The organism is Polaromonas sp. SP1, assembly GCF_003711205.1.
Lineage (GTDB): Bacteria > Pseudomonadota > Gammaproteobacteria > Burkholderiales > Burkholderiaceae_C > Polaromonas.
Window position 1 is genome coordinate 964,494 of the sequence record NZ_CP031013.1, and the last position, 113,145, is coordinate 1,077,638.

The window sequence follows — 113,145 nt, forward strand, 5'->3', positions numbered from 1 at the left end:
CCCGAATACCAGGACGGGTCGGTGAAGATGGTCTTGTAGTTGTCCCAGGTGAAGTGCTGGGGAAAAAACGAGAAGCTCGAGAGGATCTCGGCATTCGTCTTGAAGCTCATGTTGACCATCCAGTAGATGGGCAGGAGCGCAAACAGGATGTAGGCGATCAGGAACAGCGTGCGCGCCTGGAACTTTGGCGTATTCGGTGTGTTCATTCCACGCCCTCCTTCTCTTGCGTGCCCACACGCTGCATCCAGTTGTAGAGGATGAAGCACAGCAGCAGGATGATCAAAAAGTAAATCAGCGAGAAAGCCGCCGCCGGGCCCAGGTCAAACTGGCCGACAGCTTTTTGCGTCAGGTATTGCGACAGAAAGGTCGTGGCATTGCCCGGCCCGCCGCCCGTCAACACAAAAGGCTCGGTGTAAATCATGAAGCTGTCCATAAAACGCAGCAGCACCGCGATCATCAGCACGCCGCGCATCTTGGGCAGCTGGATGTAGCGGAACACGGCGAACTTGCTGGCGCCATCGATGCGCGCAGCCTGGTAGTAGGCATCCGGTATCGAGCGCAGCCCCGCATAACAGAGCAAGGCCACCAGTGGTGTCCAGTGCCAGACGTCCATCATCAGCACCGTCACCCAGGCATGCGTGGCATTGCCGGTGTAGCTGTAGTCAAAGCCCATCTTCTGCAGCATCGCGCCCAGCAGGCCGATGTCTGCGCGGCCATAAATTTGCCAGATGGTGCCCACCACGTTCCACGGAATGAGCAGCGAGAGCGCCACCAGGACCAACACCAGCGAGGCCTTCCAGCCCTGCGCCGGCATGGACAGCGCCAGCGCGATGCCCAGCGGAATCTCGACCGCCAGCACCGCCAGCGAGAAAGTGAGCTGACGCCACAGCGCGGCATGCAGTTCTTCGTCGCGCATGACGGACGCAAACCACTCGGTGCCGACGAATACACGCCGCTCGGGCGAGATGATGTCCTGCACCGAGTAGTTGACCACCGTCATCAGCGGCAGGATGGCGGAGAAGGCCACGCAGATGATGACCGGCAGCACCAGCAGCCAGGCCTTCTGATTGACCGGTTTCGTTGTCGTGCTCATGGATTTGCCCCCACGCTTGTTACTGCGTGTACTACGCTGCCCCCCGAGGTGGTGCGAACTTGCTTGAAGCGGTTCTGCGCTGCGTTCATGCATCCACCAATTCATCATTGAGATACAGGCAGGTGTGCGGCCCCATCACCTGCAGCCAGACTTCCTCACCCACCTGCGGCGCGCGAGAAGCGGGATTCAGCCGGGCCTTGAGCGTGTGCTCGCCGATGCGCGCCGTCAACATCAGGTGCGTGCCGATGTCCTGCACCATCGCGACGGTAAAGGGCAGCGCCGCGGGGTCGCCGGGCGCCGTCTTCACCACGTACTCGGGCCGCACGCCCAGCTTGAGCTCACCGTCGGGCATGTCGCGCCCGGGCGGCAACGCCAGCGGCCGGCCTGCAACAAGCATCGATCCGCCCGTCACCGTGGCCGGTAAAAAGTTCATGCCGGGCGAGCCGATGAAGTGGCCCACAAAGGTATGGCGTGGCCGCTCGAACAGCGCGTCGGCCGAGCCGGTTTGCACCGCGCGGCCGCGTGTCATCACCACCACTTCTTCGGCAAAGGTCAGCGCCTCGACCTGGTCGTGCGTCACGTAAATCAGCGTGAGCTTGAGCTCGTGGTGGATCTGCTTGAGCTTGCGCCGCAACTGCCATTTGAGGTGCGGGTCGATCACCGTGAGCGGCTCGTCGAACAGCACCGCCGACACGTCGGGCCGCACCAGCCCGCGGCCCAGCGAGATCTTTTGCTTGGCGTCCGCCGCCAGCCCCGCCGCACGGTGGTTGAGCTGGCCGCTCATGTCCAGCATCTCGGCGATTTCGCCCACGCGTTTTTTGATCTGGTCTTCCGGCACCTTGCGGTTGCGCAGCGGAAAGGCCAGGTTCTCGGCTACCGTCATGGTGTCGTAGATCACCGGGAACTGGAAGACCTGCGCAATGTTGCGTTGCTGCGGCGTGGCCTGCGTCACATCCACGCCGTCGAACTTGACCGTGCCGTGTGACGGCACAAGCAGGCCCGACATGATGTTGAGCATGGTGGTCTTGCCGCAGCCCGAGGGGCCCAGCAGCGCGTAAGCGCCGCCGTCGCGAAAGCTCATGGTCAGTGGCAGCAATGCGTAGTCGCTGTCTTCGCGCGGGTTGGGCCGGTAGGCATGGGCCAGGTCCAGGTCAATGCGGGCCATAAAACCTCCCTGCGGGAATGAAGAAGGGGTATTTCATGCAGCGCCTCCCCTGCGCGCGGGCGCCAGCAGCAGCGCACCGTTCGCATCAAACACATAGACCTGCGCCGGATCCAGGTACAGGGTAATCGGCGCGCCGAGATCGAAGTAATGCACGCCGGTAAGCTGCGCCACCAGCTCACCCACAGCGGTGCCCACATGCACGAAGGTGTCGGAGCCCGAAATCTCGGCCAGCTCGACCTTGCCGGGCAGAGCCACATCGCCGCCCCGCGCGGTGACGCGCAACGCGCTGCCGCGAACACCCGCCGTGAAAGATGTGAGACGCTCAGCCGGAGCGTCCGGCAGCTTCAGCGCCAGCGCCGGGCCGCCCGTCAGCTGCAGCCCTTGCGCAGCGGGCGACGCAGCCATCAGGTTCATGGGCGGATCGCTGAAAGCCCGCGCCACACGCAGCGATTGCGGTGAATGAAAGACCTCTGCCGTCGGGCCGTACTGCAGCAGCTCGCCGCCGTCCATCACGGCGGTGTAGCCGCCCAGCAGCAGGGCTTCGCCCGGCTCGGTGGTGGCGTAGATCACGGTGGAGTCGCCGGCGGCAAAGAGCTGGGTCAGCTCTTCGCGCAGTTCCTCGCGCAGCTTGTAATCGAGGTTGACCAGCGGTTCGTCCAGCAACATCAAGGGCGCGCCCTTGGCCAGCGCGCGCGCCAGCGCCACACGCTGCTGCTGCCCACCCGAAAGCTCGGCCGGGTAGCGGTCCAGGAACATGTCGATGTGCAGGCGTTCGGCCAGGCCGCGCACTTTCTGGTCGATGTCTTTTTCGCCGCGCAGCTTGAGCGGTGAGGCGATGTTGTCGGCCACCCGCAGCGAGGGGTAGTTGATGAACTGCTGGTAGACCATGGCGACGTTGCGTTCGCGCACCGGCATGCCGGTCACGTCGGCGCCATTCACCAGGACCTTGCCCTGCGTCGGGACGTCCAGCCCCGCCATGATGCGCATCAGGCTGGTTTTGCCGGCCTGCGTGGCGCCCAGCAGCACCGTGACTTCCCCGCTGCGCGGCGCCAGGCTCATGTCGTACAGCCATTGCTCGGCGCCGACTTTTTTGCTGATGTGGTCCAGGGCCAGTTGCATCACGCCGCTCCCCTGCCCGGCAGGGGCTCAAGGCGGCCGGCCCGGGCGTGGGCCAAGGCTGTCGCAACCCGGAAATTGAAGATGCTCGACAAGAAAACACTCCCCTCGAAATGTGTGGTCGAAACCTGGGCTTCGTTCGGTTTTTTTCTATTTTTCTTCCTTTGTGATTGTTTTATCTAATTGTTTTCCCTTATCTGTTTCCTTTTGTTTCGATATAAAGTTTCTCTCAAGGCCTATTCGGGCTTCCCTTAAGTCCTTCTCAGTCCTTTAATTTCCGATTCCCCCAGACTTGGACCCGCGTGAACTCCAATCCCAGGCAAATCAAACTTCTTGACGTGGTGCGAGCCCACGGCTCGGCCTCCGTTGAGCAGTTGGCTGAAAAGCTCGACGTCACCTTGCAAACGGTGAGGAGGGACGTGCAGCGCCTGTCTGAAGCCGGGCTGCTGACGCGCTTTCACGGCGGCGTGCGCGTGCCCAGCTCCACCATCGAAAACATCGCCCATCGCCAACGCGAAAGCCTGAATGCCGAAGGCAAGGAGCGCATCGCCCGCGCGGTGGCCGGCCGCATCCCCAACGACTGCTCGCTGATCCTCAACATCGGCACGACCACCGAGGCCATCGCCAAGGCCTTGCTGAACCACAAGGGCCTGCGTGTCATTACCAACAACCTGAATGTGGCGGCCATCCTCTGCGGCAACACCGACTGCGAAGTCATCGTGGCCGGCGGTGTGGTGCGTGCGCGCGACCGCGGCATCGTGGGCGAGGCGGCGGTTGATTTCATCCGCCAGTTCCGCGTCGACATTGCCGTCATCGGCATCTCGGGCATAGAGACCGACGGCTCCCTGCGCGACTTCGACTACCGTGAGGTCAAGGTCGCCCAGACCATCATCGAACACGCCCGCGAGGTCTGGCTGGCCGCCGACAGCAGCAAGTTCAACCGCCCGGCCATGGTCGAGCTGGCCACGCTCTCGCAGATCGACCGGCTCTTCACCGACACCGCGCCGCCCGAGCCCTTCCCGGCGCTGCTGGAGGAAGCGGGTGTCAGCTGTGAAGTGGCTCATCCTTAAACACAAGCGCCGCCGGGCAGCTTTGATGGCTTTCATACACTCACGCGCATGACCTACCTTCTTGCCCTCGACCAGGGAACCTCCAGCTCCCGCAGCATCGTGTTTGACGAACACGGCCACATCGTGGCCCTGGCGCAGCAGGAGTTGCCGCAGATCTACCCCAAGCCTGGCTGGGTCGAGCACGACCTCAACGAGATCTGGCGCACCCAGCTGGCGACAGCGCGCGAAGTGCTGGCCAAGGCGAACATCAAGGCCGGCGACATCCGCGCCCTGGGCATCACCAACCAGCGCGAAACCACCGCCGTCTGGAACCGCAAGACCGGCCAGCCCATCCACCACGCCATCGTCTGGCAGGACAGGCGCGCCGAAGCCACCTGTGCCGCACTGCGCGAACAAGGCAAGGAACAGCTGATCCAGTCCAAAACCGGCCTGTTGATCGACGCCTACTTCTCCGGCACCAAGCTCAAATGGCTGCTCGACAACGTGCCCGGCGCACGTGCCCAGGCCGAGCGCGGCGAGCTGGCTTTCGGCACCATCGACAGCTGGCTGATGTGGCAGCTCACTGGCGGCGCGCTGCATGCCACCGACGTCAGCAACGCCTCACGCACCATGCTGTTCAATGTGCACGCCAACCAGTGGGACGACGAGCTGCTTGAGCTGTTGGGCATTCCGGCCTCGCTTATGCCCAGGGTGCTGCCGTCCAGCGCGCATTACGGCGACGTGAAGCCCGAACTGCTGGGCCATGCGATGGCCATCGGCGGCGTGGCCGGCGACCAGCAAAGCGCCCTCTTCGGCCAGGCCTGCTTCAAGGCCGGCATGGCCAAAAATACCTATGGCACCGGCTGCTTCATGCTGATGCACACCGGCGGGCAGTTCCAGACCTCGCACAACGGGCTGCTGACCACCAGCGCAGCGCAACCCTCCGAAAAAACCCAATTCGCCATCGAAGGCAGCGTGTTCGTCGGCGGCGCGGTGGTGCAGTGGCTGCGCGACGGCCTGCACGCCATCAAGGGCAGTGCCGAAGTGCAGGCGCTGGCCGAAAGCGTGCCCGACTCGGGCGGCGTGATGATGGTGCCGGCCTTCACCGGCCTGGGTGCGCCCTACTGGAAGCCCGATGCACGCGGCACCATCACCGGCCTGACGCGCGGCACCACGGTGGCCCACATCGCACGCGCCGCGCTGGAAAGCATCGCCTACCAAAGCGCCGCCTTGCTGCAGGCCATGAGCCGCGACGCGGTCGGCGCCGGCGCCGCGCCCGTGGCCGAGCTGCGGGTGGACGGCGGCGCCTGCGTGAACGACCTGTTGATGCAGTTCCAGGCCGACTTGCTGGGCATCCCGGTGATCCGCCCGGCCGTGATCGAAACCACTGCGCTGGGCGCCGCCTACCTGGCGGGACTGTCCAGCGGCGTGTACGGCAACATTGACGAGCTCTCGGGCATGTGGCGCGCCGAGCGCAAGTTTTTGCCCACGCTGGGCGCAGACCGGGCCGCCGAGCTGATGGCCCGGTGGGAGCAGGCGGTGCGGCAGACCGTGCTGCAGTAAACGCAGCCCTGTCACATTCCCGGCAAGCGCGGTCGCTAGACTGGCCGCATGGACATCCCTGCCACCTCCCTCTCAAGGCGCCGGCTGGTGCTCGGAACCGCCGCGGCCGCGGTTCTGGGCCTGACTGGCTGCAGGGCGCGGCAACCCGTCGCCGCACCGGATCAGCCGCCCCGCACGCGCCTGCGCCTGATCGGTGAATCCCGCTTCGCGCACCGCCTGCAGTTCCAGGGCACCACGGTGGGCGGGCTCTCTGGCATTGACTATGACGCGGCCAATGACCTCTACTACCTGATCAGCGACGACGGCTCCAGCATCAACCCCGCGCGCTTCTACACCGCCCGCATCGCGCTGGGCATGGACAGCCTGGGCCCGCCCGAGTTGCTGGGCGTGACCACCTTGCGCCAGGCCGACGGCAGCGCCTACCCTTCTTCCGCCCTGCAAGGCCGGCAGGTGCCGGACCCTGAATCCATCCGCTGGCGGGCCGGCAGCCGGACCGTGCTCTGGACGAGCGAAGGCCACGCGCTCACAGGCGCAGCGCCGGCGCTGCGTGAAACACGCCCTGACGGCACGCTGGTGCGCGAGTTTTCGCTGCCCGCGATGTTCGACTTCCAGCTCACTCAGGGCCCGCGCGGCAACCTGACGCTGGAAGGCCTGGCCCTGACGCCCGATGGAAAGACAGCCTGGCTCGCCATGGAAAACGCCTTGCGCGAGGATGGGCCCGTGCCCACGGTGCTGGCGCCGGGCGGCCCCTGCCGCTTCACGCAGATCGACCTGGCCACCGGAAAAGCCCTGCGGCAAATCGCCTATGTGCCCGACGCCATCCCGCGCGCAGCCAGGCCGCCCACCGCCCATGCCGACAACGGCGTGGTGGAAATTTTGATGCTCGATGCCGACCGCATGCTGGTGCTGGAGCGGGCCTACATGGCCGGCTGGGGCCCGGACACCGGCAATTCGCTGCGCCTGTACCTGGTCGATACGCGGCAAGGTTCCGACACGCTGGCAACGCCTGTTCTGCAGCCTGGCGCCTACCGTGCGGTCGACAAAACCCTGATGGCCGACTTTTCCGCCTTCACCGGCCCGGGCGCCGGCCCCCGGCTGGAGCGCCTGGACAACACCGAGGGCATGGCCTGGGGCCCGGTGCTGCCGAACGGAAATCGCAGCCTGGTCTTCATTAGCGACGACAATTTCAGTTCCCGGCAAATCAGCCAGTGGCTGGCCTTTGAATTTTTGGACTGACAACGCATGACTTCCACTCCCCGCGCAAGCAACGACCACATCGCCTTCATAGGCGGCGGCAACATGGCCAGCGCCATCATCGGCGGCCTGATCAAGCAGGGGCTGCCCGCCGGCCAGATCCAGGTGGTGGAGCCTTTTGCCGAGCAACGCGCCAGGCTCACGCAGCAGTTCGGTGTGCAGGTGCATGAAGCGCCGGGCGCATCGCTGGCCGGCACCGGATTGGTGGTCTGGGCCGTCAAGCCGCAGACCTTCAAGGAGGCAGCACTGCAAACGCAGCCCCATACCCAGGCGGCGCTGCACCTGAGCGTAGCGGCCGGTGTGCGCTCCAGCAGCATCGCAAACTGGCTGGGCACCCACCGCGTGGTGCGCGCCATGCCCAACACGCCAGCGCTGGTAGGCAAGGGCATGACGGCACTGTTTGCACGCACAGCCGCCACCAACACCGACCGGCTGGCGGTCGAAAAAGTGATCAGGCCCACGGGCGACTACCTGTGGCTGGAAGAAGAATCCCAGCTGGACGCGGTCACCGCGCTGTCCGGCTCGGGCCCGGCCTATGTGTTTTATTTCATCGAGGCGATGATCGAAGCCGGCGCCGACATGGGCCTGTCTGCGGACCAGGCGCGCCGGCTGGCGATCGGCACCTTTGTGGGCGCCTCCGCGCTGGCGCAGGCCTCCGACGAGCCCCCGCAGGAGTTGCGCGCACGGGTCACCTCCAAAGGCGGAACCACCTACGCTGCGCTGACCTCGATGGAGCAGGATCGCGTCAAGATGCAGTTCATGCGCGCCATCCACGCCGCCCGCCAGCGAGCGGCGGAGCTGGGCGACGAGTTCGGTGACACCTGAGGTTTAAGCAAAAAAAGCCTCCAGCCCAATCAACGCCTGGACTTATAGCTATATTTTTTATAGCAAACCATCCAAGCCCCGAAAACAGCAGGCCCGGCACAGGCCGGCACAGGGGCTGGTCAACCGCCCGGCAGGCGCAAACGTTGAACAGGGGCGTACGTGCAGCCTGTCTTGAACCACACGGTGTGGCAAACCCCGGCAGCAGTCGCGTTACAACTTTTCTAACATCCGGAGCTTCACATGAACAAACTTCTGTCCACCCTCATCAGCGCCGCCGTCCTCGCCATGCCCCTGGCCGTGATCTCCACGCAGGCATCGGCCCAAACCGGCGCTCCCGCCGCTGCACCAGCAGCTGCACCCGCAGCAGCCCCTGCCGCTGCCCCTGAGAAAAAAGCCGCCGCCCCTGCCAAGGCAAAAGCCAAGAAGGCCAAGCACAAGGCTAAAGCCAAGGCCAAGAAAGCCGTCTGATCACACCGACGCAAACAAAAAAGCCCGCCAAGTGCGGGCTTTTTTCATGGGCGGTCGTTTCGGGTCATCGGCCCAGGTAAGACAACGCGATCCCCGCAAATACCGTAAACCCCAGCCAGTGGTTCAGGCGAAACGCCTTGAAGCAGTCTTCGCGTTCCCGCTTGCGGATCAGCCAGCCATGCCACAGCGCCTGCGCCAAAGCCGCGCCCAACGCTATCAAATAGATAGCTGACTGCACAATACCAGCAAGGGCCCAGGCCCAAATCGACACATAAAACAGGTAGCAGAGCATAACCGCCGCCACATCAAAACGCCCCAGGGTGATGGCCGAGGTTTTCATGCCGATCTTCAGGTCGTCGTCGCGGTCCACCATGGCGTATTCGGTGTCGTAGGCAATCACCCAGAACAGGTTGCCCAGCAGCAGCACCCAGGCCAGCAGCGGCACACGCGACTGGACAGCCGCAAACGCCATCGGAATGCCGAAGCTGAACGCCACGCCCAGCACCGCCTGCGGCATGGAGACATAGCGCTTGGCATACGGGTACACCAGCGTGACGGCCAGCGCGGCAAACGACCAGGCGATGGTGACGGTGTTGGTGGTGAGCACCAGCCCGAAAGCCAGCAGCGCCAGCACGGCGCCGACGACAAGCGCCTCGCGCACCGACACCGCGCCACTCGTCACCGGCCGCTGGGCCGTGCGCTTGACGTGGCGGTCAAACTCCCGGTCGGCCACGTCGTTGATGCAGCAGCCCGCGCTGCGCATCAGGATGGTTCCGAGGGTGAACACCGCCACCAGGTGCCAACCCGGAAAGCCGTGCGAGGCGACCCACAGCGCCGACAACGTAGGCCACAGCAGCAGCAACCAGCCCGCCGGACGGTTCCAGCGGATCAGTTGCAGGTAGAGATCGAGTTTTTGCTTCAGCAAGCCGGAAGGCTCATCAGTCTTCAAGCAGCGAACGCAGCATCCAGGCCGTTTGCTCATGCACCGTCAGGCGCTGCGTCAGCAAATCGGCCGTCGGCTCGTCGTTCGCCTTGTCGGCCAGCGGGAACAGTTCCCGTGCCGTACGCGCCACGGCTTCATGGCCCTGCACCAGGATGCGCACCATCTCCAGCGCCTTGGGCGGCACTACGGGCACATCGGGGATGGAAGCCAGCTTGCTGAATTGCGCGTAAGAGCCGGGCGCCGGGTGGCCCAGCGAGCGGATGCGTTCTGCCACCGGGTCGACCGCGGCCCACAGCTCGGTGTACTGCGTCATGAACATCAGGTGCAGCGTGTTGAACATCGGGCCCGTCACATTCCAGTGAAAGTTGTGGGTGGTGAGGTAGAGCGTGTAGGTGTCGGCCAGCAGGCGGCTCAGGCCCTTGGCGATCGCTGCGCGGTCTTTTTCACTGATGCCGATGTTGATGGAAGGTGCCGATTTGCTTGATGCCTTGGCCATGGTGTTTCCTTTTTTAAAAAATCAGGTTTTAACTTTACGAAATCAGGGTGAAGGCGGCAACAGCCGCACGCAATACCCGCCATAGGCGACGTCACGACAGGCGATGGACGCCAGGCAGTTCGCACGCATAGATGGCATTGCGCAGCGCGGCGATGGCCTCGTAGCGGGTAAAACTGCGCCGCCACGCCAGCACCACGCGCCGGCTCGGCACATCGCCTTCGAAGGGCAGGTATTTGATGAACGAGGGCTGCTCCGCCGCCACTTTGTTGCGGCTTTCTGCGGGCTTTCCTTTGGCGGATTTCGCGGGCTTTGCGGCCGCGGCCTGCTCTGCAAGCGCCTCTTTGGGCACACCCAGGCGCGGCACCAGCGTAATGCCCATGCCCGCGGCCACCATGTGCTTGATGGTTTCCAGCGACGAGCCTTCAAAGCTCTTGCTGATGCCCTCGGCACTGCTGGAAAAGCGCGCAAATTCGGGGCAGACCTCGAGCACGTGGTCCCGGAAGCAATGGCCGGTACCCAGCAGCAGCATGGTTTCTTTCTTGAGCTCCTCGGCCGTCACGCTTTTGCGCGCAGCCAGCGGGTGGGCGCTGGGCACTGCCGCCATGAAGGGTTCGTCGTAAAGGGGCGCGATCGCCAGGTTGGTATCCGGAAAGGGTTCGGCCAGGATGGCGCAGTCGATCTCGCCGGTGCGCAGCTCTTCAAGCAGCTTGACGGTGAAGTTTTCCTGCAGCATGAGCGGCATCTGCGGCGTGTGCGCGATCGCCTGGCGCACCAGGTCGGGCAGCAAATAAGGGCCAATGGTGTAGATCACGCCCAGGCGCAAGGCGCCGGCCAGCGGGTCCTTGCCGCGTTTGGCGATTTCACGGATGTTGTCAGCCTGCTCAAGCACGCTCTGCGCCTGGCGCACGATTTCTTCCCCCAGCGGCGTGACGGTGATTTCGTTGGCGTTGCGCTCAAAGAGCTTGACCTGCAGCTCTTCTTCCAGTTTCTTGATGGCCACGCTGAGCGTGGGCTGCGAAACGTGGCAAGCATCGGCGCCCTTGCCGAAATGCTTTTCGCGGGCCACAGCGACGATGTATTTGAGTTCGGTCAGCGTCATGGGCTTATTGTGCTGCTTTTCTCGCTTGCCGTATCACCCTGCAGGGCTCATGCCTTCAGGTAGTCGGCTTTTCCGCCCAGCCAGCGCAAGATGTGGCGGTGAGCCAGCTCTGCATGCTGGTCCAGCATGGTGGGCGCCAGGCTGCGCGCCCAGGCCAGCAGCGCTGCGTCGGTTTCAAGGTCGGCAAAGCGCAGCAGCGGCGCGCCCGACTGCCGCGCGCCCAGGAATTCGCCGGGGCCGCGGATTTCCAGGTCGCGCCGGGCGATTTCAAAGCCGTCGTTGGTTTGCGCCATGGCCTTGAGGCGTTCACGTGCCATCTCACCCAACCGCGAAGCTTCACCGGTCGAATACAGCAGCACACAGGCTGACGCGGCCGCGCCGCGCCCGACCCGGCCGCGCAGCTGGTGCAGCTGGCTCAGGCCAAAACGCTCGGCGTGCTCGATCACCATCAGCGAGGCGTTGGGAACGTCCACACCGACCTCAATCACGGTGGTGCTGACCAGCACGCCCATGACCCCGCTGGTGAACAAGGCCATCACGGCTTTTTTCTCGGCCACCGGCATGCGCGAATGCAAAAGCCCGACCATCACGCCGGGCAAGGCCGCGCTCAAGGCTTCATGCGTCTGCGTGGCGTTGACGAGGTCGATGGATTCGCTTTCTTCAATCAGCGGGCAGACCCAGTAAATCTGCCGGCCCTCGGCGAGCTGGCCGCGTATTCGCGTGATGACTTCGTCGCGCCGCGTGTCGCTGACCAGCTTGGTGACGATGGGCGTGCGGCCGGGCGGCAGCTCGTCGATGGTCGAGACGTCCAGGTCGGCGTAGTAACTCATGGCCAGGGTACGCGGGATGGGCGTGGCGGTCATCATGAGCAGGTGCGGCTCTTCGCCGCCTTCGGTCATCTTGCTGCGCAGGGCCAGCCGCTGCGCCACGCCGAAGCGGTGCTGCTCGTCAATGATGGCCAGCGCCAGGTTTTTGAACTTCACCTTGTCCTGGATCACGGCGTGCGTGCCAATGACCAGGCCGGCGGCGCCACTTTCAATCAGCGCCAGCATCTCGCGCCGCTCTTTGGTCTTCTGGCTGCCGGTCAGCCAGGCGGTCTTGATGCCCAGCGGCTCCAGCCAGCCGATCAGCTTGCTGAAGTGCTGCTCGGCCAGGATTTCGGTGGGCGCCATCAAGGCGCACTGCCAGCCCGCGTCGATGCAGCGGGCCGCGGCCAGCGCCGCCACCACGGTTTTGCCGGCGCCCACATCGCCCTGCAGCAAGCGGTGCATGGGGATGTTTTTTTTCAGGTCCGCTTCAATCTCGCGGCACACACGCTGCTGCGCGGCCGTGAGGCGAAACGGCAGGCGTTCGAGCAACTGCTCCTCCAGCGTGCACTGCGTGCCGCGCATGGCGGGGCCGTCCAGCGCCGGCGCGCGCATGGCCGCGCGTATGCGCCTGGCCTGCAATTGCGACAGCTGCTGGGCCAGCAACTCCTCGGCCTTGAGGCGCTGCCAGGCCGGGTGGCTGCGGTCTTCCAGCGTAGACAGAGCCACGTCCGGCGTCGGGTGGTGCAAAAACTGTAGCGCCTGGCGTAGATTCCATGCGGGCTGCGGCATGTTTTTGCTTAAAACTTCGGCGGGAATCGTTTCGCGCAAATCGGCCCGCGCCAGCCCGCTGAGCACCGCCTTGCGCAGGTAGTTCTGCGGCAGGCCGGCCGCCGTGGGGTACACCGGCGTCAGCGCACCGGGCAACTCGCCGCCCGCCAGCCGGAAGGCCGGGTGGATCATTTCGCGGGCCACAAAGCCGCCGCGGATCTCGCCGCGCACCCGCACGCGCGCGCCCACGCTCAGGGTTTTCTGGTGAGCCGGGTAGAAGTTGATGAACCGCAGCACGCAGCTGCCGCTGCCGTCGTCCACTGTCACGCGCAGCTGGCGGCGCGGGCGAAAGGCGATGTCGCTGTGCGTCACCACCCCCTCGATCTGCACCAGGTCGCCGTCACGGGCATCGGCCAGCCGCACGATGCGGGTTTCGTCCTCGTAACGCAGGGGCAGGTGCAGCGCCAGGTCGATGTCGCGGCGCAGGCCCATTTTCTCGAGCGCTTTTTGCGCGGGGGATTTGGGCGGGGCTTTTTCAAGCTGCGCGCGGGGCGCGGCCTTGTCCCCGGCCGTGGCCTCGGGTGGGATGGCTTTTCTGGAGGAGGCACCGGGAGGCGACATGGGACAATTGTGCCGTCAACCTGGAACCCGCAGTTGACCGCTTTCCAACCTCTCAGAATCCGCTTGAATACCGTCATCCATCCTTCGCTGGCACTCAGCTTGTGCAAAAAAACGCTATGCACCCGATTGCACCACCCGCACAGCACCATGCGGCGTTGCTCCGCCTTGTGGGCAACAGCCCACAGCGTTGTCGCGCCTTGCCCGGCGCAGCGCGGGCGGCACACTCGAGCGCATACAACTACGGTTTCTAGGTCATGAAGCCCCATTTCACCCTCAGCGATTTTGATTTCACGCTGCCCGAAGAACTCATCGCCCAACACCCCGCCGCGCAGCGCAGCGCCTCGCGCCTGCTCGACGGCCGGGAAGCCCTGGCGGTAGACGGCCGGTTCACCGAACTCCCCGGCCTGTTGCAACCAGGCGACCTGCTGGTGTTCAACGACACCAAAGTCGTCAAGGCGCGGCTCTTCGGCCAGAAGGCCAGCGGCGGCAAACTCGAGCTGCTGATCGAGCGGGTGCTGTCGCCGCATGCGGATGCCGGCCATGAAGTCGCCGCCCACATGAAGGTCAGCAAAAAACCCCTGCCGGGTGCGGTGCTGCAAATGGACGGCGGTTTTACCGCCACCCTGCTGGGCCGCTGGCCCGAAGAGAGCGGGCCGCTTTACCGCTTTCGCCTGAGCAGCGACCCCTATGCGCTGATGGCCCAGCACGGCCACGTGCCGCTGCCGCCCTACATCACCCACACCGATTCCGCCGACGACGAGCAGCGCTACCAGACGGTGTTTGCCAAAAACCCCGGCGCCGTGGCCGCGCCCACCGCCGCGCTGCATTTCGACGAGGCGGTGCTGGCCGAACTCGAGGCGCGCGGCATCCAGCGCGCCAGCGTGACCCTGCATGTGGGGGCGGGCACCTTCCAGCCCGTCAAGGCCGAGAACATCGCCGACCACACCATGCATTTCGAGCGCTTTGAGGTGCCCCTGGCCACGCAGCAGGCGATTGCCGCCTGCAAGGCGCGGGGCGGACGGGTGGTGGCCGTGGGCACCACCACCGTGCGGGCGCTGGAGTCGCATGCCAAATTCGGCCCCGAGTGCAACGACACCAACATCTTCATCACCCCGGGCTTTGAATTTGCCGTGGTCGACCTGCTGCTGACCAACTTCCACCTGCCCAAAAGCACCTTGATGATGCTGGTCAGCGCGTTTTCGGGGTATGAACACATCATGGCGCTGTACCAACACGCGATTGAGCAGCGCTACCGCTTTTTCAGCTATGGCGACAGCATGTTGCTGGCCCGCAAAACCCCTCTGATACGCCCGTGAGGCGCGCCTGACGCCGTCTGAATCCTCCTGCGCACACCTGCGACAATCCCAAGATGCTCGAATTTGAAGTTTTGAAGACCGACGCGCCGGCCGGCGAAGGTGCCGGGGCCTACCTCGGCTCCTATGCCCGGCGCGGCAAGCTGACACTCAACCACGGCGTGGTGCAGACCCCCATCTTCATGCCGGTCGGCACCTATGGCACGGTCAAGGGCGTGATGCCGCAGTCGCTGCACGACATGGGTGCGCAAATCATCCTGGGCAACACCTTTCACCTCTGGATGCGCCCCGGCCTGGACGTGATGCAGCAGTTTGGCGGCCTGCACAAATTTGAAAGCTGGAACAAGCCCATCCTGACCGACAGCGGCGGCTTCCAGGTCTGGTCGCTCGGCGAGATGCGCAAGATTTCCGAAGAAGGCGTGAAGTTCGCCTCGCCCGTCAACGGCGACAAGCTGTTTTTGACGCCCGAGATCTCGATGCAGATCCAGACCGTGCTCAACAGCGACATCGTGATGCAGTTCGACGAGTGCACGCCTTACGACACCAAGGGCCATATCACCACCGAAAGCGAAGCGCGCAGCTCGATGGAGCTGAGCCTGCGCTGGGCCAGCCGCTGCATCGCCGAATTCAACAAGCTCGAGAACCCGAACGCGCTGTTCGGCATCGTGCAGGGCGGCATGTTTGAAAACCTGCGCCAGGAATCGCTCGATGCACTGGTGGAGCTGGACCTGCCCGGCTACGCCATCGGCGGCGTGAGCGTCGGCGAGCCCAAGGAAGAAATGCAGCGCATCATGGCCCACACGCCGCACCGCCTGCCCACACACAAGCCGCGCTACCTGATGGGCGTGGGAACGCCGGAAGACCTGGTCGAGGGCGTGGCGGCTGGCGTCGACATGTTCGACTGCGTGATGCCCACCCGCAATGCGCGCAACGGCCACATGTTCACCCGCTTCGGCGACCTGAAGATCCGCAACGCGCGCTACAAAACCGAAGACCAGCCGGTGGACGCGACCTGCAGCTGCTACACCTGCAAGAACTTCTCACGCGCCTATATGCATCACCTGGACCGCTGCGGCGAAATGCTCGGCCCCATGCTGTCGAGCATCCACAACCTGCATTACTACCTGAACCTGATGCAGGAAGTTCGCGACGCGCTGGATGCCGGCCGCTTCGGCGAGTTCACCGCGCAGTTCCGCGCCGACCGGCAACGGGGAGTTTGACGACGTGAACATCAACCTGCAACGCTGGATAGACCGCTGGGCCGGCATTCCGCTGTGCGCGGCGGTGTCGGGCATCGATGCGATCGTGCGCACGTTCCGCAAAGATCATGATGCCGACAAGGCCCCCCGCGCCATCGTGGTGATCCTGCTGTCGGAAATGGGCAGCCTGGTGCTGGCGCACGACATGTTTGCGCGGCTCAAGCAGCGCTACCCCGACGCCCCGCTGCATGCCCTGCTCTTCGGCAAGAATCGCGAGATCCTCGACCTCATGAAGGTGGTGGACCCGGCCAACGTACACACGGTGAACGACAAATCGCTGGGCGGCCTGCTCTCCAGCCTGTGGAAGGCGATTGGCGAGTTGCGCCGGGCGAATGTCGACGTCGCGATTGACTGCGAGCTGTTCTCGCGTATCAGCAGCTTGCTGTCGTATGCCAGCGGCGCGCGCATTCGCGTGGGCTTTCACCGCCACACGCAGGAGGGCCTGTACCGCGGCTCGCACATCAACCGGCCCGTTCCCTACAACCCTTATCACCACATCAGCGCGCAGTTTTTGACGCTGGCGCGGGCGATCGATTCGACGGCCGTGCCCAAATCGAAACTACCGGCCAACCTGCCGGTGGCCGGCGCCGGCAAGCCTCCGCCGCACGTGCAACTGGATGCGGCCCTGGTGCCCGGCATCCAGGCCCGGCTGGCGCAAGACTTCCCCGCAATTGCCGGCAAGCCGCTGGTGCTGGTCTATCCGGGCGGCGGTATCTTGCCGATCCGCGCCTGGCCGCTGGCCTCGTACACCGCGCTGTGCGAAGGCCTGGTGGCCGACGGCTGCGCCGTGGCCGTGATCGGGCTGAAGGACGACCAGGCGCTGGCCCGACAACTGGTGGCTAACGTGCACACCGCATTTCCCGGCAGCCCGGTGATCGACCTGACGGGCTACACCCGCTCGATTTCGGAGCTGCTGGCGCTGTTCCATATTGCGCGCCTGCTGGTCACCAACGACGGCGGGCCGGGGCAGTTCGCGGCGCTGACGCCCATCTGGACATTGATGCTGTTTGGCCCCGAAACGCCGGGCCTGTACGCACCACTGACGCCGCAGTGCTATTCCTTTTTCAGCCAGTGGCCCTGCTCGCCCTGCCTGACCGCCTACAACCACCGCTCGTCTTACTGCGACGGCGACAACCAGTGCCTGAAAGTCATCGCACCCGAAGCCGTATTGGCCAAGGCGCGCGAATGCCTGGCAGCGCCCTGAACCTTACATCCCGATGTCCGCACTCCGATCTTTTGCCGAGGCCGTCATCCGGCGCCTGCCCGAACGCCTGCAACCCATGGTGCGCTGGCGTTTCATCAAGTTCGGCGTAGTGGGCGCCAGCGGCACAGTGGTCAACCTCGCTGTGCTGTATCTCGCGCAGGAGTTTTTGTTCAGCCACATTGCGGATTTCCACGACCGGCTCAACTTCTCCATCGCGCTGGCGATCACCGTCGCCACCATCAGCAACTTCTACTGGAACCGCCGCCTGACCTGGCGCGACCGCAAACACGAAGTCCATCATTCGGCGCTCTTCCTGTTCGGCAAATACGTGATGGCCGCCGGCCTGGCCATCGTGCTGCAGTCGCTGCTGACCAAATGGCTGGCAATGTACATGCATTACCTGCTGGCCAATGTGCTGGCCATCGTGCTGTCCAGCGTCTGCAATTTTGTCGCCAACGACCGCATGACTTTCCGCCGCCGCGCCAAAATTGTGGTGGCCGACGAAACCCCCTCGCCCGATACCCATGACAAACCTTGAGCCCCTGAAGCACCGCCTGCCCGTCCACCGCATCTGGATAGGGCTGGCCCTTCTGGTGGCTTTGGCGTACTTGTTCGGCCTGGGCGGCGACCACATCCCGCGCAACGGCGACGAGCTGGTCTACGCCCACATCGCCAAGCTCACGGCCGGGACCGGCAAATGGCTGCCGCTGGTGAGCTCCTACGACTTCATGCGCAACACCAAGCCGCCCGTGCTGTTCTGGCAGGCCATGGTGGCGGGCGGCTGGGGTGAACACTGGACGCTGCTGAACCTGCGCCTGCCCAGCATCGCCTACACCTGGGCCATCACCCTGATGACCGCGCTGCTGGCCTGGAAGGTGATCCGCGGCGACGATGCGGCCGCACCGGCAGCCCCCGCAGAAGACCGCAGCCGCCACGCGCTGGCCATGGGCGCCATCGCGGCCATCATTTACCTGTCCTTCTTCAGCACCTACCGCTACGGCCGGCCTTACCTCACCAGCGCACCAGAGACCTTCTGGCTGTTCGGCGTGATGTTTGCGATTGCCTGGTCACCCGCCAAATTGCTGGCTTCGCGCTGGAAGTTCCCGCTGCTGGCCGGTATTGCCGTCGGCATCGGGTGCCTCTACAAGTCTTTTGTCATGGTGGTGCCGGTCGGCTTTGCACTCGCGCTGTGCTACCAGACCCTGGGCGCACGCAAGGCACCGTGGCAACTCCTGCGGCCCGGCATCGTGGCCGACGGCGTCAAGGTCACGGCGATCTGCGTGCTGGCGCTGGCGATTTTTGGTTTGTGGTTTGCCATCGACCCGCAACCGGGCGAGGTCTGGCGCGAGTTTGTCGTGGGGGAAAACGCCGGCAAGATGAACTCGTCAAAAGGCTACTTCGCCATCGCGTTCAGCGGCAGCAGCGGCGTGCTGACGATATTGACAGGCTATTTTTCCAATGCCCTCTTCCTGCTGCCCGTGGCGGTGGGTTGTTTTGTGGCGGCGTGGCGCGGCTATCGCCAGCGCAAGGGCACCGGGCAAACGGTGAGCGACACGGAAAAAGCCATGTGGCTCTGGCTGCTGGCCTTCGCGCTGGTGTTCATGGTGCCCACGCAGCGCTCCACGCGCTACCTGATTCCCGCCATGCCGGCGCTGGCCGTGCTGATTGCGCTGTACTGGGACCGCATCGCGCGCATCTGGTTCAGCCTCACGCTGGTGATCTGCCTCATAGGCGCGCTTGCCATGGGCCTGATCGGCTACGGCGGCGTGCGTGCCACACAAGACACCTGGCTTTACTCGCCGCTGTACTGGCTCTTTCTGGGCGGGCTGGCTGTGGCCTGCGTTGTCGGCATGTTCAAACCGGCGTGGACGCGCCCCATCACCGCGCTCAGCAGTTTTGCCGTGCTGTTTGCGCTGGCCTGGGTCACCCTCCCCTTTAACGGCGACATGGGCCGTTTCCGTGCCGAAACCAATGCGCTGCTCAAAGGCCAGGCAGTGTCGGTGCCGAGCAACTTCAACGGCCACTTCGAGCGCTACGAGTTCATCATCCCCGGCGCAAAAATCGTCCCCTACTTCGCCGCGCAGCCGGTGGACTATCAGGACGTCGACGCGCTTTTCAAAACCACGCGCTACGCGCTGGTGCAGCGCCGTGTCGGGCAAAAGCCCTGCGACGCCTGCCGCATCATCGACGAGCGCTGGGACCTGCGTTCGCGCCAGGACGAAAAAGAAGGCACGCTGGGCGCCTTCAAGTCGCCCGAGACCTTCTGGTACGCCAAAGAATATCTGGTCGAGCGGGCTGCTCCGTGAGCCCTGTGTGACCGCCCACCCGTTCAATCCCGCCCCGTTTTAAAGAGGACACCCATGCCCCGATTCCCGAGATTTGCAGGGGCGTTCGCCCTGGCCGCGGTCATGCTGACGCTGGGCGGTTGCGCCACGGCCATCAAGCCGCATGAAACCACCGGCGCCCCCACGCTGGACTTCCAGAGCATGGCGCTCAACCCCGGCAACGGCGGCGAGCTGATCGAGGCCGACGCACTGCAACCAGGCGACATCATCCTCACGGCGGAAAACGGCCTGAACTCGGTTGGCATCCGCCTCATCACACTCTCGCCCGTCAGCCACGCCGCGATCTACATGGGCAACCGGCAAATCGCCGAAGCCGTGGGCTCGGGCATACGCATTCGAAGTGTGGATGCGATGCTGAAAGACGAAGCGACAGTGGTGGCCTTTCGCCACCCCGACCTCACGGCCGGGCAGGCAGTCCAGATCAACACCTTTGTAGCCAGCCATGAAGGCAAAAAATACAACTACCTCGGCGTGATGCTGCAGGCGCCGTTCGCGCTGGAGCGGCGCATGTGCGAGTTGCCGCTCGTGCCCTCCCTGGTGCGGGACTTCTGCATCCGCGGCATTGCGGCCGTGCAGCTCGGGCTGGGCCGCAACGACCAGTTCTTCTGCTCGCAATTCATCCTGGAGGCGTATCGCAGCGCGGGCCTGCCGCTCACCGATGCCGACCCGCGCCTGATCAACCCCGGCGACCTGCTGCACATGCGGGAAGGCGATGTGCCCTCCGTCATGATTCACAAGCCGCTGAAGTATGTAGGCCACCTCAAGGCCGCCCCGCTGATGGTGGCAGCGGAGCAGCTGGGGCAGTAAGGGCCGGGGCGCCTAGCCGCCCACGTGCATCGTGAACTGCGCCCCGTTGGACAGCTTGCACTGGCCGGTCCCCAGGGTGGACGAGTTCATCTGGTAGCGGCAGCTGATGTAGCTCCCCCGGTTGCCCGAGCCGTTGGCCACGCCTTCACGCGTTGAAGAGCCTGCAATGCGCGTGGCTTCGCCGGTAAAGCTCTCGCCGTTGATGGTGGTGGTGAAGGTGCCGCGCCCGTTCATGTCGTTCGTCACCACCGCACCCACCATGCCGTAAGCCCTGGCCACATCGTTGGCCGGATACAGCCGCGCCGCGAAGGTCGTGGTGGCGGGAACCGCCGGTGTGACATACACCGTGGAAGTGACCGGATGGGCGGGCTGGACCGGCACCACATAGCAGCCGGTCAGGGCCGTGGCACCCAGGACCGCGGCGGCCAGGGCCGCACGGCGCGAGAGACCCGAGATAGGCGAGAAGCGTGACAAGGAAAACAGGGACGAATCGATCTTCATAAATTACCCGAAGGCCCAAGCACATGCTTGTGGAGGCAGTGTGGAGCGCGGCCATCAAAAAGGTTCGTTAAAAGATACAAGAAGCTTTAAGCCGTACGAAAAGCATCAAAAACAGATACTTCATCGAAAACAGGCACCCGCGTGAAAAGCATCACGCACCACGCGCTCCCCCACCGAAATACCGGCCCGCAGCGCAAAGCCGCAGGCTCAGGCACCATCACGGCTTCTCCTTTTTTCCGCAAAGATGACGACCATGCAATACCGCCGCCTTGGAAACAGCAACCTCAAAGTCTCCGCCCTGTGCCTGGGCACCATGATGTTCGGCAAACAAACGCCGTTTGAGGAGGCGGGGCGCATCGTGGCCTCGGCCCGCGAGCACGGGCTCAACTTCATCGACACCGCCGACGTCTACAACCAGGGGCAGTCCGAGAAAGACGTGGGCAAGCTGCTGGCCGGCCAGCGGCATCACTGGGTGCTGGCCAGCAAGCTGGGCAACCCGGTGAGCGAGGCCGTCAACGAGAGCCACTATTCGCGCCGCTGGATCCTGCAGCAGACCGACGCCATCCTGGCGCGGCTGCAGACGGATTACCTGGACATCCTGTACCTGCACCGCGACTACCACGAGGAAAACCTTGAAGAGGCGGTGCGCGCGCTGGGTGACCTGATCCGCGCAGGCAAGCTGCGCAGCTTTGGTTTGTCCAACTTCCGGGGATGGCGCATTGCCGAAGTGGTGCGCTTGTGCAAGGAGCTGGGGGTGCCGCAACCTGCGGTGTGCCAGCCTTATTACAACCTACTCAACCGCGGCCCGGAAGTCGAGATCCTGCCGGCCTGCGGCCACTACGGCATCGGTGTCGTGCCTTACAGCCCGCTGGCGCGCGGCGTGCTGACCGGCAAATACCCGCCCGGCCAGCCGCCGGCCGAGGGCACACGCGCCGGCAGCGGCGACAAGCGCATCCTGGAAACCGAATTCCGTGAGGAGTCACTGGTGATCGCGCAAAAAATCAAGGCGCGCTGCGAAGCCAAAGGCCAGGTGCCCGGCCAGTTCGCCGCGGCCTGGGTGCTGGCCAATCCGCTGATCAGCTCGGTCATCGTCGGCCCGCGCACGCTGCCGCACCTGGAAGATGTGTACGGCGCCCTCGACATCGTGCTGGACAAGGACGACGAGGCCTTTGTCAACGAGCTGGTGGTGCCCGGCCATGCGTCCAGCCATGGCTACAACGACCCGGGCTACCCCTTCTTCGGCCGCCCTCTCTAAGCGCAGTACTGTTCGTTCAGACCCGAAAAACCGTTCGGGCTGACCCTTCGACAGGCTCAGGACGGGGTACGCCTGACGGCGTATCGAGGCCCTCTCTGCGCGTGCGAGCAGCCCTTCGATACCTCAGGGCGAACGGCCTTAAACGAACAGTAATGTCTCTAAGTGCCATGTTCAAAGCGCCGGTGCTTCGTCCGCACCGGTCTGCGGCAGCTTGAGCTGTTTGTCCGCCGTGGCGCCGCAGGCGTGGCAAAACTTGGCAAATGCGCTCTTGCGGGTGGTGCACTTGAAGCAGTGGTCAAACAGGCCGATGCCGCAGTGCGGGCAGAAATCGATCTCCGTGTTCTTCAGGTCCACCGCCCGCTCGCAGCCGGGGCACACGCTCTTTGACAAGCGCGTCAGCGCCGTGTCGTAGCTGAGCTCTTCGCGGCGCTGCGCGTGCGGCAGTTGCTCGGCCAGCTTCTGCTTTTCGAGGTAGCGGTTCAGCGAAATGATGGCCTGCCGGCCGACCAGCGCCGTGACGATGATGCCCACGATGTAGCGCACATAACCGCCATAGCTCGGCAAATAAGGCACCAGCTCCACAAAGAACGCAAACACGGCAAAGAAGATGAAGCCCCACACAAAAGGCCAGTAAGTCGTCTTGCGCTTCTTCGCAAACAGCCAGCCGGCGGCCACCAGCAGCGGCAGCGTGAGGGCCAGTCGGTAGAGGAAAACGCGCAGCTCCACGCGCCGGTATTCGGCATTGAGCAGCACCTGAGCGGCTTCTTCCATTTCGGCCAGCTTGCGGCGTTCACGCGCCGCGCCTTGCCGCGCATCCAGCGCGGCCTGCTGCTGGGCCTCTACCGCAACACCGGCTGCGCGCTCGCGGTCTTTCAGCGTGTCCAGCGCCCGTGTGCGCGACAGCAGCTCGGTGTCCTGCTCGGCCAGTTGTGTGGCACGCCGGGTGGACAGCCAGTTGTCGAAGGTCTCGCGCGCCGCGGCCGAGTCGGCCTGGGCCGCGCGGCGTTTGAGCTGGGCCTGCTCCAGCGCGGCCTGCGCGTCGCGCTCGGCACGCTCCGCAATCCTGATGGTGTTGCGCACTGCGTTGGTGGCAACGGGGTTCATGTAGTCGTCGAGCGACAACGGCTTTTCTACCTTGGGCAAGTCGCCCACCACCGTGCCGCCCAGGCCGATCAGGAAACCGGCAAACACCAGGGCCACCAGCCAGAGGCCACGGTGCATCCATTTTTCCGTCAGTCGCAAGGTATTGGCCATGGCGATCTCCTTCTTGTGAAAATGAAAAACCAAGCGGTCACAGCCTGACGATGGTCACGGGCTTGCCATCCGTCATGCGGGTGCGCTGCATCCAGCTGAAGACCGAATCCACGGTGACGGTTTCAATGCGGTCCGAAAAGCGCTTCTCGTTCGGATGGTCGTCAAAGGCGACATTGGCCGCTGTCATGCGCCCGCCCAGCCGGGTCAAGGGGCCGAGCTTGAGCGTGGTGGGCTCGTAGCCCTTGAACTGCAGCCAGGCTTGCGCTTTTTCGCGCGTGGTCACGCCCGGCTCCATGGCGGCGGCCAGGGTTTCAATCGCCCACTGGTTGGACTGCTGGTAGCGGTTGCCCCAGGCGTAGCTCACGATGCTGTAGGGCTTGTGGTGCATGGACGTCATCCGGCCGGGGTCCTGCAGCAGCACCAGCAGGCGCGCCTGGATGTCGGACGCGGGCGCCACCCAGGCGGCCTCATAACGCCACAGGTCGTCCAGGAAAAACTCGCCCAGCCCTTGGCGGTAAACCGCCGAATCGCCGGTACCGCAGGTGTTGAGCTTGTGCAGCACGCGCCAGGTCATGCCGCCCTGGCCGTCGGGCACCTGCCAGGCCAGGCCCAGGTGCGAGTAGCGCACGCCGTACTTGCTGAGGTCCTGGCCGGCACGCGCCAGGATCACGACTTTTTCGCCGCTGGCGTTGAGCGAGGCCAGCGTCTTTTCGGCCAGCGTCATGCCGCGCTCTACTGTTTGCGGCGTGGTCTTGCGGGCTTCGCAGGAGCGCCCGGCATACGCGGCCGGCGCCGTAGCGGCGAACAAGGCCGCCAGCAACAGCGGCAAAAAAGCTTTCAGTATCTTCATGGTGTGATTCCGTTTTTTCTCAAGAAGGTTTCGATATCACTGCGTTAGCCGTTCGTTGTGCAGCAAGGCACGGCCCAGCGCATTGGGAATAAAGGCAATCGCCTCGCCCGCGGCGGACAGCACAACACCCGCGCCCACCACGCTCACCACCACTGCCGTTCCGGCCACCATGGACACACCGGCAACGCCTTTGCCCACCACTTCAATGCTGGCGCGTGCGCCGTCGGAGGCGCGCTCCAGCACGTACACCGTGCCACGCGCCGTGCTTTCAACGGTCTTGACCACCAGCACCGTGCCGGCGGTGGACAGCACCACCGGCAGCGCGACCACGGCGCCGGCCGCCGCGCTGGCGCCCACCACCACCGAGGCCACCGGCAGGGCAGAGACCGCGCTCAGGGCCGAGGCCTCCGACTGGGCTTGGGCATGAAATGCGGCTCCAGCCAGCGTGAATGCTGCACATGCAGCTATCAAATATGTAGCAAATCGATTTTTCATGATGGACTCCTGTGTACTTTTATGGGTTCAGTTATTCGCCGGCGGACTGGCTGCGTGACGCGCGGCCGGCCAGGCGGGCTTCGCTCAAATCGGCTTCGTGGCGGTCGCGCAGTGTCTTGGCCAGGGTAAAGGTGCAGGTGATCAGGTAGAGCCAGCTCACACCCAGGAAGGCCTTGTAGGTTTCATTGATCTCCATGCGCCACAGGCCCCAGCCGGTCAGCGACATCGCCAGGAAGAAGCCGCCCCACACCACCAGCTTGAACATCGGGGTGTCGGTCATCCGGCCTTCGGCACGGCTTTGCTCCTGGTCACGCACATACTTGGCCAGCACAAAGGCGGCCGACAGGCAGAAGAAATAACCCATGACCATGAAGGCGCGGTCCAGGTCCTTGCCGGGCAGGTAAGACAAGCCCACGGCGCAGAGGAAAACAGCGATCAGGAAAGAAACCCAGACCTGCAATTGCCAGGGTTTGGAGTCACGGTGTATCAGCGTCTGCATAAAAACCTTTGAGGTTGTTGAGGAGCCCTTAATGTGCGCCCGGGCCCCTCAAAACCAATGCAGATAGCGATACAGTTTCCCGAAAATGACTCCAGGGTATCGACTATTGATACTTCAGACCCTCAGGAGCGCTTCAACCCGGGCGCGCAGGGCTTCGGGCTGCACCTGTGCCGCGGCCAGCGCGGGCCCGGCGTTCAGGCCCACGCGGCTGAAGATCCCGCGGCGGAAAGGCTTGACCATGGCATTGCCTTTTTCAACGCGGCTGAAGAAGGAACCCCACAGGTTGGTCAGCGCCATGGGCACCACCGGCACCTGCAGCCCATCGCGCTCGGCGTTCTCCAGGATCTTCATGATGCCGCCCTTGAAGGCCTGCAGCTCGCCGTTTTTGGTGATGCCGCCTTCCGGGAAGATGGCCAGCAGGTCGCCGTCACGCAGCACCTTGGCCGCTGCTTCAAAAGCCGCTTCGTACAGCGCCGGGTCTTCGGTGCGCGGCGCAATCGGGATCGCCTTGGCCAGGCGGAAGAGCCAGCCCAGCACCGGCATTTTGAAGATGCGGTGGTCCATCACGAAATAGATGGGGCGCGGGCTGGCGGCCATCAGCAGCACCGGGTCGACAAAACTGACGTGGTTGCAGGTCAGCACGGCCGCGCCTTGGGCCGGGATGTTCTCGTCGCCGGTGATCTTGAAGCGGTAGACCAGCCGCGAGGCGATCAGCGCGATGAAACGCAGCAGGTACTCAGGCACCAGCATGAAGATGTAGAAGGCCACCACCGCATTGGCCAGGCCGGTGAAGAGGAAGATTTGCGGGATGCTGAAGTTGGCCTTGAGCAACGCGCCGGCCAGGATGGCGCTGACGATCATGAACAGCGCATTGAGAATGTTGTTGGCCGCAATGATGCGCGCCCGATGCGTGGGCTGGCTGCGCAGCTGGATCAGCGCGTACATGGGCACGCTGTACAGGCCTGCAAACAGGCTGAGCAGCGCCAGGTCAATCATCACGCGCCAATGCGCATGCTGCGACATGAAGTCGCCCACACTCATGATGGCCACGGCAGGCAGGCCGCGCGATGCGAAGTACAGATCGATCGCAAACACGCTCATGCCGATGGCGCCCACGGGCACCAGGCCGATTTCCACGTGGCGCTTGCTGAGTACTTCGCACAGCAGGGACCCGGTGGCGATGCCGATGGAAAACACCACGAGCAGCAGCGAAGCCACCTGCTCATTGCCGTGCAGCACCTCTTTGGCAAAGCTCGGGAACTGGCTCAAAAACACCGCGCCGAAAAACCACATCCAGCTGATGCCCAGCATGGAGCGGAACACCACGGTGTTCTCTTTGGCGAGCTTCAAATTGCGCCAGGTTTCCGTCACCGGGTTCCAGTTGATCTTGAGCTCCGGGTCGGTCGCCGGTGTGAGCGGAATGAACTGCGAAACAAGGCGGCCGAGCAGGGCCAGGGCCACGCAGGCAATGGCCACATAATCCGGCCCGACCTGGGGCACGGCCACCATCAACCCGCCCACCACCTGGCCCAGCAGGATGGCCACAAAGGTGCCCATCTCCACCATGCCGTTGCCGCCGGTCAGTTCGCGCTCATTCAGCGCCTGCGGCAGGTAGGCGAATTTGACGGGGCCGAAAATGGTGGAATGCAGGCCCATCAGGAAGGTGCAGCCCAGCAGCACCGGCACCTGGACGTTGGGGTTGCTGCTCATGAAACCGGCCGCGGCGATCAGCATGATCACCACTTCCAGGTTCTTCACGAAGCGGATCACGCGGGTTTTCTCAAACTTGTCGGTGAGCTGGCCGCTGGTGGCCGAGAACAGCAGGAACGGCAGGATAAACAGCGCGCCGATGGCCAGCCCGGCCAGCGCCGGCGGCAGCCAGCTCACGCTGAGCTGGTAGGTCACCATCACGGTAAAGGCAAATTTGAAGAGGTTGTCGTTGGCCGCGCCTGAGAACTGCGTCCAGAAGAACGGCGCGAAGCGGCGCTGCTTCAGGAGCGCAAACTGGTTCGGGTGCTCGTGAAGGGGTGGCGGCGACACCGGGGCGGCCTGATCAACACTCATGCTTGACTCCTCGTTTCAGTTGTTGTGCGGCGGGCTTTGGCCGAACGGCGGGCCTGCTCTCTTGTAGACAGTGCTCTGGATTCTGCCTTGCTTTTCCGGGCAGCCAGAAGCGCCGACACCACGGGCCACGCGGCAAAGCTGGCCACCACATGTTTGAGGCTGTGGCCCGACACGAGTTGGCCCGTCCATTCATAGACCGCGTGGTCGCCCAGCTCCAGCAGCTTGGCCAGCGCGTAGATCGCAATGAGGAGCGCCCAACGGACCGGCAGTGCCCGCACCTGGGCAGGCCGCACAAAGGCACAGCACAGGATCAGCGCCATGCCGCCAAATTGCAGCACCGCCCACGGCAACACATTGCCCGTCAAGGACCATGCGAACACCGACAAGGGCCCGAGCACCAGCACCGCGGCCGCCAGCGCCAGGCCCGCGCGGGTGCTGACCGCCTGCATCGCGGCAAGCCCCAGCAAGCCGGCAAACGCCAGCACCATGCCGGCGCGGTCCCAGACCAGGCCCGCATCGTCAGGTTGCAGGTGGTAAGCCGCAGACACGGCCGTCGTCACCCACAAGCCGCCAAAAAAGAGCGCGGCCATGGCTGCGGCAGCACCGCTGACGGCCCGCGCACGCACCGCCCGCAGCAGCGCCCACACACCCACCATGCCCCACAAGGCAAACGGCAGGTTGCTGATGACGTCCATCGCATGCGGCAGCCCGCCCCAGCTGCGCTGGTCGGCAAAGGCGTGATAGTGCGAAGGCTGTGCCACTGAAGGGCCCAGCAGCGCCACCGTCAACAGCAAAAGAACCACCGCGACGAGCGCACATTCGCGTCGCCAGACAAGCGCGGCCGGGCGCGCGTGCCACGGTAGCGGCTCGACCCGGCGGTGAGGGGTGATGGGGGTGGTTTGCATGCGGGGCTCCTTGGGTTAAGTGAGCTGGACTGTGCCGGTCGCATAGGGTCAAAAGCATCAAAATTCAACCCAGTGCCAACCATTCAAACCCGAAGTACCGATAATCGATACCCATGAGCACCACCGCCGACCTCGTCACCCTCCTCAAAAAAGAACTCAAGGCCGCCCGCATGACGTACGCGGACCTGGCCGGCAAACTGGGCATGGCCGAATCCAGCGTCAAGCGCATGCTGGCCAAGGGCGATATGCCGCTGTCGCGCATTGACGCCATCTGCCGCGCGCTCAAGCTCGACTTTGCCGACCTGGCCCGGCGCGTGGCCGACACACAGCCGCTGCTGGCGGAACTCACCGAATCACAGGAAAAAGCCGTAGTGGCAGACAAAAAGCTGTTGCTGGCCGCCATTTGTGTGCTGTCGCAATGGACGCTGGAGCAGATCACCACCAGCTACCGGGTGTCGGAAGCCGAGTGCATCAAATACCTGGCGCAGCTGGACCGCATCGGCATCATTGAGCTCAAGCCCCTGAACCGCTACCGGCTCAAGCTGGCCAAGACTTTCCGCTGGCGCCCGCACGGCCCGGTGATGGACTACTTCCGCGAGAACGCCTTGCTCGACTATTTTTCGGGCGGCTTTGACGGCAACGGCGAAGGCCTGCTGCTGGTGCACGGCTCCATCAGCCGCGGCCTGGCGCCTTCATTCCTGGAGCGCATGCAACGCGTTGCACAGGACTTTGCCCAGCAGCACCAGACCGACCAGAAGCTGGGGGAGAAGGACCGCGAGGGGTTCACACTCCTGTTGGCCATGCGCAGCTGGGAATTCGAAGCTTTTGCGGCGCTAAGAAGGTAACACCCTCGTCCGGGGCTCACTTCGTGTAGCCCGTTCCCCCCTCAAGGGGGCGGCGCCTAGGGCCGGCGAAGCCAGACCCGTGGCGCCCGCTGGTATTCGGGTCGAGAGGCTGCCTGAGCCATATTGCATGCAATTACATTAGCTAACTAAGAAAATTTAGGGTTTACTGGTAATATTCAGCCAATTAAAGCTTGTGCGAGCATTTTGTGCATGCAATCTTCAACAACCCCACGATGAACAACACCTCCACCTATGTCGGCCTGCCCATTCCGGTAGCCGCCAACCTGACCGACACCAAGTACTTTTTCCAGGCGCTGGACAACTTCTCGCGGGTGATGGCGATACGCCCGGGGGACCGGGTGCTGATGCTGGCGGACCCGTTGCTGGACCCACGTGTCATTGACGCCGTGATCGGCATTGCCAAATCGCGCGGCGCGGAAGTGCGTATCTATATGGAGCCGAGCACGCAGGTCACTGCGGTGCCCGAGGAAGTGCACGCCATGCTGAAGAAGGCCACCTTTGTGGTGTCAACCTGGTTTTGCTCCATCCTGGATCCGCTGTGCATCAACCTGCGCCGCGCCGGGCAGCGCTGGGTGAAGATCACCTACTTTCGCAACCTGGATTTGCTGCATACACCGCAGGCGCGTTTTCCGGTCGATGTCATCGGCGAGATCATCCGCGGCACGGCCAGCCGTTACCCGACCGAGGGCGACTTCGACCTGCGCTTCACCGACGCACGCGGCAGCGATTTCCGCATCAGCTTCACGCAGGCGATGCGCGCCAACCAGTTGTCCACCAACCGCTGGCGCGGCCAGATGACGGCCGAGGAAGACGGTTGTTATGTGCACTACCTGCCTACGCACGGGCCCAACCTGTGGGACCACAACTCGGTCAAGAACGACTTCAAGGCCGTGGTGCCCATGGCCGGTGTGCTGTACCCGCAATGGGCGGTCGGCTTTGCCAAGCCGTTTGAAGAAAAAATCGCCGTGCGCTTTGAGGGCGACACGATTTCGTCCGTTGACGGCATTTCGGAAGAAGCCGTGATCCTGCGCGAGATGCTGGTCGGCGGCCGCATGATTGAAGGCGGCGGCTGCGGCTTTAACCCCAAGGCGCCGCGCCACACGGTGTACCCGGCCGGCTCCAACGCACCCGGCGCGCTGCACTTCGGCATCGACCTGGCGAAGCCCAGCGACTACATCCGCCGCGTCATGCCCGACTGGGAAGAGCCGCCGGTGCACATGGACCTGATCACGCTGGACGGCACCGTAACCGCGGGCAACAACACCTTGATCAAGGACGGCTTTTTGTGCGCGCTGCGCGATCCGTCGGTGGTGGCGATGGCCGCGCGTTACGGCGACCCCGTGGAGCTACTCGAAGCCCAGTTCTTATAAGACCTCACGGTCCCCTCAAGCCGGGTGCCGCGGTCCGGCTTTGCCGGCCGAAAGGCACCGTCCCCTGAAAGGGGAAAAGGCGCTACACGCATTGAACGTCCGATAGGTGTAAGCCTATTGGAGTGCTGTAAACACCGTGAGAACACCGGTATAGCCATAGAGATGGTGTCGCGCGATTTCGCCACCGGCGAAAAAACCCACCAGCGGTACATCACCCAAGGCACGCCGCACGATCTGCATCTCGGCGCTGGGCGCGCCAAAGTGCGGGCCGCCGCGGCCTGAGCAGCTGACGTAAATCGCGCCGGCGATGCGCCGCGCTGCATGCGGCGCCGATTCGGCCTCCGAAGCGCTCAAGGCGCTGGCAATTTCCAGCGTCACCTCTTCGGGCTCCAGTTCTTCACGGATCTCGGCACACACGCGGACCAGGTCGGCGCGTGCGGCCTCCATGTTGCGCTCGCAAAAAGCCAGCATCATGCCCACGGCCGGCACTTCGGCAATGGCGATGCCGCGGCGCGCCGGGTCCAGCCCGATCAGGTGGCGCACCCGCACCTCGGCGCCGAACTGGCCCGCCCGACGTGATGCGGCCTGGGCCGCGCCGTCGTTGGGAATGTCGTCCGGGCGGGTCAGGCCGACCAGCGTGGTGCGCACTTTGGCCAGCGCCTCGCGCGGTTCATCAAGCGACACCCCCAGGTCCGCCAGCATGACGTCAAGCGCTGGCTTGCCGTCCAGCCCGGTCACCACATTGGATTCGCAGGCGGTGATTTCATGGTCTGCCGACACCGGCCGGCAGCCCTGGGTGATGCGCGACATCAGCGCCGCGCCCTGGCCGAAGGCCACACCGCTCAGGCCGCCGCTGAACACGCCGCCCGCCGCCCCCTGCCCCTTGACGTTGCCATGCCCGCTGAGCGCGAACTGCACCGTGCTGGATCGGCTGGAGGCCAGGCCGCCGAACACGTAGCCGCTGCCGGTGCGCTGGGCCATCTCGTCAATCAGTTCGGCCACATCGGGCGTGCCGGCATCCGCATGCACCAGCGCGGTGTGCGCCTTGAAGCGGCCGCTGCTGGCCGGCGGCAAGGGCGACACGCCGGAGAACACGCGGTACTGGTCGTGCGGCAGCTCGCACAGCATGACCGTGAGGGCCGGCTCGTCAAAGTATTCGACGTTGTTGGATGCGATGCCCACGCCCACCGTGCCGCTCCAGTCGGTGATGTCGGGCAGTTCGGCGCTCAGGTGGTCGAGGATGTCCTGCGCATGGGCCGCGTAGTGGTCGGTGATGTAGAGCAGCGCCAGCGTGGGCGAGCTGGCGTAGCCGGGCAGCGCCAGGTAGGCGCGCAGCTGCGCCAGCACAAGGCCGGCCGCCATCTGCCATTGCGGGTGGGTGGCGTGGCCGTAGGGAAAGAGTTTCATGGTTTGCGGATTGAAAGGATGAACGCAAATTACAGGAAATTGAATGACAGCGAAACCCTTGGGGCCTTGTTGCTCCCGACCTGGACCATATGCCTCAGGGACGACCTGAAAATCAGCAGCATCCGCTCTTTGGCGGCATACGTGCAGGACGTGTAGGTAAACATGTTCCGGGACTCGATGTCCTTGACGGGAAACATGTCGAGCTCGGGTTTTTCAAACGCGACCGGGCCTGCGCCTTCCGGGCTGGAGGCGTAGTAGATCGCGCTGAAGACACTGTTCGGATGGACGTGGTACTCCTGGTAGGAATGCTCCCTGCCCACGTTGAACCAGGCGGAGGAGCACTGGTACAGGTGGGAAGAGTTGTACACCTTGGCAAATTCATTCACCCGGCTGGTGACTTCGCCCAGGATGACACTGAAGTCCGGGTCGGCAAACAGGTCGTAGGTGCCACGCGAGTTGTAGGTGTTGCACTTCCAGCCCTTGCCGCCGGATTCAACGGTTTCCGACAAAGCCAGGCTTTTGTCGAGGACTGTTTTGTTCTGCGCTTCGGAAACGATGTCGTCCGCCCGGTAAATGCAGGTGGGAAACCAGGTGTCGATAACAGCGTTGCTCATTAGCGGGGGGATTTACGGGCGGCCGGTTTGGCCTTTGCCTTGGGCTTTGGTTTGGTGGCCGTTTTGGCGGCGGTCTTGCTGGCGGTCTTGCCGGCAGCCGGCGTGGGCCAGCCCTGGCTGCTGCGCAGCGCCGTGTTCATGGCCGCGCGACCGGCGCCTGCCACCGTCTTGCCGGCCGTTTCGGCCATGTTGCGGGCCATGCCTGTGGCCACGCCGGTGGCGGTTTTCATCGCGTCTTTGGCCAGGCCGGTGGCCAGGCTCTTCGTCGTATCCATCGCCGTCTTTTTGGCGGCGTCCTTCATCGCATCGGTGGCAATCGCCTGGAACTGCTGGGTGAGCGCGCCCCACCACTGCATCGGGTCGACCACGCCGGCCGGCGGCGCAGCGGCCTTGCCCGCGGCGGGCGCTTTGGCTTTTGATTTGGCGGCGGGCTTGGCCGTGCCAAAGCTCGTCGGCGGAACCTCCAGCCCCGAGAAGGTGCGGGCCTTGTCGGCCACACGCTGCACGCCGCCGGCCACGCTGTCGGCGACCTTGAGCTTGAAGGCGTTGGCGACATCGCCCATGTTGAAGTTCATGCCCTTGAGGGTGGCCAGCGTCATCTTCTGCACTTCGAGTGCCTGGATGGTGGCCTTGAGGGCGGTGGCGTTCTGGTCGAGCCAGAACTGCACGGCCTTGAGTTCTTCGATGCGTTTGTCGAGCTCTTCAACGTTGAGCGTGGGCGCCACCCAGTTGCCGAGGTTGGGCAGCTGGGGAATGTTCTGCGTGGCGCTGCCGGCCGCCTGCTTGGCCAGGTTCTGCAAAAAATCGAAGCCGGGCACCAGCTTGCCAAAGCCGGGGAAAGAAGGATTGTCTGCGTCACTCATGAATGTCTCCTGGCAAGTTGTGCGTTATTGCATCGATCATGGGGCTGCCGGGACGGGCCGGCCACACCTTCATTGTGCAGCGCCCCGGCGGCGCGTCAACCGGTTTTTGTCCTCCCAAGCAGTGAACGGCACAACCAGCCGGATCAACCACGCCCGCCCGGTTTTTATGATCAAAACAGGCTGTAGCCCGCATACATCATTGACAGTATGCTCTTTATTTAATAGCAATCACCTCACAACCCCGCAACAAAGCGAAGCATCGCAGGGAAGGCAAACGCCCGCCAAAACGCGGTCGCCCTGCTAAGCTTGCGCCATGGCCTACACCTTTGCTTCTGCCACCGTGCTGCTGCTGCTCATCACGGACCCGTTCGGCAACATCCCCATCTTTGCCAACGCCCTCAAGGGCGTGGCGCCCGAGCGGCGCATGTACGTCATCCTGCGCGAAGTGCTGATCGCGTTTTTGCTGCTGCTGGCTTTCATGTTTGTCGGCGACGGTTTCCTGCGCCTGATGAACCTCAGCGACCTCTCGCTGCAGATCGCCGGCGCCGTCGTCATGTTCCTGATCGCGCTGCGCATGATTTTCCCGTCCGACCAGCCCGAGTCCGCGCCCCTGCAGGGCGAGCCGCTGATCGTGCCGCTGGCCATCCCCGCGCTGGCCGGCCCGTCGGCGCTGGCCACCGTGATGCTGCTGGTGTCGCAGGCGCCGGAGCGGCGGCTGGAGTGGATTGCCGCACTCTGCGTGACCATGGCGGTGTGCGCGGTGGTGCTGGTGCTGTCCGAGCGCATCCAGCGCGTGGCAGGCGACCGCGTGATGATGGCGTTTGAGCGGCTCATGGGCCTGATCCTCGTGGCGATTTCGGTCGAGATGTTTTTGCGCGGCATACGCCTCTTCATCACCCAGACAGGGGCCGCCGCATGATCGCCGCGCACCGCCTCGCGTTGCTCGGCCTCTGCCTGCTGGCGCCGGCCTGGGCGCATGCGGTGCAGGACTGCGAAGTCAACGGCGAAAGCGTTAACCCCAATCACGGCGGCACCACCGCCGGCAAGACCGGCCTCATGCGCTGCAAGGACCGCGACTCCGGCCAGATGGTGCGTGAGCAGGAACTGCAGAACGGCAAGTTCATGGGCGTGGTGCGCTACTACGGCGAAGGCAAACTGCAGCGCGACTACAGCGTGAACGAGCGCGGCAACCAGCACGGCCGCTCGCGCGAATTTGCGCCCGGCGGGCAGGTGCTGCGCGACAGCACTTATGAAAACGGCAGCCAGGTCGGCCTGTCGCGCAGCTTTCACGCCAACGGCCAATTGCAGCGCATCACCTTTTACGCCTTGCGTGAGAGCGGCGGCTCCAGTACCGAGCAGGCGTACGCCGAGTTCAACGACCGCGGCCAGCTGCAATACATGCGCTGCGGCGACAAGGCCTTGCTGGCGCCCCCGGCAGACGACGCCCGCTGGTGCGGCTTTTCAGGCGGCGCCTCGCAGGTCGAGCTCTTTAACAGCAAAGGCGTGCTGAACGCCCGCAGCAGCTACCTGGCGGGCAAACGCATTCGCCACGAAACACTGGGCGACAGCGGCAAGCCGGACTACCAGGACGAGGTGTCAGGCAGCACGCGCACCGAGCGCTTCTTCAACAACGCCGGCACCAAGCGGCGCGAAGTGCGGTGGCTGCTGGACAGCCAGACGCTGCGGAATTCATTCAAGGAGCGCGAGCAGGAATTTGCCGACAGCGGCACCCTGACGCGCGACAGGCAATGGTCCGGCGGCAAGCCGGTGAGCGACCAGGCTTTTTACCTGAACGGCCAGCCCCGCAGCAAAACCGAATTCGGCGGCGAGGGCGACAGCGCCTGGCTGCAAACCACCGAGTACTTCGACAGCGGAAAGATCGCCCGCACCGGCCGCTTCAGCGCGGGCAACCGCTACCGCCAGCTCCCGCTGGGCACGCACCAGCACTTCAACGAGGCCGGCAAGCTGGTGGGTGAATCGAGCTACGACGAGCGCGGGCGCATTACGCGCGAGAAGGCTTGGGATGACGAAGGAAAACTGATGCGCGACGATGCCGTGTTCGAGGATGGGTCGCGCAAAGCCTTTGCCAGGTAGCCCTCGCGCTCATTGAGTTCGTGCGGCTCAGGCGTTCTCGACAATTTTTTGGTCGATGGCGCCAAACACTGAGAGCCCATCCTTGCCCTTGACCTCGATGCGAATCGTGTCGCCGTATTTCATGAATTCGGTTTTGGGCTTGCCGTCTTCAATCGTTTCGATCGCGCGTTTTTCGGCGATGCAGCTGTAGCCGTGGCTCCAGTCCTTGTTGCTGACGGTGCCGGAGCCCACGATGCTGCCGGCGCGCACATTGCGGGTCTTGCAGAGGTGGGCGATCAGCTGGCCGAAATGAAAGGTCATCTCGGGGCCGGCCTCGCACATGCCGACCTTGCGGCCGTTCCAGGTGCTCTGCAGGGTCAGGTGCAGGCGGCCCTTTTCCCAGGCGTCGCCCACTTCATCGGGCGTCACCGCCACCGGGCTGAAGGCCGTGGCCGGCTTGCTCTGCAAGAAACCGAAACCCTTGGCCAGCTCATCGGGGATCAGGTTGCGCAGCGAGACGTCGTTCACCAGCATCAGCAGGCGCACGCCTTCAAGGGCCTGCGCCGGCGTGGCGCCCATGGGCACGTCGCCGGTGATCACGGCGACTTCGGCTTCAAAGTCAATGCCGAAGTCTTCGCTCGGCACCACGACGTCGTCGCAGGCGCCGATGAAGTCGTCGCTGCCGCCCTGGTACATCAGCGGGTCGGAGTAAAAACTTTCGGGCACTTCGGCGTTGCGGGCCTTGCGCACCAGCTCCACATGGTTGATGAAGGCCGAGCCGTCGGCCCACTGGTAGGCGCGGGGCAGCGGCGCCATGCAGCGTGAGGGCTCGAACGGGAACGCATGCCGCGCCTTGCCGTTGTTCAGCGTTTCATACAGGTCCTGCAATTGCGGCGACATGAAGTTCCAGTCGTCCAGCACCTGCTGCAATTTGCCGGCAATGCCGGTCGCATAATGGGCCGTGGAGAGATCGCGTGACACCACAACGAGCTGGCCGTCGCGCGAAGAGTCTTTGTAAGTGGCAAGTTTCATCGGTATCCTGAAGGGTGCTGTCGTGTGGCTGGCGTCGCTGGAAGACGTAAAGGACCGATTGTGCCGTGGCCGCTGAAGGCCGGCCTCGCGTTACGATCCATGCACTCCCAACGCCCCAGCTCCCCGGTTCACCCGAAATTTTAGTCAAGCATGAAAACCAGCCCCGGCGCCACCGCATCCGCTCGCAGCAGCCTGGCGCCGCAACGCGCGGGAATCCAGTCGGTCGAGGTCGGTTTTGCGCTGCTGGAGGTGTTGTCTGCCTCGCCCGGCCCGCTGATGCTGCGCGACCTGGCGGCCGCCGCCGGCATGAGCGCGGCCAAGGCCCACCGCTACCTCGTGAGCTTCCAGCGCCTGGCGCTGGTGACGCAGGACAGCGCCACCACCCGTTATGACCTCGGCCCGGCGGCGCTCAAGCTGGGGCTGGCCTCGCTGTCCCGCCTGGACAGCGTCAAGCTGGCCCGCCAGCTCATGCCCGCGCTGATGGCGCAAACCGGCCAGACCCTGGCGCTGGCCGTCTGGGGCAACCAGGGGCCCACGCTGGTGCATTGGGAGGAGTCGCCGCAGGCCGTGACAGTCAACCTGCGGCTGGGCGATGTCATGCCGCTGCTGTCGTCGGCCACGGGCCTGTGTTTTACGGCGTTTTCATTTCCCCGCCTGGCGGCCGGCGCGCGGCCGCAAAGCCGGCTGGCGCTGCTGGTGAAAGACGAGCTGGCCCGCAACCAGAAGCTGGCGCGCAAGGACGTCCCCGCCAGCATGGCCGAAGTGATGGCCCTGCTCGACGAGGTGCGCCTGCGCGGCATGGCGCGCGCCGTCAACACCCTGCTTCCCGGCGTGGCCGGCTTTTGCGCGCCTGTGTTTGATGCCGACGGCCATCTGGTGCTGGGCATGGTCGCGCTGGGCTCGCTGGCCACCTTCGATCCGGAGTGGGATGGCAAGGTCGCGCAGCCCCTGGCGGCGGCCGCACGGCAACTTTCCCGCGACCTGGGGTTCAAAGAAGGATGACAAGCTTGACGGCCGCGCAAGCCGGCATCGCGCGCGGCCAGGGCGACGCGACGCCCTGGCGCGCATTGGCCATGCTGGCGGTGGCGGTGCTGGCCATCCATGCGCTGGTGCTGATGTCGTCGCCAGCGCGCTTCGGCCCGGAGCTCGATCCGGCCTCGCAGCGCGTGCAGCCCCTGGTCACCCGCAGCATCACAACGCCCCCGGCGGTGCAAGCCGCCGCAGCGCCGGCGCCCCCGCCGCCCAGGCCCCGCCCGAAAATTATTAAGCCAAAATCGCCTCCAGCCCAATCCACGCCTACACCTGTCGCTATTAATAATGTAGCAACACCCGTCGTTGAAACACCCGCCGCCAGCGAGCCCTCGGCCCCCGAGGCTGTCGCCGCCCTGGCCCCCGCATCCGCTGCAAGCGCACCCGTCACGCCTGTTGCGCCCGCCGGCCCTGCGCAAACGCCCGTCACGGCCATGGCCCTGCCCGAGAACGTGAAGCTGGAATACAAGATGACCGGAAGCGCCAAGGGCTTGAACTACCACGCCAATGGCGAGCTGAACTGGCGGCGCGTGGGCAATCTTTACGATGCGGGCATGCGGGTCAGCGCGCTGTTCCTCGGCTCACGCAGCATGGGCAGCACCGGCGTGGTGGGCCCTGAAGGGCTGGCGCCCATCCGCTTTTCCGACAAATCCAGAAGCGAAGTGGCCGCGCATTTTGACCCCGACAAGGGCCAGGTCAGCTTCAGCGCCAACACACCCAGCGTGCCGTGGATCAAGGGCGCCCAGGACCGGGTCAGCGTTTTTATCCAGCTGGGCGGCATGCTGGCCGGAAACCCGGCATTGTTCCCTGTGGGCACCACCCTCTCGATGTACACCGTGGGGCCGCGCGATGCAGACACCTGGACTTTTTTGGTGGAGGCCGAAGAAAACCTCACGCTGCCCTTCGGTGAGATGGCCACACTGAAACTCACACGCCAGCCGCGGCGCGAGTTCGACCAGAAGGTCGAGATCTGGTACGCACCGTCGCTGGGCTACCTGCCGGTGCGCAACAAAATCACCCAGTCCAACGGGGACTTTATCGACCAGCAGCTCAGTGGCCTCAGCAAAGAGTAGAAACTGGGGGCGGCGTTGCCATGCCGCACGCTGAAGCGGGGTATCTGTGTGGTTTTGCACGGCGTAGCGGGTCTTTACCGAACGATTGCATGCCGGAAGTTCTTTCCCTTGAACTTGGCACTATCGTTGCTATCTGAAGGTAAAGGAACCCACCATGCACATGCTCTACGACTCAGACTCTTTTGCCGTGCTTCAGATCCACGCCAACGCGCCTGAAGAAAGCACGCCCGCGCCGGCCGTGCCGCAACTGGCCCGCCATGGTTTTGAAATCGTGGACAAACGCTCCGGTAAAGAGGTCTACCTGGACGGCTCATGGGCCGAGATGTTCCAGCAGCGCCTGAGCGCCTGGGCACAAAACACACCGACGCAGGAAGAAATCGAAGATACGCTGGAAGGCTATAGCGGGCTGGCCAACACCCCTATGTCATTACATTGAGCCCCCACGCTCCCCCACTGCGTGTGGGTCGCTGCCCCCCGAGGGGGCCGCTCCGCCTGCGGTCTGGCAAAGCCAGTCCCGCGGCTCCTGCTTGGTTGAAGAGCGCTCCGTAATCGCTCTGACTTACCCTCCCCTCGCTCCATCTCCCACTCCGCTCGCCCTGAGGTATTGAAGGGCCGGTGCGCTTGTCAATCAGCCTGCGGGCTTTCAGCCGCGTTGGATTGATAAAACCAGCGGTACATCGGCTCAGCCAGCACCAGAACAGCCGCCAGCCTGGTGACATGAAACGCCGTCACCACGGGCACACCCAGCTGCAATACCTTGGCCGTGATGGCCATTTCGGCGATGCCGCCGGGTGATGTGCCTAGCAGCAAAGTCGCCCAGTGCAGGCTGGTGAAGTGTGCAAGCAACCAGGCGAAGGCAGCGCACAACACGATCATGGCCACGGTGGCCAGCGCGACGGAGCCCAGCCAGCGCGGCGCCATGTGCACAAAGCCGCTGGTAAAACGCACACCCAGGCTGATGCCGATGACGAGTTGCGCAGCGTTCGTCATCCATTGGGGCAGGGCAGACAGTGTCACGCCGCTCGCCGTCAGCAGCAGCGACACCACCAGCGCACCGATAAACCACGGGTTGGTGCGGTCCAGTTTCACCATGACCCAGCAGCCAATGCCGGTGAGCAGCGCCAGCAGGGCCAGGCCGGGCAGCGCCACTGCGCGTGCACCGGGCAAGGCGGCGTCCAGCCCGTGCAGCCCCGCCCACTGAAAGCCGAAAGGAATGACCAGCGTGACCAGCAACACGCGCAGGCTGTGCGCCGACGCCACCAGATCGGTTTGCGCGCCGTGGCGCTCGGCCATCAGCGTCATTTCAGAAGCGGCCCCGATGGGCGCGGCGAAATAAGTCGTGATGCGCGACAGGCCCTGGACCTGGAACGGCCCGGGCCCATGGTGCAAGCGGTAAAGCCACGCACCGAACGCAAGGCCCAGCGCCAGCGCCCACACGATATTGAGCGCAATCGCCCACCACAAGCCCGCCAGCAGTGCCACCACCTGCGGCGTGAAGTACAAGCCCAGCGCGCAGCCGATGATCCATTGCCCGCTGTTGCGCAGCGGCGTCCAGCTGGCGGTGGGGCCGCCCAGCATGGAGACCACGGCTGTCGCCAGCAGCGGGCCGATCATCCAGGGCAAGGGCGTGCGCAGTGCGATGCACAGCGCCGCCGCAGCCCATGCCAGCAACAAGGTCAGGGCGATGCGCACGGGCAGCAGCTGGACGGCGCGGTGGAACAGGGAGGGCATGGGAACGTCGGGATGCGCAGCAAAACCGCTGGAAGCAGTAGTATCCACGGATGGCTTATTTCCCCACCCCTCGTGCTTTGGCATGGCTTGTCTGCAGCGCCGCGATGGCCTTGGCGGGCGGCTGCGCGGGCCGGCCCGAAGCGCCCATCCTGCAGGCGCCCGGCAGTGATGCGGCGCAGGCATCGGCCAGGCTGGAGGCGGTGCTTCCCGCCGACGTCCTCATCCTGGGGGAGCAGCATGACGCAGCCGAGCACCAGCACATCGAGCAGCAGGTAGTGACCCTTCTGGCGGCCCGCGGCACGCTGGCCGCGGTGGCGCTTGAGATGGCCGACACCGGCGTCAGCACCTCAGCCCTCAAGCCCAGCGCGACCGAGCAGCAGGTGCGCAACGCGCTCAACTGGAACGACAAGGGCTGGCCCTGGGCCGCTTATGGCCCTGCGGTGATGACGGCGGTGCGCGCCGGGGTGCCGGTGCTGGGCGCCAACCTGCCGCGTGCGCAAATGCCGGCCAGCATGGCGGACAGCCGGCTCGACGCCCGGCTGCCCGGTCCGGCCCTGAAAGCGCAGCAGCAACTCATACGCATCGGCCACTGCAACCTGCTGCCCGAAAGCCAGATCACGCCGATGACGCGCATCCAGATCGCCAAGGACATCACCATGGCCAACACACTGGGCCAGGCGGCGCTGCCGGGCAAGACGGTGTTGCTGCTGGCCGGCAGCGGCCATGCGGACCGGCTGCTGGGCGTGCCGCAGCACCTGTCCTCAGACCTGAAGACAAAAGCCATTCGGCTGCGCGCGGGAACGGTTAACAACGAAAAGGCTGAGGCCTTCGATGCGGTGTGGGTAACACCCGCGTTGCCCGAGAAGGACTACTGCGAAGGCCTGGACAAGAAACTGGCGAAATAGGCCCCCACGCTCCCCCACTGCGTGTGGGTCGCTGCCCCCCCCCGAGGGGGCCGCCCGCCTGCGGCCCGGCAAAGCCGGTTCCGCGGCTCAGGCTGGATGAAGAGCCACCTCCCTCATGTGTGTATTCAAGCGCTTCTAGCTGCATCAGGCGTTGTTACGGATCGCGTCGGCCACCACGTTGATGATGCGATCGATGTGCTCTTTTTCGATGATGTAGGGCGGGCAGATCACGACGTTGTCGGCCGCCGGGCGCACCAGCACACCGTTGTGGAAGCACTCCATGAAGATGTCATAGGCGCGCTTGCCCGGTGCGCCGGCCAGCGGCGCCAGTTCCACCGCGCCCGCCAGCCCCAGCGTACGGATGCCGATCACATTGGGCAGGCCCTTGAAGGCGCCGTGCATCGCATCGCCCAGCACCTTGCCCATCTGGCCGGCGCGCTCGTAGAGCTTTTCTTCCTTCAGCAAACTGAGCGTTGCGATCGCCGCCGCGCACGCCACGGGGTGGCCCGAGTAGGTGTAGCCGTGGAAGAACTCGATGGCGTGCTCGGGCGCCGCGCTGTTGGCATTCATCATGCCGTCGTAGATGCGGTCCGAGCAGATCACGCCGCCCAGCGGAATCACGCCGTTGGTCACGCACTTGGCGAAGTTCAGCATGTCGGGCACCACGCCGTAGTAGTCGGCGCCGAAACCCGTGCCAAGGCGCCCGAAGCCGGTGATGACCTCGTCAAAAATCAGCAGGATGCCGTGCTTGTCGCAGATCTCGCGCAGCCGCTTGAGGTAGCCCTTGGGCGGCAGGTACCAGCCGGCGCTGCCGGAAACAGGCTCGACGATGATGGCCGCCACGTTACTGGGGTCATGCAGCGGCAGGATGCGGTTTTCGAGTTCCAGCAGCAGGTCTTCCTGCCACACGGGCTCGGTACCGTTGATGTAGGCGTGGTTCACCGGGTCGTGGATGAAACGCATGTGGTCCACGCGCGGCAGCAGCGCAGCGCCGTACACCTTGCGGTTGGCCGGAATGCCGCCCACGCTCATGCCGCCAAAGCCGACGCCGTGGTAACCCTTTTCACGGCCGATGAAGATGTTGCGGTGGCCCTCGCCGCGCGCGCGGTGGTAGGCCAGCGCCACCTTCAGCGAGGTGTCCGCGGCCTCAGACCCTGAATTGCAGAACAGCACCTTGTTGAGGTCGCCAGGCGCCATGCCCGCGATGACTTCAGCCGCCTTGAAGGCCTGGTCGTTGCTGGCCTGGAAGGCGGTCGCGTAGTCCAGCGTGTCGAGCTGCTTCTTGATGGCTTCGTTGATGGGCTTGCGGTTGTGGCCGGCGCCCACGCACCACAGGCTGGAGATGCCGTCGATCACCTGCCGGCCGTCGTGCGTCGTGAAGTGCATGCCGTCGGCGGCGACGAACACGCGCGGGTCTTTCTTGAAGCTGCGGTTGGGGGTGAAAGGGAGCCAGTGGTGCTCCATGTTGAAGTTCTGGTAGGCCATGGCGTGTCTCCTGCGTCTGAAATAGGGGGTGTTCCGGCATTCTGGCACTTCCGGGCAGGCGCCGCCCTCTCCTGCGACAATTCATCCCCTATGAATCACGCTTATATCCTGACCCTGTCGTGCCCGGACCGCATGGGCATTGTTCATGCCGTCTCCGGTTTCCTGCTGCAAAACGGCGGCAACATTGAAGAAGCCGCGCAGTACAACGACCACGACACGGGCCTGTTTTTCATGCGGGTGCAGTTCGCCTGCGACAAGCTGACGCATGAAGAACTCTCCAGCCAGCTGAAGTCGTTTGCAGAGCCTTTCGGCATGAGCTGGAAGCTGCATGCCACCACCCAGCCCATGCGCACGGTCATCATGGTCAGCAAGGAAGGCCATTGCCTGAACGACCTGCTGTTTCGCTGCAAGTCGGGCTTGCTGCCGGTGGAGGTGCGCGCCATCGTCTCCAACCACCGTGAGTTCTACCAGCTGGCCGCCAGCTACAACATCCCGTTTCACCACATCCCCGTCACGGCCGCCACCAAGGCGCAGGCCGAGGCGAAGCAGCTGGAGATCATCGAATCCGAAGGCGCCGAGCTGGTGGTGCTGGCGCGCTACATGCAGGTGCTCTCCAACGACCTGTGCAAAAAACTCGCCGGCCGCGCCATCAACATCCACCACTCATTTTTGCCCAGCTTCAAGGGCGCCAAGCCTTACTACCAGGCGCATGACCGCGGCGTGAAACTGATAGGCGCGACGGCCCATTACGTGACCGCCGACCTGGACGAAGGCCCCATCATTGAACAAGACGTGGCGCGCGCCGACCACAGCAAGACGGTGGAAGACCTGACCGCCATGGGCCGCGACACCGAAAGCCAGGTGCTGGCGCGTGCGGTGAAGTGGCACAGCGAACACCGCGTGCTTTTGAACGGCCACAAGACCGTCATCTTCAAATAAGCAGCATGGCCACGCCGGCTCGAATCCCGCCGATTCAATGTCTTCTGACCTTCGAAGCGTTGGCGCGCCTGCGCAGCGTGACGCAGGCGGCCGAAGAACTCTGCGTCACGCCCAGCGCGGTCAGCCACCGCGTCAAGCAGCTTGAGCAAATCATCGGCACCAAACTTTTTGGCCGCGCCGATTTTTCGCTGACCACCGAGGGCAGCGAATACCTGGCCCATGTGCGCGAAGGCCTGGCCACCTTGCAGAAGTTTCCGGGCGCAGCCGGGCAAAGCACCACACCCGGCAAGCGCAAGCTGCGCCTGGCCGTCACGCCCACCTTTGCGCGCTCCATCCTCATCCCACGGTTGCGCCAGTTCACCGACGCCTACCCCGAGATCGACCTCACGCTGCAGGTGTCAATCCCGTTGCTGGATGTGGTGGCTGAAGATGCCGACCTCATCGTGCGCTTCGGCACCGGCCGCTATGCCGACCTGGAGCACGTGTGCCTGAGCAAGGACGAAGTCGCGCCGCTGGCATCGCCCGCTTTTGTGCGCGAGCATGGTCCGTTTGAAGCCGCCGAAGACCTCGAAGGCGAAAGCCTGCTGCGCTCGCCGCTGGAGCCCTGGCGCACCTGGTTTGCGGCGCACAAACTCGACTGGCCGGAGCCGGCCGACGGTTCGCAGTTCAACGACATCGGCCTGATGTGCGACGCCGCCGCGGCCGGCATGGGCATTGCGCTCATCCGCCTCAAGCTGGGCGCGCCCTGGCTGGAGAACGGCTCGCTGGTGCGCCTGGGCAGCAACGCCGTGTTTGCCGGCAATGTACCCAGCCCGCATGCGCACTACCTGTGCTGGCGCACCGGCACCATGGACCGCTGGGAGTGCGCGGCCTTTGCCGACTGGCTGCGCAAAAGCCTGGGCTAGGGCCTTTTGAGTTGTAGCGCATTTTGCGTACGCCAATAGGTTTAGCAAGCCCCAGGCATCCGACAAGTGGTTTTGCGCCCATGCAGGCCCCTACCTATCATGGGCTGGCCATGGCAGCGGGTGAGGGCCCGGCCAGCGGCACAGAGTCAAAAAACCAACTTGTTGAATGAGGGAAGTCTCATGAAGAAAAATCAACTCGCTGCTGGTGTGGCCGGCGTCCTGCTGTCCCTGCTGGCTATCTCGCCCGCGGCCCACGCCGAGGGCAAAGCCGCTGCAGCCAGGGCCGTCAAGCCCGGCACCTTCTGCACCATCCAGGATGCCAAGGCATGCCAGGACGCCGTGACACCCGCACAAATCCTGGTGCACTTCAAGGCCGGCAACTCCCGCTTCGTCTCCGGCAAGCCGCGCCACCAGAACTACCTCAAGGAAATGAAAGCCACCGCAGACGGCCAGTTCCCACTGGCCAGCGTGGTGTCCTGCATCGACTCGCGCGCACCGGCCGAGATCGTGTTCGACCAGGGCATAGGCGACCTCTTCAATGCACGCGTGGCCGGCAATATCGTCAATGAAGACATCCTGGGCAGCCTGGAATTTGCGCACAAGGTCGTGGGCGCCAAACTGCTGGTGGTGATGGGCCACACCAGCTGCGGCGCGATCAAGGGCGCGTGTGACGACGCCCAGCTCGGCAACCTGACCGGTCTCATCGGCAAGATGAAGCCGGCCGTGAACATGGTTTCCGCCGACATCAAGGACCGCACATCCAAGAACGATGCCTTTGTCGAAATGGTGGCCGAGAGCAATGTGCGCCTCACGGTGGAAACCATCCGCGAGAAGAGCCCCATCCTGCGCGAGATGGAGCAAAAGGGCGAGATCATGATCGTGGGCGCCATGTACGACGTGAAAACCGGCAAGGTCAAGTTCTATGACACGCCGGGCGCCAGCAAGGCGCCCGGCACCAAGTCCTGAAACCTGCGAACGGACTGGCGGCATTTCACGTGCCGCTTTAAATTTCTTCAACCCGGCGGGGGCCGCTTGCCCTACAGTCTGATTTCATCCCTGGAACCAGAAAAAACATGAACGCCCCCACCTCGCACGAACAACACAGCCTGCTTGAGCGATCAGAGCGGCAATCGCAGGTGGTGCGCGCCCTGCAGGCGGTGCTGCCCGCGCACGCCCTGCTGTGGAACAACGAAGACACCACCCCCTACGAATGCGACGGTCTGACCGCCTACCGCCAGCGGCCGCTGGTGGTGGCACTGCCTGAAACCTACGCGCAGGTGCAAGCCGTACTCAAGACCTGCCACGCGCTGGACGTGCCGGTGGTGGCGCGCGGTGCGGGCACCGGGCTTTCCGGCGGTGCCATGCCGCACAAGCTGGGCGTCACGCTGTCGCTGGCCAAGTTCAACAAAATCCTCAAGCTCGATGCCGCCAGCCGCACGGCAGTCGTGCAGGGCGGCGTGCGCAACCTCGCCATTTCGGAAGCGGCCGCACCGCTGGGCCTGTATTACGCACCCGACCCTTCCAGCCAGATTGCCTGCACCATAGGGGGCAATGTCGCCGAGAACTCGGGCGGCGTGCACTGCCTCAAGTACGGCCTGACGGTGCACAACGTGCTCAAGGTCAAGGGCTTCACCATTGAAGGTGAAGAGGTCGAGTTCGGCAGCGATGCGCTCGATGCCGCGGGCTACGACCTGCTGAGCATCATCATCGGCAGCGAAGGCATGCTGGCCGTCACCACCGAGGTCACCGTGAAGCTGGTGCCCAAGCCGCGGCTGGCCCGTTGCATCATGGCCAGCTTTGACGACCTGCGCAAAGCCGGCGATGCCGTGGCCGCCGTGATTGCGGCCGGCATTATCCCTGCCGGCCTGGAGATGATGGACAAGCCGATGACGGCTGCGGTGGAAGACTTTGTGCACGCCGGCTACGACCTGAGCGCCGAAGCGATCTTGCTGTGCGAAAGCGATGGCACACCCGAAGAGGTCGAAGAAGAAATCGGCCGCATGAGCGAGGTGCTGCGCCGCTGCGGCGCCACCGCCATTGCTGTGAGCCAGGACGAAGCCGAGCGCCTGCGCTTCTGGAGCGGCCGCAAGAACGCCTTCCCCGCCTCAGGCCGCATCAGCCCCGACTACATGTGCATGGACTCCACCATCCCGCGAAAGCGCCTGGCCGACATCCTGCTGGCGATTGCAGAGATGGAGAAAAAATACCAGCTGCGCTGCGCCAATGTCTTTCATGCGGGAGACGGTAACCTGCACCCGCTGATTTTGTTTGACGCCAACGACCCCGACCAGTTGCACCGCTGCGAACTCTTCGGTGCCGACATCCTGGAGACCAGCGTTGCCATGGGCGGCACCGTCACGGGCGAGCACGGCGTGGGCGTGGAAAAACTCAATTCCATGTGCGTGCAGTTTTCAGCCGAAGAAAACGAGCAGATGTTCGGCGTCAAACGCGCCTTCGACAGCAAGGGTTTGCTCAACCCGGGCAAGGTGATCCCGACGCTGAACCGCTGCGCCGAATACGGAAAGATGCTGGTGCGCGGCGGGCAGATCAAGCACCCGGATTTGCCGCGCTTTTAGGCCGGCCCATGCCCCCGCTTTTCTCTCACATTCCCTTATGACGGCACTGCGCGGATTAGCCTGGCTACTGGTCTTCCAGTCCATCGGCGAGCTGCTTTCGCGCGGCTTTTCACTGCCTTTTCCGGGCCCGGTGATCGGCATGGTTTTGCTGCTGGTGGGCCTGCAATCAGAGCTGGTGCGAGGCCCTGTGTCAGTGTGCGCAGACTTCCTGCTTGCGCACCTTTCGTTACTCTTTGTGCCCGTCGGCGTGGGCGTGATGACCCATCTTTCGCTGGTCAGCCAGTACGGCGTGCGCATGCTGGTGGTGGTGGCGGCGTCCACATTGGCCGGTTTGGTGGTCACGGTGCTGACGCTGCACCTGCTGCGGGACCGCGGCGAGACCCCTGAAGAGGAGCCGCCGCATGCCTAAATTTGTGGAGCTCTGGGTCTACCTGTCGGCCACGCCGCTGTTCGGCCTGACGGCGACGCTGGCGGTGTACGTGCTGGCGCAGGCCATGTATTCGCGGCTCGGGCAAGCACCCTGGGCCAACCCGGTGCTGTGGACGGTCGTGTGCCTGGCCGGCGGCCTGCTGCTCACCGGTGTGCCTTATCCCACTTACTTTGCGGGCGCGCAGTTCATCCACTTTTTACTGGGCCCAGCAGTGGTGGCCCTGGCCTGGCCGCTGTGGCTGCGGCGCGCAGAACTGCGCCGGCGCTGGGGGCGTTTGTTGTTGGCCGCAGTCGCAGGCGGCATTGCGGCCAGCGGCTCCGCGCTGCTGCTGGGCTGGGCGCTGGGCTTGCCTTCGGAAGTCACGCTATCGCTCGCGCCCAAATCCGTCACCGCACCGGTGGCCATGGGCATTGCAGAAAAGATAGGCGGCATTCCGGCGCTGGCTGCGGTGTTCGCAGTAGTGACTGGCCTGGTGGGCGCGCTCAGCGGCAAATACCTGTTTGATGCCTTGCGCATCCCTACCAACCCATCGGGCTGGGCCGCGCGCGGTTTTGCGCTGGGCACGGTGTCGCACGGCCTGGGCGCGGCGCGGGCCCTGCAGGTCAACGCAGATGCGGGGGCCTATGCGGGGCTGGCGCTGGGCCTGCAGGTGGTGTTGGCCTCGGCACTGATACCGCTGGCCTTCAAGTGGCTTTAAGGCAAGAAAAGCAAACAGCCCGCAATCCGTCCCCCGCCGCGAGCGGCAAAGAATGGATGCGGGTGTCCAGGCCAGGGCAGCGTGCTGCCGCTTGATGGTTTTTAACTGTCTCCTACACCGCCTGTAAACCGGTCTTCACCACGCTGGCCGGCTTGGCCGCAGCCAGTGCGCCGAACAAAATTTCGCCCGAGAGCTGGCCGCCCTCTTCAATCACCAGCTTGCCGTAACGGATGATGCCGGTAACTTTGCCGGTCGAATAGATCACCAGCTTCTGGCGCACCGTGAGGTTGCCGTTGAACTCGCCGCGGATTTCCGCCACGTCGATTTCTGCGGAGCCCTTGAAGGCGCCTTGCTCGGAAATCTGGATCACGCGCGAATCCATGGTGGCTTCGACCAGGCCTTCGACGACCAGCGTGTCGCAGTCGGTGATCTCAACGCCCTTGAGTTTGATGTTGGGGCCTACCGTCAGCTTGCTGCCGCCTTCCTTGGCGGTGCTGGTGGAGGGTGCGGCTTCACTCACGGGCTTGGTGGTGTTCTGCTGGCCCGAGCCGGAGAGCGGCGCCGAATGCAGTGTGCTGGCCGAGCCGGTGTTTGCATAGCCGCTTCCAGGACCATTGCGCAGGCCCGCCGGTGTCTCGTTTTCTCGCTTGCCAAAGAACGGTGTTGCCATGAGAGTTCCTTAAAAAAGAACGCATGGTACGTCTGCAAAAAATTAAAAGCTTCAGCGGCATGCAAGATAGGTAACGAAATTAATTCTTACATTCTCCTTCGGCAGCCCTTGCAGGGCTTTCATCAGGCGCTCCCAAATACATAGCACGCGCCTATCACGCACTTCGCGGCCGGGCGCCCGAATCGCACCAGGGAAAAGGCGCCATGCCGAAAATCGCCTGCCCGTGTAGCATGCGGGTCACCATGCCCCCAGCCAGCGAACCCCACAGCTTCACGCTTTTTGGCACCGCCATCGGCTGGTGCGCGCTGGTGTGGAACGACCATGGCATCGCCGCGGTGCGGCTGCCGGAAGCCACGGAGGGCCGCATGCTCTCCCGTCTGTACCGGCAGTTCCCGTTGCTGGCGCAGGAAGCCCCGCCGCCCGCCATACAGCAGGCGATAGACGCGATGGTGGGCCTGCTCGGGGGCGAGGCCCGCGACCTGCGCTTTTGCAGGCTGGACCTGCGCGGCATCGCGCCGTTTCACCGCCGGGTGTACGCGATTGCGCAAGACATCCTGCCGGGCAAGACGCGCACCTACGGCGACATCGCCACCCAGCTGGGCGAGCCCCACGCATCGCGTGCGGTGGGCCAGGCGCTGGGGCACAACCCCTTTCCCATCATCGTGCCCTGCCACCGCGTGCTGGCGGCCGGCGCGCAGTCGGGCGGCTTCTCCGCGCCCGGCGGCGTCTCGACCAAGCTGCGCATGCTGCTGATCGAAGGCGCCGAGATCGGCGGCGCGCCAGGGCTGTTTGACCGCGAGCCGCCGCCTTCTCCGTAACGCATTGACCTCATTCCCCCACTCACCGAACCATGCCCAACACCTCTAAAGAATCAACGCCCGCCATCCGCCTTTATTCCGCGCGCCTCAGCATGTTCGGCGCCAAAGTGCAGATCGCCGCCTTTGAAAAAAGCATCCCGCTGGACATCGTCATGGTGCCCTTCACGCAGACCGAGGGTTACTCGCCCAAGCACCCGGAGGTCGTGCGCATCAACCCGAAAAAGCAGGTGCCGGTGCTGGTCAACGGCGACCTGGAACTGTTCGACTCGACGCAGATCCTGGAGTACCTGGAAGACCTGCGGCCCGAGCCTGCACTCTGGCCCGCCGGCATTGCCGCGCGTGCGCGGGCCCGCCAGATGGAACATATGTCTGACGAGGTGTACTTCCCGCACATCATCCGGCTCATGGGCTTGCAGCATGACCTGGGCGACCCGCAGGCTGTTGCGGCGGTAGAAGGCGCACGCGCTTTTTACGAACGGCTTGAAAAGCTCCTCGCAGGCCGTGAGTTCGTGATGGAGACTTTTTCGTTTGCCGATATCGCGCTGTACATGGCGATGCTGTTCGGCGAACGCCTGGGCGCGCCCCTCACGCCGGCCACGCCGCTGCTGCTGGCCTGGCGCGGCCGCATGAGCGCGCGGCCTTCGGTGCAAAGCGCCGTCATCCCGATGGCGAAATACCTGCTGTCCGACGGAAGGCCTTTGCCTGCCTTTATGGCGCAAATGCTGCACGCGACCTGACGCCAGGGCCCACACCCGACGTGGGTGCTCGGGGAAAGCCGAGCAAAAAACGGCGCTTTGGCGCAAACTCTCTAGCCCGGCCCACGCCACAACTCCAAGATGCGCAGGCCGGCACAACAAGGAGTTCGTCATGCCCCGCCACACCCCCATCGAGCGTTATCGCAACATCGGCATCAGTGCGCACATTGATGCCGGCAAAACCACCACCACCGAGCGCATCCTGTTCTACACGGGTGTGAACTACAAGATCGGTGAAGTCCATGAAGGCACGGCCACCATGGACTGGATGGAGCAGGAGCAGGAGCGCGGCATCACCATCACTTCGGCAGCGACCACCGCCTTCTGGAAAGGCATGGCCGGCAACTACCCCGAGCACCGCATCAACATCATCGACACCCCGGGCCACGTGGACTTCACCATCGAGGTGGAGCGCTCCATGCGCGTGCTCGACGGCGCGGTCATGGTGTACGACGCCGTGGGCGGCGTGCAGCCGCAGTCGGAAACCGTCTGGCGCCAGGCCAACAAATACAAGGTTCCGCGCCTGGCCTTCGTCAACAAGATGGACCGGGTGGGCGCGGATTTTTTCCGCGTGCAGCGCCAGATCAGCGAGCGCCTCAAGGGCGTGGCCGTGCCGGTGCAAATACCGGTCGGCGCCGAGGACCACTTCCAGGGCGTGGTCGACCTCGTCAAGATGAAAGCCATCATCTGGGACGACACCAGCCAGGGCGTGAAGTTTGAGTACGGCGACATCCCGGCCGACCTGGTGGAAACCGCCAACGAGTGGCGCACCAAAATGATCGAGGCCGCCGCCGAAGCCAACGACGAGTTGCTCAACAAGTACCTGTCAGGCGAAACGCTGAGCGAAGAAGAAATCAAAAGCGGCCTGCGCCAGCGCACCGTGGCCAACGAGATCGTGCCCATGCTCTGCGGCAGCGCCTTCAAGAACAAGGGCGTGCAGGCCATGCTGGACGCGGTGATCGACTACCTGCCTTCGCCGGTGGACGTGCCCGCCATCCTGGGCCACACCGAGGACGACGTGGGCGAGGCCGAGCGCCACCCGAACGACGACGAGCCCTTCTCGGCGCTGGCCTTCAAAATCATGACCGACCCCTACGTCGGCCAGCTGATTTTCTTTCGCGTGTACTCGGGTGTGGTCAAAGCCGGCGACACGGTTTACAACCCCGTCAAGGGCAAACGCGAACGCCTGGGCCGCATCCTGCAGATGCACGCCAATGAACGCAACGAAGTCAAGGAAGTGCGCGCCGGTGACATCGCCGCCGCCGTGGGCCTGAAAGAAGCCACCACCGGCGACACGCTGTGCGACCCCGCCCACGTCATCATCCTGGAGAAGATGGTGTTCCCCGAGCCGGTGATTTCCCAGGCCGTGGAGCCCAAGACCCAGGCCGACCAGGAAAAAATGGGCATCGCCCTGAACCGCCTCGCGCAGGAGGACCCGTCCTTTCGCGTGCACACCGACGAGGAATCCGGCCAGACCATCATCTCGGGCATGGGCGAGCTGCACCTGGAGATTCTGGTCGACCGCATGAAGCGCGAGTTCAGCGTGGAAGCCAATGTGGGCAAACCGCAGGTCGCTTACCGCGAGACGATCAGGCAGGCGGTGAACGATGTCGAAGGCAAGTTCATCAAGCAGTCGGGCGGGCGCGGCCAGTACGGCCACGCCGTGATCAATCTGGAGCCGCAGCCTTCAGGCAAGGGTTATGAGTTTGTCGACGCCATCAAGGGCGGGGTGATCCCGCGCGAATACATCCCGGCCGTCAACAAAGGCATTGTGGAAACCCTCAAGGCCGGTGTGCTGGCGGGCTACCCGGTGGTCGATGTGAAGGCCACGCTGGTATTCGGCTCCTACCATGACGTCGACTCCAACGAGAACGCCTTCCGCATGGCCGGCTCGCTCGCCTTCAAGGAGGCCATGCGCCGCGCCAAGCCGGTGCTGCTGGAGCCCGTGATGGCGGTCGAGGTCGAAATGCCCGAGGACTTCATGGGCAATGTGATGGGCGACCTGTCGTCACGGCGCGGCATGGTGCAAGGCATGGAAGACATCGCGGGCGGTGGCGGCAAGCTGGTGCGCGCCGAAGTGCCGCTGTCGGAAATGTTCGGCTACTCCACCACGCTGCGCTCGCTCACACAGGGCCGCGCGACCTACACGATGGAGTTCAAGCGTTATGCCGAAACCACGCCCGATGTGTCGGCAGCCATCGTGCGCGGCAAGGCCGGCTAGTGCGCAGGCCGGCAGCGTTACCGGGGTTTCGCGGCGGATAACTGCGCGGCGGCAATCTGTGCCGTCAGCGCGTCCGGCACATAGTGCGGGCCATCGAACAGGTAGATGCGATAGCCAGCGTAGCGCGCCAGCTGCGGCCTGAGCTCGTCAATCGTCGCGCTGCGAAAGCCGCCGCCCGATTGCGGGCGAAACGCCTCGGCAATGATGCGCACCCGCTCCCGCCCCAGCTTTGCCGACAGCACGTCGGCGTACTCCCGCGCGACATGCGCTTCGCGCGCATGGACGCCAACGCCGTCCTGGAAAAACACCCCCACATCCGGCGGCAACCATTGGGCCAGGCCCTGCACCAGCGCTTCAGGGCCCACATTGGCGCTGTCGTACACGCTGATCCACAGCGGCCGCGGCAAGGCCGCCAGCAGCGGCGCCAGGGAGGGTGCTTCTTTCCAGGTCGGGTCGATCTCCACCGGGAAATACCAGCCCGTCACCTTCAGCGGCGTAGGCTGCGCGGCCAACACCGCCGAGGCCTGCGCAAGCTGCACGATGTCGGCACGCGCGGCTTTCTCGTCAAAGCGGCCGGCCAGGCCGACGATCACATCCTGCGCCCAGGCTTCGCCGGCAATCCGCGGCCACGCCGGCAGCTGCGCCGCCACCGGCAACAGCGGGTTGTTCACAAATGCCACGCCGTCGACGGCTGTCCACTGCACCAGCAGTTCGGTCGCGCCCATGCGCTGCCAGTTGCCGCGCGGATCCAGCGTCTTGTTGTCCGGCTGCCAGACCACACCGGCCAGCGGCGGAACCACAGGCGGCGGGCCGGAACAGGCGCCGAGCAACAACGCCGCCGCCAGTACGGCGCCCAGCCAGTACGGGCGCCCGGAAACGCTGGGCGGCATCCGCATCAGTAAGACAAGGTGGTGACGAGAAACACGCCACCGGCCCGCGAGGCCCCGCTGACGCGCCAGCGGTACTGCAGCGCAACGTCCAGGTAAGAGCGCGGCGCGTTGTAGACATCTTCGCGAAACCAGTAGCGCGCGCTGATGCCGGGCCCGATGCCCACAGAACTGCGCGAGATGGCAGTCGAATTGTAGTCGGCCGCTGCGGACACATGCGGAAACACCACCCACTTGCCGGACTCGCCGACCCGGATACTGCGGCCGACATCTGCCTGCGCCAGGCCGTAGGTTTGCCCCGCAGAAAGATAACGCCCGATCTCGGCCGAATACCGGCTGGTCCACCATGAAGACTGGTCCACGCGCAAGTCACCGCCGGTGCCGCCGGAATAACCCAGCTGGGCCAGCCAGTCGTCACGCCCGCCGGAGGGCGCAAACACCCGACTGATGGAGCCCACGAGGTTGACATCGGTGAAGGGCTTGTGGCGTATGCCGATGGCTGTCTGCAGGGTCTTGCTGCCGGTCGTGCCGCCACCCTTGCTGTACAAGGTTTCAAAGCCGCGCGCAAACACCTCGGTGTAGCGGCCGTTCCTGAAGCCCCAGGGGCGCCAATAAGCCTCGGCGCCGGCCTGCAGGCTGTCGGTGGCGGTGCCCGGCGGCAAGCCCAGCCCCGACACCCCGCCGCGGTAGCTGAGCGAGGCGATCGCCCCGAACTCGCGCGAGACTTCCGCCACCGCACGCCGTGTCTCAAACACCTGCTGCGGTGTCAGCGCCAGCTTCTGCGCATTCGCATCGTCGATGCTGCGCTTGAAATACCCGATCGCCTGCGCGTCTTCGCCCACCCGCACTGCCGCAAAAGCGGCATCACGCCAGGCGGTGTTGGCCAGCTTGCCTGACGCATCGGCGCGGTTGAAGGCTTCGAGCCCCTGTGCATCGTCCCCCACACGAACGGCCAGGTAGGCGCGCTCCACGTCGGACAGGCTGGCCAGCGACCCTGCGGCCTGGGCCTGCTCAAAGCGCAGGCGAGCCTGGTCCGTCAGCCCCAGCTCGGCCAGCAGGTTGATCTCGGTCGCGACGGGCAGCCCGCCCAGGCGCAGCGCTGCCTCAAAGTCTTCGCGCGCCGCGGCTTGCAGGCCCATGCGCTGGCGAATCAGCCCGCGCTGCATGTACAGCGAAGCATCCGGCGCGTCGGCAATCGCAAGCCCTGCCTGCTGCTCGGCCTGCGGGTACTGCCCGCTGCGGTACAAGGAATTCACCATCAGCAACCGGTAGTCGCGGTTGCCCGGAGACAGCGCAAGCGCCTGCTCGGCCTTGCCGGCAGCGCCCGCAAAATCCTGGCGCTCAAAGTCCTGGTAGGCGGCGGCGCCCACAGCTTGCGCCTGCGCATCGGCCATGCGCCGGCGCAGCGGCCCTTGCTGGGCTGCCAGGCGGCCGTCATCCCCGGCAACAGCGACAGCCTGCGTAATGGCCTGGTCCGCCTCGGGCAGGCGCCCGGCCGCGGCCAGCGCATTGACCTGCAGCAACCGGTAGTCGCGGTTCAGCGGCGCAAGGCGCACCGCCTCTTGCGCGGCAATCACCGCAGCCGCGTAGTCCGCGCGGTCATAGGCTTTGTAGCCGGCGTCGGCAGCCGTGAAAGCCGGGTCGGGCGCAGGCGCCGCGGATGGCAGAGGGCCAGCGTCGGGACGCGTAGCCTGCCGCGCCGAAGGCGTTACACGGTTCGCGGGCGCCGCGCGGCCTGCACGCGCTGCCGGCCGGCTCTGCGCCGCGTCCAGCTTGCGAATGAGCTCCTGCAATTGCACGGCGTCGGGCCGCAAGCGCAGCGCCTCATTGGCCTTGCCCCGTGCATCCGCATAGTCACCGCGCGCAAAGGCCTTGTATGCGGCATCCGCCAGCACCCAGGCCGGCCCCGTCAAAGGCAGGTCCGACTGCGCGTGGACGGTCGTCGTGACAGCCGCCATGGCCAGCAGGGACAAGGCCACCGCACGTTTTCCAAAGGAGTTTTTCATGGTTAATTCGCTGGTTGCACACGCGACAGTTCGGCGTGCATCTGTCGCTGCTGATTGACAACCCGCTCGATGACGTCGCGCAGGAGAACACCCTGGTCGACCAGGTAGTCGCCGACACGGCCGTGGCGGTCGGGGCGGTAGGTCTGCATCGCATTTTCAAAAACCTGGCGCTTGAGCAGGCCTTGCTCTACCAGCATGTCACCGAGCAAAGGCACACCGGGCACGCCGCCGTTCACTCTGGAGAAACTGTCATCGACGCCCCTGAGCAAGCGCAGTCCGATGGCCAGTTCGCTCTCGCGCACGATGCGCTGCCTGGGTTCAACACCGAAGATTTCCACGAGCTCGCTCACCGCCTCGTCCGGCAACGGTGTCACCACAGCCAGGATGGGCTGGCTGCCGGGATCAAGCCCTATATAGATGGCCCGAAAGCGCGTGCCGAAATCCTTGGGCGTGGCGCCCGCATGGTCCATGACCAGCGCTTTGGTCAACTTCGTGCGTACCAGGCCCGACTGGTACGCGATGGCTTCGGCCAGCGTTTCCTCGTCGAGCCAGCCATTGGAAATCAGGATCTGGCCCAGCGGCATCTCGGTGAGCGCCTGCTCCTTGAGCGCCTTGCTCAGCATCTCCTCGTCCACCGCCTTCCACGACTGCAGCAATTCGCCCAGCCGCTGGCGGCGGCGCAGCAGCTGGCCGCCGGTGGGAAAGTCATGCATGGTCTTGTCCCACGCCAGCGCCTTGCCGCGAAAGAGGTAAGACAGATAGAGGCGCCAGGCGCGCGCTACGGCCATGAAATTGACGAAGTTGCTGACCACCATGCGCGGCAGCGACATCAGGCCGTGCTCCCAGCCGTAGAGCGTGGTGGTGAAGTAAATGCGGTGCCCGCAGCGGATGATCAGCGACACCGCGTTCAGGTAAATCAGCACGCGCCACCAGCTGTTCTCGGCAAACAGCGAGGGATAGAACACACTCCACCAGCCCGTCGCCAGGCCGATGTGAAACACCAGGAACTGCAACACCAGCACATAGGCCAGCACGTTGACCAGCGCGGTGATGGTGCTTTTGCGGTCACGCAGCAGCAGGTAGCGTGCGGCCAGCGAGCCCTGCCAGGCGATCTGCTCCCAGCTCTGCAGGCCGATTCCCAGCACCCAGCGCGCTTTTTGGCGGTAAGCCTGGCGGAAGGTATCCGGGAAAAATTCCCGGACCGACAGCGGCATGCGCACCAGCACTTCACGCTTGGGTTTGGAGCCGAACCAGGCCGTCCGCGCCACCCGGAAGCCGACCGGAAACACGCCGAAGATGGCCTGCATGCCCAGTTGCCCCAGGCGGTTGCCGACGTCGTAATCCTCGGTCAGGCTGTCCGTGTTGAAGGGCTTGTTGCGCGTGGAGCCGACCAGCGCCTTCAGGGCGCGCCTGGAAAAGCAGGTCCCGACACCCGCGGACGGCACGACGCCGGCCACGCTCTCGCGCACCACCATGTCTTTGGCATGGCTCTCGGCGAACTCGTCCATGTAGGTTCCGGCCACCAGCTCGTACCATTCGCGCTCGAGCGAGGCGACCGGCAACTGGATCATGTCCTTGCGCGGGAGCAGGTAGTTGAAGAACTTCAGCTCCAGCGGGTGCAACACATCCTCGCTGTCGTGCAGCACCACGCCGGCGAACTCCATGCCGTGCTCTTCCTCATACGCAAAAATGGCCTGCACCACCCAGTTCAGGCAGTCGGCCTTGCAGGTGGGCCCGGCGTGCGGCACTTCCACGCGATGCAGCTGCTTGTAGCGCTTTTGCATGCGCTCGACTTCTTCGATGGTTTTTGCATCGTTGACATAAGTGCCGACAAACACCACATAGTTCTGGTACTCCAGCACCTCGACCATGTTTTCGATCATGGCTGCGATCACGTCGTATTCGAGCCATGCAGGAACCATGATGGCCAGCGTCTGCTCACTCTTTTCGCGCAGGTGCTCCGCGGTCATGGGTGCATATTTGCGCTTGACTGTGAAGGAGCGGAAAACGCGCCGCGTCCAGTACCAGGCGTCGATGAAAAGGTCGTCGACCGAAGAGATGAAAATCAGCACTGCGACTATCGCGGCCAGCATCTCCAGGGCCGCGTAGTAGTTGGCGGTAAAAAGTGTCCAGATCATGGCGGTTTCCCTGGGCCCGGCCTACAGCGCGGAGTCCTTCTCGGCCGACTTGCGGCGGCGTACCCGGCTGGCAAACACCAGCAGCGCGATCATGAAGACCACGCCGAGGATGGGCAGCATCCACCAGTAACCGCGGGCGAGCAGCCAGGGGCCGGCGTTGTCACCCACCGCCTTGCGCCCCGCCGGGTCTGCCATGTTCATTTCCGTCAGCAATCCGTTCGGGCCGATGACGGCGATATCGCCGGCGCCCAGCAGGAGGGGCTTGTCCAGCGCAGGCGACTGCCCGGCCACGGTGCGATAGAGCACGCCGCTGTCGCCGCCGGCCTTGACGACTTCAACGATCGCGATCTTGTCCAGCCCCTTGATGTCGATGACCGCGCCGTCGCTGCCGCCGTCCATCACCAGCCGGCCTTCTTCGAGCGTCACCCTGGACTTCGCGTCCTTGAAAGGCAGTTCCATCGCAAGGAAGGCGCCGCCCGGCGCAGGCACGGCGTCGCCGGTCACCGCCGTGAACCGGGCCTTCATGGGCGATACGCCGGTCGTCGACGCCAGGCGTATCACGCGCGGCAGCGAGGCAGTCGCATCCGCCAGGTAGGCGGCAGGAACCATCACATGCGCACCGGCGGCATAACGCGCCACCATGCCGGTGAAATCAGCAGAGGGGTCGGCTTTCTCCAGCAGCATGCGGCTGCTCGGCAGCACGGACACCGGGTAGGGCTCAGGCGTTTCGCGGCAACGGTCGCTGGCCAGCTGGCGCACAAAGGTGACGCGCAGGGTGTTGCGCGACGCCAGGGCATACGCGGGGATGCGTGCGGTCACGCTTTCAACTTTGCCGTTGGCGTCCATCTGCCGGGCGCCCAGCAGGATGTCGTTCAGGAACACCGAGACCACTGGCGGGGTGCGCGCCGCGCTCGGCGCGGCGGCAACATCCAGCACCAGGCTCGAAGGCAGGCGGCCGTCGGCGGCCACTGCGCCAATGTCAAAGCTGGCATTCCAGTCGGCGTGCGACAGCACATCGAAGCTGCCGGGCTTGCCGCCCAGGTATTTCAGGGAGACGGCGGATGCATCGCCCGCCGGGTCGGCCGCGCTGCGCACCAGCAAGGACGACGCAACAGCAATGCGATTCCAGTAGGTGCTGAACATGCCGGCGGCCTGCGCGCCGGCATCCGCCGCCACCACGATGGCCGGGTTGCCGAACGCTTGCGACAACCGGATTTCACCGGCGGCGGCGGGCTGCGCGGCGGGATCGAGCGCGCGCGTGCGCCACTCGGCAAAGCCGGCGACCGCATCCGGCGCAGCCGTTTGCAGCTGGCCTCGCAGCGCGTCCAGGGAGGCTGCCATGCCGGTGGTCAAGGCCTTGTCGGCAATGACAATGTCGGCGCGCAGCGGGCTGCCGGCGCCCAGTGACAGCAAGGCGCCCACTTCGGCGGCGTCCTTGAGTTTGTAGCTGCCGCCCTGGGCCAGCGCGGCGAAGGCCGGAATGCCGCGCAAGGCGGCCGGCACGGCCAGGCCGTCCAGGTTCACCGTGTCACCCACCGCGGGCAGCGCAACCACCCTGGCGCGCTTGCCGGCCCGCTCCAGCGCCACACCCATGCGCCAGGCCGAGTCGTAAGCACCCGAGCTCAGGTTGTTCGAGGAAATCAAAATCACCGGCGCCGACGGCAAGGCGCCCCATGCGGTCGTCAGGTCGCGCACCGCGCTGCCGTCATAGCGATAGGTAAAGCGCGAGTCGGGTTCGATGCGCAGCACATTGCCGGCCGCGCGGCCGTCGGTACATTGCCACTCCGCGCCCATGGCGCTGCTCCAGTTCAGGCCCATGCGGACAAACCCGCTGGGCCGCGGCGAGCCGTCGACGCCCAACACCAGGCTGGCGTCGCCCTTGTCTTGGGCCATCGGCCGCGACGACACCGGGTAGGAGTCGAGCGACACCACGAAGCTGGTGCGCCCGCCGTCTGCACGCATGTAGTTGGCGTTGAGCTTGATCTCGCCGGCGCTGATCGGCACGTTCGCGGGAACGGGCAGGTACAGCTCACGCACGGTTTCGGGTGCGCCCAGCACCAGCGGCCCCTTGAAGCCGAGGTCGGCAAAAGTGATTTCGCGCGACACCCAGCGGTCTGCCGCCAGGCGCCTGAAGACCTCGGCAGCGCTCGCCGCCGGGCCGGCCGCGGCAGGGGCGGGGGCCGGCTGGCCATTGGTCAGCAGCGGCAGGCATGCCGCAAAAAGCAGGCCGGAGCCGCGCACAAGAAGCGGCAGGCGTGTGGGAAGTTTGGGCAGGGTAGTCATGGCGTTATTCCTTGGTATCGCGGGGTATCGGGTTCGGGTATCAGGTCAATCTGGTGACCGGGTCATCGGGGCATCGGGTCATCGGGCGTTGCGGCGCCGGTCGCGGCAAACAGCACAAACTCCGGCGGTTCCGAAGGGCCGCCGGAGGTGTCCGTGCAATGGGCCTGCAAACTCAAGCGAGTTCAGGCAGTGCAGCGGATTGGGTGGCAAACGAAGTGGCCAGGGCGGCCACAATCTGCCGCGAGGCAGTACCGTCGCCGAACGGGTTGCCGGCCTGCGACATCCGCGTGTAGGCCGCCGAGTCCGTCAACAGCCTAAGGGTTTCGCGCACGATCACCGGGCGCGACGCGCCGATCAGCAGGGCGCAGCCCGCATCAACCGCTTCGGGCCGTTCGGTTTCATCGCGCAGCACCAGCACCGGCACGCCAAACGTGGGCGCCTCTTCCTGCAGGCCGCCGGAGTCGGTCAGCACCAGGCAGGCATCGACTAGCGCCTGCTGCATCTGTGTGTAATCGAGTGGGGCCGTCAGCCTGACATTGGGCAGGCCGCCGAGGATGGCGTTGACGGGCTTCTGGATCACCGGGTTCAGGTGCACCGGGAACAGCACCTGGAGCTCAGGCTGCTGCCTGGCGATCTCGGCGATGGCGCGGCAGATCTCGGCCACATCGTCACCCCAGTTCTCGCGCCGGTGAACCGTCACCAGCAGATGGCCCCGCCCGGACACCGAGCGTTTGATGTCGTGGCGTTTGCAGGCCCAGTTCTGGGCGTCGATCACGGTGTTGCCCGTAACGTGGATTTTTGCGTCGGCAATGCCCTCGGCCTGCAGCGCGGCCTGGGCGCCCTGCGTGGGCGCAAAGTGAAATTGCGCCAGGCGGCTGATCATCTGCCGCAAGCCTTCCTCAGGAAAAGGCCGGTTGAGGTTGTAGGTGCGAAGGCCCGCCTCGACATGCGCCAGCGCAATGCGATGGTAGAAGGCTGCCAGCCCACCCTGAAAAGCGCTTTCCGTGTCGCCCTGAACGATCACCAGGGACCAATCCCGCTGCAGCATCACTGCGTCCAGCTGTTGCCGGCAGCCCATGCTGAACTCCAGCAGGCTGGCGCCGCTGCGCTTAAGCGAGATGTCGGGCGTCACATCAAAGCAGTCAAATACCTGCTGGGCCATTTCGGCGTGCTGGCCGGTGTGCAGCCATTGCACGCGGGCCCACGGCGCTTCACGCAGCGCGTGATAGACCGGCGCAAGTTTGATGATTTCGGGGCGCGTGCCCGAGACGATGAGGATGTTTTTCATATGCCTGCTTTTGAAAGGTGATGGAGGGATTCATCGGCCTGAAAGCGGCAAACGAAAGAGGACGGGAAGTAAAAAGAACTCCAGGCAAAGCCCGAAGCTCACGCTGCGCGGGCCGCAATGCCCGCGTTGCTTGCAGCCTCCTGGCTGTGAAGATCCACAATCACCACCAGGTCGCCGCCAAAACGGCCGACGCCCAGCTCGCTGATCAGTTGCTGCTCCTGTTCGGCCGAATCCATGCGCAAAAAGCACAAGGCCTGGCGTTTGCCGGCATGCCCGGCGGCAAGAATGTCCAGCCTGGCGATAGAGCCGAAACGGGAACAGACGGACAGCAGCGCCGGTCGCAGGGCGCCAATGTCGGGGAAGCCATTGAGTTGATCGAGGGTGGTGTCCATGTTTACTTCCTGCTAAATATTGGGTCGCTTTCGCCTTCACTTCTCTATAAGTTGAAAACTTAAGTACGAACATCAATGTAAGAAGCGATTCCAGGGGAAACACTGAGCGAAAGCCTCCCACCCATGTAGGACGAACCCTCGCCGCCTGCCCGAATCGTGACTTTCACCCGCATTCGCCATAAACCCAAGATACGGCTTGTAGCGCTTGTTGTCTGTTCGGCACCGAACTTGCGCGTCCTGCTCAAATGCGCGTTCTTATGTAGGACGAGGCGAAGGACGGCACGCGAACAGCTGCGGCAATCAAAGTGGCTTGTGTTGAGAGGGAATCTGCGCTTGTCCTACCTTGGCGAGCGCTAACGGATGTCAGTCGTTTGCCTGACAGGCTGTTGTGATGCATGAGCTGACTTGTCTGAAAAGCAGCTGGCGCAACCCACGGAGCCCCTATGGCATTCATTACCTATCTCGCAGACAACCACAGCGCCGTTTCCCACACGCTGACCCCACAAGAGGCCGCGCATCCAGCGGCCACCAGGCGGGCTGGCTGATCCATGGACAAACTCCTCACACTGGTGCCAAGGCAGCCGGGTTACACCCACGAAGACGCGGCAAGCCGGATGCTGGGCCTGCTGGAGCGCGCCGCCAAGGCCGGCGCATGGGCCGTCGACTTGCCGGCCCGCCACTTCACCTGGACGGCCCAACTGGCCACCCTGCTGGACATTGCACCCTCGGCAGTGCCATCGTTCGAAGACGCGCTGGCCTTCTATGCCCCGGAATCACGCGTGCTGATGGCCGGCGCATTCGAAGCCTGCATGGAACACGGCACGCCCTTCGACGAAGAAGCCCAGGTGATTGCATCAGGCGGGCGGGTGCTGTGGATGCGCTGCCTGGGCGAAGCGCTGCGCGATGCCTCCGGCGAAGTGGTGCGCATCCAGGGCATCCTGCACGACCTCACAGACAAAAGGAAGGCGGAGCAGGACGCGTTGCGCCTGACGATGCGGCTGAGCACCACCCTGGCCAGCATCGCGGACGCCTTTGCCACGCTGGACATGGAAGGCCGCTTTACCTATGTGAACCCTGAAAGCGAGCGGCTGCTGCGCCGCAAAAGCCGGGACCTGCTGGGCCAGACGCTCTGGCAGGCGATGAACGCGAACCGCGGCGGCCGCCTGCGGCGCGAGGTGCGCCTGGCGCTGGTCAACGGCCAGCCGGTGGAGTTTGAAGAGTTCTACGCAGAGCTCGGCAAATGGCTGGAGTTGCGCGCCTATCCTTTTGAAGAAGGCCTGGCCGTGTACTTTCGCGACATCACCGAACGCAAGGCCGCCAAAGACGAGATCGAGCACCTGGCGTTTTATGACGCATTGACCCAATTGCCGAACCGCCAGCTGTTGATGGACAGGCTGCAAAGCGCCCTGGCCTGCAGTGCCGACCATTCACGCATAGGCGCGCTGATGTTCATCGACCTGGACCACTTCAAGGTGCTGAACGACACACTGGGCCATTCGAAGGGTGACCTGCTGCTGCAAAAGGTGGCTTCACGCCTGACGGCCTGTGTCAGGCACAACGACACGGTGGCCCGGCTCGGCGGCGATGAATTTGTGGTGTTGCTGGAAGACCAGGGAGAAAACCCCGAAACCGCCATCGCCGGAACGCGGGTGGTCGGGGAGAAGATCCTCGCAGCGCTCAGCGAGCCCTATGACCTCGTGGGCCACGAGCACCACGCGACGTGCAGCATCGGCATCACCTTCTTCAGCCAGCAACAGGAAGGCATAGGCGACCTGCTCAAGCAGGCCGACCTGGCGATGTACGGCGCCAAGGCGGCAAGCCGCAACACCCTGTGCTTCTTCGACCCCGAAATGCAGGCAGCTGCCACCGCCAATGCGGCCATCAATGTGGAGCTGCGCCAGGGCCTGCGCAACAAGGACTTTGTGCTGCACTACCAGCCCCAGGTGGGCAACGAAGGCCACATGGTGGGCGCGGAGGCCCTGGTCCGCTGGCGGCATCCGCAGCGCGGGCTGGTGTTTCCCGACGAGTTCATCTCGCAGGCCGAAGAAAGCGGGCTCATCCTGCCGCTGGGCAAATGGGTGCTCGACACCGCCTGTGCGCAGCTCGCAGCCTGGGCCTTGCGCCCCGAGACGCACAAGCTGAGCATTGCCGTCAATGTCAGCGTGCGCCAGTTCCGGCACCCTGATTTTGTCGAGATGGTGATGGCGGCGATCGACGAGGCGGGCGTCAGCGCCCACAGGCTGAAGCTGGAACTGACCGAAAGCCTGCTGGCCTCGAACATCGAGGTCACGATCGCCAAGATGGGCATCCTCAAAAAGGCCGGCGTCACGTTGTCGATTGATGATTTCGGCATGGGCTACTCGGCGCTCTCTTACCTGAAGCACCTGCCGCTGGACCAGCTCAAGATTGACCGCAGCTTTGTCAAAGACGTGCTGACCGACCCCAACGACGCCGCCATTGCCCGCACCATCATCGGCCTGGCGCAAAGCCTGGGCCTGGGCGTGATGGCCGAAGGGGTCGAGACCGAAGCCCAGCGCGAATTTTTGGTGCGCTATGGCTGTGGTTGCTACCAGGGCTACCTGTTTTGCAAAGCGCTTCCCATCGACGAACTTGAAGCCTTCATGCGAAGCATGCGGGTTTGAGAATGCCGCCTGTTAGTTAGCACTGGTAGCACTGGTAGTACTGTTAGTACGTGTTTCTCCTAACTATGGGAAAACCCGCTTTGTGCCGATAGTCACCAACCATGCACCACCATGGCCATGGCTTTTTATGACGCACACACCCCTGATTGAATTGACCCGCGGCGGGACCCTGGAATGCCAGCACCTGGGCTCTGTGGCCGTCGTCAATACACAAGGCCGTCTGCTGGCCCATGCCGGCGACCCGCACTGGCTGACTTTTTCCCGCTCCACGCTCAAGGCCTTGCAGGCGCTTCCTTTTTTCGAGGCCGGCGGCCCCGCGCAATTCGGTTTCAGCACGCGGCAGCTCGCCATGCTGTGCGCCAGCCACAACGGCGAAGACATGCATGTGGCGGAAACCCAGGGCATGCTGGACAAGGCCGGCCTGACGTACAAGGCGCTGCGCTGCGGCTGTCATGTGCCGGGCATCTTCTCCCAGCTGGACGAGGCGCCGCCGCCCGGCCTGGTGTTTGACGAGCGCCATAACAACTGCAGCGGCAAACACGCCGGCTTTTTGGCGTACTGCGTGCAGCACGGCCTGGGCCTGGACGACTACATCGCACCCGAACACCCCTTGCAGCAGGCCATACGCCGCGACGTCGCCCGCGCCGCAGGCATGGACGCCAACGACTTCAAAATGGGCATCGACGGCTGCTCGGCGCCCAACTACGCCCTGCCCCTGTCCAAGCTGGCCCGCGCTTACGCACGGCTGGCCAGCGGCGCCCGCGACGCCGAATTCGGCCAGAGCTTTTCAGCCCTGGGCGAAGCGATGACCGCCCACCCCGAACTGGTGTCCGGCACCCGCCGCAACGACCTGGCCTTCATGCGCGCAGGCCGCGGCGACTGGGTCACCAAGGTGGGCGCCGACGGCGTGCAGGTGGTGGGCAGCAAGTCGCGCGGCGAAGCGATCGCATTGAAGGTCATGGACGCCAACAAGGTCGCGCTGTTTGCCGCCACCGTCGAGGTGCTGGACCAGTTGGGCTGGCTGGACGATGCGCAGCAGGAAGAGCTGGCGGTTTGGCGGGCGCGGGAGATTGTGAATGTGCGGGGGGTGGTGGTGGGGCAGAGGCGGGCGGCTTTTCGGTTGCAGGCTGGGTGAGCCCCCACGCCCGTCCCCGTTTCTTCCGGTATTCGGATTTCTGTCTTCGGCTGTTTGGTATTCCTGTCCCCACCCCCTTGTGGATGCGCCGAGGAGCGCAGGACCAGACGGATCAGGGCAAAAACTTGTTTGAGCCGAAGGCGAGTTGTTTTTGACCCCGGCTGGGCCGAGCACCGCAGGTTGCCCGTAGCGAAGCGAAGGGACGCAGGAGCCAGGGTCGCCTTTTTTTGCTTACTTTTTTTGGCGAAGCAAAAAAAGTGAGTCGCATGCCGGGCGACTCCCGGCCGGCAAGCCGCAGCAAAAAACACATCGCCGGAGCACCACCAGGCTTCGATACCTCAGCCCGAACGGGGAGGGGGAGGCTTCGACAGGCTCAGCCCGAACGGGTGACGGGTGACGGGTGACGGGTGACGGGTGACGGGTGACGGGAACAGAAAGGATCAACCCCCTCCAGCCAGAAGCGCCGCATTCCCCCCCGCAGCCGTCGTATTCACCGTCACCGTCTGCTCGGCACAAAACCGGTACAGGTAATGCGGCCCACCCGCCTTCGGGCCGGTGCCCGACAAGCCCTCGCCGCCAAACGGCTGCACGCCCACCACCGCGCCGATCATGTTGCGGTTCACATAAATATTGCCGACATGCGCCGCCGCGGCCAGTGCCTGCGCGCGGGAGTCGATGCGCGTCTGGATGCCGAGCGTGAGGCCGTAGCCCAGCGCGTTGATCTGCGCAATCACCGCTTCCGGGTCTTTCAGGTCGCCGCTGCCCCAGCGCACCACCTGCAGCACGGGGCCGAAGATTTCGTCTTTCACGTCGGCCAGGCTGCGTACTTCAAAGGCGGCGGGGGAAATGACATTTGCTATCGAATTAATAGCTGAATCCCTATGCGCATCCTGGGCTACAAGCACTTTTGATGCAGAACCCAGGCGCTGCAAATGCTTCTGGATGTTGTCGTACGCTTCGCGGTCGATCACCGGGCCGACATCGGTGGCAAGGTCTGCGGTCTCGCCAACCACCAGTTCTTTGGCCGCGCCCTTGATCATCTCGATCACGTGGTCGGCAATGCCTTCATGCACACACAACAGGCGCAGCGCCGAGCAGCGCTGGCCGACACTGCGAAACGCGCTTTGCACCACCGCATCGGCTACCTGCTCGGGCAGGGCCGTGCTGTCGACCAGCATGGCGTTGATGCCGCCGGTCTCGGCGATCAGCGGCACGATGGGGCCGTCTTTGGCGGCGAGTGCGCGGTTGATGATTTTGGCGACCTGGGTCGAGCCGGTGAACACCACACCGGCCACGCCGGGTGCGGCCACCAGCGCGGCGCCCACCGTTTCACCGGCGCCGTGCGCCAGTTGCAGCGCGCCTTCGGGCACACCGGCTTCGTGCAGCAGTTTCACGGCTTCAAAGGCGATGCCCGGCGTCTGCTCGGCCGGCTTGGCGGCCACGGCATTGCCGGTGGCCAGCGCGGCGGCGACCTGGCCGGTGAAGATGGCCAGCGGAAAGTTCCACGGGCTGATGCACACCCACACGCCGCGCGCCGACAGGCGCAGCTCGTTGGTCTCACCGGTCGGGCCGGGCAGCGCCACCGGCTGCATGATGCGCTCGGCCTCACCCGCGTAGTAGCGCAAAAAGTCCACCGCCTCACGCACTTCCGACACGGCGTCGCCCCAGGTCTTGAAAGCCTCTTTGACCAGCAGCGCGCAGAACTTCGGCATCTGCTGCTCCATCGCATCGGCGGCACGGCGCAAGGTGGCGGCGCGTTCGGCGACGGGCACTTTGCTCCATTTTTGATAGCTAGAGGTACACGTCCTGATTAGGCTGGGGGCCGATTTGGCATCAAACTCCGGCACCATGGGAACAGCCGTTGCGGCCAGCGCGGCGAGCAGCGGCGCACGCATGCTTTGCACCGTCAGGTCCAGCCCCAGGCTGTTGGGCCGGGCCGGGCCGTAGAGCGCGGGCGGCAGCGGCAGCGACGATTCGGGCTGCAGGCGAAGCGGCGAGGTCAGCAGCTCGCCAATGCCGACCGACTCGTCGGCGAGCTGGTGCACAAAGGAGGAGTTGGCGCCGTTTTCCAGCAGGCGGCGCACCAGGTAGGCCAGCAGGTCGCGGTGGGCGCCCACCGGTGCGTACACGCGGCAGCTAATCAGCGGGTTCTTCAGCACTTCACGGAACACGCCCTCGCCCATGCCGTGCAGGCGCTGCAGCTCAAACGGCACCGCGTTGCGCGACGCCATCTGCAAGATCGCAGCGATGGTCGCAGCGTTGTGGCCAGCAAACTGCGGGTAGATCGCATCGGGCGCGGCCAGCAGCGCTTGCGCGCACGCCAGGTAAGACACATCGGTGTGGTGCTTGTGCGTGAAGACCGGGTAGTGCGGCAGGCCCATCTCCTGTGCGCGTTTGATTTCCGAATCCCAGTACGCGCCCTTGACCAGGCGGCACATCAGGCGCAGTTTGTACTTGCGGGCTATGGCGGCGATGTGGCCGATCAGCTCCAGCGCGCGCGTCTGGTAGGCCTGCATGGCCAGGCCAAAGCCCTGCCACTGCGGGTGGTGTTGCGCCACCAGGGCGGCCAGCGCTTCAAACACGTCGAGCGACAGCTCCAGCCGGTCGACTTCTTCGGCGTCTATGGTCAGGTTGATGTTGGCCTTGGCCGAGAGCTCACACAGCCCCCAGACACGCGGCACCAGTTCGGCCATCACGCGCTCGCGCTGGGCGTCTTCATAACGCGGGTGCAAGGCGCTGAGCTTGATGGATATACCATCATTTTGCTCTGTAGCCCTTGCTGTGCTTGCACTTACAGCTATCGATTTAATAGCGTTGGTGTAGCTGGCCAGGTAACGCAGCGCATCGGCGTCGGTGCGCGCGCCCTCGCCCAGCATGTCGTAGCTGAAGCGCAAATTCGGGATTTTTTTGCGGCTGTCGTCGGCTTCGTTCATCGCGTCGGCAATCGTCTGGCCCAGAACAAACTGCCGGCCCAGCAGCTGCACGGCGCGCAAGGTGGCGGCCACGACCGTGCGCGCGCCCAGCTTGGTCATCATGGTCGGCTGCCCGCCTTCCGGCAAAAACATCTTGGACATCGAGATAGCCGAGGCCGACAGCCGCGCCATCACGCCGTCGCCGGCGGCGTCGAAGTCGGCGCGGCCGAGCTGGTCGGCCGTCAGGGCAATCGCGGTTTCGGCATCGGGCACGCGCAGCAGCGCTTCGGCCAGCCGCATCAGCGCCAGGCCTTCGGCGCTGGAGATCGGGTATTCCTTGAGCAGGCTTTCCATCGCCCAGAAGGGCGGCGGGTTGTCTCGCACGGCCTGCACCCAGGGCTGGGCCGCATGCGCCGCCGCCGCCCAATCCAGCGCGCCGGCCAGGCCCTGCAGGTGGGCGGCGACGATGTCGGCTTCAGGACGGTACGGAAACGGCAGGCGGGGGGAAACTGGCATCAGGGGCTCCATAGAGGGTTTCACGGTGAAAGCAGGCTGCTGAAGTGCAATACCGCGATATTCCCTTGAAGTACGCCGAATTTCCCGCTAAATTTGCGCGATTCACAGAATAATTCACTACCCATGTTTGAAGCCTCCCCAGAAATTGACCGCATTGACCTGAAAATCCTGAATGTTCTGCAGCAGGATGGCCGCATTTCCAACCTGAAGCTGGCCGAAAGCGTGGCTTTGTCGCCCACCGCGGTGCTGGCCCGCGTGCAGCGCCTCACGCGGGACGGCTACATCCTGGGCTATGAGGCGCTGCTCAATCCGCTCAAGCTGGGCGCCGGGATGATGGTGTTTGTCGAGGTGTTGCTGGACCGCACCACACCCAATGTGTTTGAGGCCTTCAAGGCGGCGGTGCAGGTGCACCACGAAATCACCGAATGCCACATGGTGGCCGGTGGCTTTGACTATTTGCTCAAGACGCGCATGGCCGACATGGCGGCCTACCGCTCGTTTGCCGGCACGGTGCTCTGGCAGCTGCCGGGTGTGCGCGAAACCCGTACCTACGCGGTGATGGAAGAAGTGAAAAATACCACCCGGCTGGCGCTGGGGGTCTGAGCCGGGTTGCCGCGCTTGCAAACAGGCAGCTGCTGGCAATAATGCGAGCTGAATCCCCGCCTTCATTTCACATTCAACAGGAATGCCCATGAAACACTGCCTCCCCGCCCTCGCCACCACCCTGATGCTGGCCCTGGCCACCGGCGCCTCCGCCCAAACCACCAAGCCGGGTTTGTGGGAAATCACCAACAAGATGCAGTCCAGCTCCGGCGAGATGGAAAAAGCCATGGCCACCATGGAAAAGCAGCTGGCCAGCATGCCGCCCGAGCAGCGCAAGCAGATGCAGGACATGATGGCCAAGCAGGGCATGTCCATGGGCTCCAGCGCCGGCGGTGCGATGAACGTGAAGATGTGCATCACCAAGGAAATGGCCGAGCGCAACGAACTGCCGCAACAGCAGCAAGGCGACTGCAAAACCACCCAGTCGCCCCGCAGCGGCAACACCATGAAGTTCTCTTATGTGTGCACCCAGCCGCCGTCCAGCGGCGAAGGCGTGATGACCTTCAACGGCGACACCGCCTACACGATGAAGATGAACACCACGACCAACGTCAAAGGCAAGGCCGAGAAGATGACGATGGATGCTTCGGGGAAGTGGTTGTCGGCGGATTGCGGCAATATCAAGCCGAGGAAATAGCCCCCACGGTCGCTCACTTCGTGTAGCTTCCTGCCCCCCGAGGGGGCCGCCCGCCATGCGGCCCGGCAAAGCCGGTTCCGCGGCTCATGCTGGCTTGAAGAGCCCTCTGCTAGAGCGGCTTATCTACCGCCAAAGATGGCGGTGCCTACACGCACCATCGTGCTGCCCGAATGGATCGCTGCTTCCAGATCGGCTGTCATGCCCATCGACAAGGTGTCCATGGGCGCAGGCAACGCGCCAGAGGCGTTTATCTCATCAAACAGGGCCCTGGCCCGCGCGTGGACTGCACATGCCGCTACAAAATCAATAGCAGGCTCCGGAATCGACATCAAGCCGCGCAGCACCAGATTCGGCAGCTGCGCCACCTCTTGCGCCAGCGCCATCACTTCATCCGGCGCCACACCTGACTTGTTGGCGCCGCCGTCGACATTGACCTGCAGGCAGACCTGCAGGGGCGGCAGCCCGGGCGGGCGCTGCTCGCTCAGGCGCTGGGCGATTTTGAGGCGGTCCACCGACTGCACCCAGTCAAAGTGCTCGGCCACCAGGCGGGTCTTGTTGCTTTGTATCGGGCCTATGCAGTGCCACTCCAGCGCCGGCACGCCGGGCTGGCCGCGCAGCGCCAGGATCTTCTCCACGCCCTCGGCAATGTAGTTTTCGCCAAAGGCCCGCTGGCCGTCAGAGGCCGCCTCCGCCACGGCGCCGGCGCCAAAGGTTTTGGAGACGGCGAGCAGCCGCACGGTGGCCGGGTGGCGGTTGGCGGCGAAGCAGGCCGTGGTTATCCGGTCACGGACAAGCTGGAGATTGCACACAATCGTGGTCATAATCGAACTGTAAACTTAGTTTCAAAACCATTTTCAGAGGGTCATTGGGATGGATATCACGCAGCTGCTGGCTTTTAGCGTCAAGAACAAGGCGTCTGACTTGCATTTGTCGGCAGGCTTGCCCCCCATGATCCGGGTCCACGGCGATGTGCGGCGCATCAACATCGACCCGCTGGACCACAAGCAGGTGCATTCCATGGTGTACGACATCATGAACGACACCCAGCGCAAGACGTATGAAGAATTCCTGGAAGTCGACTTTTCCTTTGAGATCGACGGGCTGGCCCGCTTTCGCGTCAATGCCTTCAACCAGAACCGCGGCGCCGGCGCCGTGCTGCGGACCATTCCGTCCAAGATCCTGACGCTGGAGCAGCTCAACGCCCCCAAGATTTTTGGCGACCTGGCCATGAAACCGCGCGGCATGGTGCTGGTGACCGGGCCTACCGGCTCGGGCAAGTCCACCACGCTGGCGGCCATGGTCAACTTTTTGAACGAAAACGAGTACGGCCACATCCTCACGGTGGAAGACCCGATCGAGTTCGTACACGAATCCAAAAAATGCCTGATCAACCAGCGTGAAGTCGGCCCGCACACGCTGAGCTTTAACGCCGCGCTGAAATCCGCGCTTCGCGAAGATCCGGACGCCATCCTGGTGGGCGAAATGCGCGACCTGGAAACGATTCGCCTGGCCATGTCGGCCGCTGAAACCGGCCACCTTGTGTTCGGCACGCTGCACACCTCCAGCGCCGCCAAAACCATCGACCGGATCATCGACGTGTTCCCGGCCGAAGAAAAGGAAATGATCCGCTCCATGCTGTCGGAGTCTCTACAGGCCGTGATCTCGCAGACGCTGTGCAAAACCAAGGACGGCGCAGGCCGCGTGGCGGCGCACGAGATCATGCTGGGCACCAGCGCCATCCGCAACCTGATCCGCGAAGCCAAGGTTGCGCAGATGTACTCGTCCATCCAGACCGGCAACAGCGTGGGCATGCAGACGCTGGACCAGAATTTGACCGAGCTGGTCAAACGCAATGTCATATCGGCCGCCGAAGCGCGCGGCAAAGCCAAAATCCCCGAGAACTTCCCAGGCTAATCCAGTCCGCCGTCTTTCCGTTGACCACAGAATCTGTTTGAAAGGAGTCGCAAATGGAACGCGACCAGGCCAGTAAATTCATCAACGACTTGCTCAAACTGATGGTCAGCCGTAACGGCAGTGACTTGTTCATCACGGGCGACTTCCCGCCGGCCATGAAGGTCGACGGCAAGGTGACCAAGGTGTCGCCGCAGCCGCTGAACGCCGGGCACACGCTGGCGCTGGCCCGTTCCATCATGAACGACAAACAGGCGGCCGAGTTTGAGCGCACCAAGGAATGCAATTTCGCCATCTCGCCGCCGGGCGTGGGGCGTTTCCGGGTCAATGCCTTCATCCAGCAGGGCAAGGTCGGCATGGTGATGCGGACGATTCCCGCGACCCTGCCCACCATCGATGGCCTGGGAGTGCCCCAGGTGCTCAAGGAAGTCGTCATGAGCAAGCGCGGCCTGACCATCCTGGTCGGCTCCACCGGCTCGGGCAAGTCCACCACGCTGGCCGCCATGGTCGACTGGCGCAACGAGCAGTCTTACGGCCACATCATCACGATTGAAGACCCGGTGGAGTTTGTGCACGCGCACAAGAACTGCGTGATCACCCAGCGTGAAGTGGGCCTGGACACCGACAGCTGGGAAGCCGCCCTGAAAAACACGCTGCGCCAGGCGCCCGACGTGATTTTGATGGGTGAGATCCGCGACCGCGAAACCATGGAACACGCCATCGCATTCGCCGAAACCGGCCACCTTTGCCTGGCCACCCTGCACGCCAACAGCGCCAACCAGGCGCTGGACCGCGTGATCAACTTCTTCCCCGAAGAGCGCCGCACGCAGCTGCTGATGGACTTGTCGCTCAATCTCAAGGCCATGATCTCGCAGCGCCTGGTCCCCAAGCAGGACGGCAAGGGCCGTTTTGCCGCGGTCGAGGTGATGTTGAACTCGCCGCTGATCTCCGACCTGATCTTCAAGGGCGAAGTCTCCGAGATCAAGGAGATCATGAAAAAGAGCCGCAACCTGGGCATGCAGACCTTCGACCAGGCGCTGTACGACGCGTTCGAGAGCCACTTCATCACGTATGAAGACGCACTGCGCAATGCCGACTCGGTGAACGATTTGCGCCTGCAGATCAAGCTCAACTCCCAACGCGCCAAATCGACCGACCTGTCGGCAGGCACCGAGAACTTCGCCATCGTCTAAAGCACGCCGCCGGCCTGGCAACACGCCGGCGGTTTGATGGGCGCAGCTGTTTCCGCCATTTCCTTTGTCACTCTCTTCCCACCATCCCATGTCCAGCACCGCCCCCAAAACCTACGAACCCTCCACCGCCCGCAAAGTCGCCTTCCTGGGCCTTGGCGTCATGGGCTATCCCATGGCCGGCCACCTGGCGCTGGCCGGCCACCGGGTCACGGTCTATAACCGCAGCCCCGCCAAGGCCGAAGCCTGGTGCGCAGAATTCGCCGCCACGGCCACCCCCGCGCACGCCCCGCTGCCGCGCCTGGCGGCGGCCGATGCCGACATCGTGTTTTGCTGCGTGGGCAACGACGATGACCTGCGCTCCGTCACGCTGGGCCCCGATGGTGCGTTTGCCGGCATGAAACGCGGCGCGATTTTTGTCGACCACACCACGGCCTCGGCCGATGTGGCGCGCGAACTCAACGCCGCCGCCGCCAGGCTCGGCCTGCAGTTCATCGACGGGCCGGTGTCCGGCGGCCAGGCCGGCGCACAGAACGGCGCACTCACCGTGATGTGCGGTGGCGATGCGGCGGCGTTTGACACCGTGAAACCCGTCGGCATGGCGTTTTCAAAAGCCTTCACCCTGATGGGTGAAAGCGGCGCGGGCCAGCTCACCAAGATGGTCAACCAGATCTGCATTGCCGGGCTGGTGCAAGGCCTGAGTGAAGCCATCGCCTTTGGCCAGAAGGCCGGGCTGGATGTGAACCAGGTGCTCGACGTGATCGGCAAGGGCGCGGCGCAAAGCTGGCAGCTCGACAACCGCGGCAAGACCATGGTGGCCGACAAGTTTGACTTCGGTTTTGCCGTCGACTGGATGCGCAAGGACCTGGGCCTGGTGCTGGACGAGGCCAAACGCAACGGCGCCCGCTTGCCGGTAACGGCGCTGGTCGACCAGTTTTATGCCGACGTGCAGGCCATGGGCGGCCAGCGCTGGGATACCTCTAGCCTGATCAAGCGGCTGAAATAAGCCGTCCAGAACAAAGCCAAAAAAAGGCGCCGATGAGGCGCCTTTTTCTTTGAGCAAAAGCTCGAGGGGGAAGTATCAGCCGCCTGCGGGTTTGGCCTGGGCGGCCGGCGCTGCGGGTTTTGAAGGCAGCATGCGGGCCAGCTCTTCTTCGCTGATGATTTCAAAAATCCGGACAACCTTTTGCACGCCGGGTGTTGAACGCACCACTTCGGTGGCGCGATCGGCCTCGCGCTGCGTGACGCGGCCCAGGATGTAAGTCGTGCCGCGCTCCGTCGTCACCTTGAAGGCGTTGGACGACAGGTCGCGCGCGTCCACCAGCATGGCCTTCACGCGGCCGGTGACCAGCGTGTCGGACGAACGCTGCGTCAGCGTCGAGTTGCCCATCACGGCCAGGTCGTTCACCACCGAGTTCACGTTCTCGACGCGCGAAACAATCTGCTCCACCAGCTGCTTGTCTTGTGCGGTGGGCACTTCGCCCGTCAGCAGCACCTGGCGGTTGTAGCTGGTCAGGTTGACGTGCACACGCTCACCCACGTTGCTGCGGATCCGGCTGGTGGCACGCAGCTCAATGCCTTCGTCTTCCAGCTGCGCACCGGACGTGCGGCGGTCGGTCGCAACCAGCGCGCCGCCGGCAACACCGCCCACCACCAGCGGGAAGCAGGCCGTCAGGGTGCCGCCGATCAAAGCCGAGACACCGATGGCCAAAGTCAGCCGTTTCAACGAAGCAAATTTCATACAGAGTTCTCCTGGTCGCCAAGTAACTGGGTGTCCACGCCATCGCAAATGCAATGCAGGACAAGAAGATGCACTTCCTGGATGCGCGCGGTTCGCTCATGCGGCACACAGATATGCACGTCGGTCTCGCGCAGGGCATGCGTCATCTTGCCGCCGCCCCGCCCTGTCAGCGCCACCACCGTCATCTCGCGCTCATGCGCGGCCTCGATGGCGGCCAACACGTTGGCTGAATTGCCGCTGGTGCTGATGGCCAGCAACACGTCGCCGGCGCCGCCCAGGGCACGCACCTGCTTGGAGAAGATGACCGTGAAGTCGTAGTCGTTGGCAATCGCCGTGAGGATGGAGCTGTCGGTCGTCAGCGCGATCGCGCCCAGCTCGGGCCGCTCGCGTTCATAGCGCCCCACAAACTCCGCCGCGAAATGCTGCGCATCCGCCGCCGAGCCCCCGTTGCCGCAAGCCAGCACCTTGCCGCCGCTGGTCACACTGGCCAGGATGGCCTGCACGGCCGCCGCAATCGGCTTGGAAAGCACTTGCGCCGCCTGGTATTTCAGGTCGGCGCTGTCAATAAACTGCTGTTCAATACGTTGTTCAAGCATGGCGCCAATGATAGCGGGTCATGATTGCCCTTAGTCATTGGCCTTGTGTTGCGGCCGCTGAGGCCTGGCGATTGTCTATATGAATCAAAGACTTACAGGGCTTGCAAGACCACATGCCGCTGGGCTTGATTTGTGAGTCTTTGTTTGCAGGCAATTCCGCAAGCTGCGTCTCCCCAGGTCGGCGGCCTCGCTCATATATAGAGGAGATTGAATCGCAGCAGCAAGCCGCGCGCACTCAGGAGGCATCAAAAGCCCCCGGCAGCCATTCGATGTCGGCGCCTGCCCCCTGGCCGAGCGCGCCGTTGACGAGCACCACGTCAAAGCGGCACGGCGGAGGGCTGCCAAAGCGCATCAGGTAGTGGCGCGCGGCGAGGATGATGCGCTGCTGCTTGACGGTGCCTATGCTGGCGGCCGCGCCGCCGTGCAGGTCGCCGCTGCGCTGGCGCACTTCCACAAACACCAGCGTGCCGTCGGGGGCGCGCATGACGAGGTCGATCTCGCCGCCGCCGCGGCCGGGCGTCCGATAATTGGTTTCGATGAGCTTGAGCCCGGCCCTGGCCAGGTGGACCAGCGCCGCGGCCTCGGCGGCGTCACCGCGCGACTTGGTGGTAACCTGAGCCGGCACGGCTTTGGCAACCTCTTTGGCCGCCTTTTTGGCGCCGCCGGCATCGCCGCACGCAACCTGTTTTCTGGAAAACCACATTGAACGCTTCTTTCGACCTGGCACTGGATGCGGCACGCGCCGCAGCAGGCATGCAGCATTATCCGGAAAGCGCGCTGTATGTCGTGGCAACGCCGATCGGGAACCTGGCCGACATCAGCCTGCGCGCGCTGCAGGTGCTGCAGCTGGTCGATGCGATCGCCTGCGAAGACAAGCGCCATTCGCAGCCGCTGCTGCGCCAGTACGGCATCGACAAACCCTTGCTGGCCGTGCACGAACACAACGAAGCCCAGGCCGCCGGCCTGGTGATTGAACGGCTGCAGCGCGGCGAACGTGTGGCCTACGTGAGCGATGCCGGTACGCCGGCGGTGAGCGACCCCGGCGCGCGCCTGGTGGCCGCCGTGCGCGCGGCCGGGCTGGCGGTGATGCCGCTGCCGGGCGCCAGCAGCGTGACCACCGTGCTGAGCGTGGCGGGGCTGGGCAGCCCGGGCGGTGAGACCGGTTTTGTGTTTGCCGGTTTTTTGCCGAGCAAGGCGGGCGAGCGCGACCAGGCCATTGCCGCACTGCAGGCCGATGCGCGGGCGATTGTGATTCTGGAAGCGCCGCACCGCATTGAAGCGCTGGCGCGTGCGATGGCCGTGCTGGGCGAACGCCCCGTTACCGTGGGGCGCGAGCTGACCAAACAGTTTGAAGAAATCGCGACGGTGCCCGCGCAGGACTTTGCCGCCTGGCTGGCCGCCGGCCCGCAGCGCACACGCGGCGAATTTGCGCTGGTGCTGCACCCTGCCGCATTGGCCGAAAGCGCCGAAGACGGCACACGCGTGCTGCAGTTGCTGCTGGCCGAGCTGCCGCTGAAAACCGCGGTGAAGATTGCGGCCGACATCACCGGCGTGGGCCGCAACGAGCTTTACGACACCGCGCTGAAGCTGAAAAAAGAATGAGCCCACCATGAATCCGAATGCCGACGAACTCTGGCGCGCTCCCCGCTGGACGCTGGCCGCCCTGCTGGCGGTGCTCGGCATGCTGGGCCCGTTTTCCATCGATACCTACATCCCGGCTTTTTCCGGCATCGCACAGTCGCTGGGCGCCACGCCGGTGGAGATGCAGCAGACGCTGTCGGCCTACCTGTTCGGTTTTGCCTTCATGAATTTGTTTCACGGCGCGCTGGCCGACAGCTTCGGCCGCCGGCCGGTGGTGCTGTGGGGCATTGCGCTGTTCACGCTGGCGTCGGCCGGCTGCGCGCTGTCGCAAAGCATCGGGCAGCTGGTGTTCTTCCGGGCGGTGCAGGGTTTGTCGACGGGCGCGGGCATTGTGGTGTCGCGCGCGGTGATCCGCGACATGTACCCGCCGGCGCAGGCCCAGCAGGTGATGAGCCAGGTGACGATTTATTTCGGCGTGGCGCCTGCCCTGGCGCCCATCGTGGGCGGCTGGCTGTTTGTGCACCTGGGCTGGCACAGCATTTTCTGGTTTCTCACCGGCGTGGGGGCGGTGCTGTGGGCCACCAACTACCGCTTCCTGCCCGAGACACTGCCGCCGCTGGAGCGCCAGCCCTTTGAAGTGAAACACCTCATGCGGGGTTACTGGCAGCTGGGCTCCAGCCCGCGCTTTTTATTGCTGGCGCTGGCCAGCGGCGTGCCTTTCAACGGCATGTTTTTGTATGTGCTGTCGGCGCCGGCTTTTCTGGGGGACCACCTGGCGCTGCAGCCCACGCAATTCTTCTGGTTTTTCCTGCTCACCATCACCGGCATCATGTCGGGCGCCTGGCTGAGCGGCCGGCTGGCGGGCAAGATCGCGCCCAAGCAGCAGATCCGCCACGGCTTCGTGATCATGCTGGTGACGTCGGTGCTGAACCTGGCGGCGAACCTGTTTTTCACGCCGCATGTGTCGTGGGCACTGTTTCCGATTGCGGTGTTTGCCTTCGGCTGGGCGCTGATGGTGCCGGTGGTCACCCTGCTGGTGCTGGACCTGTACCCCGAGCGGCGCGGCATGGCCTCTTCGCTGCAGGCCTTTATCGGTTCGACGGCCAACGGCATCGTGGCCGGTATCGTCGCGCCGCTGGTGATGCACTCAACCCCCGCGCTGGCCGCGGTGTCGCTGGGCATGATGTGCATCGGGCTGGTGGCCTGGGCCTACCTGCACCACCGCTGGCCGGACATCGGCCGCCTGGCATCGCGCGACTAGGCTGCCAGCGCAATCAGTTTTTCAGTCCTTGTCGTCCCGGTTGGGGAAGTCAATGCCCTGGCCGGTGCGCTGCACGACGTTGTTGCCGTCCAGGTAGGCATAAAAAAACATGTTCATGATGTTGTCCTGCCAGCGGTAGGTCATGATGTCGCCCTGCCAGGAGGCGACATGGTCAATCGACGCGGGCCGGCCGAATTCGCGCTCCATGTCGGCGCGGCTCCACTGCCCCGGCTGGATCCTGGCGAACTCCGTGGGTGTCAGCACCTGCCGGGCAGACACCACCTTGCCTGCGGCATCCAGGTCCACCATGTTGGCGAACCGGCCCAGGGGCTGGCCCGAGTACTGAAGCCGGGTCCCGGCAGCGAGGGGCACCACGCGTGTCGGTGCGCCATAGCTGACCAGCACCTCCTCGCGCGACATGCCGGGCTTGATGGACGTGAAAGCGCAGCCGGCCAGCAACAGCCCCGCTGCCGCCATTGCAATAAGACCTGAACGCAGATGAAAGGCTTTCATGGCGCACTCCTGAAAATGGGATGAATGAATCGGTGTGGATGGGATGTGAGACTTCCGCGCGCCGGGAACGTTCCCGGCCTGTTCCCGGCCTCTTCCCGGGCTAGCCCGAAAGCTGCGCCCAGCCAGCCACCCCTGCCCGCGTGGAATAGCGGCTTTTGGCATCGTGCCGCTCCCACTGCAGCTTTGCGGAGCGCCCGGCAAAAACGGCCTCCTGCAGCCATTCGCACTCAGCCTGCAGCGCGGCATCGCCGCCCAGCCGGGTGTGCCAGACCTTGCCCTGGCTGTCCCAGCGGTAGCCGCGCGTTTTCAGCAAGTCCTTGGCGGCAAACGGCGCGCCGGTGGCCTGCAGGCGGTAGCTCGGCGTGTGGGCGCCGGCCAGCAGTTGCGCCAGGCCGCTGACGCCTTGTCCGGGCAGTTCGGCCAGCAACACCGTCAGCAACGCGTGGCAGTCCATCTCTGCGCGGTGCGCATCGTAAAACCAGCCCAGCGCGGAGGCCAGGTAGCTGAGCTTGGCCGAGCTGTGCCCTGCCGCCGTCCAGTCGATCTCGGCAAACGAGCAGGCCCAGTTGAGCTCACGGGTATGGGAAAGAATGTCTTCGACAAAAGGACGGTCAAAGCCCGCGTTGTGCGCAATGACGAGGTCGGCGCCTGCCAGCAGGCTGTCGATGCGCGCCATGTCCAGTTGCTGGCCCGCAAGCATGGCGTCGGTGATGCCGGTGATCTCGCGCGCGATTTTCGGCATCGGCATGCCGGGGTCCTGCAGCCCGTCGTAAACCTCGACCGGGCCTGTAGGCTGCCCGGTTTGCAGGTCGACCGAGACGCAGACGAGTGCGAGTTCGATGACCTTGTCTTTGGAGGCGTCCAGCCCGGTGGTTTCGGTGTCCAGAATCACGACGCGGGCGACCGGCCCCACCGGCGTGTGGTCAAAGCGGGTCGCCGGCACCAGGCGCCTGAGCACGCGGTAATCGGGATGCTGCTCCAGCGCGCGCGCCATCGCTTCGGCATCACCGCCAGGTGCAGCAGGAAGCGCCGTAACGACAGGCGCTGGCGCAGGCGGTGGTGCTTTTGGCTTGCGCGGCCTGGCGGCGGGCGTGCCTTGTTGCGCGGCAGCCGCGGCATCATCGTCAAAGCCGAAGCCCAATTGCCCGCCGGTCATTGAACGCACCGGTATTGCGGGAATAAAAATCCGGTGTGGCAGATGCCGTCTTGCATGGGCGCTCCTGGGCTCGGCTGCATTTCCCGGGGCCGGGAAACGCGGTTGAAGAGCACCCATCTTCGCAGATGCGCAGCCGTCAACTTCTGCCGTGAACGCCTGCGCCCCCCGGCTGCCCCTATTCCCCCATCACAAAGCCTTCACGCCTTGGGTCCGCCCCACCGGCCAGGCCATCGGCCGTCACCACAATGCCCTGCAGGCCGCTGGTGAACTCGATAGCCTGCACATCATGGCCCAGCGCTTTCAGCGGGCCCGACAGTTTTTCAAGTTCGGTGCCGAGCTCGACCTCGGTGGCGCGATTTCGGCTTCCCCTGTTGGGCAAAGAAATGGCCTGCTGGATATCCAGGCCCCAGTCCAGCACGCCCACCAGGGTCTTGGTCACGTAGTTGATGATGGCGCTGCCGCCGGGCGAGCCCACCGTCATCTTCAGTTTGCCCGCGGCGTCAAACACCAGCGTGGGCGACATGGTGCTGCGCGGGCGCTTGCCGCCTTCGATGCGGTTGGCCACCGGCAGGCCGTTTTCTTCGGGCAGCAGCGCGAAGTCGGTCATCTGGTTGTTCAGTAAAAAACCGTGAACCATGATGTGGCTGCCGAACACGGCTTCAATTGTTGTCGTCATCGACACCGCGTTGCCGGCCGGGTCGATGACCGAGATGTGGCTGGTGGCAGGTATTTCCGACAGCTCGTCCGGGGCCCAGGCCAGCTTGACGCCGGCAGGCACACCCGGCGCTGCGCGCTTCATGCTGATGTCGGGCCGGATCAATGCGCTGCGGGTTTTGAGGTAGTCGGCAGACACCAGCGCTGCGGCCGGCACGTTCACAAAGTCGGGGTCGCCCACGTAGTAGTCGCGGTCGGCATAGGCCAGGCGGCCGGCTTCCGAGAACAGGTGCACGGCCTCTGCCGAGTTGGGGCGCACAGTGGACATCGGAAAGCGTTCCAGCGCGCCCAGCATGGCCAGCACGGCGATGCCGCCGGACGAAGGCGGAGGCATGCCGCAGACCTTGTACACGCGATAGGCGCCGCACAGCACAGTACGCTCTTTGGCCTGGTAGGCGGCGATGTCCTGCACCGTCATGCCGCCGGGCTGGGCCTGGCTGTTGACGGCGGCCGAGATGTCGCGCGCAATTTCGCCTTTGTAGAAAGCGTCGGGGCCTTCTTTGGCCACGCGCCTGAGCACCGCGGCAAAGGCCGGGTTTTTCAGCGTGGCGCCGACGGCCAGCGGCTCGCCGGCGGCATCGTAGAAGTAGGCGCGTGCGTTTGCGTTGGCGCGCAAGGTCTTGTCGAGCCTGATCACCGTGTGCAGGCGCTCGGACACCGGAAAGCCGCTTTCAGCCAGGCGTATGGTGGGCTCAAAGAGTTTGGCCCAGGGCAACTTGCCGTGCTTTTGGTGGGCGAGTTCCATCACGCGCAGCAGGCCGGGCACACCGACGGATTTGCCGGAGTTGATGGCGTCGCGCAGCGGCAGCGGCTTGCCCTTGCCGTCGAGGAAACGGTCGCCCTGCGCGGTGGCGGGCGCCTTCTCGCGCCCGTCGTAGGCATTGACGGCTTTGCCGGCCGCTTCATAACTCAGGATGAACGCACCGCCGCCTATGCCCGACGATTGCGGCTCGGTCAGGTTCAGCATGATGGCCGCGGCGATGGCCGCGTCCACCGCGGTGCCACCGGCCTTGAGCATTTCATCGCCGGCGCGGGTCGCATGCGGATTGGCCGTGGCGATCATGAATTTGCGGGCCGTGACCACCTTCTTCTCCGTATAGCCCGATGAAGGCTCGGGCGCGACGTCTTGCGGCGGCAGCAGCTGCGCATGAAGAACGCCTTGCGAGAGAACAACAGCAAGGCCCAGCCCCGTGAGCGCGCGGGCTTTTGTGTATGGATGCATCGTCTTTCCTTGTAATGGTATGAATGCGCCGCTACCGTTCAGCGCGTTTCGTTAAAACCTTCGACCCGGATCAAGCCGGGCTCTTCGCCGCGCAGGGCCGGCGTCTTGCCCTCAAAGTCATGGTCCTCGGCCGGATCCTCGGGTGCGCCGGCATGGGCGGACGCCACAATCGCGGCCTGCCGGCGCGCGGCATCACTGGTGCGCGCGGGCAGCACGACCGGCGCGGGGAAGGATGGAGGCCGCACATCGATCGCGCCGGAGAGCATGTTGCCGACCCGCACCGACGAGAAGCCTGCCGCAACTTGTGCGACTTCCGAGGCGTCCCAGTTCAGCGCGCCTACAGCGCCATCACCGATGCCGATGGTGGCGCCCGGCGTCAGTTGCTCGATGCCCAGGATGCCGCCGGCGCTGGCAATGCGCACAGAGCCAGTGCCGGTAGAAGTGGGAGAGCTGTCATAACTGTCTGCCCTGAAAGTGATGTTGCCGGCGCCGGCCGCCTCGATGGTGGCCACGTTGGTGCTGGGCCTGATGGCGATGCCGGTGCCCGAACCGGCGGACATGCCTGCCAACGTGATGTTGCCGTTTTGCGTGAGGACGGAATTTCTGCCGCTGGCGACGTTGACGCCGTCGCCGCTTCCCATGGCCGTGCCGGTCGCAAGGAGATCCCCGCTCACGGTGCGAAGCGTGTTGGTGCCGCCGGCCGCCAATGAAATGCCGTTGGCTGAACCCAGGGCCTTGCCGGCCAGCGTCACCTGGCCGCTGCCGGTGGACTCGATGGTGTTGGTGCCCGAGCCCAGGGCGAGCGCGCTGCTGGTGCCTGCCGATTGCGCATCGACGGTGAGTGCGCCGTTGGCGGTGCGCAAAGTGTTGGTGCCGCTGGTGCCCATACCCAGGCCAGAGCCCGCACCGGTAGCCACTGATTGCGCGACGACCGCCAGGCTGCCTTGCCCGCCGGCCTGCACGAGGTTGACGCCGGTGGCCATGGAGACACCGACACCGCTGCTGCTGGTTCCGTTCAGGCTGACGTTCCCGCCCTGCGACAGCACCGAGTTGCTCTGCGAGCCGAAGGTGATGCCGTCACCGCCGCCGGTGCTCGCGCCGGCCAGCGACAAATTGCCGCTGTTCGTTTTGACCTGGTTGGTGCCGCCGGCCAATGAGATGCCGTTGCCCGCGCCGGTCGCCGAGCCGGACAAGGCCACGCGCCCTGCGCCGGTTGCCTCGATCGTATTGGTACCCGAACCCAGCGCCAGCGCACTGCTGGTGCCTGCCGATTGGGCGTTGATGGCGAGCACGCCGTCGTTGGTGCGGATGACGTTCGTGCCGCCGCTGCCCATCGAAAGGCCTGAGCCGGAACCCGCATTGCTGGACTGCACATTGAGCGTGACATTGCCGGCGCCTGCGGCTTCGATGAGGTTGGCGCCTGAGCCCATCAGCAAGGCGCTGCCGCCGGTGTTGCTGGCGTTCAGCGTAATGCCGCCGGCGCCGGACGTTAGGATATTGCTGCCGCCGGTGATCGAAATGCCTTGTGTTGCCCCGGCGCCTATGCCCGAAACACTGATGTTGCCGCCGGCCGAACTGAGCGTGGCCAGGTTCATCGCGACCGGACGATTGGCCACCAGCGTGATGTTGCCGGCGCCGGTGGCTTCCACCTTGGCCAGGTTGGCGCCGTCGCCCAGCACGATGGCGCTGCCGGTTCCCGTGGCATTGCCGGTGATGGCGATGTCGCCGCCGCCTGTGCGGATCAGGTTGGTGCCGGTAATCACCGACACGGCGTTGCCTGAGCCCGAAGACGTACCCGTGAGCGCAAGCCGGCCGGTGCCGGTGGCCTGCAGGGTGTTGGTGCCGGAGCCGAGTGCCAGCGCGCTGCTGGAGCCGGTGGATTTGGCGTCGATTGCGAGCACACCGTCGGCCACCCGAATCGTGTTGGTGCCGTTGGAGCCCATGGTCAGGCCGAGCGCGGCGCCGGTCGACTCGGCGCTGATGGTGATGTTGCCCGTGCCGGTGGACTGGATGGTGTTGGTGCCGCTGTTCATGCCGAAGGCGGTGGCGCCGGCATTGCGGGCGTTGATCGTGATGTTGCCGCTGGTGGTCTGTATCGTGTTGGCGCTGGTGGCCATCGAGAACGCCTGGCCGGTGGCGCCTTTCGCATTGATGAGGATGTTGCCCGCACCGGTGCTCAGCAGGCTGCCGCCGCCCAGCATGCGAAAGCCGATGGTGGTCACGCCGCCGCCGGTGGCATAGCCGGTGGCGGGGTCGGCGCCGCCGCCTATGGTGAGGTTGCCGCCGTTGGTGACGATTTGCGCGCCGCTTCCTATCGACACCGAACCGACGGCCGCGCCGCCCGCTGAGGCCGAGTTGAGCACCACGTTGAGCTTGCCCGTGCCAGAGGTGATGTTGGCATTGACGTTGATGTCCCGGTTGGCCAGCAGCGTGAGCGTGCGGTCGGTGGCGCCGTTGTAGTTCACCGCGTTGGCGACCGTGATGTCCCCCAGCGACGCGCCGGCGCTGGCGGTGCTCACCGTCACATTGGCCGTGCCCAGCTGGTTGACCAGTGTGGTGGTGTTGAGGACGGACGAGGCGCCTGAGCCCGTAAAGGTATTGCTGCCGTTCCATGTCGCGGTATTGGCGGCCGACGAGATCGTGATATTGGTCGGGTCCAGCAGCAGCGAGCCTGCGTTGCCGCGCGCTGCCGTGAGGTCAGCTGTGCCCGAATAATCAAGGAAGCCCACGCCCGATACCTCGGCGTTGCCGCCGTGACCGCTGGCAGCACCACCCTTTGCACTGATGCTGCCGTAGTAGCGCGTGCTTTCGTCGGACCATGCCACCACCTTGCCACCATTGCCGGCCGTCACGGCATCGGCCTTGATGCGGGCATCTGCATCGATGAATGTTGCATTGGCGCGCTGCTCGCTGCCCGAACCCTGCCAGTTGCCGCCCACCAGCACCGTACCGCCGCCGGCGTCACCCGACGCATCGACCCGCGCGCCCGCGAAGAGGCCCACCTTGTCGCCAAGAACCTTGACCGTGCCGCCGGTCTGGCCTGCACCATAGCCCGACGCGTCAAGCGTGCCGCTCACCGCGACGACGCCGCTCTCTCCGCCTTCAAGCCGTATGACGCCGTTCCTGCTGGTGAGGCTTCTGGCCTGCACCGTGCCGCTGTTGTTCAGCACGGTCGCCAGCGGGTCGCCGCCTGAGCGGGCGGCGAGCATGACCAGACCGCCGTCGGCCTGGAGGGCCCCGCTGTTGGACGCGAGCGCCGCGAGGGCTGCGCTGTCGACCTGGAGGTTGATCAAACCATCGCCATGCATGTCCAGCGTGACGGCGTTGCCCGCGCCCATGGCCACAGTGCCCAGGCGTGCGGTGATGCTGCCTTCATTGCTGACCTGCGGGCCGACCAGCGCGACATACCCGCCTTCGTTCGCGGTGATGGAACCCTGGTTGAGCACCTGGCCTGCGGCGCCGGACGCCTTGTTAAAGCGCATATTGCCGGCGGCGAAGTCGGCGTTGGAAATATCGAGCGTGCTGGCAACCAGTCCGCCGACATTGACGCTGGAGCCAGGCGCAAACAGCACGCCGGCCGCATTCACCAGAAACACCTGGCCGTTGGCATTGAGCTGCCCGTAGATGCGGGAGGGGTCGCTGGACATCACGCGGTTCAGCGCAATCGACGACCGGGAAGGCTGCACAAAATTGACGGTTGCGGATGAGCCGATGTTGAAGGTATCCCAGTGCGCCGTCAGTTTGTCGCTGGCCTGGTTCACGGTGAGGACATTGCCCGAGCTGGCGATGGTGCCCGAGCCGGTCACCACTTGCCCGTTGGTCGGCAGCGCATTGCCGGGCAGTGCGTCGGCGAAAGCACTGGCGCCCTGCAGGGCAAAGACCGCCAGCATGATGGCGGTCGGGACAGGATGAAAGTGGCGGTGCCGGATGGCGTGGGCAACGTTGATGGAGTGCATGGAGAACTCTCTTTCTCAAAACCTGTACTTGAAACCCAGCCCATAACCGAGAACGTCGGCGCCTACGCCGGGCGAGTTGCCGGCAGAGGCAAACACCGCACCGGTGCGGAAGTTGTAGCCAGCCGAGCCGTCATTGCGGATGCGGGAGAACGTTCCGTAGAAGCTGAGGTTCTTGTTAATGGGCCGGTTGAACCCAAACGCAACCATCGTTGCACCCAGACCTGCAGTCGAGCAGGCGCGCAAGGCCGGGTCGTTTGACACCACGTCGCAGCTCCCGGCGGAGGCGCGGCCCGCGCTCGCGCGCAGCTCCCAACGCCCGATGGTGTGCGTCACGCCAAAGAGGCGCGCCCTGCGGCGGTAGCTCTGCAGGTCGAGCACCGTGTTGCCGGGAATGACATCCGACTCGGAGTAAGACAGCTTGTCGAGGAGCATGGAAAAAGTTGTCGCGCCCAGCGTGTAGCTGGCGCCAAAGCTGACGGCCCAGTCACGCGACGAGGTGCCTTGCGTCACCGCCGTGGCGGAAGACCCGACACCGCGGTTGTTGCGGCCCAGGCTGGCGATGCCGAAGTACTGGTTGTGCTGCTCGTAGGCGATGCCGAGTTTGAGCGGGCCGTTCACATAGGCGCCGCTCAGACCCCAGATGGAACCCGCGCCGATGTCGGGCGCCGCCCTGCGTCCGTTGTTGGAGTAAGCGATGCGCGCGGACAAGCCCTTCCATTCCGGCGTGGCGTACTGCCACACACCGGGCTGCCGCCGTATGAAAGCCGCATCGTCATTGTTCGCGTCGCCCACTTCGGTGACCGGCCCGGCCGAGCTGGAAGAGCCCACGCCCAAACCCGGCGATCCGATGATGCCGCCTGCGCCGCCTATGCCGTAGTCGTTGAAAGGATCGAACTTCGCGGTCATGTCGCGAAACGGCATGGTCCACTGCCCGTAGCGCACCGAACCCCAGTCGGCGCTGCGCAAACCCACGCCCGCGTCCTGCAAAGTGGTGGCGGCGTTGGACTCCGGCCGCGAAGAACTGGGGCCGGTCTTGGGCACGTACTTGTATGCGACGCCGGCCTCGACCTGCCAGAAAGCTTCCAGCCCATCGCCCAGGCCCAATGCACCGCGTACGCCAATCGAGGAGGACGGATCGCTGTAGCGCATGTAGGGCGGAAGCTGCCTGCCGGTCGGCGTGGCCGACTGGGTGGCGCCGCGCGGACCGGCATCCGTCGCGCCATCACGGCTGACCCGTTCGAACTCGAGGCCGAAACCACCGAAGACCTCAAACCTGTCCTGGCTCAATTCCGGATCGTCCGCCAGCGCCGATGACAGGCCCGCGAAGGCCTGCGGCGCACCGCTGAGCTGCACCCACAGGGTCGGGTTATGGGACGCCTCGATGGTGCTGGGCGTGCCTGAAGGCTTGAAGGCCAGGCCCACGCTCACAGTCAAGGCTTTGGGCCGCGTCAGGATCAGCCCGAGGCCGGCGCCTTGAAGGCTCCTGTGGTTGTTCACCTGTGCGGGGTCCCAGGGATTTTTGTCGATCCGCACGCGGCCCGCATCGTAGAAGACAAACCCTTCCACACCGAAACCGCCCACGCGGCCCAGCGCGCGCCGGAGTTCCAGCCTTGAAAGCCAGCCCTCGTCGCCGGCGCCCTCGCCTTGCGGATAGGCACGCACACCGCTCGGGCCTCCCAAAAAAAACTCTTCGGAAGAGTCCAGGTTTTTGGAGGCGCGCTGCCCCGAGAAGGAGGCATAGAACGTGAACCCGCCCGGCAAGGCCTGCAAGCGGGACAGGGACCAGTTCACTTTATGGAAGTTGCCGGCCGTCCTGGCCGAGCGGTCATCAAACGACGCATCGGCGATGGAGTCGCGGCTGAGCTTGCCACGGGTCAAGCCCAGCGCGTAGTGCGTCAACGCGGCGGTTCCGGCCAGACCGTCGCGCCAGTCGCCATACACATCGAAGCGGCTGACCGAAGTCGACTTCTTGACGTCCAGTCCGGCCTGGTTAATCCGGTCGATATAGGATTTTTGCTCCAGCGTCAGCTGGCCCGTGAGGTTGGCCTGCCTGCCGCGAATAAAAGGATAAGACACAAACGCGCTGGCGCTTTGCCCCTCGCCGCTGGCATCGAGTGGGGCGAAGTCCCGGCCTATTTTGTACAGCAGGTTGGTGTAGCCCAGGCCCGCGCGCAGGCCGGAGCCGCCGACCGGCACCGAGACGCCGAGCGTCTGGGCCGTCAGGCCTTCAAAGGTGGTGAGGCCCCGCACGCTCCATGCATCCCCCAGGCCCAGCCAGTCATTGGCCGACAGCTCCACGGTCAGTCGGTTGCGCCCGGTGTAGCTGTTGCCCTGGTTGTCAAACCCGAACCTTGCCTGCGCCAGCGCGCTTTCGCTCACGCGCACCACCAGGTCCGCGGTGCCCGGCTGCGCGCCGGCGCGAAGCACGGAGCGTACGGTGATGCCCGGAATATCCGTCAGCAGCAGCAAGGATCTTTCAATCACTGACTCGCGGATCACGGCGCCCGGAACCAGGTCGTCGATGAATCGGCGAATCACGCCTTCGTCCAGGCGCACGTTTTTGGCGGGCTCAACCCTGACGGTGCCGAGCCGGCCTTCAAGGATCTCCAGCTTTACGGCTCCGTTGGCAATGTCTTGCGCGGGCAGGTTGGCACGCGCCACCAGGTAGCCCTGCGACCGGTAGAAGCGGGTGATGCGGGCAGCGGCTTCGGTCAGCGCGGCAAACCCGATTTCGCGGCCTGTGAGGTCGTCGAGTTGCGCAGCCAGTGTCTGTGCGTCGATGGAGTCGTTGCCGCTGAATTCGAACTGCGTCACGACCACGCGCGCGCCGGCCGCAGATACGGGTGCACTTCTTTCCTCGGCGGGCCGCTCGATCACCGCCGGTGTATCCGTCGGCGCGGGGTTGCTCTGGCCCGGCGTGCGCTCCCGGATGGACTCCAGCATCCGGCCCGCATCGGGTACCTGGGCAAAGACACCGTACCCGGACAAGGCCAGCAAACCGCCGATCACGCTGGGTTTGAACGGGTGGCCCCTGGATCTTTTTACGTTGATTGCTTGCATCTGTATTTTGAAAGGCCGGCGGCCGCATCGCGCCGTGCATCAAGACCTGCTCCCCTGACGGGTATTGGACGGGGAATCGCGCGAAATCGCCAGTTCGAAATACCCGCCCATATCCATAACCTGAGGTTATTTATCACCTCATAAAAGTAGCGCAGGGGGTCTTGCGGCAAGGCCAGTCCCACGGCAAAACCGCGCGGGAACGCCGGCGACGTGCGGCCGGCCGTTGCGATAGAGGAGGGATTCAAGGCGTGCGGTCCGTGGTGATCGCACCACGGCGGCGCGCTGGTTCAAGCTCGTCGTGACACCGTGCGCAGGTGTCAGTCCAGCCGGCCCAGGCGCTCCTTTTTTAATAGCAACAAGCCCATACCAGTTATGGGCTAGAGGGCTATTTGATGCATAAACCCGGATTAACGGGTGAATCTCCTGAAGAACTCTTCCGCACGCTTTTTACTGTCAATCGCGGCCAGTTTGTTGGCTTCCACGGATTCCCGTTTTTTGGTGGGTGTGTCGTAAGAGTGCTCCACGCCGGGATAGAGCACGAACTGCCAGTCGCTGCCGTTGCGTTTGGCGATGTCTGAAATCTGCGCGCACCGTTCAGGCTTGACTTCTTCGTCATCGGTGCCGATCAACAGCAGCATGGGCGCGTAGCTTTTGTACGACTCGGAGAACTGGCGCATGACTTGTGCGCAGGCAGGGTACATGCTCAAAAACGCCCTGAATCCCGTGACCTCGGTAGGCGCCGAAATGCCAGGCGCCCGGGTGGACGCTGCGGACAAGGCGGTGCTTCCACCGTTGGACCATCCCTGCAAAAACACCTGGTCCTTGATGACATCGGGGCGATTGCGCAGGAATTTCAGCGCGGCGTAGGCGTCGAGCGGGCGTATGGTGATTTCATTGACGCTGGCCGGGCGGCTGCCGTCGTTGGTGCCGGCCTCGAATCCACGTGCATAACCGCGCGGGCCAAAGGAGTCGACCAGCAGGCCGACATAACCGCGCTCGGCCCAGAACTTGCCCCACATGACGTGGCGCGAAGACAGCGAGTCGCCATCAAACGTCTGCTTCAGCGTTGAGTAAAGGCCGCCCCGCCCGTGCAGCATCACGACAGCCGGATGCGGACCCGGGGTCGACGGCAGGTACATATAGGCCACCAACTGGGTTTTGCCGTCTTCGCTGGTGAAATTAACGGTTTCGGTTTTTTGCGCCCAGGCCGCCGATGCCGCCAGCAACAGCGCAAGCCAGGAAAAAACCATGGTCAAAGATCGGGAAGTGCGGCGCAGGAGAGCGGGAGCCGCAGCCGGGATGGCAACTGTATTCATGGGTCTACTTTCACAAGGGCACAAATAACTCATCGGTCCGGAAGCAATGAAACCACCGGGCTCGTCTTGATCATGTCTGGCAAGGCCGGGTTGCGTCAAGCCTCTCAAGCGCCATCTGCAGCGCGACTATGCACGCGCGCCCGAGTGGCCCATAACTTCAGGTTATCGGCCTCGCATAAATTTGATAAGGCTTCACTGCTGCCCGAACTTAGGATGGCCTTCGATCGATTCACCTCGACAAAAAACTCCAGACCTCTGAAAGACCCGATGATTCATACCTACACAGATGACGACGTCAGCGATGCCATCGGATGGCGCGACGTTCTGCGCGACCTGCCGCACGCTTTTGAGTCTCTGCGCACCGGCGACGCGGCCATACAGGCGCGCCAGCGCATCGACTGCGGCAACTGGAAACTCAGCGGCATGGGCGCGATATGGGAAAGCCGCGCGGTCGCCGCGTACAAGACCTACACCAGCCTCAACGGCCGGTTTGATTTCCTGCTCAACCTGTTCGACCTCAATGAGCAGACGCACCACGTGATGCCGGCGTCGGAAATTACCCGCGCCCGGACTGCGGCGATGACAGTCTGGGTCGCCCAAAGAATCACCGCGCCGCGCGCCCAAAAAATGGCGCTTTTCGGACTGGGCTTGCAAGGCCGCACCCATCTTGAGGCGCTGCAGGAGACCATGGGATTTTCCGAAATCGCGGTTGTGGATACCGCCGACGTTTCGCACGCCTGCGCTGCGCTTTCCGCCCGCTACAAGACGCAGGTGCACCAGGTGGCGCCGCAAGAGGCTGTCACCGGCGCGGACCTCATCGTCACCGTCACGCGCTCCAAGCAGCCCCTGTTTGACGGCGCCTGGCTCAAGCGTGGCGCGAGCATTTGCGCCGTGGGCACCAGCCTGCCCAGCGGCACGGAGATCGACCAGGTTAGCCGTGCGCGCAGCGATCGCGTGATCGTCGAATGGAAGCCGCAAAGCCTGGTGGAGGCTGGCGAGATCGTGATCGGGATGGCCGACAAAAGCCTGGACGCAACGCAAATCAGGGACTTGCCGGAACTGCTGGCCGACGATGAACCCTGGCGGCGCACGCCTGAAGAAATCATTCTCTTCAAGGCTGTCGGTGTGGGTCTCAGCGACCTCGTCGCCGCACGGCTGGTGGTCGAACGCCTGCGCGGCCGTAGCCTGGTTCAGGCCAGCACATCAAGCCAGCATTAAAAAAGAGCGGCTTCTCAGGCGCGAGGCTGCCAGGTGGCGTCTTGTACCTTCTGGAGCTCGTCGCCTACGCATGCCGTGAGCGCGCGCATGATGTCAGTCACCGCCGCCGCCTTGAGGTACATGGCGCAGACCGGAAATTCGGCGCGCGGCTCCAGCGGCAGAACCTTGAGCTTGTCGGAGAAGAAATTGGCGCTGGCCGAATCCACAATCGCCACGCCTTGGTCCAGCTCCGCCAGGCGCACCGCCATCTGGTAGGTGCGCACGGCGGTCTTGCCTTGCTGCCAGTTAAAGCGGTTGGCATAACGCGAGTAAATACGGCCCAGCGGATCTTTACCGGAGAGCTCGATCAGCTCCATGGTGGCCAGCGCTTCCGCGGAGATGGATTTGTTGCGTGCATATTTGCCGAGCCTGGCCGGCAGGCTCGCGGCCACCAGTTGCAGATGGCCGATCTCGATGCAGTCCAGCGAAGGATGCAGCGGCGGGTCAAAGGCGATGGCCATGTCCACTTCGTGCATGAGCAGCTTTTGCATCATGTCTTCGGTGTGCCCGGTGTTGAGTTCGCTGCGCATTTTGGGAAACAGCTTTCGGGCCGCCAGCAGCGCAGACGGCAGCACGCTGTTGGCCAGCGACGCCACTGCGGCCACCCGCACGGCCTTGTCGGCGCCCAGCTTGAGGTTGCGGGCCAGCTCGCGCACGGCGTCCAGGCCACCGGTGGCTTGCTCGACAACCGGTGCCAGCGCGTGTGTCTCCTTGGTCGCCACCAGCCGCTTGCCTTCCCGGTTGAAGAGGGCAAACCCCACCGTCGCTTCCGCATGCTGCAACGCCTTGGTCACGGCAGGCTGCGAGACATGCAACAGGCGCGCGGCCCCACTGATGGTGCCCGTGCGCAAGATAGCCTGCAGAACTTCGATGTGGCGGGTTCTCATGGGAGGAGATATGGAAAATCCCGGCTCGCGTGGTTGAACGGCAAGCCCCGACCAGGGGAAAAACTGCGCCGGGGAATGCGGGCAGCTACAGACTTTGCCGTGGTGACTGTGCAAATAATCGAGGCATTTTGCCCTGAATCCACAGGGGCTGGCTATATTTAATGCCGAGGCAGGGCATGAGCCAGGCTATGGTGATTGGTGCGGCTGGCGGGGATCGAACCCACGACCCTTGGCTTCGGAGGCCAATACTCTATCCACTGAGCTACAGCCGCAACGCTGGAAACTGACTTGCGCCCTTTCTCACTGATGTGAAAGCGGGGCTTTGCAGTGTCTTTGCACTGTGCGTGTGGTCTGCATCGCACAGGAAAGAAATCGATTCTACCAGCCGGTGCGGCGCGGCCACGGCAATCAGGGCCCCCCGGCTATAATGTGAGGTTGCTGAGCAGATGCCACGATCAGCCCCGCGATAGCCCCCCGATTTAAAGTTTTTGAGGACGCCATGAGCGCAAACGACCACACCACGGCCCACGAAGAAGCCCACACTGGCCCGATCAAGACGCCCCAGCAGCTGCTGGCAGCGGTTTTTTTCTCTTTTGTTGTCCCCGTTTTCGCCATCATCGGGCTGGTCTACTACGTTGCTTCAGGCAACAAGACCGCGCCGGGCTCCGACGAAAGCGCACAGGCGGTGGCCCAGCGGATTCAGAAAATTGGCATGGTTGAAATCCGTGACGCAAACCGCCCCCTCAAGTCGGGCGAAGAAGTCTACAAGGCGCAATGTGCCGCATGCCATGCGGTTGGCGCGGCAGGTGCTCCCAAGTTCGGTGACGCCGGCGCCTGGGCCCCACGCATCAAGACTGGCTTCGATGCCCTCTGGCATTCGGCCCTCAAGGGCAAAGGCGCGATGGGCGCACAGGGCGGCGGCGACTTTGAAGATGTTGAAATCGGCAAGGCCGTGGTCTACATGACGGCAGCCGCCGGCGGCAAGTTTGCCGAGCCGGCTGCCCCGGCAGCTGCAGCAGCACCTGCTGCGGGTGCTACGGCTGCAGCAACCGCACCGTCTGCTGATGTGGTGGCTGCGCTGGCCGCTGCCAACAAAACGGCAGCTCCGGCTGCTGGCGCCGCACCAGCCACCTCCGGCGCTGCTGTGCCTGCCCTGTATGGCCAGGTCTGCGCCGCCTGCCACGTGGCCGGTGTAGCCAACGCACCCAAACTCGGCGACAAGTCCGCTTGGGCACCCCGCATTGCGGCCGGCGTCGATGCGTTGACCGCAAGCGTCATCAAGGGCAAAGGCGCTATGCCGCCAAAGGGCGGATCCACCGCGCCAGACAGCGAAATCAAGGCAGTGGTGCAATACATGGTTAACGCATCCAAATAAGCCTTCGAATCAGGGGTGCAATCTCAAACAAAAAAAAGCCGGTCATTGACCGGCTTTTTTATTGGTTTTAAGGAAAAAGAGGCTCAAGCCCAATAGGGGTATGCGCAAGCCGCTATCTTTTTTGTAGTGCCTCAGGACTGCGCACATAGCCAAACCGCGCCGGCAAATCACCCGCAGGGCATTCTTCAGGCACCCACAGGCCTTGCTCCACCGCATCGGCGGCGTGTGTCATGTCCTGGGTGTGGACGAGGCCAAAGCCCAGGTCGGTCTCCAGGTACACCCGGCCGGCTTCGTCCACGATGCAGCGCTGCGCGCGCGCGCTTTGCCCGGTGTGCGCCGTGACCGCGAAAGAAGGCGCCGGGCCGATACGCCAGACCCACGGCGCGGCCTGCAGCTCCACGTACACACGCTGCGGCCCATTCTGGAAAAACCACCGGCCGCCGGCGTCGCTCTCATAGTTGCGCTGGATGAAGTCGATCAGCTTGTCGTGTTTGAGCAGCGAGCCTTTGGCCGCCGCATTGCGCGCGGCTTCCGCGCCCGGAACGCCGCCAAAGGGCCCGGCAGCCTGCGCCCTGTCGTCGCGCATGTACCAGTTGCCGCGCGCGTCCAGGCCGAGCCAGCCGTAGCAATCGGGTACGTTGGGCCATTTCGCGATGGCCTGGCGAACGATGTCATCCATAAAGCTATTTTGCGCCGCGGTGTAAGTGCGCAAGACGCACAGGGTTATGACGATTCACAGGTGCGCAGCCAGGAATGCGGTGACCGCGTCGGGCATGGCGCGCACATGCCCCGGGAAGGGCGGCGAAGGAAACCCCACATGCCCGCCCTGCGCCGGCTGCCACAGCGTGACGTGGCTGCCAGCGTCTGTTGCCTGGGGCAGGCTGGCGGCCGGCACAAAGGGGTCGTTCAATGCGTTCAAGGCCAGTGCGGGCACGGCAATCCTGTGCAGGTGGGGTTTGGCGGAAGCCCGCGACCAGTAGTCGTCGGCGTTCTTGAAGCCGTGAACCGGCGCGGTGAAAACGTCGTCAAACGTGTACAGGTCGCGCGCGGCCAGCAGGCGTTCGCGGTCAAACAGCCCCGGGTGCTGCTCGAGTTTCTGGAGCGCCTTGGGCACCATGGTTTTAAGGAACATGCGCGTGTAGACCTGCCGGTTGAACCCGCGGCCTATGGCCCAGCCGCTGGCGGTGAGGTCCAGCGGCGAACACACCGAAGCAATGCCGGCCACCACCTGGCGCGCCTCGGCGCCAACCTCGCCGGCCCAGCGCATCAGCGCGTTGCCGCCCAGCGAAATGCCGACGGCGACGACAGGCCCCCTGTGCTGCTGCGCAAAGCGCCGCAATATCCAGTCGATTTCAGCAAAATCGCCCGAGTGGTACGCGCGCGGCGCCAGGTTGAGCTCTCCTGAGCAGCCGCGAAAGTGCGGAATGGCGCAAGCCCAGCCGCGCTCCCGGGCCGCGTCGGCAAGCGCTTCGGCATAGTGGCTGGCCGATGAGCCTTCGAGGCCGTGAAACACGACCAGCAGCGGGCGCTGAGCAGCCGAAGGCCGCTGCGCCGGGCCGCCCCAAGCAAGGCCAGCCCCCCCGGGGGGCAGCGTAGTACACGCAGTGACAAGCGTGGGGGCATCATCCAGCCAGTCGACGTCGACGAAATCTTCGTCCGGCGTCGTCCACCGCTCGCGCCGGAACACCGGCTGCGGGCCGAGGAAGCGGCGCGAACGCAAGGCGGCCCAGATGGTTTGCAGGTTGCCGCCGGGCAGCCACCATGGCGCGATGTAGTTCATGGCCGGCTCCACGCGAACAGGCATCAGTGAAGAACGGTCGGCGTTTCCGACACTTCCTGCATCTCGCGCGGCGTGCCGGGGCTGGCATGGTGGGCCACCATGCGCCAGCCCTGCGCGGTCTTGTGATAGACATTGGTGGCGATGACGTAAGCGTGGCGCGGGCCTTCTTCGGTGAGCACCTCGATGCGTTCGAGCACGCTGTGCACGCTGGCACTCATGGTTTCCACCTTGCGGACCTTGATGGGCTGCGTGCGGATGGTGCCGTTGGAGAACATCGCGTCGAAGGTCGCGCGTATGGCCGCAGGCCCTACCAGGCGGGCGCCGCCGGGGTGCACACACACGATGTCGTCGTCATCACCCCAGCAGGCCATGAGTTTTTCGATATCGCCGTTTTGCAGCGCTTCGTAAAAAGCCGCCTCGATGTCATCGGCATTGCCGGCGCTGGCAGGTGGGACTTTGGGTTTGGGCATGGGGGCTATCGGGGAGAGACGGTGTCTGTTGTGGAATCGGTTGTCGGATTCTGCGCGGGATTGTGCGTTGCAGCAAGCCATGCCCGGACGACCTCGCGCATGCTGTGGCCGCTGCCTTTCGCGTCACCAGGCTTTCCGCCCCATCCGGCAGCGCTGCTCTGGTTGGCCTGCCACAGCAATTCTGGCGCGGCCACGTGGGTCCCCGGCGGCAGCATCGCCAGCGCGGTGTCGACAAATTCAGCAAGCTTGGCGGGTCGCACCGGCTGCTCGGCCGCAGGGATCATGAACTTGAGGACGGACAGCATCCATGCCGCGGTGCGTTCAAAGACATTGCGGCTTTGCACGGCCTGCGCTTTGCGCGCCGAACGCACCAGCAACACGCGCTCAAAACCCATCGACGCAATCGCGTGCTCGTCCAGGTCGGCCAGGCCGCGTTTGAGCGCATCCGGCAGCCGGCCCGGTGCGTGGGGCACCACAACGACCAGTGTTTGCACACCGCAGCGCCTGAGCCAGCGGGCCAGCTCGGGCATTTGCGCCGGTGTCGGCGTCCAGAGCGTGCGCTCACGTCCGTAGTACAGCCGCGGCGGCTCGAACATGATGAGGCCGGTGTGCGCGGGCAAAGGCCGCGCGGCCCACGCCGCGATAGGTGCAGGGATCTCTGCCAGTGCAATGCCTACACCCGACAAACTGGTGGCCATGGCCTCGGTCGCCAGCACCTCGGTATGGGCGTAACGGCCGCTGCCGACCAGGCGGCGCAGTACTTCATTGCCCAGCACACCCGTAGCCCCGGCAACCAGCAGGCGCGGTTTGGCAGCAACGGCAGAGGCTGGACGCAAGGAAGCCTGCAATGCCTGCAGCGGACTGCCGGCGCCTGGCGAAGCAGGTGAATGAGCGTGCAGGGACATTCGACTATGTTAGTGTTGCAGCTTGCATTTTTGGAAGGTACTGCCATGAAATCCCGCTTCTTCAATTTGATGATCGTCAGCTTCCTGGGCCTGCTGCTGACGGGCTGCGGCTACAACGACTTCCAGCGCCTGGATGAGCAGACCAAATCAGCCTGGTCTGAAGTACTGAACCAATACCAGCGCCGTGCCGACCTGGTGCCCAACATCGTGGCCACCGTCAAGGGCGAAGCCGCTTTCGAGCAGGACACGCTGACCAAGGTGGTCGAGGCGCGCGCCAAGGCCACCTCCATCCAGGTCACGCCTGAAACTCTCAACGACCCGGCCGCTTTCAGCAAGTTCCAGGCGGCGCAGGGTGAACTGGGCAGCGCGCTGAGCCGCCTGATGGTGGTGAGCGAACGCTACCCCGACCTCAAGGCCAACCAGGGATTTCGCGACCTGCGCGTGCAGCTTGAAGGCACCGAGAACCGCATCACCGTGGCACGCAACCGCTACATCCAGACCGTGCAGGAGTACAACGTGCTCGCACGCAGTTTCCCGAACAACCTGACGGCCATGGTGTTCGGCTACCAGGTCAAACCGAATTTCACGGTTGCCAACGAAGCGCAGATCTCCACACCTCCGGTCGTCGATTTCAACAAGAAATAAGCAGCACCGGATTTGGCCGTGCAGCCACAGGCGGGTTCTTTTTTGACGGTTGACCGCGGCGCCCACCTGATGCTGGCCCTGGCGCTGGCTTTGCTGCTGGCCGCCTGGCTGCCGCTGGCGGCGTGGGCGCAAGGCGTGCAGCCCGTCCCCCCGCTCACGGCGCATGTCATGGACAGCACCGGCACGCTGGACGCCGCACAGCGCGGCGCGCTCGAAGCCAAGCTCACCGCCTTTGAGCAAAGCCGCGGCGCGCAGGTCGTGGTGCTCATCGTGCCCACCACGCAACCCGAAGACATTGCCGCCTACGCGCAGCGTGTAGGTGATACCTGGAAGATCGGGCGCAAAAACATCGGCGACGGCCTCTTGCTGGTGGTCGCCAAAAACGACCGCAAAGTCCGCATCGAAACCACCAAGGCACTGGAAGGCGCGATTCCCGACCTGGCGGCACGCCAGGTCATCGACACCGCCATCACACCGCGCTTCAAGCAGGGTGACTATGCCGGCGGGCTGGATGCCGCGGCGGACCAGCTCATCGCCCTGATCAGCGGCGAGAACCTGCCGGCACCGGAGCAACGCGGCACCGGTGGTGGCAATGACGGTTTTGAATGGACGGACCTGGCGGTCTTCCTCTTTTTCGCCGTGCCGATCGGCGGGCGTATCGCGGCCGGCATTCTCGGTCGCAAGTTTGGCTCCATCGCCACCGGCGGCGTGGTCGGCGTGCTGGCATGGGTGTTCACCAGCAGCCTGATCGTGGCCGGCCTGGCGGTTCTGGTGGGGACGGTATTCGCGCTGGTGGCCAGCCTGGGCGCGCTGGGGGGCCGCGGCGGCCGCTCATCGGGTGGCTGGACAACCGGCGGTTTTGGCGGCGGTGGTGGTGGCGGCTGGAGCAGCGGCAGCAGCGATGGCGGCGGCTTCAGCAGCGGCGGCGGTGGCGACTTTGGCGGCGGCGGCGCGTCAGGAGACTGGTAGGCATCATGCTCGGCAAGCTCAACACCTTCATCAAGCACCTGTGGCTGGACGCGTCCGATGCGAAGCGCGCCATTGCGCCCGACATGCTCAAGCGCCTGGCGCAGCGCGTGGCGGCCAGCGAGCGGCGGCACAGCGGTGAAATCCGCATCTGCGTGGAAGCCTCACTGCCCATGAGTTACCTGTGGCGGCTGGGCAAGCACCAGTCCATCAGCCAGCTGACGCGCCAGCGCGCGGTCACCATGTTCGGCAAGCTGCGCGTGTGGGACACCGAGCACAACAACGGCGTGTTGATTTATGTCCTGCTGGCCGAGCATGCGATTGAGATCGTGGCCGACCGCGGCGTGGCGCGGCATGTGGGCCCGACGCAATGGCAGGCGATGGTGACGCGCATGGCCGGTGCATTTCGGGAGGGGCGTTATGAAGATGGCCTCACGCAGGCGCTGGAAGAAACCTCTGCGGTGCTGATGGCGCATTTTGCGCAAGAGCCCTCACCGGACAACCCGAACGAACTGCCTGACACGCCGCTGCTGCAATAGCTGCAATAGCTGCAGTAACCGCAAGTGCCGGCGGCGGGGCTTTCGTAAACCCGCCGTTCAGTACGACATCAAGACAGCCAGGGCAAACAGCGCCGTCAGCACCAGGAACGCACGGCGCACCCATCTCTTGCGTGGGTCTGCCTTGCCGGGTTGGGACGAGGCTTCGTCCCCCCACATCAGACTGTCCAGCATGCTGTTCATGTTGTCACCTCGTCCATTCGGTTGAAATCCTGTGCTGACGATAAGGTGCGGCAGGCGGTCCCCGCTGTCATTTAGGGTGTCGAGTTGTTACTTGACGCGTTTGCGCCACATCCGGTGCTCGCCTTCAGCGATGTCCCCACTTGCCATACCTGCGGGGCTGGGCTAACGCATCAAGCGGATGCGTCAACCCAGCTGATCGTTAGGGCAAGGCAGGGCTGGAGCTTTCCGGTTTTCAACCCGGATCCCGCCGGAACGCTATTAATTTAATAGCGACAAGTCTAAGCGCAGATTGGGCTAGAGGCCTAAAAGGCTTGAAAAACCCAGCGAGACAGCGGCGGCGAACTCAGGCCTGCGGCAGCCGCCACACGGCCTGCCCGCCGGCGGGGTAAAGCTGCCGCCCCGCCTGGGGCGCGACACTCCAGCCGCCGGTGAATTCGCCAAATGCCGGCAGGATGGCCAGGCCGGCTTCGATACAAAAGCAGGGCAGGCGCAGGTGGTCCCGGCCCGGCCCCCGCAGGTTCAGCACGGGATGCAGGTGGCCGGCCAGCACGGGCTGCCCGGCATGCAGTTGCGGATGGTGGCAGGCGGCAAACGGCCCGACCAGGTAAGGCTCGTTCACCCCATGAATGCCCAGCGACGGCGGCGGGTCACCGGCGCGGCTGTCGTGGTTGCCGCGCACCAGCACGCACTCAAGCGCCGCAAACTGCTCACGCCAGGCCCTCAAACCATTCAGCACGGAGGGCGTGCGCGCCTGGGCCGCATGCAGAAAATCGCCGAGGAAGACCACTTGCAGAGGCTGGTAGTGCTGCAGCAGGCGGCTCAAGCGCGCGAGGTTCTCGCGTGTGGTGCCGGCAGGCACGGGCTGCCCCAGCGCGCGGTAGGTGGCGGCTTTGCCGAGGTGAAGGTCTGCGACGAACAACACGCGGCCGGCCGGCCACCACAATGCGCGCTCGGGCAGCAGCCAGACGGTTTCGCCGGCGTAATCCACCGGCAAGGGCTTGCCGGGCGGCGTGGTGTGGGCATCCATCATCACAACATCAAAACGTCACAACAGCGGCAGCGGCCTGGAGGGTTTACGTTCACGGCGCGGGCGGCTTGTGCCTTTGCCGCCGCCCGAAGAAGCGCCTTCCTGCCCGAATGCCAGCGTTCCCTTGACGCGCTCGACATCGCCGGCCAACATCGCGCCGCCGGCGGCTTTCTCCAACTGATCGACCATGCGCGAGATGCGGTCGGCCAGATTTTCGTTGGTGAGCTTTTCGCGAAACAGCTCCACCATCAGCGGAAAGGCAAACGGCGTCGGCCGCTCCAGCGCCTTGAGCACCAGTTGCTGCGTGTTCATGCGCGCCAGGCTGCTGCGCAGGCGGCCGATTTCCAGCTCCTGCGCCAGCAGCTCCTGCTCCGCCTGCATCAGCAGCCGGTTGGCCGGGTCGTACTTGCGGAACACTTCCCAGAACAGGGACGACGAAGCCTGCAGTTGTTTGTTGCTGCGCTTTTCACCCGGATAGCCCTGGAAGATCAGGCCCGACACGCGCGCGATTTCGCGAAAGCGGCGCTGCGCCAGTTCGCTGGCGTTCAGGCTCTGCAGCACCTCATGCAACAGCGCCGTGTGCCCGCCGCCTTCAGCACCTTCAGCCGCAATGGCATCGCGCCCCACGTCATCGTGGCCCGCCACGAGCACCTGGGGCAACACCGCAGGCCAGTCGACCTCGGTCGCGCAGAGCAACTCAAAGCCGTAGTCATTGACCGCGATGGAGAAGGTGCGCGGTGCATGCTGGGCCACGCGCCAGGCGATCAGGTTGGCCAGGCCCAGGTGCACATGGCGGCCTGCAAACGGATACAGAAACAGGTGCCAGCCTTCACGTGTCTTCAATGTCTCGGCCAGCAGCGTCTGCGGTGTCGGCAGCGCCGACCACTGCTGCTGGATGTCGAGCAGCGGCCGCACGCACTGCAGCTCGGGCGTGTCGTAGCGGCCCTCCCCTGGCAGCGCGAGCTGCTGGACCACCGCATCGGCCAGCGTGGTCGACAGCGGCATGCGCCCGCCGTTCCAGCGCGGCACCGCGGGCCGCTTGCCGCTGGCGCGCCGCACCCACGCCGTCATGTCGTGGATGCGCACCAGCTCGAGCAGACGGCCGCCGAACAAAAAACAGTCGCCAGGCTTCAGTCTGGCCGCAAAACTTTCTTCGACGCTGCCGATCTTGCCGCCGCCGAGGTACTGCACCGACATGCTGGCGTCGCTGACGATGGTGCCGATGTTCATGCGATGGCGCCGCGCAAGCCGCGCGTCAGGCACGCGCCAGACGCCTTCTTCATCCGGCACGGCGCGCCGGTAATCCGGATAGGCCGCCAGCGAAGGCCCGCCCTGCCGGACAAAGGACAGGCACCATTCCCAGCTTTCGCGCGAGAGCTGGGCATAGGCGGCTGTTCCGCGCACTTCTTCATACAGCGCGTCGGGCACAAAGCCGCCACCCAGCGCCACCGTGACGAGGTGCTGCACCAGGACATCGAGCGGCTGCAGGGGCGAGGTGCGTGCCTCGATATGGCCGGCCGCGATGGCGGCGCGCGCCGCGGCGCCTTCCACGATCTCGATGCTGTGTGTGGGCACCAGCGTGATGCGCGAGGGCCTGCCGGGCGCGTGACCGGAGCGCCCGGCGCGCTGCAGCAGCCGCGCGACGCCTTTGGGTGAGCCGATCTGCAGCACACGCTCCACCGGCAGGAAGTCCACGCCCAGATCGAGACTGGAGGTGCAGACCACGGCGCGGAGTTCGCCGCTCTTCAGGCCTGCCTCGACCCATTCGCGCACTTCGCGGTCGAGCGAGCCGTGGTGCAGTGCGATCAAACCGGCCCATTCGGGTTTGGCTTCCAGCAGCGCCTGGTACCAGATCTCCGACTGTGAGCGCGTGTTGGTGAAGACCAGCGTGGTGCTGCTGCCGGCGATTTCTGCAATCACCTGCGGCAGCATGGTCAGCCCCAGGTGCCCGCCCCAGGGAAAGCGCTCGGCGCGGCTTGGCAGCAGTGAATCGACGACGAGCTTCTTGGGCACCTGGCCTTGGACCAAGGTGCCGCCGGTGTGGCCGAGCAATGTTTGCATCGCCTCTTGCAAATTACCCAACGTCGCCGACATTCCCCATGTGCTGAGCGCCGGATTCCAGCGGCGCAAGCGGGCCAGGGCGAGTTGCACCTGCACGCCGCGCTTGTTGCCCAGCAGTTCATGCCATTCATCGACGACGACCATCTTCACGCTGCCCAGCACCTCTTTGGCATCCGCACGCGCCAGCAGCAGCGACAGGCTTTCCGGTGTGGTGACCAGCACAGTCGGCAGGCGCTGGTTTTGCGCCGAACGTTCAGCGGCCGCGGTGTCTCCGCTGCGTGCGCCGGCAGTCCAGGCGGCGAGGAGCGGCGAGCCGTCATCGCGGCGCAGGCCGTTCAGAATTTCCAGGGGCTGTTGCAATGCGCGCAGCGTGTCGGCGGCAAGCGCGCGCATCGGCGTGATCCACAGGACGGTCAAGGCCTGGGCCGGGATGTTTCTTCTGCGTCCGGTGTTTGCTATTAATTCAGGAGCTACTCGCCCAATCCCCGCCTTGGCTGCAGGCATAAAAGCCATTAAAGCACCCAGCCACACCGCATAGGTCTTGCCGGCGCCGGTGGTGGCATGCAGCAGGCCAGACTCGCCGTCGGCAATGGCCTTCCACACATCGCGCTGGAATTTGAAGGGCTTCCAGCCACGCGCAGCAAACCACTCCGCCAGTGCTTTTTTCACCGCAGTGTTCTGGCTCATGAGGGCAGCAACGCGGCGAGCGTCTCCAGGGTGTCGGCCTCGTCGACCGGCTTGTCTTCGCGCCAGCGCAGCATGCGTGGAAACCGTACGGCAATTCCGCTTTTGTGGCGGCTGCTGCGGGCAATGCCTTCAAAGCCCAACTCAAACACCAGCGTGGGCTTGACGCTGCGCACCGGGCCGAAACTCTCCACCGTCGTTTTGCGGATCACCGCATCGACGCGGCCCATCTCTTCGTCAGTGAGGCCGGAGTAAGCCTTGGCAAAGGGCACGAGCTTGCGATCGGCCTGCGCCTGCGGCCCGTCCCACACCGCAAAGGTGTAGTCGCTGTAGAGGCTGGCCCGCCGCCCGTGGCCGCGCTGCGCGTAGATCAGCACGGCGTCAATGCTGAGCGGGTCAATCTTCCACTTCCACCAGGTGCCCACATCCTTGGTGCGGCCAACGCCGTAAGCGGCGTGCCGCTGCTTGAGCATCATGCCTTCGACGCCCATGCTGCGCGCGGCCTCGCGCTGGCGTGCCAGGTCCTGCCAGCTTTCACCGGTGAGCATGGGGCTGGCGATCAGTTGCGGATGCTGCAGCTGCGTGACGAGTTCGTCCATCAGCACGCGGCGTTCGGCCTGGGGTGCGGTGCGCAGGTCACACCCCTGCCACTCGAGCACGTCGTAAGCCAGCAGCACCACGGGGATGTCCTTCAACAATTTGGGTCCCAGCGTCTTGCGGCCAATGCGTTTTTGCAGTTCGGCAAAAGCCTGAACCTTGCCTTCGCGCCAGACCACGATTTCTCCGTCCAGCACGGTGCCATCGGGCAGTGCTTCGCCCATCAAAGCCAGTTCGGGAAAGCGGTCGGTGACCAGCTCTTCCCCGCGCGACCACAGCCACACCTGGCCCGCCCGCTTGACAAGCTGGGCGCGAATGCCGTCCCACTTCCATTCCACCAGCCAGTCGGCCGGCGGGCCGAGCACCGCATCGAACTGGTCGAGACCGAGATTGAAGGGATGTGCCAGAAAGAACGGGTAAGGCTGGCCGCTGGTTTTCTGGTTGAGTTCACCGCTGCTCTCGGCGGCGATCAGCACAGCGTAGTCAGCCGCCGTGGGCTGGCCGGTGATATGGGTGTAGCCCATGAGGCGCTGCGCGACGCGCTTGGCATCAATGCCGGCCACTGCGGCGAGTGCTTGGGTGACCTGCAGGCGTGACACACCCACGCGGAAACTGCCCGTCATCAGCTTGAAGTAGACCAGGCGCTCTTCGGGGGCAAGGCGTCGCCATTGCGCACGCAGGGCGCCGGGGAGTTTGTCGGGATCGGTTTTGCCCAATGCACGCAGCGGCAGCAGGTGTTGCTCTATCCATTCTGCGAGTTGGAGATCGTGCTGCTCGGTGGGCGGCGGCAAAAGGAGGGAGATCGTTTCGGCGAGATCGCCGACCGCTTCGTAGCTTTCGTCAAACAGCCATTCGGGCAGGCCCGCCGCTTCTTGCGCGAGCAGGCGCAGCAGTTTGGTGGGCACCAACTGGCGCGGCTTGCCGCCGGCCAGGAAGTACACCGCCCATGCGGCATCGGCAGCCGGCGCAGTTTGCAGGTAGCGCTGCAGCGCCGCCTGCTTGGCGAGGCTGGATGTGGTGGCGTCCAGTTCGCTGTAGAGAGCGGCAAAGGCTTTCATGCGCCGGTTTCGTCAGCAGGAGCAGCTGCGGGCTCAGGCTGAGCAGCGGTGGCAGCCTTGTCACTCACATCCTCATCGCCGTATTCGGTCTTGAAGCCCTCGGCCTGCAAGCCGTTTTCAGTCAGCCAGCGAACCAGCACGGCCACGCTGCCGTGCGTGACCATCACGCGCTCGGCGCCAGTGCCTGCGATCGCGCTTTGCAGGCCTGGCCAGTCGGCGTGGTCGGACATGACAAAGCCGCGGTCCACACCGCGCCGCCGCCGCGTGCCGCGCAACTGCATCCAGCCGCTGGCAAAAGCGTCCGAATAACTGCCGAAGCGGCGCATCCAGGGTGTGCCCTGGGCTGAGGGCGGCGCCAGCACGAGGGCGCGTTTGAGCAACTGCGGCGTGACGCCGGGGTCCGTCACGCGCAGGGTTTGCGGCAGGGGCACGCCGGCCGCGCGGTATACCGCATTGAGGGGCTCCACCGCGCCGTGCACGACGATGGGCCCGATGGCGCTGTTCACCCCGTGCAGGATGCGCTGCGCCTTGCCGAAGGCGTAGCACAGCAGCACCGACGCGCGGCCCTTGTCGGCATTGCGCTGCCACCAGGCGTTGATCTCGGCGAAGAGCGCTTGCTGCGTGGGCCAACGGTAAATGGGCAACCCGAAGGTGGACTCGGTGATGAAGGTGTCGCAGGGAACCGGCTCGAAGGGCGTGCAGGTGCCGTCGGCTTCTGTTTTGTAGTCGCCGGATGCCACCCAGACTTCACCGCGGTGTTCAACCCGGACTTGCGCCGAACCCAGCACGTGGCCGGCCGGGTGCAGCGAAATGCGCACACCGTTGCGCTCGAGCGTCTCACCGTAGGGCAGGGTCTGCAGATTGATCTCGCCCAGCCGGGTCCGCAAAATGCCTTCGCTGTCGGTGTGCGCGAGGTAGCTGGCGTGGCCGGTCCGTGCGTGGTCGGAGTGGGCATGCGTGATCACCGCATGCCCCACGGGCCGCCACGGGTCGATATAGAAATCACCCGCGGTGCAGTACAGGCCCTCAGGCCTGGCGACGATCAGGTCCATGCGTTGGGTGCTTTCGTGCAGCTCTGGTTAGCTCAGGTTACGTCCGTCGCGCGATGCGTAAGCCCGGCGCGGGCCCCGCGTGCGCGTGAAGCTTCTATCCTAGTGCTGTCGGCCCAGGATGTGCTGAGCGGGTAAAGGTGCTTGTGCTGTCAGCAAGGGCTTACATTGCTGGAAACGCCGCACTTCTGCATGCCCCGCGTGCACGGACCGGCCAATAAAAAAGCCCCTGGCTTGCGACAGGGGCTTGATGCAACCTGCGACGGCTGCAGTGGATGGCCGAAGCCACCACGAGTTCTTATTTTTTCTGGCGATATTTGCGCAAGGCAGCAATCTGCGCGGCCATTACGGCCAGTTCGGATTGCGCCATGGCGATGTCGATGTCGCTCTTCGCGTTCTTCAGCGCTTCTTCGGCAGCAGCCTTCGCTTCGCTGGCCTTGGTCTCGTCCAGATCCTTGCCGCGAATCGCGGTATCGCTGAGCACCGTCACGCAGTTGGGTTGCACTTCGAGCAGGCCACCGGCCACGAACACAAACTCTTCGCTGCCGTCGGCTTTTTCAATGCGCACGGCGCCGGGCTTGATGCGTGTGATCAGCGGCGTGTGGCGCGGGTAGATCCCCAGCTCGCCAGCCTCGCCGGGCAAGGCCACAAAGCGCGCTTCACCCGAGAAGATGGACTCTTCCGCAGAGACGACGTCGACGTGGATGGTTGTTGACATAAGCGTTCCTTAAATGGAAAAAGTGTTGAGGCGCGAGCCTTAGACCTTCTTCGCCTTTTCGAAAGCTTCGTCGATGGTGCCGACCATGTAAAACGCTTGCTCTGGCAGGTGATCGCACTCGCCGGACACAATCATCTTGAAGCCGCGAATCGTTTCAGCCAGGCTGACGTACTTGCCGGGCGAACCGGTGAACACTTCAGCAACGTGGAAAGGCTGCGACAGGAAACGCTGGATCTTGCGGGCGCGGGCCACGGCGAGCTTGTCTTCAGGGGCCAGCTCGTCCATACCCAGAATCGCGATGATGTCGCGCAGTTCCTTGTAGCGCTGCAGCGTGCCTTGCACGGCGCGGGCCGTGGCGTAGTGGTCTTCGCCCACAACGTTCGGGTCCAGCTGGCGGCTGGTGGAGTCCAGCGGATCCACGGCGGGGTAAATACCCAGCGAAGCGATGTCACGCGAAAGCACCACGGTGGAGTCAAGGTGGGCAAAGGTAGTGGCAGGCGACGGATCGGTCAAGTCATCGGCAGGAACGTAAACGGCCTGGATGGAAGTGATGGAGCCGACCTTGGTGGAGGTAATACGCTCTTGCAGGCGGCCCATTTCTTCGGCCAGCGTAGGCTGGTAACCCACGGCGGAAGGCATACGGCCCAGCAGCGCGGACACTTCGGTGCCGGCCAGCGTGTAGCGGTAGATGTTGTCCACGAAGAACAGCACGTCACGGCCTTCGTCACGGAAGGACTCGGCGATGGTCAGGCCGGTCAGCGCCACGCGCAGACGGTTTCCTGGGGGCTCATTCATCTGGCCGTAGACCATTGCCACTTTGGATTCGCCGAGGTTCTCGAGGTTCACGACGCCGGAGTCGGCCATCTCGTGGTAGAAGTCATTGCCTTCGCGGGTACGTTCACCCACACCGGCAAACACCGACAAGCCCGAGTGCGCCTTGGCGATGTTGTTGATAAGTTCCATCATGTTCACGGTCTTGCCGACGCCGGCGCCGCCGAACAGGCCCACCTTGCCGCCCTTGGCGAACGGGCAAACCAGGTCGATCACCTTGATGCCGGTTTCCAGCAGTTCCTGCGATGGCGACAGTTCGTCGTAAGCAGGTGCCTTGCGGTGAATCGGTGCGGTCAGGGTCTGGTCGACCGGGCCGCGCTCGTCGATGGGCGCGCCCAGCACGTCCATGATGCGGCCCAGCGTGGCCTTGCCCACGGGAACCGTGATGTTGGCGCCGGTGTTGTACACAACGTTGCCGCGGCGCAAGCCGTCGGACGTGCCCAGTGCGATGGTGCGCACAATGCCGTCACCCAGCTGCTGTTGCACTTCAAGGGTCAGCGCAGAGCCTTCCATCTTGAGCGCGTCGTAAATTTTCGGCATCTGGTCGCGCGCAAATTCCACGTCAACCACAGCGCCGATACACTGAACAATCTTGCCTTGAGCTTGAGCCATGACTGGATCCTTTTCCGTTCTTTAAATCTTGAATCGCGGTTTAAACCGCTGCAGCACCGGCAACGATTTCCGAAAGTTCTTTCGTGATCGCCGCTTGACGCGTTTTGTTGTAAACCAGCTTGAGTTCGCCAATCACGCTGCCGGCGTTGTCCGTTGCGGCCTTCATGGCCACCATGCGGGCAGACTGCTCGGACGCCATGTTTTCGGCAACCGCCTGGTACACCAGTGCTTCCACGTAGCGGATCAGCAGGTCGTCAATGACGGTCTGCGCATCGGGCTCGTAGATGTAGTCCCAGCCGTGCTGGTCCTTGTCGGCCTGCAGGTGTGCGGCCGTCAAAGGCAGCAGCTGCTCGACCACAGGCTCCTGGCGCATGGTGTTGATGAACTTGGTGTAGCACAGGTACACCGCGTTGATCTTGCCTTCGCTGTATGCGTCGAGCAGGACCTTGACGGGACCGATCAGCTTTTCCAGGTGCGGTTTGTCGCCCAGTTGCGTCGCATGCGACACCACCTTGGCGCCGACCCGGTTCAGAAAACCAAGGCCCTTGTTACCGATGGCCACTGCCTTCGCATCATGGCCCGCGGCCTGCACTTCCTTGAGCTTGCCGGTGACGGCACGCAGCACGTTGGTGTTCATGCCGCCGCACAAGCCCTTGTCAGTCGTCACCACGATGAACCCGGTGGCCTTGGCGTCGTTGGACTCCATGAACGCATGGGTGTATTCGGGGTTGGCCTGACTCAGGTTGGCCGTGATATTGCGGATTTTGTCGCTGTAAGGACGGGCAGCGCGCATCCGCTCCTGCGCCTTGCGCATCTTGGAGGCGGCCACCATCTCCATGGCCTTGGTGATCTTCTTGGTGTTTTCCACCGATTTGATCTTGCCGCGTATTTCCTTGCCTGCTGCCATATGGATTCCTAAGGGGTTCCTGAGGGTTGCTTAATTACTTGCTTGACGGTGCGTCAGGCGAGATCAGGCAAACGACTTCTTGAACTCGGTCACAGCCGCGTTCAGTTCCGCCTCAGCGTCCTTGTCCATGGCCTTGTTGGCTTCGAGCTTGGCCATCAGGGCCGCGTTCTTGTCCTTCAGGAAGGCATGCAGGCCGTGCTCGAAAGCCAGGACCTTCTTGACTTCCACATCGTCCATGAAGCCCTTGTTCACGGCGAACAGCGTGGCGCCCATGTTGGAAATGGACAAAGGCGAGTACTGGGCCTGCTTGAGCAGTTCGGTCACGCGGGCACCGCGGTCCAGCTGCTTGCGGGTGGCTTCGTCCAGGTCGGAAGCGAACTGCGCGAAGGCAGCCAGTTCACGGTACTGGGCCAAGTCGGTACGGATACCGCCGGAGAGGTTCTTGATCAACTTGGTCTGGGCGGCACCACCGACGCGAGACACAGAGATACCGGCGTTAATGGCGGGACGAATACCGGCATTGAACAGGCTGGTTTCCAGGAAGATCTGGCCGTCGGTGATCGAGATCACGTTGGTCGGAACGAAAGCGGACACGTCGCCGGCTTGCGTTTCAATGATCGGCAACGCGGTCAGCGAACCGGTCTTGCCCTTGACGGCGCCTTTGGTGAAGTCTTCAACATACTTCTCGTTCACGCGGGCTGCGCGCTCAAGCAGACGGCTGTGCAGATAGAACACGTCGCCGGGGTAGGCTTCGCGTCCGGGTGGACGGCGCAGCAGCAGCGAGACCTGGCGGTAAGCCACAGCCTGTTTGGACAAATCGTCATACACGATCAGCGCGTCTTCGCCGCGATCGCGGAAGTATTCGCCCATGGTGCAGCCGGAGTAGGCGCTCACATATTGCATAGCGGCAGACTCGGACGCGGCAGCGGCCACAACGATGGTGTATTCCATCGCGCCGGCTTGTTCCAGTGCGCGCACCACGTTCTTGATCGAGGAAGCCTTCTGGCCAATCGCGACATAGACGCAGGAAACGCCCTTGCCCTTCTGGTTGATGATGGCGTCGATGGCCACTGCCGTCTTGCCGGTCTGGCGGTCGCCAATGATCAGTTCGCGCTGGCCGCGGCCGACGGGCACCATGGAGTCGATGGACTTCAGGCCGGTCTGCAGGGGCTGGTCAACGGATTTACGGGCGATCACGCCGGGCGCAACCTTTTCGATCACGTCGGTCATCTTGGCGTTGATCGGACCCTTGCCGTCAATCGGCTGGCCCAGTGCATTGACCACACGGCCAAGCAGCTCAGGACCCACAGGCACTTCCAGAATGCGGCCCGTGCACTTCACGGTGTCGCCTTCGGCGATGTGCTCGTACTCGCCCAGAATCACGGAGCCGACGGAATCGCGCTCAAGATTCAGCGCCAGGCCGTAGGTGGGGGTGCCGTCGGCGGTTGCGGGGAACTCCAGCATTTCGCCCTGCATCACGTCGGACAAGCCGTGGATACGGACGATACCGTCGGTCACGGACACCACGGTGCCCTGGTTGCGAATGTCGCTGCTACCGGCCAGGCCTTCGATACGGCTCTTGATCAGTTCAGAAATTTCTGCGGGATTGAGTTGCATGACTCTTTCCTTCTTTCTATGTTGTTGGCTAAAAACCTGTAATGGCGCCTGGGCACCGGGCTCAGGAAATCAGCGCCACTTTCATTTGCTCTAAACGGGCTTTTACCGAGGTGTCCAGCACCTCGTCACCCACCACGACTCGTACGCCCCCAATCAGGGCCGGCTCCAGCTCAACCTGAAGGTTGAGCTTCTTGCCAAAGCGCTTTTCCAGCGTTGCCGACAGATCGGCCAGTGCCGCACCGTCCAGCGCAAAAGCGCTGTAGACGGTCGCATCGGACGAACCGCTTTGCGCATTTTTCAGTGTGCGGAACTGCGCTGCGATTTCGGGCAGGACGCTCAGGCGGCCGTTCTCGATCACGGTGCGCAGGAAGTTCTTCGCAGCATCCGGCAGCTTCGTCTTGGCAACGCCTGAAATCACGTCGAACGCCTGCACCGAAGTCACGCCGGGATTACCGGCGAACTGCTGCAGCTGCGCATTGGCAGCAATGGCGGCCAGCTCATCGAGCCAGACGGCGGTGCCGCCCAGGTCGGAGCCGGAGGCCTTGAACAGGGCCTCGGCGTAAGGACGGGCAATGGTGGCTAGTTCGGCCATATTGATGCTCGCTTAGAGTTCGGTCTTCAGGCGGCCCAGCAAGTCGGCATGCACGCTGGCATTGACTTCCTTGCGCAGAATCTGCTCGGCGCCCTTGACGGCCAGCGCGGCAACCTGCTCACGCAGGGTTTCGCGAGCCTTGACGGTTTGCTGCTCGGCTTCGGCCTTGGCGGCGGCAATGATCTTGCTGCCTTCTTCGGTTGCCCGCGCCTTGGCTTCTTCAACCAGGGCCTGGCCCCTGCGCTCGGCTTCAGCCAGGCGCACGGCCGCTTCATTGCGCGACTTGGCCAGTTCTTCTTCCACGCGCTTGTTGGCGACGGAGAGTTCAGACTTGGCTTTATCGGCAGCAGCAAGGCCGTCAGCGATTTTTTGCGCACGCGCGTCCAGGGCCGCCGCGATGGGTGGCCATACAAATTTCATCGTGAACCCGACCAAAATCAGGAACACGATCATCTGGACAATAAGGGTACCGGTAATGCTCACTGCTCATCCTTTCCCTTGGGGCCCAGCCGATGGCCGACCCGAAGGAATGACATTCTTGGGACTTTGATGATTGCTTACTTAGGCAGGTTGGCGATTTGCGCCAGGAATGGGTTGGCGGTGGCAAACCACAGCGCAATACCCGTACCGATAATGAAAGCCGCGTCGATCAGACCAGCCAGCAGGAACATCTTGGTCTGCAGTTCGCCCATCAGCTCAGGCTGGCGTGCAGCTGCTTCGAGGTATTTGCTGCCCATGATGCCGATACCGATACAGGCACCGACAGCGCCGAGACCGATGATGAGGCCGGCGGCCAGAGCGACAAAACTAATAACTTCCATGATGACTCCTTAGGACTTGGTTACGAGAGAAAAAGAAAAACGAAACGGGGACAACTGATTAGTGGTGATCGTGCGCCTGGCCGATGTACACCAGGGTCAGCATCATGAACACGAACGCTTGCAGCGTGATGATCAGGATGTGGAAAATCGCCCAGGCCGAGCCTGCGATGATGTGGCCGATGGCCAGTGCAATACCAGTGCCCAGCGAGACGGAGGCAAAAGCGCCACCCATCAGGGCAATCAACAGGAAGATCAGTTCGCCAGCGTACATGTTGCCGAACAGTCGCATGCCGTGCGAGACGGTCTTGGCGACAAACTCGATCATCTGCATGAGGAAATTGAAGGGGTACAGGGCCCAGTGGTTGCCGAAAGGCGCCGTGAACAGCTCGTGAATCCAGCCGCCCGCGCCCTTGATCTTGACGTTGTAAACCAGGCAGGTAATCAGCACGCCGAGCGACAGGCCCATGGTGACGGACAGGTCGGCAGTGGGGACGGAGCGCATGTAAGCGTGGTGCGGATCATGTCCGGCAGCGCCGTAGATGGCAGCCCAGATCGCGGGCAGCAAATCAACCGGCAGCAAGTCCATCGCGTTGAGCAGGAAAATCCACACAAACACGGTCAAGGCCAGCGGAGCCACCAGCTTGCGGCTCTCGGCGTTGTGAACGATGCCCTTGGCTTGTGCGTCGACCATTTCGACCAGGATTTCGACGGCAGCCTGGAAGCGGCCGGGCACGCCGGAGGTGGCTTTGCGGGCGGCCTTCCAGAGCAGGAAGCAGCCGATCACGCCCAGCAAGATACTGAAAATCGTCGAGTCAATATTGATGACGCTCAGGTCGAACGGGCCAACCAGTTCTTTGTTACGCCAATGCGTCAAGTGGTGAACGATGTATTCACCAGCGGTCTGACCACCATTTCCAGCAGCATTCTCAGCAGCCATTTATTGCTCGCCTCAAAGTTTATTGCGCCTGGCCGCGAACATTAACGCGAGCCAGGACACTTTCATTGTCACCACCAGGCCGACCAGCATTGCCGGCCAACTCAGCATCGAAACCAGCCTTGGGGCGGCAAACAACATTGCCACCGTCAAGGCGATCTTGACCATTTCCCACAAGAAGAACCCCATCACCGCGGTGCCGGGGTTCATCGACCACACCTTGCCGGTCAAACCGCGCGCAAAGAGCGCCGCCGGAATCACCACCGCCAGCGCCCCATAGAGCGCCGACCATCCAACCGATTGCTGCCCAGTCAAAGCCCAGGCGACACATGCCACCACGATTCCGGCTACCGACTGCCCTGCCAACACCGACCAGGGAGACACCTGAGGACTCGTTTCACGAAGCTTTTGGGCTTCTTCGCGGGTCAGGGTCTTGAAACCTTCTTCTTTCGCCTCAAGCTCTTGTGTAACAACCCG

General features: G+C 64.2%; 101 protein-coding genes and 1 tRNA gene (2 of these 102 running past the window's edge). 43 read left to right on the top strand and 59 right to left on the bottom strand.

Features of this window, described 5'->3' with window-relative positions; genetic code table 11:
- The 4 genes from DT070_RS04595 to DT070_RS04610 all read right to left on the bottom strand — a co-directional run.
- Nucleotides 1-206: the 5' portion of a carbohydrate ABC transporter permease gene (locus DT070_RS04595; protein WP_122954348.1), read on the bottom strand. The gene continues 616 nt to the left of window position 1, outside the view; 206 of the gene's 822 nt are visible here — the first part of the coding sequence; it begins with the start codon at nt 204-206; its stop codon lies off the left edge, out of view.
- Nucleotides 203-1,093, bottom strand: a complete 891-nt coding sequence (locus DT070_RS04600) for a carbohydrate ABC transporter permease (RefSeq protein ID WP_092130243.1) — start codon at nt 1,091-1,093, stop codon at nt 203-205. The genes DT070_RS04595 and DT070_RS04600 overlap by 4 nt, the downstream gene beginning before the upstream one ends.
- 85 nt (nt 1,094-1,178) lie before the next feature.
- Nucleotides 1,179-2,258 carry an ABC transporter ATP-binding protein gene (locus tag DT070_RS04605; RefSeq protein WP_122954349.1) on the bottom strand — a complete coding sequence of 360 codons (1,080 nt, stop codon included), beginning with the start codon at nt 2,256-2,258 and terminating at the stop codon, nt 1,179-1,181.
- 33 nt (nt 2,259-2,291) lie between these two features.
- Complete coding sequence (locus tag DT070_RS04610) at nt 2,292-3,377, bottom strand: ABC transporter ATP-binding protein (protein ID WP_122954350.1); 1,086 nt, start codon at nt 3,375-3,377, stop codon at nt 2,292-2,294.
- Between the two features lie 299 nt (nt 3,378-3,676).
- Here DT070_RS04610 and DT070_RS04615 point away from each other — a divergent pair, with 299 nt between their 5' ends.
- The 5 genes from DT070_RS04615 (at nt 3,677) to DT070_RS04635 (ending at nt 8,533) form a co-directional block, all read left to right on the top strand.
- A complete protein-coding gene (locus DT070_RS04615) occupies nt 3,677-4,444 on the top strand; it encodes a DeoR/GlpR family DNA-binding transcription regulator (protein ID WP_122954351.1) in 768 nt (255 codons plus the stop codon).
- 48 nt (nt 4,445-4,492) lie between these two features.
- Nucleotides 4,493-5,986: a glycerol kinase GlpK gene (glpK, locus tag DT070_RS04620; protein ID WP_122954352.1), complete on the top strand. Its 1,494-nt coding sequence runs from the start codon at nt 4,493-4,495 to the stop codon at nt 5,984-5,986.
- A gap of 48 nt (nt 5,987-6,034) precedes the next feature.
- Complete coding sequence (locus tag DT070_RS04625) at nt 6,035-7,222, top strand: esterase-like activity of phytase family protein (RefSeq protein ID WP_122954353.1); 1,188 nt, start codon at nt 6,035-6,037, stop codon at nt 7,220-7,222.
- A 6-nt stretch (nt 7,223-7,228) separates the two neighbouring features.
- On the top strand, nt 7,229-8,065 hold the full coding sequence (gene proC, locus DT070_RS04630) for a pyrroline-5-carboxylate reductase (RefSeq protein WP_122954354.1): 837 nt from the start codon (nt 7,229-7,231) through the stop codon (nt 8,063-8,065).
- A gap of 240 nt (nt 8,066-8,305) precedes the next feature.
- On the top strand, nt 8,306-8,533 hold the full coding sequence (locus DT070_RS04635) for a hypothetical protein (RefSeq protein ID WP_122954355.1): 228 nt from the start codon (nt 8,306-8,308) through the stop codon (nt 8,531-8,533).
- 64 nt (nt 8,534-8,597) lie between these two features.
- Here the strand turns inward: DT070_RS04635 and ubiA are convergent, their stop codons facing one another.
- From ubiA to recG, 4 genes are all read right to left on the bottom strand, one after another.
- Nucleotides 8,598-9,455, bottom strand: coding sequence for a 4-hydroxybenzoate octaprenyltransferase (ubiA, locus tag DT070_RS04640; RefSeq protein ID WP_369973944.1), 858 nt, complete (start codon nt 9,453-9,455; stop codon nt 8,598-8,600).
- A gap of 16 nt (nt 9,456-9,471) precedes the next feature.
- Nucleotides 9,472-9,972, bottom strand: a complete 501-nt coding sequence (locus tag DT070_RS04645; protein WP_122954357.1) for a Dps family protein — start codon at nt 9,970-9,972, stop codon at nt 9,472-9,474.
- A gap of 91 nt (nt 9,973-10,063) precedes the next feature.
- Complete coding sequence (locus DT070_RS04650; RefSeq protein WP_122954358.1) at nt 10,064-11,071, bottom strand: hydrogen peroxide-inducible genes activator; 1,008 nt, start codon at nt 11,069-11,071, stop codon at nt 10,064-10,066.
- 47 nt (nt 11,072-11,118) lie between these two features.
- Nucleotides 11,119-13,269, bottom strand: coding sequence for an ATP-dependent DNA helicase RecG (gene recG, locus DT070_RS04655; RefSeq protein WP_122954359.1), 2,151 nt, complete (start codon nt 13,267-13,269; stop codon nt 11,119-11,121).
- 254 nt (nt 13,270-13,523) lie between these two features.
- Between recG and queA the strand changes: the two genes are divergently transcribed.
- Genes queA through DT070_RS04685 form a run of 6 tightly spaced genes read left to right on the top strand, consistent with a single transcriptional unit; the run spans nt 13,524 to nt 20,197 of the window.
- Nucleotides 13,524-14,585 (top strand): tRNA preQ1(34) S-adenosylmethionine ribosyltransferase-isomerase QueA, encoded by a 1,062-nt coding sequence (queA, locus tag DT070_RS04660; RefSeq protein WP_122954360.1) that lies wholly within the window; start codon nt 13,524-13,526, stop codon nt 14,583-14,585.
- A 53-nt stretch (nt 14,586-14,638) separates the two neighbouring features.
- Nucleotides 14,639-15,802 (top strand): tRNA guanosine(34) transglycosylase Tgt, encoded by a 1,164-nt coding sequence (gene tgt / locus DT070_RS04665; protein ID WP_122954361.1) that lies wholly within the window; start codon nt 14,639-14,641, stop codon nt 15,800-15,802.
- 4 nt (nt 15,803-15,806) lie between these two features.
- The gene (locus DT070_RS04670; RefSeq protein ID WP_122957247.1) at nt 15,807-17,045 is read left to right on the top strand and encodes a glycosyltransferase family 9 protein; all 1,239 of its coding nucleotides are present in this window, start codon (nt 15,807-15,809) and stop codon (nt 17,043-17,045) included.
- 13 nt (nt 17,046-17,058) lie between these two features.
- Nucleotides 17,059-17,583, top strand: a complete 525-nt coding sequence (locus tag DT070_RS04675) for a GtrA family protein (RefSeq protein WP_122954362.1) — start codon at nt 17,059-17,061, stop codon at nt 17,581-17,583.
- Nucleotides 17,570-19,351, top strand: coding sequence for a glycosyltransferase family 39 protein (locus DT070_RS04680; protein ID WP_122954363.1), 1,782 nt, complete (start codon nt 17,570-17,572; stop codon nt 19,349-19,351). Before DT070_RS04675 ends, DT070_RS04680 begins: the two co-directional genes overlap by 14 nt.
- 54 nt (nt 19,352-19,405) lie before the next feature.
- Nucleotides 19,406-20,197 carry a distant relative of cell wall-associated hydrolase gene (locus tag DT070_RS04685; RefSeq protein WP_122954364.1) on the top strand — a complete coding sequence of 264 codons (792 nt, stop codon included), beginning with the start codon at nt 19,406-19,408 and terminating at the stop codon, nt 20,195-20,197.
- Nucleotides 20,198-20,209: 12 nt separating this feature from the next.
- Here the strand turns inward: DT070_RS04685 and DT070_RS04690 are convergent, their stop codons facing one another.
- A complete protein-coding gene (locus DT070_RS04690) occupies nt 20,210-20,698 on the bottom strand; it encodes a hypothetical protein (RefSeq protein ID WP_194965961.1) in 489 nt (162 codons plus the stop codon).
- 253 nt (nt 20,699-20,951) lie between these two features.
- On the opposite strand from DT070_RS04690, the gene DT070_RS04695 reads away from it, so the two are divergent.
- Nucleotides 20,952-21,953: an aldo/keto reductase gene (locus DT070_RS04695; protein WP_122957249.1), complete on the top strand. Its 1,002-nt coding sequence runs from the start codon at nt 20,952-20,954 to the stop codon at nt 21,951-21,953.
- A gap of 171 nt (nt 21,954-22,124) precedes the next feature.
- On the opposite strand, the gene DT070_RS04700 is transcribed toward DT070_RS04695, so the two are convergent.
- From DT070_RS04700 to DT070_RS04725, 6 genes are all read right to left on the bottom strand, one after another.
- Nucleotides 22,125-23,207 (bottom strand): zinc ribbon domain-containing protein, encoded by a 1,083-nt coding sequence (locus DT070_RS04700; RefSeq protein ID WP_122957250.1) that lies wholly within the window; start codon nt 23,205-23,207, stop codon nt 22,125-22,127.
- A 37-nt stretch (nt 23,208-23,244) separates the two neighbouring features.
- Complete coding sequence (locus DT070_RS04705; RefSeq protein ID WP_122954365.1) at nt 23,245-24,057, bottom strand: DUF2145 domain-containing protein; 813 nt, start codon at nt 24,055-24,057, stop codon at nt 23,245-23,247.
- A gap of 36 nt (nt 24,058-24,093) precedes the next feature.
- Nucleotides 24,094-24,552: a hypothetical protein gene (locus DT070_RS04710; protein ID WP_122954366.1), complete on the bottom strand. Its 459-nt coding sequence runs from the start codon at nt 24,550-24,552 to the stop codon at nt 24,094-24,096.
- Between the two features lie 31 nt (nt 24,553-24,583).
- Nucleotides 24,584-25,051 (bottom strand): YiaA/YiaB family inner membrane protein, encoded by a 468-nt coding sequence (locus tag DT070_RS04715; protein WP_122954367.1) that lies wholly within the window; start codon nt 25,049-25,051, stop codon nt 24,584-24,586.
- A 114-nt stretch (nt 25,052-25,165) separates the two neighbouring features.
- On the bottom strand, nt 25,166-27,115 hold the full coding sequence (locus DT070_RS04720; RefSeq protein ID WP_122954368.1) for an MFS transporter: 1,950 nt from the start codon (nt 27,113-27,115) through the stop codon (nt 25,166-25,168).
- On the bottom strand, nt 27,112-28,020 hold the full coding sequence (locus DT070_RS04725) for a hypothetical protein (RefSeq protein ID WP_194965960.1): 909 nt from the start codon (nt 28,018-28,020) through the stop codon (nt 27,112-27,114). The genes DT070_RS04720 and DT070_RS04725 overlap by 4 nt, the downstream gene beginning before the upstream one ends.
- Nucleotides 28,021-28,133: 113 nt before the next feature.
- Between DT070_RS04725 and DT070_RS04730 the strand changes: the two genes are divergently transcribed.
- Nucleotides 28,134-28,865: a helix-turn-helix transcriptional regulator gene (locus DT070_RS04730; RefSeq protein WP_122954369.1), complete on the top strand. Its 732-nt coding sequence runs from the start codon at nt 28,134-28,136 to the stop codon at nt 28,863-28,865.
- Between the two features lie 233 nt (nt 28,866-29,098).
- On the top strand, nt 29,099-30,256 hold the full coding sequence (locus DT070_RS04735) for a hypothetical protein (protein WP_122957251.1): 1,158 nt from the start codon (nt 29,099-29,101) through the stop codon (nt 30,254-30,256).
- 114 nt (nt 30,257-30,370) lie between these two features.
- Here DT070_RS04735 and DT070_RS04740 read toward each other — a convergent pair whose 3' ends face one another.
- From DT070_RS04740 to DT070_RS04750, 3 genes are read right to left on the bottom strand one after another with little or no spacing between them, the layout of a single operon-like run.
- Nucleotides 30,371-31,663 carry an FIST N-terminal domain-containing protein gene (locus DT070_RS04740; RefSeq protein ID WP_122954370.1) on the bottom strand — a complete coding sequence of 431 codons (1,293 nt, stop codon included), beginning with the start codon at nt 31,661-31,663 and terminating at the stop codon, nt 30,371-30,373.
- Nucleotides 31,664-31,692: 29 nt separating this feature from the next.
- A complete protein-coding gene (locus DT070_RS04745; protein WP_122954371.1) occupies nt 31,693-32,277 on the bottom strand; it encodes a TIGR02466 family protein in 585 nt (194 codons plus the stop codon).
- Complete coding sequence (locus DT070_RS04750; protein WP_122954372.1) at nt 32,277-33,140, bottom strand: PhaM family polyhydroxyalkanoate granule multifunctional regulatory protein; 864 nt, start codon at nt 33,138-33,140, stop codon at nt 32,277-32,279. Before DT070_RS04750 ends, DT070_RS04745 begins: the two co-directional genes overlap by 1 nt.
- 313 nt (nt 33,141-33,453) lie before the next feature.
- Between DT070_RS04750 and DT070_RS04755 the strand changes: the two genes are divergently transcribed.
- Nucleotides 33,454-34,059 (top strand): MarC family protein, encoded by a 606-nt coding sequence (locus DT070_RS04755; protein ID WP_122954373.1) that lies wholly within the window; start codon nt 33,454-33,456, stop codon nt 34,057-34,059.
- The gene (locus DT070_RS04760) at nt 34,056-35,234 is read left to right on the top strand and encodes a toxin-antitoxin system YwqK family antitoxin (protein ID WP_122954374.1); all 1,179 of its coding nucleotides are present in this window, start codon (nt 34,056-34,058) and stop codon (nt 35,232-35,234) included. The genes DT070_RS04755 and DT070_RS04760 overlap by 4 nt, the downstream gene beginning before the upstream one ends.
- 27 nt (nt 35,235-35,261) lie before the next feature.
- Here DT070_RS04760 and DT070_RS04765 read toward each other — a convergent pair whose 3' ends face one another.
- Nucleotides 35,262-36,245 carry a fumarylacetoacetate hydrolase family protein gene (locus DT070_RS04765; RefSeq protein ID WP_122954375.1) on the bottom strand — a complete coding sequence of 328 codons (984 nt, stop codon included), beginning with the start codon at nt 36,243-36,245 and terminating at the stop codon, nt 35,262-35,264.
- 150 nt (nt 36,246-36,395) lie between these two features.
- Here DT070_RS04765 and DT070_RS04770 point away from each other — a divergent pair, with 150 nt between their 5' ends.
- The 3 genes from DT070_RS04770 (at nt 36,396) to DT070_RS04780 (ending at nt 38,783) form a co-directional block, all read left to right on the top strand.
- Nucleotides 36,396-37,247 (top strand): IclR family transcriptional regulator, encoded by an 852-nt coding sequence (locus DT070_RS04770; RefSeq protein WP_369973920.1) that lies wholly within the window; start codon nt 36,396-36,398, stop codon nt 37,245-37,247.
- Nucleotides 37,244-38,347 (top strand): DUF3108 domain-containing protein, encoded by a 1,104-nt coding sequence (locus DT070_RS04775; protein WP_122954376.1) that lies wholly within the window; start codon nt 37,244-37,246, stop codon nt 38,345-38,347. The genes DT070_RS04770 and DT070_RS04775 overlap by 4 nt, the downstream gene beginning before the upstream one ends.
- Before the next feature lie 154 nt (nt 38,348-38,501).
- A complete protein-coding gene (locus DT070_RS04780; RefSeq protein ID WP_122954377.1) occupies nt 38,502-38,783 on the top strand; it encodes a DUF3567 domain-containing protein in 282 nt (93 codons plus the stop codon).
- Between the two features lie 188 nt (nt 38,784-38,971).
- Here DT070_RS04780 and DT070_RS04785 read toward each other — a convergent pair whose 3' ends face one another.
- Nucleotides 38,972-40,078, bottom strand: a complete 1,107-nt coding sequence (locus DT070_RS04785; RefSeq protein WP_122954378.1) for an AbrB family transcriptional regulator — start codon at nt 40,076-40,078, stop codon at nt 38,972-38,974.
- Between the two features lie 104 nt (nt 40,079-40,182).
- Here DT070_RS04785 and DT070_RS04790 point away from each other — a divergent pair, with 104 nt between their 5' ends.
- Nucleotides 40,183-40,983 (top strand): ChaN family lipoprotein, encoded by an 801-nt coding sequence (locus tag DT070_RS04790; protein WP_122954379.1) that lies wholly within the window; start codon nt 40,183-40,185, stop codon nt 40,981-40,983.
- 144 nt (nt 40,984-41,127) lie between these two features.
- Here the strand turns inward: DT070_RS04790 and DT070_RS04795 are convergent, their stop codons facing one another.
- Nucleotides 41,128-42,468: an aminotransferase class III-fold pyridoxal phosphate-dependent enzyme gene (locus DT070_RS04795; protein ID WP_122954380.1), complete on the bottom strand. Its 1,341-nt coding sequence runs from the start codon at nt 42,466-42,468 to the stop codon at nt 41,128-41,130.
- Nucleotides 42,469-42,558: 90 nt separating this feature from the next.
- Between DT070_RS04795 and purU the strand changes: the two genes are divergently transcribed.
- From purU to DT070_RS04825, 6 genes are all read left to right on the top strand, one after another.
- Nucleotides 42,559-43,407, top strand: coding sequence for a formyltetrahydrofolate deformylase (gene purU, locus DT070_RS04800; RefSeq protein WP_122954381.1), 849 nt, complete (start codon nt 42,559-42,561; stop codon nt 43,405-43,407).
- Nucleotides 43,408-43,412: 5 nt separating this feature from the next.
- A complete protein-coding gene (locus tag DT070_RS04805) occupies nt 43,413-44,312 on the top strand; it encodes a LysR substrate-binding domain-containing protein (RefSeq protein ID WP_092130281.1) in 900 nt (299 codons plus the stop codon).
- Between the two features lie 180 nt (nt 44,313-44,492).
- Nucleotides 44,493-45,278, top strand: a complete 786-nt coding sequence (locus DT070_RS04810; RefSeq protein WP_194965959.1) for a carbonic anhydrase family protein — start codon at nt 44,493-44,495, stop codon at nt 45,276-45,278.
- Between the two features lie 107 nt (nt 45,279-45,385).
- Nucleotides 45,386-46,888 (top strand): FAD-linked oxidase C-terminal domain-containing protein, encoded by a 1,503-nt coding sequence (locus DT070_RS04815; protein ID WP_122954382.1) that lies wholly within the window; start codon nt 45,386-45,388, stop codon nt 46,886-46,888.
- Between the two features lie 37 nt (nt 46,889-46,925).
- The gene (locus DT070_RS04820; protein ID WP_122954383.1) at nt 46,926-47,297 is read left to right on the top strand and encodes a CidA/LrgA family protein; all 372 of its coding nucleotides are present in this window, start codon (nt 46,926-46,928) and stop codon (nt 47,295-47,297) included.
- Nucleotides 47,290-48,015 (top strand): LrgB family protein, encoded by a 726-nt coding sequence (locus tag DT070_RS04825; RefSeq protein WP_122954384.1) that lies wholly within the window; start codon nt 47,290-47,292, stop codon nt 48,013-48,015. The genes DT070_RS04820 and DT070_RS04825 overlap by 8 nt, the downstream gene beginning before the upstream one ends.
- A 112-nt stretch (nt 48,016-48,127) precedes the next feature.
- Here the strand turns inward: DT070_RS04825 and DT070_RS04830 are convergent, their stop codons facing one another.
- Nucleotides 48,128-48,685: a polymer-forming cytoskeletal protein gene (locus tag DT070_RS04830; RefSeq protein ID WP_122954385.1), complete on the bottom strand. Its 558-nt coding sequence runs from the start codon at nt 48,683-48,685 to the stop codon at nt 48,128-48,130.
- A 242-nt stretch (nt 48,686-48,927) separates the two neighbouring features.
- Between DT070_RS04830 and DT070_RS04835 the strand changes: the two genes are divergently transcribed.
- The 3 genes from DT070_RS04835 (at nt 48,928) to fusA (ending at nt 52,479) form a co-directional block, all read left to right on the top strand.
- Entirely contained in the window at nt 48,928-49,503 is a 576-nt protein-coding gene (locus tag DT070_RS04835) for a methylated-DNA--[protein]-cysteine S-methyltransferase (protein ID WP_122957254.1), read from the top strand.
- 32 nt (nt 49,504-49,535) lie between these two features.
- Complete coding sequence (locus tag DT070_RS04840) at nt 49,536-50,240, top strand: glutathione S-transferase family protein (protein ID WP_122954386.1); 705 nt, start codon at nt 49,536-49,538, stop codon at nt 50,238-50,240.
- A 130-nt stretch (nt 50,241-50,370) separates the two neighbouring features.
- On the top strand, nt 50,371-52,479 hold the full coding sequence (gene fusA, locus DT070_RS04845) for an elongation factor G (protein ID WP_122954387.1): 2,109 nt from the start codon (nt 50,371-50,373) through the stop codon (nt 52,477-52,479).
- Nucleotides 52,480-52,496: 17 nt separating this feature from the next.
- Here the strand turns inward: fusA and DT070_RS04850 are convergent, their stop codons facing one another.
- From DT070_RS04850 to DT070_RS04875, 6 genes are all read right to left on the bottom strand, one after another.
- Nucleotides 52,497-53,369 (bottom strand): hypothetical protein, encoded by an 873-nt coding sequence (locus DT070_RS04850; RefSeq protein WP_206074054.1) that lies wholly within the window; start codon nt 53,367-53,369, stop codon nt 52,497-52,499.
- Between the two features lie 5 nt (nt 53,370-53,374).
- Nucleotides 53,375-55,372: a tetratricopeptide repeat protein gene (locus tag DT070_RS04855; protein ID WP_122954388.1), complete on the bottom strand. Its 1,998-nt coding sequence runs from the start codon at nt 55,370-55,372 to the stop codon at nt 53,375-53,377.
- Between the two features lie 2 nt (nt 55,373-55,374).
- Nucleotides 55,375-57,510, bottom strand: coding sequence for a glycosyl transferase family protein (locus DT070_RS04860; RefSeq protein ID WP_122954389.1), 2,136 nt, complete (start codon nt 57,508-57,510; stop codon nt 55,375-55,377).
- A gap of 21 nt (nt 57,511-57,531) precedes the next feature.
- Nucleotides 57,532-59,793 (bottom strand): cellulose biosynthesis cyclic di-GMP-binding regulatory protein BcsB, encoded by a 2,262-nt coding sequence (locus tag DT070_RS04865; protein ID WP_122954390.1) that lies wholly within the window; start codon nt 59,791-59,793, stop codon nt 57,532-57,534.
- Between the two features lie 172 nt (nt 59,794-59,965).
- The gene (gene wecB / locus DT070_RS04870; RefSeq protein ID WP_122954391.1) at nt 59,966-61,081 is read right to left on the bottom strand and encodes a non-hydrolyzing UDP-N-acetylglucosamine 2-epimerase; all 1,116 of its coding nucleotides are present in this window, start codon (nt 61,079-61,081) and stop codon (nt 59,966-59,968) included.
- Nucleotides 61,082-61,179: 98 nt separating this feature from the next.
- Complete coding sequence (locus DT070_RS04875; RefSeq protein WP_122954392.1) at nt 61,180-61,473, bottom strand: hypothetical protein; 294 nt, start codon at nt 61,471-61,473, stop codon at nt 61,180-61,182.
- Between the two features lie 548 nt (nt 61,474-62,021).
- Here DT070_RS04875 and DT070_RS04880 point away from each other — a divergent pair.
- The gene (locus DT070_RS04880) at nt 62,022-64,115 is read left to right on the top strand and encodes a bifunctional diguanylate cyclase/phosphodiesterase (protein ID WP_122954393.1); all 2,094 of its coding nucleotides are present in this window, start codon (nt 62,022-62,024) and stop codon (nt 64,113-64,115) included.
- 127 nt (nt 64,116-64,242) lie between these two features.
- Nucleotides 64,243-65,250, top strand: coding sequence for an asparaginase (locus tag DT070_RS04885; protein WP_122954394.1), 1,008 nt, complete (start codon nt 64,243-64,245; stop codon nt 65,248-65,250).
- Between the two features lie 440 nt (nt 65,251-65,690).
- Here DT070_RS04885 and DT070_RS04890 read toward each other — a convergent pair whose 3' ends face one another.
- On the bottom strand, nt 65,691-68,678 hold the full coding sequence (locus tag DT070_RS04890; protein WP_122957256.1) for an L-glutamate gamma-semialdehyde dehydrogenase: 2,988 nt from the start codon (nt 68,676-68,678) through the stop codon (nt 65,691-65,693).
- Nucleotides 68,679-68,801: 123 nt separating this feature from the next.
- Between DT070_RS04890 and DT070_RS04895 the strand changes: the two genes are divergently transcribed.
- Both DT070_RS04895 and DT070_RS04900 read left to right on the top strand, forming a co-directional pair.
- Nucleotides 68,802-69,281 carry an Lrp/AsnC ligand binding domain-containing protein gene (locus DT070_RS04895; RefSeq protein ID WP_092130297.1) on the top strand — a complete coding sequence of 160 codons (480 nt, stop codon included), beginning with the start codon at nt 68,802-68,804 and terminating at the stop codon, nt 69,279-69,281.
- 88 nt (nt 69,282-69,369) lie between these two features.
- Nucleotides 69,370-69,918 (top strand): DUF3617 domain-containing protein, encoded by a 549-nt coding sequence (locus tag DT070_RS04900; protein ID WP_122954395.1) that lies wholly within the window; start codon nt 69,370-69,372, stop codon nt 69,916-69,918.
- A gap of 119 nt (nt 69,919-70,037) precedes the next feature.
- Here the strand turns inward: DT070_RS04900 and DT070_RS04905 are convergent, their stop codons facing one another.
- Entirely contained in the window at nt 70,038-70,739 is a 702-nt protein-coding gene (locus DT070_RS04905; RefSeq protein ID WP_122954396.1) for a YggS family pyridoxal phosphate-dependent enzyme, read from the bottom strand.
- A 49-nt stretch (nt 70,740-70,788) separates the two neighbouring features.
- Between DT070_RS04905 and DT070_RS04910 the strand changes: the two genes are divergently transcribed.
- From DT070_RS04910 to DT070_RS04920, 3 genes are all read left to right on the top strand, one after another.
- Nucleotides 70,789-71,832, top strand: a complete 1,044-nt coding sequence (locus DT070_RS04910) for a type IV pilus twitching motility protein PilT (RefSeq protein ID WP_122954397.1) — start codon at nt 70,789-70,791, stop codon at nt 71,830-71,832.
- Nucleotides 71,833-71,885: 53 nt separating this feature from the next.
- A complete protein-coding gene (locus DT070_RS04915) occupies nt 71,886-73,022 on the top strand; it encodes a PilT/PilU family type 4a pilus ATPase (RefSeq protein WP_122954398.1) in 1,137 nt (378 codons plus the stop codon).
- An 88-nt stretch (nt 73,023-73,110) separates the two neighbouring features.
- On the top strand, nt 73,111-74,025 hold the full coding sequence (locus DT070_RS04920) for an NAD(P)-dependent oxidoreductase (RefSeq protein ID WP_122954399.1): 915 nt from the start codon (nt 73,111-73,113) through the stop codon (nt 74,023-74,025).
- A gap of 75 nt (nt 74,026-74,100) precedes the next feature.
- Here DT070_RS04920 and DT070_RS04925 read toward each other — a convergent pair whose 3' ends face one another.
- From DT070_RS04925 to DT070_RS04935, 3 genes are all read right to left on the bottom strand, one after another.
- Entirely contained in the window at nt 74,101-74,760 is a 660-nt protein-coding gene (locus DT070_RS04925; RefSeq protein WP_122954400.1) for a BON domain-containing protein, read from the bottom strand.
- Nucleotides 74,757-75,356: a phosphoheptose isomerase gene (locus tag DT070_RS04930; protein ID WP_122954401.1), complete on the bottom strand. Its 600-nt coding sequence runs from the start codon at nt 75,354-75,356 to the stop codon at nt 74,757-74,759. Before DT070_RS04930 ends, DT070_RS04925 begins: the two co-directional genes overlap by 4 nt.
- A 235-nt stretch (nt 75,357-75,591) precedes the next feature.
- The gene (locus tag DT070_RS04935; RefSeq protein ID WP_122954402.1) at nt 75,592-76,059 is read right to left on the bottom strand and encodes a YraN family protein; all 468 of its coding nucleotides are present in this window, start codon (nt 76,057-76,059) and stop codon (nt 75,592-75,594) included.
- 50 nt (nt 76,060-76,109) lie between these two features.
- Between DT070_RS04935 and rsmI the strand changes: the two genes are divergently transcribed.
- Together rsmI and DT070_RS04945 are read left to right on the top strand one after the other, a co-directional pair.
- Nucleotides 76,110-76,958: a 16S rRNA (cytidine(1402)-2'-O)-methyltransferase gene (rsmI, locus tag DT070_RS04940; protein WP_194965981.1), complete on the top strand. Its 849-nt coding sequence runs from the start codon at nt 76,110-76,112 to the stop codon at nt 76,956-76,958.
- A 7-nt stretch (nt 76,959-76,965) separates the two neighbouring features.
- Nucleotides 76,966-78,198 carry a multidrug effflux MFS transporter gene (locus DT070_RS04945; RefSeq protein WP_122954404.1) on the top strand — a complete coding sequence of 411 codons (1,233 nt, stop codon included), beginning with the start codon at nt 76,966-76,968 and terminating at the stop codon, nt 78,196-78,198.
- A gap of 21 nt (nt 78,199-78,219) precedes the next feature.
- Here the strand turns inward: DT070_RS04945 and DT070_RS04950 are convergent, their stop codons facing one another.
- The 6 genes from DT070_RS04950 to DT070_RS04975 form a co-directional block, all read right to left on the bottom strand.
- Nucleotides 78,220-78,711 carry a hypothetical protein gene (locus tag DT070_RS04950; RefSeq protein ID WP_228778575.1) on the bottom strand — a complete coding sequence of 164 codons (492 nt, stop codon included), beginning with the start codon at nt 78,709-78,711 and terminating at the stop codon, nt 78,220-78,222.
- 100 nt (nt 78,712-78,811) lie between these two features.
- Nucleotides 78,812-79,867 carry a 3'-5' exonuclease gene (locus tag DT070_RS04955; protein ID WP_122954406.1) on the bottom strand — a complete coding sequence of 352 codons (1,056 nt, stop codon included), beginning with the start codon at nt 79,865-79,867 and terminating at the stop codon, nt 78,812-78,814.
- Nucleotides 79,868-80,042: 175 nt separating this feature from the next.
- The gene (gene ggt, locus DT070_RS04960) at nt 80,043-81,803 is read right to left on the bottom strand and encodes a gamma-glutamyltransferase (protein ID WP_122954407.1); all 1,761 of its coding nucleotides are present in this window, start codon (nt 81,801-81,803) and stop codon (nt 80,043-80,045) included.
- Nucleotides 81,804-81,841: 38 nt separating this feature from the next.
- Complete coding sequence (locus DT070_RS04965) at nt 81,842-85,759, bottom strand: filamentous hemagglutinin N-terminal domain-containing protein (RefSeq protein ID WP_122954408.1); 3,918 nt, start codon at nt 85,757-85,759, stop codon at nt 81,842-81,844.
- A 15-nt stretch (nt 85,760-85,774) separates the two neighbouring features.
- Nucleotides 85,775-88,819: a ShlB/FhaC/HecB family hemolysin secretion/activation protein gene (locus tag DT070_RS04970; protein ID WP_122954409.1), complete on the bottom strand. Its 3,045-nt coding sequence runs from the start codon at nt 88,817-88,819 to the stop codon at nt 85,775-85,777.
- Nucleotides 88,820-89,226: 407 nt separating this feature from the next.
- The gene (locus tag DT070_RS04975; RefSeq protein WP_164483713.1) at nt 89,227-90,069 is read right to left on the bottom strand and encodes a dienelactone hydrolase family protein; all 843 of its coding nucleotides are present in this window, start codon (nt 90,067-90,069) and stop codon (nt 89,227-89,229) included.
- A gap of 333 nt (nt 90,070-90,402) precedes the next feature.
- Between DT070_RS04975 and DT070_RS04980 the strand changes: the two genes are divergently transcribed.
- A complete protein-coding gene (locus DT070_RS04980; protein ID WP_164483714.1) occupies nt 90,403-91,353 on the top strand; it encodes an ornithine cyclodeaminase family protein in 951 nt (316 codons plus the stop codon).
- Between the two features lie 14 nt (nt 91,354-91,367).
- On the opposite strand, the gene DT070_RS04985 is transcribed toward DT070_RS04980, so the two are convergent.
- Complete coding sequence (locus DT070_RS04985; RefSeq protein WP_122954411.1) at nt 91,368-92,279, bottom strand: LysR family transcriptional regulator; 912 nt, start codon at nt 92,277-92,279, stop codon at nt 91,368-91,370.
- 196 nt (nt 92,280-92,475) lie between these two features.
- A tRNA-Arg gene (locus DT070_RS04990) sits at nt 92,476-92,551 on the bottom strand.
- Between the two features lie 227 nt (nt 92,552-92,778).
- Between DT070_RS04990 and DT070_RS04995 the strand changes: the two genes are divergently transcribed.
- The gene (locus tag DT070_RS04995) at nt 92,779-93,654 is read left to right on the top strand and encodes a cytochrome c5 family protein (protein WP_122954412.1); all 876 of its coding nucleotides are present in this window, start codon (nt 92,779-92,781) and stop codon (nt 93,652-93,654) included.
- Nucleotides 93,655-93,766: 112 nt separating this feature from the next.
- On the opposite strand, the gene DT070_RS05000 is transcribed toward DT070_RS04995, so the two are convergent.
- Genes DT070_RS05000 through DT070_RS05015 form a run of 4 tightly spaced genes read right to left on the bottom strand, consistent with a single transcriptional unit; the run spans nt 93,767 to nt 96,809 of the window.
- Nucleotides 93,767-94,333 (bottom strand): DUF2946 family protein, encoded by a 567-nt coding sequence (locus DT070_RS05000; RefSeq protein WP_122954413.1) that lies wholly within the window; start codon nt 94,331-94,333, stop codon nt 93,767-93,769.
- 54 nt (nt 94,334-94,387) lie between these two features.
- Nucleotides 94,388-95,434 (bottom strand): YheT family hydrolase, encoded by a 1,047-nt coding sequence (locus DT070_RS05005; RefSeq protein ID WP_122957258.1) that lies wholly within the window; start codon nt 95,432-95,434, stop codon nt 94,388-94,390.
- 23 nt (nt 95,435-95,457) lie between these two features.
- Nucleotides 95,458-95,904, bottom strand: a complete 447-nt coding sequence (locus tag DT070_RS05010) for a nuclear transport factor 2 family protein (protein ID WP_122954414.1) — start codon at nt 95,902-95,904, stop codon at nt 95,458-95,460.
- Between the two features lie 5 nt (nt 95,905-95,909).
- Nucleotides 95,910-96,809 (bottom strand): hypothetical protein, encoded by a 900-nt coding sequence (locus DT070_RS05015; protein ID WP_122954415.1) that lies wholly within the window; start codon nt 96,807-96,809, stop codon nt 95,910-95,912.
- A 45-nt stretch (nt 96,810-96,854) separates the two neighbouring features.
- Here DT070_RS05015 and DT070_RS05020 point away from each other — a divergent pair, with 45 nt between their 5' ends.
- From DT070_RS05020 to DT070_RS05030, 3 genes are all read left to right on the top strand, one after another.
- Nucleotides 96,855-97,454 (top strand): LemA family protein, encoded by a 600-nt coding sequence (locus tag DT070_RS05020; protein ID WP_194965958.1) that lies wholly within the window; start codon nt 96,855-96,857, stop codon nt 97,452-97,454.
- A 69-nt stretch (nt 97,455-97,523) separates the two neighbouring features.
- Nucleotides 97,524-98,423, top strand: coding sequence for a YgcG family protein (locus tag DT070_RS05025; RefSeq protein ID WP_122957260.1), 900 nt, complete (start codon nt 97,524-97,526; stop codon nt 98,421-98,423).
- 5 nt (nt 98,424-98,428) lie between these two features.
- Nucleotides 98,429-98,959 (top strand): TPM domain-containing protein, encoded by a 531-nt coding sequence (locus DT070_RS05030; RefSeq protein ID WP_122954416.1) that lies wholly within the window; start codon nt 98,429-98,431, stop codon nt 98,957-98,959.
- 57 nt (nt 98,960-99,016) lie between these two features.
- On the opposite strand, the gene DT070_RS21220 is transcribed toward DT070_RS05030, so the two are convergent.
- The 14 genes from DT070_RS21220 to DT070_RS05095 form a co-directional block, all read right to left on the bottom strand.
- Nucleotides 99,017-99,160 (bottom strand): hypothetical protein, encoded by a 144-nt coding sequence (locus tag DT070_RS21220; protein ID WP_153976287.1) that lies wholly within the window; start codon nt 99,158-99,160, stop codon nt 99,017-99,019.
- Between the two features lie 343 nt (nt 99,161-99,503).
- Nucleotides 99,504-100,190 (bottom strand): ligase-associated DNA damage response endonuclease PdeM, encoded by a 687-nt coding sequence (gene pdeM / locus DT070_RS05035; RefSeq protein WP_206074055.1) that lies wholly within the window; start codon nt 100,188-100,190, stop codon nt 99,504-99,506.
- A 15-nt stretch (nt 100,191-100,205) separates the two neighbouring features.
- Nucleotides 100,206-102,935, bottom strand: a complete 2,730-nt coding sequence (locus tag DT070_RS05040; protein ID WP_122954417.1) for a ligase-associated DNA damage response DEXH box helicase — start codon at nt 102,933-102,935, stop codon at nt 100,206-100,208.
- A complete protein-coding gene (locus DT070_RS05045; RefSeq protein WP_122954418.1) occupies nt 102,932-104,587 on the bottom strand; it encodes an ATP-dependent DNA ligase in 1,656 nt (551 codons plus the stop codon). The genes DT070_RS05040 and DT070_RS05045 overlap by 4 nt, the downstream gene beginning before the upstream one ends.
- The gene (locus DT070_RS05050; protein WP_122954419.1) at nt 104,584-105,639 is read right to left on the bottom strand and encodes a ligase-associated DNA damage response exonuclease; all 1,056 of its coding nucleotides are present in this window, start codon (nt 105,637-105,639) and stop codon (nt 104,584-104,586) included. The genes DT070_RS05045 and DT070_RS05050 overlap by 4 nt, the downstream gene beginning before the upstream one ends.
- A gap of 295 nt (nt 105,640-105,934) precedes the next feature.
- Nucleotides 105,935-106,354, bottom strand: coding sequence for a F0F1 ATP synthase subunit epsilon (locus DT070_RS05055; protein ID WP_092130336.1), 420 nt, complete (start codon nt 106,352-106,354; stop codon nt 105,935-105,937).
- Nucleotides 106,355-106,393: 39 nt separating this feature from the next.
- Complete coding sequence (gene atpD / locus DT070_RS05060) at nt 106,394-107,797, bottom strand: F0F1 ATP synthase subunit beta (RefSeq protein ID WP_092130337.1); 1,404 nt, start codon at nt 107,795-107,797, stop codon at nt 106,394-106,396.
- Between the two features lie 40 nt (nt 107,798-107,837).
- A complete protein-coding gene (atpG, locus tag DT070_RS05065) occupies nt 107,838-108,704 on the bottom strand; it encodes a F0F1 ATP synthase subunit gamma (protein ID WP_092130338.1) in 867 nt (288 codons plus the stop codon).
- A gap of 63 nt (nt 108,705-108,767) precedes the next feature.
- Nucleotides 108,768-110,321 carry a F0F1 ATP synthase subunit alpha gene (atpA, locus tag DT070_RS05070; RefSeq protein ID WP_122954420.1) on the bottom strand — a complete coding sequence of 518 codons (1,554 nt, stop codon included), beginning with the start codon at nt 110,319-110,321 and terminating at the stop codon, nt 108,768-108,770.
- A 61-nt stretch (nt 110,322-110,382) separates the two neighbouring features.
- Entirely contained in the window at nt 110,383-110,913 is a 531-nt protein-coding gene (locus DT070_RS05075; RefSeq protein ID WP_122954421.1) for a F0F1 ATP synthase subunit delta, read from the bottom strand.
- A 12-nt stretch (nt 110,914-110,925) separates the two neighbouring features.
- Nucleotides 110,926-111,396 (bottom strand): F0F1 ATP synthase subunit B, encoded by a 471-nt coding sequence (locus DT070_RS05080; protein ID WP_092130341.1) that lies wholly within the window; start codon nt 111,394-111,396, stop codon nt 110,926-110,928.
- Nucleotides 111,397-111,470: 74 nt separating this feature from the next.
- Nucleotides 111,471-111,734, bottom strand: coding sequence for a F0F1 ATP synthase subunit C (gene atpE, locus DT070_RS05085; RefSeq protein WP_007868969.1), 264 nt, complete (start codon nt 111,732-111,734; stop codon nt 111,471-111,473).
- Between the two features lie 58 nt (nt 111,735-111,792).
- A complete protein-coding gene (atpB, locus tag DT070_RS05090) occupies nt 111,793-112,671 on the bottom strand; it encodes a F0F1 ATP synthase subunit A (RefSeq protein WP_122954422.1) in 879 nt (292 codons plus the stop codon).
- Nucleotides 112,672-112,683: 12 nt separating this feature from the next.
- Nucleotides 112,684-113,145, bottom strand: partial view of an ATP synthase subunit I gene (locus tag DT070_RS05095; protein WP_122954423.1) — the 3' portion only. The gene runs 63 nt beyond the window's last position; 462 of the gene's 525 nt are visible here — the last part of the coding sequence; its start codon lies beyond the right edge, outside the window; it ends in the stop codon at nt 112,684-112,686.

What these genes read in the sequence shown, in the direction of transcription:
- DT070_RS05040 (WP_122954417.1), bottom strand. Translation starts at nt 102,935, where the DNA reads ATGAGCCAGAACACTGCGGTGAAAAAAGCACTGGCGGAGTGGTTTGCT.
- DT070_RS04790 (WP_122954379.1), top strand. Translation starts at nt 40,183, where the DNA reads ATGGCCTTGGCGGGCGGCTGCGCGGGCCGGCCCGAAGCGCCCATCCTG.
- DT070_RS05000 (WP_122954413.1), bottom strand. Translation starts at nt 94,333, where the DNA reads ATGGATGACATCGTTCGCCAGGCCATCGCGAAATGGCCCAACGTACCC.
- DT070_RS04885 (WP_122954394.1), top strand. Translation starts at nt 64,243, where the DNA reads ATGACGCACACACCCCTGATTGAATTGACCCGCGGCGGGACCCTGGAA.
- atpA (WP_122954420.1), bottom strand. Translation starts at nt 110,321, where the DNA reads ATGCAACTCAATCCCGCAGAAATTTCTGAACTGATCAAGAGCCGTATC.
- DT070_RS04820 (WP_122954383.1), top strand. Translation starts at nt 46,926, where the DNA reads ATGACGGCACTGCGCGGATTAGCCTGGCTACTGGTCTTCCAGTCCATC.
- DT070_RS05015 (WP_122954415.1), bottom strand. Translation starts at nt 96,809, where the DNA reads ATGTCCCTGCACGCTCATTCACCTGCTTCGCCAGGCGCCGGCAGTCCG.
- DT070_RS04810 (WP_194965959.1), top strand. Translation starts at nt 44,493, where the DNA reads ATGAAGAAAAATCAACTCGCTGCTGGTGTGGCCGGCGTCCTGCTGTCC.
- recG (WP_122954359.1), bottom strand. Translation starts at nt 13,269, where the DNA reads ATGTCGCCTCCCGGTGCCTCCTCCAGAAAAGCCATCCCACCCGAGGCC.
- DT070_RS04895 (WP_092130297.1), top strand. Translation starts at nt 68,802, where the DNA reads ATGTTTGAAGCCTCCCCAGAAATTGACCGCATTGACCTGAAAATCCTG.
- DT070_RS04705 (WP_122954365.1), bottom strand. Translation starts at nt 24,057, where the DNA reads ATGAAGATACTGAAAGCTTTTTTGCCGCTGTTGCTGGCGGCCTTGTTC.
- purU (WP_122954381.1), top strand. Translation starts at nt 42,559, where the DNA reads ATGAATCACGCTTATATCCTGACCCTGTCGTGCCCGGACCGCATGGGC.
- DT070_RS05030 (WP_122954416.1), top strand. Translation starts at nt 98,429, where the DNA reads ATGCTCGGCAAGCTCAACACCTTCATCAAGCACCTGTGGCTGGACGCG.
- DT070_RS04980 (WP_164483714.1), top strand. Translation starts at nt 90,403, where the DNA reads ATGATTCATACCTACACAGATGACGACGTCAGCGATGCCATCGGATGG.
- queA (WP_122954360.1), top strand. Translation starts at nt 13,524, where the DNA reads ATGAAGCCCCATTTCACCCTCAGCGATTTTGATTTCACGCTGCCCGAA.
- DT070_RS04905 (WP_122954396.1), bottom strand. Translation starts at nt 70,739, where the DNA reads ATGACCACGATTGTGTGCAATCTCCAGCTTGTCCGTGACCGGATAACC.
- DT070_RS04635 (WP_122954355.1), top strand. Translation starts at nt 8,306, where the DNA reads ATGAACAAACTTCTGTCCACCCTCATCAGCGCCGCCGTCCTCGCCATG.
- DT070_RS04675 (WP_122954362.1), top strand. Translation starts at nt 17,059, where the DNA reads ATGTCCGCACTCCGATCTTTTGCCGAGGCCGTCATCCGGCGCCTGCCC.
- DT070_RS04985 (WP_122954411.1), bottom strand. Translation starts at nt 92,279, where the DNA reads ATGAGAACCCGCCACATCGAAGTTCTGCAGGCTATCTTGCGCACGGGC.
- DT070_RS04725 (WP_194965960.1), bottom strand. Translation starts at nt 28,020, where the DNA reads ATGCAAACCACCCCCATCACCCCTCACCGCCGGGTCGAGCCGCTACCG.
- DT070_RS04865 (WP_122954390.1), bottom strand. Translation starts at nt 59,793, where the DNA reads ATGACTACCCTGCCCAAACTTCCCACACGCCTGCCGCTTCTTGTGCGC.
- DT070_RS05050 (WP_122954419.1), bottom strand. Translation starts at nt 105,639, where the DNA reads ATGGACCTGATCGTCGCCAGGCCTGAGGGCCTGTACTGCACCGCGGGT.
- DT070_RS04735 (WP_122957251.1), top strand. Translation starts at nt 29,099, where the DNA reads ATGAACAACACCTCCACCTATGTCGGCCTGCCCATTCCGGTAGCCGCC.
- DT070_RS05055 (WP_092130336.1), bottom strand. Translation starts at nt 106,354, where the DNA reads ATGTCAACAACCATCCACGTCGACGTCGTCTCTGCGGAAGAGTCCATC.
- DT070_RS04600 (WP_092130243.1), bottom strand. Translation starts at nt 1,093, where the DNA reads ATGAGCACGACAACGAAACCGGTCAATCAGAAGGCCTGGCTGCTGGTG.
- atpD (WP_092130337.1), bottom strand. Translation starts at nt 107,797, where the DNA reads ATGGCTCAAGCTCAAGGCAAGATTGTTCAGTGTATCGGCGCTGTGGTT.
- DT070_RS04610 (WP_122954350.1), bottom strand. Translation starts at nt 3,377, where the DNA reads ATGCAACTGGCCCTGGACCACATCAGCAAAAAAGTCGGCGCCGAGCAA.
- proC (WP_122954354.1), top strand. Translation starts at nt 7,229, where the DNA reads ATGACTTCCACTCCCCGCGCAAGCAACGACCACATCGCCTTCATAGGC.
- DT070_RS04720 (WP_122954368.1), bottom strand. Translation starts at nt 27,115, where the DNA reads ATGAGTGTTGATCAGGCCGCCCCGGTGTCGCCGCCACCCCTTCACGAG.
- DT070_RS21220 (WP_153976287.1), bottom strand. Translation starts at nt 99,160, where the DNA reads ATGAACAGCATGCTGGACAGTCTGATGTGGGGGGACGAAGCCTCGTCC.
- DT070_RS04815 (WP_122954382.1), top strand. Translation starts at nt 45,386, where the DNA reads ATGAACGCCCCCACCTCGCACGAACAACACAGCCTGCTTGAGCGATCA.
- DT070_RS04700 (WP_122957250.1), bottom strand. Translation starts at nt 23,207, where the DNA reads ATGGCCAATACCTTGCGACTGACGGAAAAATGGATGCACCGTGGCCTC.
- atpE (WP_007868969.1), bottom strand. Translation starts at nt 111,734, where the DNA reads ATGGAAGTTATTAGTTTTGTCGCTCTGGCCGCCGGCCTCATCATCGGT.
- DT070_RS04850 (WP_206074054.1), bottom strand. Translation starts at nt 53,369, where the DNA reads ATGCCGCCCAGCGTTTCCGGGCGCCCGTACTGGCTGGGCGCCGTACTG.
- DT070_RS05045 (WP_122954418.1), bottom strand. Translation starts at nt 104,587, where the DNA reads ATGAAAGCCTTTGCCGCTCTCTACAGCGAACTGGACGCCACCACATCC.
- rsmI (WP_194965981.1), top strand. Translation starts at nt 76,110, where the DNA reads ATGCAGCATTATCCGGAAAGCGCGCTGTATGTCGTGGCAACGCCGATC.
- atpB (WP_122954422.1), bottom strand. Translation starts at nt 112,671, where the DNA reads ATGGCTGCTGAGAATGCTGCTGGAAATGGTGGTCAGACCGCTGGTGAA.
- DT070_RS05025 (WP_122957260.1), top strand. Translation starts at nt 97,524, where the DNA reads ATGCTGGCCCTGGCGCTGGCTTTGCTGCTGGCCGCCTGGCTGCCGCTG.
- DT070_RS04775 (WP_122954376.1), top strand. Translation starts at nt 37,244, where the DNA reads ATGACAAGCTTGACGGCCGCGCAAGCCGGCATCGCGCGCGGCCAGGGC.
- DT070_RS04740 (WP_122954370.1), bottom strand. Translation starts at nt 31,663, where the DNA reads ATGAAACTCTTTCCCTACGGCCACGCCACCCACCCGCAATGGCAGATG.
- tgt (WP_122954361.1), top strand. Translation starts at nt 14,639, where the DNA reads ATGCTCGAATTTGAAGTTTTGAAGACCGACGCGCCGGCCGGCGAAGGT.
- DT070_RS04770 (WP_369973920.1), top strand. Translation starts at nt 36,396, where the DNA reads ATGAAAACCAGCCCCGGCGCCACCGCATCCGCTCGCAGCAGCCTGGCG.
- DT070_RS05075 (WP_122954421.1), bottom strand. Translation starts at nt 110,913, where the DNA reads ATGGCCGAACTAGCCACCATTGCCCGTCCTTACGCCGAGGCCCTGTTC.
- DT070_RS05020 (WP_194965958.1), top strand. Translation starts at nt 96,855, where the DNA reads ATGAAATCCCGCTTCTTCAATTTGATGATCGTCAGCTTCCTGGGCCTG.
- DT070_RS04715 (WP_122954367.1), bottom strand. Translation starts at nt 25,051, where the DNA reads ATGCAGACGCTGATACACCGTGACTCCAAACCCTGGCAATTGCAGGTC.
- DT070_RS04830 (WP_122954385.1), bottom strand. Translation starts at nt 48,685, where the DNA reads ATGGCAACACCGTTCTTTGGCAAGCGAGAAAACGAGACACCGGCGGGC.
- atpG (WP_092130338.1), bottom strand. Translation starts at nt 108,704, where the DNA reads ATGGCAGCAGGCAAGGAAATACGCGGCAAGATCAAATCGGTGGAAAAC.
- DT070_RS04840 (WP_122954386.1), top strand. Translation starts at nt 49,536, where the DNA reads ATGCCCAACACCTCTAAAGAATCAACGCCCGCCATCCGCCTTTATTCC.
- DT070_RS04685 (WP_122954364.1), top strand. Translation starts at nt 19,406, where the DNA reads ATGCCCCGATTCCCGAGATTTGCAGGGGCGTTCGCCCTGGCCGCGGTC.
- DT070_RS04875 (WP_122954392.1), bottom strand. Translation starts at nt 61,473, where the DNA reads ATGGACACCACCCTCGATCAACTCAATGGCTTCCCCGACATTGGCGCC.
- DT070_RS04695 (WP_122957249.1), top strand. Translation starts at nt 20,952, where the DNA reads ATGCAATACCGCCGCCTTGGAAACAGCAACCTCAAAGTCTCCGCCCTG.
- DT070_RS04955 (WP_122954406.1), bottom strand. Translation starts at nt 79,867, where the DNA reads ATGACCGGCGGGCAATTGGGCTTCGGCTTTGACGATGATGCCGCGGCT.
- DT070_RS04855 (WP_122954388.1), bottom strand. Translation starts at nt 55,372, where the DNA reads ATGAAAAACTCCTTTGGAAAACGTGCGGTGGCCTTGTCCCTGCTGGCC.
- DT070_RS04680 (WP_122954363.1), top strand. Translation starts at nt 17,570, where the DNA reads ATGACAAACCTTGAGCCCCTGAAGCACCGCCTGCCCGTCCACCGCATC.
- DT070_RS04880 (WP_122954393.1), top strand. Translation starts at nt 62,022, where the DNA reads ATGGACAAACTCCTCACACTGGTGCCAAGGCAGCCGGGTTACACCCAC.
- DT070_RS04925 (WP_122954400.1), bottom strand. Translation starts at nt 74,760, where the DNA reads ATGAAATTTGCTTCGTTGAAACGGCTGACTTTGGCCATCGGTGTCTCG.
- DT070_RS04930 (WP_122954401.1), bottom strand. Translation starts at nt 75,356, where the DNA reads ATGCTTGAACAACGTATTGAACAGCAGTTTATTGACAGCGCCGACCTG.
- DT070_RS04605 (WP_122954349.1), bottom strand. Translation starts at nt 2,258, where the DNA reads ATGGCCCGCATTGACCTGGACCTGGCCCATGCCTACCGGCCCAACCCG.
- DT070_RS04825 (WP_122954384.1), top strand. Translation starts at nt 47,290, where the DNA reads ATGCCTAAATTTGTGGAGCTCTGGGTCTACCTGTCGGCCACGCCGCTG.
- DT070_RS04755 (WP_122954373.1), top strand. Translation starts at nt 33,454, where the DNA reads ATGGCCTACACCTTTGCTTCTGCCACCGTGCTGCTGCTGCTCATCACG.
- DT070_RS04765 (WP_122954375.1), bottom strand. Translation starts at nt 36,245, where the DNA reads ATGAAACTTGCCACTTACAAAGACTCTTCGCGCGACGGCCAGCTCGTT.
- DT070_RS04995 (WP_122954412.1), top strand. Translation starts at nt 92,779, where the DNA reads ATGAGCGCAAACGACCACACCACGGCCCACGAAGAAGCCCACACTGGC.
- DT070_RS05010 (WP_122954414.1), bottom strand. Translation starts at nt 95,904, where the DNA reads ATGCCCAAACCCAAAGTCCCACCTGCCAGCGCCGGCAATGCCGATGAC.
- DT070_RS04750 (WP_122954372.1), bottom strand. Translation starts at nt 33,140, where the DNA reads ATGAGTGACGCAGACAATCCTTCTTTCCCCGGCTTTGGCAAGCTGGTG.
- DT070_RS04970 (WP_122954409.1), bottom strand. Translation starts at nt 88,819, where the DNA reads ATGCAAGCAATCAACGTAAAAAGATCCAGGGGCCACCCGTTCAAACCC.
- DT070_RS04645 (WP_122954357.1), bottom strand. Translation starts at nt 9,972, where the DNA reads ATGGCCAAGGCATCAAGCAAATCGGCACCTTCCATCAACATCGGCATC.
- glpK (WP_122954352.1), top strand. Translation starts at nt 4,493, where the DNA reads ATGACCTACCTTCTTGCCCTCGACCAGGGAACCTCCAGCTCCCGCAGC.
- DT070_RS04945 (WP_122954404.1), top strand. Translation starts at nt 76,966, where the DNA reads ATGAATCCGAATGCCGACGAACTCTGGCGCGCTCCCCGCTGGACGCTG.
- DT070_RS04785 (WP_122954378.1), bottom strand. Translation starts at nt 40,078, where the DNA reads ATGCCCTCCCTGTTCCACCGCGCCGTCCAGCTGCTGCCCGTGCGCATC.
- DT070_RS04915 (WP_122954398.1), top strand. Translation starts at nt 71,886, where the DNA reads ATGGAACGCGACCAGGCCAGTAAATTCATCAACGACTTGCTCAAACTG.
- DT070_RS04890 (WP_122957256.1), bottom strand. Translation starts at nt 68,678, where the DNA reads ATGCCAGTTTCCCCCCGCCTGCCGTTTCCGTACCGTCCTGAAGCCGAC.
- DT070_RS04860 (WP_122954389.1), bottom strand. Translation starts at nt 57,510, where the DNA reads ATGATCTGGACACTTTTTACCGCCAACTACTACGCGGCCCTGGAGATG.
- wecB (WP_122954391.1), bottom strand. Translation starts at nt 61,081, where the DNA reads ATGAAAAACATCCTCATCGTCTCGGGCACGCGCCCCGAAATCATCAAA.
- DT070_RS04625 (WP_122954353.1), top strand. Translation starts at nt 6,035, where the DNA reads ATGGACATCCCTGCCACCTCCCTCTCAAGGCGCCGGCTGGTGCTCGGA.
- DT070_RS04965 (WP_122954408.1), bottom strand. Translation starts at nt 85,759, where the DNA reads ATGCACTCCATCAACGTTGCCCACGCCATCCGGCACCGCCACTTTCAT.
- DT070_RS04795 (WP_122954380.1), bottom strand. Translation starts at nt 42,468, where the DNA reads ATGGCCTACCAGAACTTCAACATGGAGCACCACTGGCTCCCTTTCACC.
- DT070_RS04950 (WP_228778575.1), bottom strand. Translation starts at nt 78,711, where the DNA reads ATGAAAGCCTTTCATCTGCGTTCAGGTCTTATTGCAATGGCGGCAGCG.
- DT070_RS04760 (WP_122954374.1), top strand. Translation starts at nt 34,056, where the DNA reads ATGATCGCCGCGCACCGCCTCGCGTTGCTCGGCCTCTGCCTGCTGGCG.
- DT070_RS04805 (WP_092130281.1), top strand. Translation starts at nt 43,413, where the DNA reads ATGGCCACGCCGGCTCGAATCCCGCCGATTCAATGTCTTCTGACCTTC.
- DT070_RS04910 (WP_122954397.1), top strand. Translation starts at nt 70,789, where the DNA reads ATGGATATCACGCAGCTGCTGGCTTTTAGCGTCAAGAACAAGGCGTCT.
- DT070_RS04730 (WP_122954369.1), top strand. Translation starts at nt 28,134, where the DNA reads ATGAGCACCACCGCCGACCTCGTCACCCTCCTCAAAAAAGAACTCAAG.
- DT070_RS04650 (WP_122954358.1), bottom strand. Translation starts at nt 11,071, where the DNA reads ATGACGCTGACCGAACTCAAATACATCGTCGCTGTGGCCCGCGAAAAG.
- DT070_RS04975 (WP_164483713.1), bottom strand. Translation starts at nt 90,069, where the DNA reads ATGGTTTTTTCCTGGCTTGCGCTGTTGCTGGCGGCATCGGCGGCCTGG.
- fusA (WP_122954387.1), top strand. Translation starts at nt 50,371, where the DNA reads ATGCCCCGCCACACCCCCATCGAGCGTTATCGCAACATCGGCATCAGT.
- ggt (WP_122954407.1), bottom strand. Translation starts at nt 81,803, where the DNA reads ATGCATCCATACACAAAAGCCCGCGCGCTCACGGGGCTGGGCCTTGCT.
- DT070_RS04935 (WP_122954402.1), bottom strand. Translation starts at nt 76,059, where the DNA reads ATGTGGTTTTCCAGAAAACAGGTTGCGTGCGGCGATGCCGGCGGCGCC.
- DT070_RS04780 (WP_122954377.1), top strand. Translation starts at nt 38,502, where the DNA reads ATGCACATGCTCTACGACTCAGACTCTTTTGCCGTGCTTCAGATCCAC.
- DT070_RS04920 (WP_122954399.1), top strand. Translation starts at nt 73,111, where the DNA reads ATGTCCAGCACCGCCCCCAAAACCTACGAACCCTCCACCGCCCGCAAA.
- pdeM (WP_206074055.1), bottom strand. Translation starts at nt 100,190, where the DNA reads ATGATGGATGCCCACACCACGCCGCCCGGCAAGCCCTTGCCGGTGGAT.
- DT070_RS05005 (WP_122957258.1), bottom strand. Translation starts at nt 95,434, where the DNA reads ATGAACTACATCGCGCCATGGTGGCTGCCCGGCGGCAACCTGCAAACC.
- DT070_RS04690 (WP_194965961.1), bottom strand. Translation starts at nt 20,698, where the DNA reads ATGAAGATCGATTCGTCCCTGTTTTCCTTGTCACGCTTCTCGCCTATC.
- DT070_RS04745 (WP_122954371.1), bottom strand. Translation starts at nt 32,277, where the DNA reads ATGAGCAACGCTGTTATCGACACCTGGTTTCCCACCTGCATTTACCGG.
- DT070_RS04900 (WP_122954395.1), top strand. Translation starts at nt 69,370, where the DNA reads ATGAAACACTGCCTCCCCGCCCTCGCCACCACCCTGATGCTGGCCCTG.
- DT070_RS04835 (WP_122957254.1), top strand. Translation starts at nt 48,928, where the DNA reads ATGCCCCCAGCCAGCGAACCCCACAGCTTCACGCTTTTTGGCACCGCC.
- DT070_RS04710 (WP_122954366.1), bottom strand. Translation starts at nt 24,552, where the DNA reads ATGAAAAATCGATTTGCTACATATTTGATAGCTGCATGTGCAGCATTC.